A 109,440-nucleotide genomic window follows, 5' to 3' on the forward strand; every position below is an offset into this window, starting at 1 on the left:
CCTCGCCTATTTGATTCGCTGGCGCTCACCCTTCGGGCCAGCCTGCGGCTGTTACTCCCGTTGGTCGTTGCGCCTTGTTCTGCGCCAGCGTGCGCGATCGTAAATAGGCTCTGAGTCAGTTGCTGGCGGCGCCGGGATCGGCGGCCAGGCGACCGGCGTCGGTCATCAGGCTGTGGAGAAACTCCTTCTGCAGCTCCGGATCGTTGCGGGTCAGCTCGATCAGGCTCTGTTCCAGCTCACTGGCTTCTTCTTCCAGGCCGAGGTCGGAAAGTCGCTTCACACGGTGCACCCAGTGGTGCACATCATCCGCTTCCAGGTCGTCGTAGATCAGCCGGTGGGCTTCCTGCAGCTTGCCGCGCAGCGAACGGCTGACCAGCAGGCTGGCATCGGCGCGGGTGTCGTCCGACGGGTCCTGCACGCTGAATTGCAGGCGGCCGATGCGGCTCACTTCTTCGTCGCTGAAGGGGCCGTCCAGCAGGTTCAGGCGCAGTACGCCATGGCGGTCGGTCAGCAGTTCCTGGGAGTTCTTGCCGACGGTGACGATCACCGGGCGCTCCGACCATGGCAGGCTCGAGTATTCCGTGCGCTTGTCGCGCTGCTGTTCTTCGATGCTTGCCAGGTTCTGTTCGGCGCGGCCGTTGGACTGCACGTTCATGAACGGATTCATGCCGTCGATGCCGTAGCGAATCCAGCCTCGGGTGACGCTTTCCGGCAGGTTGCCGAGGGCGAACACGTTGACCACGTTGGCGCCAATACCGCCAACGAAGGCGACGATGCCCAGCGGCATCTCGTACACCTTCCGCCAGCCCTGATACGGCGTGTAGCGGTCGTAGCGGCGGGTGACCTCGAACTCGGTGACTTCGAAGGTCTTCTGTTCCTGCACGCGAATGCGGCGCTGCGGCAGTTCCAGAGTGCCCGGCGTGCCCACGTCGATCTGCAGGCTATGGTCGAGCAGCTTGCGCTCGACTCGCTCTTCATGCTCGCTGCGTTGCGACAGCTGGTTGGCGCAGCCGCTCAGCAGGAGGCTGCCGCACAGGGCGGCAGCCGCGAGGCTTGTGGTACTTCCGGTGGACATCGCTCTGCTCAGTTGCGGATCTTGGCCGTGATGAAGGCTTGCAGGTCGGACAGGGCAACCGGTTGCGACTCGGCGTCACGGCGGCCCTTGTACTCCAGGGTGCCTTCGTCCAGGCCGCGCTCGCTGACGACGATGCGGTGCGGAATACCGATCAGCTCCATGTCGGCGAACTTCACGCCGGGGCTGGTCTTCTTGTCACGGTCGTCCAGCAGCACTTCGAAGCCGGCGGCGGTGAGGTCGGCGTACAGCTTGTCGGTGGCGGCGCGCACGGCTTCGTTCTCGTACTTCATCGGCACGATGGCGATCTGGAAGGGCGCCAGTGCGGCCGGCCAGAGGATGCCGCGGTCGTCGTAGTTCTGCTCGATGGCGGCGGCGACCACGCGGGATACGCCGATGCCGTAGCAGCCCATGATCAGGGTGACCGGCTTGCCGCTCTCGCCCAGTACGGAGAGCTTCATGGCGTCGCTGTACTTGGTGCCGAGCTGGAAGATGTGGCCGACTTCGATGCCGCGGCGGATCACCAGGGTGCCCTGGCCGTCCGGACTCGGGTCGCCCTCGACGACGTTACGCAGGTCGGCGATCTCCGGTACCGGCAGGTCGCGTTCCCAGTTCACGCCGAAGTAGTGCTTGTCGTCGACGTTGGCACCGGCGACGAAGTCGCTCATCAGGGCCACGGAGCGGTCGATGATGCAGGGCAGCGCAAGGTTCAGCGGGCCGAGGGAGCCGGGAGCGGCGCCGATGGCGGCCTTGATGTCCGCTTCGCTGGCCATCTGCAGGGGGCTGGCTACCAGCGGGTGGTTGCCGGCCTTGATCTCGTTGAGTTCATGGTCGCCACGAACGACCAGGGCGATCAGCTTGCCCTCCTCGGCCGCATGCACGACCAGGGTCTTGATGGTCTTCTCGATCGGCGCGCCGAATTTCTCGACCAGGTCGGCGATGGTCTTGGTCTCGGGGGTGTCGACCAGGCGCAGTTCCTCGGTAGCGGCGCCGCGAGCGGTTTCACGGGGCAGGGCCTCGGCCTTCTCGATGTTGGCGGCGTAGTCGGTGGATTCGCCGAAGACGATGTCGTCCTCACCGGAGCCGGCCAGCACGTGGAATTCGTGGGAGCCGCTGCCGCCGATGGAGCCGTTGTCGGCCTGCACGGCGCGGAAGTCCAGGCCCAGGCGGGTGAAGATCTTGCTGTACGCGTCGTACATGACGTCGTAGGTCGCCTGCAGGGACTCCTGGCTGGTGTGGAAGGAGTAGGCGTCCTTCATGATGAACTCGCGGCCACGCATCAGGCCGAAGCGCGGACGGATCTCGTCACGGAACTTGGTCTGGATCTGGTACATGTTGATCGGCAGCTGCTTGTAGCTGTTCAGCTCATTGCGCGCCAGATCGGTGATGACTTCCTCGTGGGTCGGGCCGACGCAGAAGTCGCGGTCATGGCGGTCCTTGACGCGCAGCAGCTCGGGGCCGTACTGCTGCCAGCGACCGGACTCCTGCCACAGTTCGGCGGGCTGGATGGCGGGCATCAGCACTTCCAGGGCGCCGGCGGCGTTCATTTCCTCGCGAACGATGGCCTCGACCTTGCGCAGTACCCGCAGACCCATTGGCAGCCAGGTGTACAGACCGGACGCCAGCTTGCGGATCATGCCGGCGCGCAGCATCAGCTGATGGCTGATGACGACCGCATCGGAAGGGGTTTCTTTCAGAGTGGAAAGCAGGTACTGACTGGTACGCATCTTTGGCCGTTATGTCGGTTGCGAAGAGGGATATAGGCTGGGCATTGTACGGTGCAGGTCTGGCTGCGTACAGGGCGCGGCGGGCAGAGACGGAGGAGCAAGGTGAGTCGACTCAGTGCAGCGCAGGTGCAGGCGTTCATCCGGGCTGGATTGCCCATGGCCGATGACATGGATTTTCGTATCGATGCGCTGGAGGGGCGTAGTGCGTTCGCGCGGATTCCCTTCCACGGCAAGCTGGTTCGCCCCGGCGGAACGGTTTCCGGGCCGACCATCATGGCACTGGCGGATGCGGCGATGTATGCGGTGATTCTGGCTCAGCTGGACAACGTCGAGATGGCGGTTACTTCCAACCTTAATATCAACTTTCTCAGCAAGCCGAAGCCGGAAGATCTTCTGGCGGAGGCAAAGATATTAAAGTTGGGGCGTCGTCAAGTGGTATGTGAAGTGTCTGTCTATTCCGTGAGCAATCAGGAGGAGTTGGTTGCCCATGTAACCGGCACCTATGTACTGCCGATGTAACAAGTTCGTTCGAAGTTGTTTGCAAGTTGCAAGAAAAAGCCCGGCCGAAGCCGGGCTTTTCATTACCTGCGGTTCGCTCTGTATTACAGAACGGACAGCGGGTAGTCGATGATCAGACGGAACTCGTCGATATCGCCTTCGGCCTGATCGGTATTGGCGCGGTGCCAGGACTGACGAGCACGGAAGGACAGATCCTTCGCCGGACCGGCCTGTACTACGTACTTGGCCTCGACGTTGGTTTCGTGGTGCTTGCCGTCTTCGCCATAGCCATAGGCAGCGTACGGGCTGGTCGGGTCGATCTTGGTGCCGTCGATGTCGTCACCGTGAACGTAACGGGTCATGAAGGTCAGGCCAGGTACGCCGTACTCTTTCATGTTCAGGTCGTAGCGAGCCTGCCAGGATTTTTCACCCGGACCGTTGAAGTCGGAGTACTGGATGGAGTTGGCGAGGAAGATCGAGTCGCCGCCAGCGTTGTTGTCGCCGATGCCGATGTAGTCGAACGGAGTGTTGCCGTTCACCTTCTGGAAGGCCAGGGTCAGGGTGTGCGCCTGCAGGAAGGAGTAGGCGGCGGCCAGCGAGTAGGTGTTGTTGCTGATGTCACCCAGCTTGGACGAGCCCGAGTCGCGGGTGTTGTAGTAGTTGACGTCGAAGCCCAGGGACTGGTCGTCGGCGATCGGCAGGGTGTAGTTCAGGTTGACGTAGTACTGGTCCCACAGGTCTTCGACCTGGGCGCCGTACAGCTGTGCGCTGAACTGGTCGTTGAACTGGTACTTGCCACCGACGAAGTCAGCGGAGTTGGCGGTAACGCCACCGTATTGCGACCAGATTTCGCCGTCACGGTTGGTGGTGTCCTGGCCGGTACCGGAGTAGTAGTGACCGCCTTCCAGATCCAGGCCGTCGATTTCGCTGCTCATCAGCGCGATACCGCTGGCGGTTTGCGGCAGCAGGCGGGTGCCGCCTACGGCGAATACCGGGGCGGTGGGCTGCATGTCACCGGCTTTCAGCTCGGTCTTGGAGATGCGGACCTTGACGGCGCCGCCGGCTTTGCCGAAGTCGTCGGCTTTCTCGCCATCGGAATGAACCGGCAGGTTGCCGGTGCCGCCGTAGCCGCTGCCGCCGTCGAGTTTCAGGCCCAGGTAGCCGAAGGCATCAACGCCGAAGCCAACAACGCCCTGAGTGAAGCCGGAGTTGTAGTTGGCCCAGAAGCCCTGGGTCCAGTCGCGGGCGTCGCGAGCACCATCAGTCTTGTTGCGATTGAAGTAGTAGTTGCGAACCAGGAAGTTCAGGCTGCTGTCTTCGACAAAGCCTTTGGCGTCAGCCTGGTTGCCTACGAAGGGCTCGGCCATTGCCAGTTGCGTGGTGCCTGCAGATACCGCCAGGGCGATGGCGCTCCACTTCATCACTTTCATTGTGATTGCTCCTTTGGTTTTGAAATTATCTGCCATCACAGTGCCGCGGTGACGGCTCATTCTTTTTGTCGGCGCTAACTTATAGCACGCGTGTTCTCTTGGCGATAGTTGCCTAAATAAACACGCGAAAACTTTACAGGGCTGTCGCAAACCTGCATGCAACATGTCGCATTCAGGTAGATTCCATGTTGCAAAAAGAGATTGCTCCCCCCGATTCGCAGCATGTTCTGGATTGCGTCAGCCAACGTGGTTCGTTCTCCATTGACCACTTTCGGGTTCCCTTCGTCGCGCTGCCTTTGGCTTGGCGTGACGTCGATGTCCTTGCCCCTTGTCCTTCGGCTAGCAACAAGCGTGCACAATTGCCCCGCCGATTGCCGTGCGTCGCCGGGCTTGCGACGCGATGACGCATTTCACGGCTTCCTTGGCCGATTTGCAATAAACAGCATGCGGTGGAGTCGTTTTCAGAATTGTGTCGTGAACGTTGGTTTAACGATTTTTCGAGGCTTTTCAGTGCTATTGGCTGGCGGTTCCCTTCCGGCGGCCTGTTGTCGGAATCTGTCGCATTTGCGCTCTGCACGGTGCTGGGGCCTGCCGGGCAACGTTTCGCGCCATGCAGGTGCGGCGGGCGTATTCGCTGGCGGGGCGCTCTAGTATCCTTCGCGCCCTTCGGCCCCTGGCGGGGCTAGTCTTATCAATGCGTTCGTCGAACAGGAGAGGTCGTTATGTTCGTCCTGGATTCCCGCCTCAAGCAGGACACCGTCGCGGTGGGGGATTTTCCATTGAGCAGTCTGCTGCTGATGAATGACTCGCAGTATCCGTGGTTCATCCTGGTGCCCCGTCGTGAGGATGTCAGTGAGTTGTTCCAGCTCGATCCCGATGATCAGCAGCAACTCTGGAGGGAGGCCACGCAGCTGGCCGAGACCCTCAAGGACACCTTTTGTGCCGACAAGATGAACGTTGCCAATCTCGGTAACGTCGTCAGTCAGCTGCACGTGCATGTGATCGTTCGCCGTCGCAGCGACGCCGCCTGGCCAGGGCCTGTCTGGGGGCGTCATCCGGCGGTGCCTTACAATGTCGAGGAGCTCGCTCGCCTGCGCGAAAAGCTGCGCATGGCGCTGGGCGATGAGTTCCGTTTCGCGCAGGAGTGAGTGTGATGGAGCTGGAAGATCGGGTTGCCGACCTGGAGAGTCGGTTGGCGTTCCAGGATGATGCGCTGCAGACCTTGAGCGACGTGGTCTATGAGCAGGAACGGGTGATCGAGCGGCTGCGACTGCAGATGCAGGCGTTGATCAAGCGTCTGGAGGATTTGCAGGGGCAGGTGGGTGTCGCGGAGGATGAGGCGCCGCCACCGCATTACTGAGGCTGGAGAACCGAGCCAAAAAAAAAGCCCGCCAATCGGCGGGCTTTTTATTGGAGCTTTCAGCGGTCTTGTTGCAGCGTTCAGCGGCGGTTGGGCAGGGCTGCGATCACATCTTCGGCCTGCAGTCCCTTGTCACGCTGGACGACGGAGAACTCCACTCGCTGTCCTTCGATCAGGATGCGGTGGCCTTCGCCGCGGATAGCGCGGAAGTGCACGAAGATGTCTTCCCCGGTGTCGCGGGAAATGAAGCCGAAGCCCTTGGAGGTGTTGAACCACTTCACGGTGCCGGTTTCGCGGTTCTCGTCGCTGATCGGTGCGGCAGGCGTAGCAGCGCCGGTTTTGCTCAGGCTGGCGGCCCACTGCAGGATGACCGCGGCGGCCAGGCTCAGCAGTGGCAGCAGGATGGCCGGCTGCTCGCCGATGAAAGGCAGCGGAGCGAGCAGGATCAGCATTTGCAGCACGACGGCCAGAACCATCAGGGCAGTCGACAGGCTTTGCAGTGCGGCGGGTTGCTTGAGGTTGCTGCCGGGAGCGAGCAGCAGGCTGGTCAGGCCGAGCAGGGCAAGGTAGATGGCATCGCTTTGTTGCAGGTAGGGCAGGGCATCGTTGCGCAGACTGGGGACGAACGACAGCAAGAGTGCTGCGACGCCCGTCAGGAGATGGACGACTTTCAACATGGCTACGGATTCACCTTGAGCGGGTAACGAAGAAGCAGCCGTCCCTTGATGCGACGCCAGATAAGAAAATGAAAGCGTGCCGGGCGGCCTATGCGTGTACGCACGGCGGTTATTTAACAGCAAACCACTTGCCTTCACAAATCAACCGCTTAGGTCATTCCGGGAGGAGCAAGGCCCGCCTGCGGAGGGGCTTCCTTCTATCTATAAGGAGGATCAGTCATCGAGCGGGCTGCTGAGCATCCGGGTGGACTTGTCGTGAGCCTGAATACGCTTGGTGAGCAGGTCGGCGGTGGGGCGGGGCGTCGTTGGCCTTGATCGCCAGGGGAAAGATTGCGGGCGGTACGGACCATGGACTCCTGCCTCTGTCCCTGCGCCAGTAGTCGTGACAGGCCTTTGGCGATGGCGGCAGGATACTGTTCGGCGAATCCGTGCGCCCTGGCGGCGGCTGCCGGTACCTGGCTGCAACCTGCGGATTTTTCAGGCTATAATCCGCGTCTTTGCCGCGGGACGCGGGCCCGTGGCAGTGTGATCAGTCAAGGTGCCCCATGCCGATTTACGAGTACCAGTGCCAGTCCTGCGCGCATCAGCTGGAATCGCTGCAGAAGATCAGCGATGCGCCGTTGGTCGATTGTCCGGCCTGCAAGGCTCCCGAATTGAAGAAGATGTTGTCGGCTCCGGGCTTCCGCCTGGGCGGCAGCGGTTGGTACGAGACCGACTTCAAGACCGGGGCGAAGAAGAACCTGGCCTCCGGCGATGCCCCAGCGGCCTGTCCGGCCACCGGTTGCGGTGGTGGCGGCTGCTCCGCCAGCGAATGAGCGGTTCCCTAGAATTCAAGACTTTCGAGAAGCGAAACACACCATGATGCGCAGCCACTATTGCGGCCAGTTGAACGAGAGCCTGGACGGCCAGGTAGTCACTCTTTGCGGTTGGGTACACCGTCGCCGCGACCACGGCGGGGTGATCTTCCTCGACGTGCGTGACCGTGAAGGTCTGGCCCAGGTGGTGTTCGACCCGGATCGCGTCGAGACCTTCGCCAAGGCCGACCGCGTGCGTAGCGAATATGTGGTGAAGATCACCGGTAAGGTGCGCCTGCGCCCCGAAGGCGCGCGCAACGCCAACATGGCTTCCGGCGCCATCGAAGTGCTGGGCCATGAACTGGAAGTGCTGAACCAGGCCGAGACCCCGCCGTTCCCGCTGGACGAATACTCCGATGTGGGCGAGGAAACCCGCCTGCGCTACCGCTTCATCGACCTGCGTCGCCCGGAAATGGCCGCCAAGCTGAAGCTGCGCGCGCGCATCACCAGCAGCATCCGCCGCTACCTGGACGACAATGGCTTCCTCGACGTGGAAACCCCGATCCTCGGTCGCCCGACTCCGGAAGGCGCGCGTGACTACCTGGTGCCGAGCCGCACCTACCCGGGCCACTTCTTCGCCCTGCCGCAGTCGCCCCAGCTGTTCAAGCAACTGCTGATGGTGGCCGGCTTCGACCGCTACTACCAGATCGCCAAGTGCTTCCGCGACGAAGACCTGCGTGCCGACCGCCAGCCGGAATTCACCCAGATCGACATCGAGACCAGCTTCCTCGACGAAAGCGACATCATCGAAATCACCGAGAAGATGGTGCGCCAGCTGTTCAAGGAAGTGCTGAACGTCGAGTTCGACGAATTCCCGCACATGCCGTTCGAAGAGGCCATGCGCCGCTACGGTTCGGACAAGCCTGACCTGCGTATCCCGCTGGAACTGGTCGACGTGGCCGATCAGCTGAAGGACGTCGAGTTCAAGGTCTTCTCCGGCCCGGCCAACGATCCGAAGGGCCGCGTTGCTGCCCTGCGCGTTCCGGGCGGTGCGAGCATGCCGCGCAAGCAGATCGACGACTACACCAAGTTCGTCGGTATCTACGGTGCCAAGGGCCTGGCCTACATCAAGGTCAACGAACGCGCCAAGGGCGTGGAAGGCCTGCAGTCGCCGATCGTGAAGAACATCGCCGAGCCGAACCTGAATGTGATCCTCGATCGCGTCGGTGCAGTCGACGGCGACATCGTGTTCTTCGGCGCCGACAAGGCCAAGATCGTTTGCGATGCCCTGGGTGCGCTGCGCATCAAGGTCGGCCATGACCTCAACCTGCTCACCAAGGAGTGGGCGCCGATGTGGGTCGTGGACTTCCCGATGTTCGAAGAGAACGACGACGGCAGCCTGACCTCGCTGCACCACCCGTTCACCGCGCCCAAGTGCACCCCGGAAGAGCTGGAGGCTAACCCGGCCGGCAAACTGTCCCGTGCCTACGACATGGTGCTCAACGGCACCGAGTTGGGCGGCGGCTCCATCCGTATCCACGACAAGGCCATGCAGCAGGCGGTGTTCCGCGTGCTGGGCATCGACGATGCGGAGCAGGAAGAGAAGTTCGGCTTCCTCCTCGACGCCCTCAAGTACGGCGCGCCGCCGCACGGTGGCCTGGCCTTCGGCCTGGACCGTCTGGTCATGCTGATGACCGGCGCGGCCTCGATCCGCGAAGTCATCGCCTTCCCGAAAACCCAGAGCGCCGGCGACGTCATGACCCAGGCTCCGGGCACCGTGGACGGCAAGGCTCTGCGCGAGCTGCACATCCGCCTGCGCGAGCAGCAGAAGGCCGCCGAGTAAGTCGATTCAGATTGCAGCGGCGCCCGTCCTGCGGGCGCCGCCTGCGAAGCAAACACGCGATACGGAGTGAGTTATGGCTGGTCATTCCAAATGGGCCAACATCAAGCACCGCAAGGAACGTCAGGACGCCAAGAAGGGCAAGATTTTCACCAAGCTCATTCGTGAGCTGACCGTCGCCGCCAAGCAGGGCGGCGGGGTGCCGGCGGATAACCCGCGCCTGCGCCTGGCCGTGGACAAGGCGCTGACCGCGAACATGACCCGCGACACCATCGATCGCGCCATCCAGCGCGGCGTGGGCTCCAGCGAAGCGGACAACATGGCCGAGCTGACCTACGAAGGTTACGCGCCCAGCGGCGTGGCGATCATCGTTGAAGCCATGACCGACAACCGCAACCGCACCGCGGCTGAAGTGCGCCATGCCTTCAGCAAGTGCGGCGGCAACCTGGGTACCGATGGTTCGGTGGCCTACATGTTCGAGCGCAAGGGCCAGATCAGCTACGCGCCGGGTGTGAACGAAGAAGCCCTGATGGATGCCGCGCTGGAAGCCGGTGCCGACGACGTGGTGGTCAACGACGATGGTTCCATCGACGTCTTCACCACCTTCGCCGACTTCATCTCGGTCAACGAAGCGCTGACCGAAGCCGGTTTCAAGGGCGAGGAAGCCGAGATCACCATGATCCCGTCGACCACTGCGACCCTGGACCTGGAGACCGCGCAGAAGGTCCTCAAGCTGATCGACATGCTCGAAGACCTGGATGACGTGCAGAACGTCTACTCCAATGCGGACATTCCGGACGAGGTGATGGCCCAGCTGGGCTGATCCCACCGCCGGCGATGTTCTGAAGCCGGAAGCGGGAGTGGTCGTCAGCGGCGCCTCCCGCTTCCGGTTTTTGTTTTGAAGTCCGCGTTACGGACAAGGTTTGATCGGACGGACATGACCCTGATTCTCGGCATCGACCCAGGCTCACGGATTACCGGCTTCGGCGTGGTGCGCGACACCGGCCGCGGCTGCGAATACGTGGCGTCGGGCTGCATCCGTACCGGCAACGGCGAGCTGTTCGAGCGCCTGCAGATTGTCTTTCGCGGCGTGCGCGAGGTCATCCAGACCTACCAGCCGACCATGATGGGCATCGAGCAGGTGTTCATGGCGCGCAACGCCGACTCGGCGCTGAAGCTGGGGCAGGCGCGCGGCGCAGCCATCGTTGCGGCGGCGGAAGAGGGGCTGCAGATCGCCGAGTACACCGCCAGCCAGGTCAAGCAAGCCATTGCCGGTACTGGCGGCGCGGACAAGCAGCAGGTCCAGATGATGGTCATGCATCTGCTGAAGCTTACGCAGAAACCGCAGATCGACGCCTCCGACGCCCTGGCCATCGCCCTGTGCCATGCGCACACCCGGCAGAGCCTGGTACCGCATGGTCTGGTAGGCGCTCGTCGTCGTGGCGGCCGTCTGCGCCTGTGATTCTGAATCTAGAGATTAAGGACGCTTACCTGTGATTGGACGCCTGCGTGGCACCCTGGCGGAGAAACAGCCGCCGCACCTGATCGTCGACGTGAACGGGGTGGGCTACGAGCTCGAAGTGCCGATGACCACGCTGTATCGCCTGCCGAGCCTGGGCGAGCCGGTGACGCTGCATACGCACCTGGTGGTGCGTGAGGATGCTCATCTGCTCTACGGCTTCGCCGAGAAGCGCGAACGCGAGCTGTTCCGCGAGCTGATTCGCCTCAACGGGGTGGGTCCGAAACTTGCCCTTGCACTGATGTCGGGTCTGGAAGTCGACGAACTGGTACGCTGCGTCCAGGCGCAGGATACTTCCACCCTGGTGAAGATTCCGGGAGTCGGCAAGAAGACCGCCGAACGCCTGCTGGTCGAGCTCAAGGATCGTTTCAAGGCCTGGGAAAATATTCCCTCGATCGCACCGCTGGTGGTGGAACCCAAGTTGGTTGCCGCAGTCTCAAGCGCCGAATCCGATGCTGTCAGCGCGCTGATTGCCCTGGGCTTCAAGCCTCAGGAAGCGAGCCGCGCCGTGGCCGCCGTACAGGAAGAAGGTTTGTCCAGCGAAGAACTCATCCGCCGCTCGTTGAAAGGCATGGTCTAGGTAGACATTGATGATCGAAGCCGATCGCCTGATTTCCTCAGCTTCCAGTCGCGACCGCGAAGAGCAGTTCGACCGTGCCATCCGCCCGCTCAAGCTGGCGGACTACGTCGGCCAGCCGGTGGTGCGCGAGCAGATGGAGCTGTTCATCCAGGCGGCCCGCGGGCGTCAGGAAGCCCTCGATCACACGCTGATCTTCGGCCCGCCCGGCCTGGGTAAGACGACCCTGGCGAACATCATCGCCCAGGAGATGGGCGTTTCGATCAAGAGCACGTCCGGCCCGGTGCTGGAGCGGCCCGGCGACCTGGCGGCAATTCTCACCAACCTCGAACCGAACGACGTGCTGTTCGTCGACGAGATCCATCGCCTGTCGCCCATTGTCGAAGAAGTGCTGTACCCGGCCATGGAAGACTTCCAGCTGGACATCATGATCGGCGAAGGCCCGGCGGCGCGTTCCATCAAGCTCGACCTGCCGCCGTTCACCCTGGTCGGTGCGACCACTCGCGCTGGCATGTTGACCAACCCGCTGCGCGACCGCTTCGGCATCGTCCAACGCCTCGAGTTCTACGGCGTGGACGACCTGTCCAGCATCGTCGCACGCTCGGCAGGGATTCTCGGTCTGGAGATCGAGCCCGCGGGTGCCTACGAGATCGCCCGTCGCGCACGCGGTACGCCGCGGATCGCCAACCGCCTGCTGCGCCGGGTGCGGGACTTCGCCGAGGTGCGTGGCACCGGGCACATCAGCAGCGACATCGCCGACAAGGCGCTGAACCTGCTGGATGTTGACGAGCGCGGCTTCGATCATCAGGATCGCCGCCTGCTGCTGACCATGATCGACAAGTTCGACGGCGGCCCGGTGGGCATCGACAACCTGGCGGCAGCCATCAGCGAAGAAAGACACACGATTGAAGACGTGCTGGAGCCCTATCTGATCCAGCAAGGCTATATCATGCGCACACCCCGGGGACGTGTAGTGACCCGGCATGCATACCTGCATTTCGGCCTGAATGTGCCGAAGCGGATGGGGGAGGGGGCAACGCCGGATCTGTTCGCCCCTGAAGATGGTAATTAATAGCATTTGCGGGCGATTGCCGATTGGCAAAGCCTCTACTTGGTTCTAAAGTATGCGCGCGCAACACGGGGATCAGCCGTTCCAGCAGCGGTTTCGGGTCTATTACGAAGACACCGATGCCGGCGGCATCGTCTACTACGTCAACTACCTCAAGTTCATGGAGCGGGCTCGTACCGAGCGGCTGCGTGACCTGGGCTTTGCCCAGTCGCAGCTGGCGGGAGAGAACCTGCTTTTCGTCGTTCATTCGGCAGAAGCGCGCTATCACGCGCCGGCTCGCCTGGATGACGAGCTGCTCGTCAGCGCCGAGGTCGAGGAGTTGAACCGCGCGAGCCTGAAGTTTCGTCAACAGGTTCGGCGGGCGTCGGATTCGACCTTGCTCTGCGAGGGGCGATTCCTGGTGGCGTGCGTGCGGGCGGACAACCTGAAGCCCCGCGCTATCCCAGATGTGTTGCGCGCGGCATTTGCCGGCAGTCCGGACACCCTTTCAGCAGGAGATTAACGTGGAACCGAACGTCGTCGACCATACCTCGATGTGGAGCTTGATCAGTAATGCCAGCATCGTGGTGCAGCTGGTCATGCTGACCCTGGTGGCCGCCTCGGTCACTTCGTGGATCATGATTTTCCAGCGCAGCAACATGATGCGCTCGGCCAAGAAGGCACTGGAAACCTTCGAAGAGCGCTTCTGGTCGGGCATCGACCTGTCCAAGCTCTACCGCCAGGCCGGCAGCAACCCCGACCCGGATTCGGGCGTCGAGCAGATCTTCCGTGCCGGCTTCAAGGAATTCTCCCGTCTGCGTCAGCAGGCCGGCGTCGATCCGGATGCGGTGATGGAAGGTGTCGCCCGCGCCATGCGCGTCGCCATTTCCCGTGAGGAAGAGAAGCTGGAAACCAGTCTTCCGTTCCTCGCCACCGTCGGTTCCACCAGTCCGTACATCGGTCTGTTCGGCACCGTGTGGGGCATCATGAACTCCTTCCGTGGCCTGGCCGCGGTACAGCAGGCCACCCTCGCCACCGTGGCGCCGGGTATCGCCGAAGCGCTGATCGCCACCGCCATCGGCCTGTTCGCGGCCATCCCCGCGGTCATCGCCTACAACCGCTTCTCCGCTCGCTCGGAAATGCTCATTGGCCGCTACTACACCTTCGCCGACGAGTTCCAGGCCATCCTGCACCGCAAAGTGCACACCAGCGACGACTGAAGACGACGTAAGAGGTAAGCCGATATGGCAAGGGTTCGTCACAAGCGCAAGCCGGTCGCCGAAATGAACGTGGTGCCCTACATCGACGTGATGTTGGTGCTGCTGGTCATTTTCATGGTGACCGCGCCGATGCTCAACCAAGGGGTCAAGGTCGACCTGCCCAAGGTTTCCAGCGAGGCGCTGCCGCAGGACAACGATTCGCGTGTCCTCACTATCTCCATCAAGGCCGACAAGACCTACTACTGGAACATGGGTTCCGAGGTCAATCCGGACCAGGGCAAGGGCAGCCAGACTGCCGTCTCCCTCGACCAACTGGTCAGTGCCGCCACCGGCATCCTGGCCGAGAATGGTCGCCAGGGTAAGAAAGTCCAGGTCTTCGTCCGCGGTGACAAGGCAGTCGACTATGGTTCGGTCATGGCCGTCATGGGCGGCCTGCAGAAAGCCGGGGTTGGCAACGTCGGTCTGATTACCGAGGCGCCGGGGACTTGATGCACCAGCTCGAGCGCTCTCCTTCGGAAAGCTACTTCTGGCCGATCGTTCTGGCCGTAGCTCTGCACGTCCTGATCTTCGCCATGCTCTTCGTCAGCTGGGCCATGACGCCTGAACTGCCGCCTTCGCGGCCGATCGTTCAGGCCACCCTGTACCAGCTGAAATCCAAGAGCCAGGCGACCCAGCAGACCAACCAGAAGATTGCCGGCGAAGCCAAGAAAACTTCGGCGAAGCAGTACGAGCAGGAGCAGCTCGAGCAGAAGAAAGCCGAGCAGCAGGCCATCGCCGAAGCCAAGGCCGAGGAACAAAAGAAGGCCGAGGTAGCTCAAAAGGCGGCTGAGGCGAAGAAAGAAGCCAAAGAGGCAGAGGCCAAGAAAGAGGCCGAAGCCAAGAAGGCGGAGGAGGCCAAGAAGGCCGCCGATGCCGCCGCGGCCAAGAAAGAGGCTGAGGCGAAGGCAGCTGCCGAGAAGCAGCAGGCTGATATCGCCAAGAAGAAGGCCGAGGAAGAAGCCAAGAAACAGGCGGCTGACGAGGCCAAGAAGAAAGCGGCGGAAGAGGCCAAGAAAAAGGCTGCCGAGGACGCGAAGAAGAAAGCTGCTGCTGACGAGGCCAAGAAGAAAGCCGCCGCGGTGGCGGAGGCCAGGAAGAAGGCGGCTGCGGCTGCAGCCCGCAAGGCGCAGGAAGACAAGAAGGCCCAGGCGCTGGCTGAGTTGCTGTCGGACGATACGCAGCGACAACAGGCCTTGGCTGACGAGCAAGGTAACGAGGTGGCGGGCAACTACGATGACCTGATCGTGAGCCTGGTCAGTCAGCAGTGGAACCGCCCACCTTCGGCTCGTAACGGAATGAGCGTAGAAGTGCTGATTCAGATGCTGCCGGACGGGACCATCACCAATGTGAGCGTGACCCGCTCCAGCGGTGACAAACCTTTCGATGACTCGGCCGTGGCCGCGGTCCGAAATGTAGGGCGAGTTCCCGATCTGCAAAAACTGGATCGTGCCACTTTCGATAGCCTGTATCGTCAGCGTCGTATGGTCTTCAAACCGGAGGATTTAAGTCTGTGAGTACCCTGATTCGCTTCGCGCTGTTCGCCCTGGCCCTGGTGGCTGGCGCGGCGCAGGCCGCCGACCCGCTGGTGATTTCCAGCGGTCGCGATTCGGCCGTCCCGATTGCCGTGGTTCCGTTCGGCTGGCAAGGCGGCAACGTCCTGCCCGAGGACATGTCCAGCATCATCGGCAACGACCTGCGCAACTCCGGTTACTTCGAGCCGATCCCGCGCCAGAACATGATCAGCCAGCCGGCCCAGGCCAGCGAAGTGATCTACCGCGACTGGCAGGCCCTTGGCGCGCAGTACGTCCTGGTCGGCAGCATCGTGCCGGCCGGCGGTCGTCTGCAGATCCAGTATGCCCTGCTCAACGTGGCCACCCAGCAGCAGGTCCTGACCGGCAGCGTGGGCGGCACCACTGACCAGCTGCGCGACATGTCGCACTACATTGCCGACCAGTCCTTCGAGAAGCTCACCGGCATCAAGGGCGCGTTCTCCACCAAGCTGCTCTACGTGACTGCCGAGCGCTTCTCCGTGGACAACACCCGCTACACCCTGCAGCGTTCCGACTATGACGGCGCACGCCCGGTGACCCTGCTGCAGTCCCGCGAGCCGATCCTGTCGCCGCGTTTCTCGCCCGATGGCCGCCGTATCGCCTATGTCTCCTTCGAGCAGAAGCGTCCGCGCATCTTCATGCAGTACGTCGACACCGGTCGCCGCGAGCAGATCTCCAACTTCGAGGGCCTCAACGGTGCCCCGGCCTTCTCGCCGGACGGCAACCGCCTGGCCTTCGTGCTGTCGCGCGATGGCAACCCGGAGATCTACGTGATGGACCTGGGCAGCCGCCAGCTGCGTCGCCTGACCAACAACCAGGCGATCGACACCGAACCCTTCTGGGGTGCCGATGGCTCGACCCTGTACTTCACGTCGGACCGTGGCGGCAAGCCGCAGATCTACAAGATGAACGTGAACTCCGGCGCCACCGACCGTGTGACTTTCATTGGCAACTACAACGCCAACCCGAAACTTTCCGCGGATGAGAAAACCCTGGTAATGGTTCACCGCCAGGACGGTTTCACCAACTTCCAGATCGCGGCCCAGGACCTTCAGCGCGGCAATCTGCGCGTGCTCTCCAACACCACGCTGGACGACTCGCCCACTGTTGCGCCCAATGGCACGATGCTAATATACGCCACCCGCCAGCAGGACCGGGGCGTGCTGATGCTCGTCAGCATCAATGGACGCGTTCGGTTGCCAATTCCCACCGCTCAAGGCGATGTGCGCGAGCCTTCCTGGTCCCCTTACCTGAACTGACGGTTGCCAACTGTTTCAAACTTATACACTGGGGTTCATTAGGAGTTACATGATGGAAATGCTGAAATTCGGCAAGTTTGCCGTTATCGCCCTCGCCATGGCTGTTGCCGTCGGCTGTTCGTCCAAGAAAGGCGATGCTACTGGTGAAGGCGCCAATGGCGGCGTTGACCCGAACGCTGGCTACGGCGCCAACAGCGGTGCCGTTGACGGCTCCCTGAGCGACGAAGCCGCTCTGCGCGCTATCACCACCTTCTACTTCGAGTACGACAGCTCCGACCTGAAGCCGGAAGCCATGCGTGCCCTGGACGTACACGCCAAGGACCTGAAAGGTTCCGGCCAGCGCGTAGTCCTGGAAGGCCACACTGACGAGCGCGGTACCCGCGAATACAACATGGCCCTGGGCGAGCGTCGTGCCAAGGCCGTTCAGCGCTACCTGGTACTGCAGGGCGTTTCCCCGGCTCAGCTGGAACTGGTTTCCTACGGTAAAGAGCGTCCGGTTGCCACTGGCCACGACGAGCAGTCCTGGGCCCAGAACCGTCGCGTTGAGCTGAAGAAGTAAGACGTGATGCCGATGCGCCTGCGTTTTCTGACCTTGATCGTATGCGGCCTGCCCCTGATGGCGGCGGCCGCGGTTCCGGTACAGGACGGCAATGGTGGCGGTTACGCCAGCCAGCCGCCCTCGGGGTATGGCACCGCAGGCGCTGAGGGCGCCTATGCCGGAGGCGGGATGACTAGTCAGCCCGTCTCCGGACAGGCTCAGCTGTTCATGCAGCTGCAGCAGATGCAGGACGAAATGTCCCGTCTGCGCGGCATGCTCGAAGAGCAGCAGAACCAGATCCAACAGATGAAGCAGGAAAACCTGGAGCGTTACCAGGACCTCGACAGCCGCATCTCCAGCGGCGCGGGTGCCGGTGCTGCCGGCGCTGCTCAACAGAATTCCTCCGCTGCCGGCGTCGGTGCCGGCGCTGCCGCAGGTGCCGGCGCAGCCGCCGCTGCACAACAGCAGCCGCCTGCTGCCGCTGCCAGCAACGAGCCGGGTGACCCGGCAAAAGAAAAGCTTTACTACGACGCCGCCTTCGACCTGATCAAGGCCAAGGACTTCGACAAGGCCAGCCAGGCCTTCGGCGCCTTCCTGCGCAAATACCCGAACAGCCAGTACGCTGGCAACGCGCAATACTGGCTGGGTGAAGTGAACCTCGCCAAGGGCGATCTGCAGGGCGCCGGCCAGGCCTTCGCCCGCGTCAGCCAGGCCTACCCGAGCAGTGCCAAGGTGCCCGATTCGCTGTACAAGCTCGCCGACGTAGAGCGCCGCCTGGGCAACGCCGACAAGGCTCGTGGCATCCTGCAGCAGGTGATTGCCCAATACCCGGGTAGCTCCGCTGCACAACTGGCCCAGCGTGACCTGAAGAACCTCAAGTAAGGTTCTGTCTGAAGCATCCGAAAAGCCCGCGCTTGTAGCGGGCTTTTTCGTTAGAATTCCCACCCCTCGGGAAACGCCAGTGGTTTCAGCTCGGCTGATGTCTACGGTGCCCCGTTTATGCCGAGCGTGCTCGTCGCGCTCCTGACTCCAACGCAACGGAGGCGGATGGCCTGTATCGCCGTCACGCCCGTGGCTGATATGCAACAGACTCTGCGAATCACCGAGATTTTCTACTCGTTGCAGGGGGAAACGCGCACCGCCGGCTTGCCGACAGTGTTCGTACGCCTGACCGGCTGTCCCCTGCGCTGCCAGTACTGCGATACCGCCTACGCTTTCAGCGGCGGCGAAGTCCAGTCCCTCGACGCCATCCTCGAACGCGTCGCCGCCTATAAGCCGCGCTATGTCTGCGTCACCGGTGGCGAACCGTTGGCCCAGCCCAACTGCATCCCGCTGCTGCAGCGTCTCTGTGACGCCGGCTACGACGTGTCGCTGGAAACCAGCGGCGCGCTGGATATCTCTGCCGCCGACCGCCGCGTCAGTCGTGTGCTGGACCTGAAGACTCCGGGTTCAGGTGAAGTGGCGCGCAACCGCTACGAGAATATCGGGGAGCTGACGCCCAACGACCAGGTCAAGTTCGTCATCTGTTCCCGCGAGGATTACGACTGGGCGGTCTCCAAGCTGATCGAATACCGCCTGGAAGAGCGCGCCGGCGAGGTGCTGTTCTCGCCCAGTCATCGTCAGGTAGAAGCGCGGGCGCTGGCCGACTGGATCGTCAGCGACAACCTGCCGGTGCGCCTGCAACTGCAGTTGCACAAGATTCTCTGGAACGACGAGCCGGGCCACTGAGCGCGGAGGGGACCTGATTTATGAGCGTTGAGAAAACCATGAGCGACAAGAAAGCTGTGATCCTGCTCTCCGGTGGCCTGGACTCCGCCACCGTGGTCGCACTGGCCAAGGCTGAAGGCTACGACTGCTACACCATGAGCTTCGACTATGGTCAGCGCCATCGCGCCGAGCTTCAGGCGGCCGAGCGTGTGGCGCGCCAACTGGGCGTCATCGAGCACAAGGTGATCGGCCTGAACCTGAACGGCATTGGCGGTTCGGCCCTGACCGACAGCAGCATCGATGTGCCGGAAGCGCCGAGCGAAGGTATCCCGGTGACCTACGTGCCAGCGCGCAATACCGTGTTTCTCTCGCTGGCCCTGGGCTGGGCAGAGGTGCTGGGTGCGCGGGACATCTTCATCGGCGTGAACGCCGTGGATTACTCCGGCTACCCGGATTGCCGGCCGGAGTTCGTCGAGGCGTTCGAGCGCATGGCCAACCTCGCCACCAAGGCCGGTGTGGAGGGCGAAGGATTCCGCATCCAGGCGCCGCTGCAGTTCCTTTCCAAGGCGCAGATCGTCCAGGCGGGCATGGCCCAGGGCGTGGACTACAGCCTGACCGTTTCCTGCTATCAGGCGGACGATGACGGGCGCGCGTGCGGCAAGTGCGACAGCTGTAGGCTGCGTGCTGACGGCTTCCGCGCGGCCGGGATTTCCGACCCGACGCGATATTTCTGAAAAAAGTTTTCTCGGGGTGTTGTTTTTACGTTAGAAATCAGTATTATACGCACCACGCCGGGTCGTTAGCTCAGTCGGTAGAGCAGTTGGCTTTTAACCAATTGGTCGTAGGTTCGAATCCTACACGACCCACCAGCATATCCTGCAAAAGCCCCGTGATCGAAAGGTCACGGGGCTTTTGCTATGCGCCGGAAAAAGTCCGCCGTGTGGCCTCCGACGGCGCGTCGTCCGCAGGGCGGTGGTGATAAAATCGTCGGCATAATCAGAACCGCGCCTGTAGAGGTTTCCACACGATGTCCCAGATTTCCGAACGCCTGCTGGTTCAGGCACACCTCGCTGCCAAGCAGCCGCGGGTGCTGAGCGCGCAGGAAGAGGCCGAGTACCGTGCGGCCATCGCTGCCGAGCTGAAAGCTCAGAACGCCGTGCTGGTCGCGCATTACTATTGCGACCCGGTGATCCAGGCGCTGGCCGAGGAAACCGGCGGTTGCGTGTCCGATTCGCTGGAAATGGCCCGCTTCGGCAACCAGCATCCGGCGCAGACCGTGGTGGTGGCCGGTGTTCGCTTCATGGGTGAGACCGCGAAGATCCTCAACCCGGAAAAGCGCGTACTGATGCCGACCCTGGAGGCGACCTGCTCGCTGGACCTGGGGTGTCCGGTGGATGAGTTCTCGGCGTTCTGCGACCAGCATCCGGAACGCACCGTGGTGGTCTATGCGAACACCTCGGCGGCGGTAAAGGCGCGTGCGGACTGGGTGGTGACCTCCAGCTGCGCGGTGGAAATCGTCGAGCACCTGATGGACAACGGCGAGCCGATCCTCTGGGCGCCGGACCAGCACCTGGGGCGCTACATCCAGCGCGAAACCGGTGCGGACATGCTGCTCTGGGACGGCGCGTGCATCGTCCACGAAGAGTTCAAGGCCAAGCAACTGGAAGATCTCAAGGCGGTCTACCCGGACGCCGCGATCCTGGTGCACCCGGAGTCGCCGGAAGCCGTGGTCGAACTGGCCGATGCGGTGGGTTCCACCAGCCAGCTGATCAAGGCGGCGCAGACGATGCTGAACAAGCGCTTCATCGTCGCCACCGACCGCGGCATCTTCTACAAGATGCAGCAGCTGTGCCCGGACAAGGAATTCATCGAAGCCCCTACCGCCGGTAACGGCGCGGCGTGCCGCAGCTGTGCGCATTGCCCGTGGATGGCCATGAACACCCTGGAGCGCACTCTGGCTTGCCTGAAGGAGGGCAGTGGCGAAATCTTCGTTGACCCGGCGCTGATCCCCAAGGCCATCAAGCCGCTCAAGCGCATGCTCGATTTCACCCAGGCCGCCAGGCTGAAGGTGGCGGGCAACGCCTGATCCAGTGCGCTGAAATGGAAAAGGCCCGGCTTGATGCCGGGCCTTTTTCGTTTCTACCGATGTGATTTTCGCAAGGATCAACGGCCCATCATCTGCTTCAGCAACTGCTCCTGATCGCGGAACTCCTGCTGGCGGGCATCCAGGCGCGCGGCCAGGGTGAAGTTGCCACCCGCGCGGCGCTTGGCGAAGTCCAGCTGCTCGATCGCGTGCTTGTAGTCGCCGGTCAGCGCGTAGAACTCCGCGCGAGCCTGGTACACGCCGATCGCGTTGCCGCTGAGGGTGCAGGCATCGGCCAGTCGGCTCCAGACATCCGGGTCCAGCGGCCGCTTCTGCGACAGCTTGAACAGGACCTTCTCAGCGTCGGCGGCGCGGTTGGTCTTCATCATCAGGTCAGCCTGGGCCTGGATCAGCGGGTAGCTGTCCGGGTATTGGCCGAGCATCTTCTGAACCCGGGCCTGGGCGTCAGGCAGCTTGTTGGCGGTGATGTCCACGTCGACCATCGCCAGGTTGTAGCTGATGTCGTTGGGCGCCTTGGCCAGCAGTTGCTGGAGGCCGCTGCGTGCTTCGTTGAGCTGGCCGATCCGGGTCTGCGAAAGGGCCAGGCCATAGCGTGCGGCATCGTTCTTCGGGTCTTCATCGAGCTCCGCGCGGAACTGCTTGCTGGCCATGCCCGGAGTGTCCTCGAACATCTGCTGGACACGGGCGCGCATCAGTTCGTAGCGCAGGGTGTCTTCCTTGCCGCCCTTGGGGTATTGCTCGGCACGGTTGCGGGTGTCGGCGATACGCGAGTCGGTGACCGGGTGGGTCAGCAGGAATTCTGGCGGCTTGCCCTCGTAGCGATACTGACGGGCGAGGCGCTCGAACATGTTGGGCATGGAGCGCGGGTCATAGCCGGCACGGACCATGGTGGTCACGCCGACCCGGTCGGCTTCCTGTTCGTTCTGCCGGGAGAAGCGCAGCTGGTTCTGGATCGCCGCCGCCTGGGTCGAGGCGATGGCGGCGATACCGGCATCGCCGGCGCCGGCCGCGGCCGCGACGATACCGGCCAGCATGGCCGCCATCACCGGCAACTGCATGCGTTGCTGGGCCTCGATGCCGCGGGCGAAGTGGCGTTGACTCAGGTGACCCAGTTCGTGGGCCAGTACGGCGATGTACTCACCTTCGCTCTGGGCGTAGAGGAACAGGCCGCCGTTGACGCCCACGACACCGCCGGGGGCGGCGAAGGCGTTGATCTGCTTGTCGCGGATCAGGATGAATGCCAGGCGGTGATCCTGCAGTTCGCTGGATTCGGCCAGGCGGTACACGGTGGATTCGACGTAGTCCTTGAGTTGCGGGTCGTTGAGCGTATCGACCTGGCTGCGCAGCATGCTCAGCCAGGCGCGGCCGAGCTGGAACTCCTGCTCCGGGGATACGATGGACGAGCTGGCGTCGCCCAGGGATGGCAGATCGTCCGACATCGCGGGCGCTGCGAGAGCGCAGGCGATGGTGAGCAGGGCAGGGCGCAGTACTTTCATGTACAAGAGGCTCGTTCCGAGAAAGGCTCTACTTTAGCCGCACGCTATTGCCAATGCCTAGGTTCCCAGGCGCGACTGCTGCGCAAATCGAACTTGGCGTTTTCCGTGCTGTCCGCGCGCGCAGCCGCGAGGCTGACGGCTCCGGGCGGGGCGACCGGTGTCGCCGGCCTGGTTACTTTTCCAATGCTTTCGGTATTCTTGAGCGCCATTGCCGGAGTTCGTTTCGATGTCTGATTCCACACCGCCCATCCCCGACTGTGACGCGGAGCTGGATGCCAGCGGTCTCAATTGTCCGTTGCCCCTGCTCAAGGCCAAGCTCGAGCTGAACCGCCTTCCCAGCGGAGCGGTGCTCAAGGTGATCGCCACCGACGCCGGGTCGCAGCGGGACTTCCGCGCTTTTGCCGACCTCGCCGGGCACTCCTTGCTGCATGAAGAGGTCGAAGCAGGCGTCTATCGCTACTGGCTGCGCAAGAAGTAGCCATCGTTTCCGGATAGTCGGGACGTTACCCCTTTCGTTTCGCAGGTCTGTTCATGCTCAAGGTTTTGCAGGACTGGATGCAGCGCTATTTCTCCGACGAGGAGGCGATAGTGCTGGCGGTCATTCTGGTACTGGGCTTCAGCGTCATCCTGGCCTTCGGCGGCATGCTTGCGCCGGTGCTGGCGGCGATGGTGATCGCCTTCCTGATCCAGGGCCTGGTGGGCGTGCTGGAGCGCGTCCGATTGCCGCACCTGTTCGCCGTCTGGCTGGTCTATTCGCTGTTCCTCGGGCTGCTCGCGGTGTTCCTGCTGGTGCTGGTTCCGCTGGTCTGGAAGCAGCTGTTCACCCTGCTCAACGAACTGCCGCGGATGCTTGGCGAATGGCAGGCCACGTTGCTGATGCTGCCCGAACGCTACCCCGACATGATCACCGAGGAGCAGGTGTTGCGCACTGTCGAGGCGGCGCGCAGCGAACTTGGCCAACTGGGTCAGTGGGCGCTGACCTTCTCGCTATCCGGGTTGCCGGTGCTGGTCAACGTCATGATCTACCTGGTGCTGGTACCGATCCTGGTGTTCTTCTTCCTCAAGGACCGCCGCCGCTTCTACCTCTGGTTCCGCCGCTACCTGCCGCGCGAACGGGGGTTGATGAAGCAGGTGTGGAACGAGATGAACCAGCAGATCGCCAACTACATCCGTGGCAAGGTGATCGAGATCTTCATCACCGGTGTGGCGACCTACATCGCCTTCGCGGTGCTGGGGCTGAACTATGCGGCGTTGCTCGCCCTGCTGGTCGGCCTGTCGGTGGTGGTGCCCTACATCGGCGCGGTGGTGGTGACCGTGCCGGTGGCGCTGATCGCGCTGTTCCAGTGGGGCTGGAGCGACCAGTTCATCTACCTGATGGTCGCCCACGCGATCATCCAGGCGCTGGATGGCAACGTGCTGGTGCCGCTGCTGTTCTCCGAAGCGGTCAACCTGCACCCGGTGGCGATCATCTGTGCGGTGCTGCTGTTCGGCGGGTTGTGGGGTTTCTGGGGCGTGTTCTTCGCCATTCCGCTGGCAACCCTGGTGAAGGCTGTGCTGGATGCCTGGCCGAAGCAGCCGGAGCCGGAGCGGCAAGTCAGCCCGCTGATGTGACGAACAAAAAAAGGCCGCTGAAACAGCGGCCTTTTTCATGATGCGCTCGGCAACTCAGGCCTTGTTCAGCGCCTGGGCGGCTTCGAGCACCGCGTCGACGTGACCGGGCACCTTCACGCCGCGCCATTCCTGGCGCAGTACGCCCTTGGCGTCGATCAGGAAGGTGCTGCGGTCCACACCCATGTATTCCTTGCCGTAGAGCTTCTTCAGCTTGATCACGTCGAACAGCTGGCAGACGGCTTCGTCCTTGTCGCTGATCAGCTCGAAGGGGAAGCACTGCTTGGCCTTGAAGTTCTCGTGGGACTTGATGCCATCGCGGGATACGCCGAAGACCAGCGTGTTGGCCTTGGCGAAGTCATCGATCTTGTCGCGGAAGCCCTGGCCCTCGGTGGTGCAGCCGGGGGTGCTGTCCTTGGGATAGAAATACAGGACGACCTGCTTGCCCTTGAGTTCCGACAGGCGGAATTCGACACCGCTGGTGGCGGGCGCCTGGAAGTCGGCGACGGCTTTGTTCAGTTCAACGGCCATGGGCCTCTCTCCTTAGGGATGCTGCGGGCGCCAGGGCTCGATCAGCGCGTCCAGGTTCAGGGCGTCGGCGAAGTCCAGGAACTGGTCGCGCAGCCAGCTGATCTGGGTGCCGGCCGGCAGGGTCACGGTGATGGTGGCATTGAGCATGCTGGTGTTGGTGTGTGGCGCCTGGTAGGTGTCGCAGGTGAGGTTCTCCAGCTCGATGTTGTGATCGATGAAGAACTGGCACAGCTCATTGAGGATGTCCGGACGGTACACGGCGCTGACATAGGCCACGTAGGGCAGGGCCTGGGCGCGGGTGACGTGGACATTGCTGCGGGTGACGCTGAGGGTGAAGCCGTGGCGCTTGGCCAGCGCCGGCAGGCCGCCTTCCAGGCGGGCCAGCGTGTCCCAGCTGCCGGCGACCTGCAGGACCAGCGCGCTGAACTCGCCGTGGCGGGTCAGGCGGCTGCTGATCACCGAGCAACGGTTATCGACGCAGGTGCGGCACAGCACGCTGGTCAGCTCCATCGGGTTCGGGCCCAGCGCACTGATCAGGAGAAATTGTTCACGAGGGTGAGAGGTGGACATGCAGCTTTCCTGGGAATGGCGGCCAAGCGGGCCGCATCGACAAAGGGGAAAGGGTAGCGAAAAGAGCCGATGAGGGGAATGTCTGAGCGCACGCGGGACGCTGCTGTCACCTTGTGCATGGCCAGTGGCGACAGTACCATTACGGCTTTCTTTTTCCGGCAGGAGCGGTTGCATGATTGCGGGCAGTATGGTGGCGCTGGTCACCCCCTTCGATGCTCAGGGTCGACTGGATTGGGACAGCCTCGCGAAGCTGGTGGACTTCCACCTGCAGGAAGGCACCAACGCCATCGTTGCGGTCGGCACCACGGGTGAGTCCGCCACGCTCGACGTGAGCGAACACCTGGACGTGATCCGTCGCGTGGTCGACCAGGTCAATGGCCGCATTCCGGTGATCGCCGGTACCGGCGCCAACTCCACCCGCGAAGCGGTCGAGCTGACCGAGGCCGCCAAGAGCGGCGGCGCCGACGCTTGCCTGCTGGTGACCCCGTACTACAACAAGCCGACCCAGGAAGGCCTGTACCAGCACTTCCGCCACATCGCCGAAGCCGTGGCCATCCCGCAGATCCTCTACAACGTGCCGGGCCGTACCGCCTGCGACATGCTGCCGGAGACCGTCGAGCGCCTGGCCAAGGTGCCGAACATCGTCGGTATCAAGGAAGCCACCGGTGACCTGCAGCGCGGCAAGGAAGTGCTGGATCGCGTCGGCAAGGACTTCCTCGTCTACTCCGGTGACGACGCCACCGCCGTCGAACTGATGCTGATGGGCGGCAAGGGCAACATCTCGGTGACCGCCAACGTCGCCCCGCGCGCCATGAGCGACCTGTGCGCCGCCGCCATGCGTGGCGATGCCGCCGCCGCCCGCGCCATCAACGACCGCCTGATGCCGCTGCACAAGGCCCTGTTCATCGAGTCCAACCCGATTCCGGTGAAGTTCGCCCTGCACGAAATGGGTCTGATCCCCGAAGGTATCCGCCTGCCCCTGACCTGGCTCAGCCCGCGTTGCCACGAACCGCTGCGTCAGGCCATGCGCCAGACCGGCGTGCTGGCTTAAGGAGCTTTCCCGCATGAAGCGACTGGCAGGACTGACTGCGCTCGCCCTGGTCATCGGCAACACCTCCGGCTGCGGCTGGCTGTGGGGCCCGGATGGCTACTTCCGCGACCGTGGCGATGATTACCTCAACGCCCGCGAAACCGCGCCGATGAAAGTGCCCGAAGGCCTGCAGAGCAAGCCGCTCGACCCGCTGCTGCCGATTCCGATGAACGTCGCCACCAGCACCGAGAAGGAAGGTGAGTTCGAGGTGCCGCGTCCGCAGCCCCTGGCCGGTGCCGGCGCAGAAGTCAGCGACTTCAGCCTGCAGAAGAGCGGCGACTCGCGCTGGCTGATCGCCCAGCGTCCGCCGGCCGAAGTCTGGCCGGTCGCCCACCAGTTCTTCCAGGACAACGGCTTCTCCATCGCCAACGAGCGTCCGCAGACTGGCGAGTTCAGCACCAACTGGCAGCCGCTCTCGCAGCTCTCCGCGCCCCTGGCGCGCCGCCTGAGCAGCCGTGTCTCCGGCGTCGAGCCCGACAGCGAAGCGCGTGTGCGTGTGCGCATCGAGCCGGGCGTGGAAACCAACACCAGCGAAGTCTACGTACTGAGCGAAACCCGTCCGGCCGGCAGCACCGCCAGCGCCGACTGGCCGGCCAAGCCGATGGTGCCGAGCCTGGATGCCGCGCTGCTCGACGAAATGCTCGCCAGCATGGCCACCAGCGCCGAGAAGGGCGGCTCCGTTTCCCTGCTCGCCGCGCACTCCGAATACGACACGCCCGGTACTGCCGAGCTGAGCAAGGACGGCAGCGGCAACCCGGTACTCACCGTGAGCTCCGACTTCGACCGCGCCTGGGTCAGCGTCGGCCGCGCACTGGATCGCGCCGACATCCGCGTCGACGACCTCAACCGCAGCCTGGGCGTGTACTACGTCAACATCGCCGAAGGCGCGAAGAAGAAGGACGAAGACAAGCCTGGCTTCTTCCGCAGCCTGTTCGGCGGCGGCGAGAAGACCAAGGAAGAGGAAGACGCCAAGGCGCAGCGCTACCAGCTTCGCCTGACCAGCGTGAACAACACGGTGCAGATCACCGTCGACAAAGACATCAACACCTCCGCGCCGGCTGACGTGGCGCAGGGCGTGCTGGAAAAACTCCAGGAGAGTATGCGGAATGCACTTCGCGGTCCTGGGGAGCGGAAGCCGGGGCAATTCGGCCTTGGTGAGCAGTTCTGACACCCGGATACTGATCGATTGCGGCTTCCCGCTGCGTGAAACCATCCGCCGTCTGGCGCGCCTGGGCATAGAGCCCGGGCAGCTGGATGCGGTCCTTGTCACGCACGAGCACTCCGATCACATCAACGGCGTCGAACTGCTGGCCCGGCACCATCGAATACCCGTGTACCTCAGCGCCGGCACCCTGCAGGGAATGCGCAAGCCGGTGACGCCGGCGGGACTGCTCAAGGGCGGCGACCGCCTGGTACTGAAAGACCTGGAAGTCACTGCGGTGAGCGTCTCCCACGATGCGCGGGAGCCCCTGCAGTACGTGTTTTCCGATGGCCGGAAGCGCTTTGGCCAGCTCACCGATCTGGGGGCCGCCACGGCGCAGGTGCTGGAGTGCTATCGTGGGCTCGATGCGTTGATCATCGAGGCAAACCACGATACCGACATGCTGGCCCGCGGTCCGTATCCCTACCCACTCAAAGCCCGCGTTGGCGGCCAGTGGGGACATTTGAACAACCGGCAGGCCGCGGAACTCGTGGCCCAGCTGGGCTGGGAAAGCCTGCAGCACCTGGTGCTGGCGCATCTCAGCGAAAAGAACAACTCGCCGCAGCTGGCCCGGCAAAGCTTCGTCGACACCTTAGGGTGCGACCCGGACTGGCTGCAGGTGGCCGATCAGCATTCGGGACTCGACTGGCGCACCATCGCCTGAGCCCATCCATTCAAGCAAGCGGAGCCCATCATGGAAAAACGCGAAGAACTGTATCGCGGCAAGGCCAAGTCGGTTTACACCACCGATGACGCCGACCGCCTCGTCCTGCTGTTCCGCAACGACACCTCGGCGTTCGACGGCAAGCGCATCGAACAGCTCGACCGCAAAGGCATGGTGAACAACAAGTTCAACGCCTTCATCATGCAGAAGCTCGAAGCCGCCGGCATCCCCACCCAGTTCGACGCCCTGCTGTCGGACAACGAAGTGCTGGTCAAGAAGCTCGCCATGATCCCGGTCGAGTGCGTCGTGCGTAACTATGCCGCCGGCAGCCTGGTGCGCCGCCTGGGCGTGGAAGAGGGCCTGCAGCTCACCCCGCCGACCTTCGAACTGTTCCTGAAGAACGACGCCCTGGGCGACCCCTTCATCAACGAATCCCACGTCCAGGCCTTCGGCTGGGCGACCCTGGAGCAGCTGGCCGAAATGAAGGCCTACTCCTTCAAGGTCAACGAAGTGCTGAGCAAGCTGTTCGACGACGCCGGCCTGCTGCTGGTGGACTTCAAGCTCGAGTTCGGCCTGTTCCACGGCAAGATCGTCCTGGGCGATGAATTCAGCCCGGACGGCTGCCGCCTGTGGGACAAGGAAACCCGCAAGAAGATGGACAAGGACCGCTTCCGCCAGGGCCTGGGCGACGTGATCGAAGCCTACGAAGAAGTCGCTCACCGTCTCGGCGTGCCGCTCTAATAGGCGAATTCACGCAAGCGCCTGATACCACGCAAAAAAATCCAAAACAGGGCTTCGCCTTCGGACTTCAAGCTGGTATCATGCGCGCCGCACGGAGAGATGCCGGAGTGGTCGAACGGGACGGATTCGAAATCCGTTGAGTCAGCAATGGCTCCTAGGGTTCAAATCCCTATCTCTCCGCCATTACATATGGCCAAAACCCCTGAAATGCCTAGCGTTTCAGGGGTTTTGTCTTTTCCGCTCCGGTAGTTTCCAGCCTGCCGCCTCAATCACCCGCAATACCCATCCATCTTCTCCCGATTCCGCTCTGTAGGCTCCGCCTGATACTGCTGCCGCCAGAACTGGCAGGGCGCGCTGTTGAAGCGTTTGTCCTGCTCCGCTTTTTCGACCTCGCGATTCTGTTGTTCCTGCACGGTCTGCTGGCGTTGCTGGTACTGCCGGAACATCTCTTCACTGCTGCGTGAAGTGGGAGGAGTCGCGGGAGGTGTCGCTGGTGGTGGGGCGGGATGGCTGGCCAGGAGGGGAGGATACGCACGATAGATCAGCCAGCCGGTGGCGGCCACGGCCATGCAGCCGAGCCAGATGCCGGCGGCGATGCTGAGAATGAGTTTCCAGGCGCTGAGGTGAGTGGGTGTATGGGGCATGGGGGCTGGCGGTGGGTGGGCGAACCCCACTGATACTCCATCGCTGCCGATCAGGAAAGAGGCGGGCCCGCGACGCCGAGGCAGCGTCGCGGGCGTGGGCTTATTTCTGGGCGGAGGACTCGAAGGCTTCCATGGCGCGCAGGGAATAGACGTACGCGGCGCCGGCGTTCATGGCAATGGCGGTGGCCAGGGCCTGGGCGACTTCGGCTTCGGTGGCGCCGGCCCGGCGTGCGGCCTCGGCGTGTACTCCGATGCAGCCGTCGCAGCGGGTGGTGATGGCCACGGCCATGGAGATCAGCTCGCGGGTCTTGGCATCCAGCGCATCACCGTCGGCGGCCGCAGCGTCGAGGGCCTGGTAGGCGGCGATCATTTTCGGGTGCTTCTTGCCCAGGGCGCCAAAGGCTTTTTTCACGGCGGGGACGTATTCGGACCAGTTGAACAGCATGGTGCTTCTCCTTGAGGCCAGGGAGGGATGGGTTTGGCCTTGAAGCTTAGTCTGCGTCAGCCGGTCGGCTGGGTATTGTCCGTTCCGCTCGTTTTTTATCCCGCCCGGAGCGATCAGTAGGCGTCGAGAATTTCGTAGCGCTGGCGGGCACTGCCCTGGCCGATCTCCAGTTCGTCGCCGGGCACGCGGTGGAGCAGGGCGTTGCCCAGCGGTGCGCGGCTGGTGATGACGAGGATCTCGCTGCCCTCGTGCTGCACCTTCAGGCCGGCGGCATCGGGGCCGAGGAAGACCCAGCGCTGCTGGCCGCTGTCGTTGATCAGCTCCACCAGGGCGCTGGTCTGGATGCCGGATTGCTCGTCGAAGTCGCGCAGCTGCAGGTTCTCGAACAGGGACAGCGCCTGGCGGATCTCCTCGACACGGCGCGACTGACCGGCGGCGAGATAGGCCGCTTCGAGGCCGAGGGTGTCGTACTTGTTTTCGGCGATGTTTTCTTCGTGGGTGGCCGTTTCGTGGGCTGTCCTGGCGGCGCGCACGGCGATTTCCAGGTCTTGCGCGAGCCTGGCGAGAATCTGTTGGTAGACCTGCTGCTTGTTCATCACGGGGTGTCGTCGGTCGGGCTGTGTATTCTGCGGGCTTTGCCGCCGTGGGGCGACAGGGGCTGAGAGGAATTGTCTGGTTCGTGTTTTATCAGCATTCAGTGGTATATTTGCTGAAAGTTCACGATGAGGAGATCGCCATGAGCGCCCTGTTACGCGAAAGCCCCGCAGCCGATGCCGTACTGGCCAAGGCGGTACTCACGGCTCGCGAACATCTGGCGATGACCCAGCAGGAGCTGGCGGCGATCGTCGGGGTGGAACGTAGCGCCGTCAGCCGCTGGAAGCAAGGTGGCCTGCGGGTGGACAGCAAGACCGGCGAGCTGGCCCTGCTGCTGGTGCGCGTCTATCGCGCGTTGTTCGCCCTGTTCGGCGGTAATCTCGAAGATATGCGCCACTTCCTGCGTACCGAGAACCGTCACCTGAGCGGTGTGCCGCTGCAGCTGATGGAGCAGGTGCAGGGGCTGGTGGCGGTGGTCGAGTACCTGGACGCCATTCGGGGCAAGGTCTGAATGTCCTTCAGCACGGGCGCCCGCATCTGGGCCGAACATGAGGCCGAGTCGGTCGTCAGCCCCATCCATGGGCGCCTGGTGCGTCTGGTGGAGAGCCAGGGCCAGGTCGCCACGTTGCAACTGGTGGACACCCTGGCCGAGCAGGCGCTGCTGGAGGAGTTGCTGGAAACCAGCAAGCCGCGCGTGCCGCCGCCCGCCGAGCATCTGCACTATCTATTGAAGACGCCGTTCCGTTATCCACCGTTGCGCTGGGGCTCGCGTTTCGGTCGGCGGCATGAGCCGAGCCTGTTCTACGCAGCCTTGAAGCTCGACACGGCAATGGCGGAGTCGGCCTTCTACCGCTTCGTGCTGTGGGAGGGGATGGCGACGCCGCCACCGAGCGGGCGGATTCTTTCGGAGCACTCGTCCTTCGAGGCGCGCTTCCGGGTGCAGCGCGGCGTGCGCCTGCAGTTGCCGCCGTTCCGCGAGTACGAAGCGGCGCTGCGCGATCCGTCGGACTACCGCGTTGCCCAGGGCCTGGGCAGTGCGATGCGCGAGGCCGGAGTGGAGGCGTTCGAGTACCGCTCTGCACGCTGTCCGCATGGTGGGGTGAACGTGGCGCTGTTCGCGCCGTCGGCCTTCGCCGAGAAGCGTCCGCGCAACCTGATGCCCTGGCTGTGCGAAACCACGGCGGAGTACGTGGCTTTCAAGCACGCCCAGGTGCCGGACACGCCGCGCCTGTTCCCGCGCACGCAGTTCCTGGTGGATGGATACCTGCCGTATCCGGCCTGACCGTTTGTCGTGCCGCGGCATGAGGTCGCGGGCATCGGTGTAAGGTGCGGGATGGTCACGCAGGGAGTGCCTCACCATGGATATACGGATAGCCATCCACCCCAGCGACAGTCGTCGCTGGCGGGTCTACCTGAATCAGTTCTTCCTCGATTGCGATAGCCGCGGCGCGGCAGAGCGTGCGTTCGCGCGGGCCTGCGCTGCCGAGCGGCAGCTGGCTCCGTTGCCCAATCCGCCCACTGTCGTGCGTTCCGAGCGGCGGCGTGCCCGGCGCGTGGAGTGGGCATGAGACGGCTGATCCTCAACCCAGCAAACTCTCTCCGGACGATCCGGATGTCGGCACGGGCATCGCCTGGCTGATTCGATTGCCGTTCGCTTCCCGCTCCACCCCCTCCTTTCCGCTGCCCTCGAACGGGGCGGTCGGCTGCACCCTGGTGCGCACTTGTGCACAACGCCGATGCGCGCTGTCAAGCCCCTGCAATATTGCATTTAGCCACTTGCTTGTTTCTCTTGCGTTTTTTAACTAATTGAAAAATAAGGAAAATTTCAGTTGGTGAAAAAATCGCCAATCTGTCACGCGCCCACGTCTGACTGGGGGTGGGGCCCTTTTTCATCACGTTTTCCACCAAGTTATCCACAGCTTCTGTGGATTGTCCCGAGCGCTTGCTCAGGAGCCCTTGTTCCAGGGCCTTTACAGGTGACGGAGCGTCTCCGGGTGGCCGCTGTTAGTATTGCGCGATTGTTTGTCACACCCCGGAGTCCCGCATGCCCCTCGATCTCTCCGCCCTGTTGCTGGGTGCGCTTGCCGGCCTGTTGCCCCTGGCGGCTCTGGCCTGGCGCCTGCAGTCGCAGCGTGTCGCAGCGGAGCAGGAGGCGACCCTGCTGCGCGAGCGCCTGGCCAATGCGCAGCTCGCGCAGGACGGCTTGTCGGCCCAGGCCGAGGCGGATCGCGAGGCCTTCCAGCGCCTGAGCAGCCGGCATGGCGAATTGTCCGCCGAATCCGCCGCATTGCGCCGCGAGGTTGAGCTGGGCAAGCAGGAGCGTGAGCGCCTGGGCGCTGCCGAGCAGGACTGGCAGGCCGAGCGCGCGGACAAGGAAGCCGAGCTGCGGCGCCTGTCCGCCGAACATGCGGCCTTGTCCGCCGAGCTGCGCGAGCAGCAGGAGAACCACCAGCAGCGCCTGGGCGATCTGCAATCGGCGCGGGATGAGCTGCGCGCACAGTTCGCCGAGCTGGCCGGGAAGATCTTCGACGAGCGCGAACAGCGCTTCGCCGAGTCCAGCCAGCAGCGCCTGGGGCAGTTGCTCGACCCGCTGAAGGAGCGCATCCAGTCGTTCGAGAAACGCGTGGAGGAGAGCTACCAGGCCGAGGCCCGCGAGCGCTTCTCGCTGACGAAGGAACTGGAGCGCCTGCAGCAGCTCAACCTGCGCCTGGGCGAGGAAGCCACCAACCTGACCCGCGCGCTGAAGGGCCAGAAAACCCAGGGCAACTGGGGCGAACTGGTACTGGAGCGCGTTCTGGAACACGCCGGCCTGGAGAAGGGCCGCGAGTACGAGACCCAGGTCAGCCTGCGCGCGCCGGACGGCGAGCGCTTCCAGCCCGACGTGCTGATCCGCCTGCCCGGCGACAAGCAGGTGGTGGTGGACGCCAAGGTCAGCCTGACCGCCTACCAGCAGTTCATTGCCGCTGAGGACGAGGTGATCCGCCAGCAGGCGCTCAAAGCCCACGTGCTGTCCCTGCGCAACCATGTGAAGGGGCTTTCCGGTAAGGATTACCGGCGCCTCGAAGGCTTGCACAGCCTCGACTTCGTGCTGCTGTTCATGCCGATCGAGGCGGCCTTCTCGGCGGCGCTGCAGGCCGAGCCGAACCTGTTCCAGGAGGCCTTCGAGCGCAATATCGTGATCGTCAGCCCGACCACCCTGCTGGCGACGTTGCGGGTGATCGACAGCCTGTGGCGCCAGGAGCGGCAGAACCAGAACGCCCGTGAGATCGCCGAGCGCGCCGGGGCGCTGTACGACAAGTTCGTGCTCTTCGTGCAGGATCTGGACGAGATGGGCACCCGCCTGCAACAGCTGGACAAGGCCTATGCGTCGGCGCGCAACAAGCTCAGCGAAGGGCGCGGCAACCTGATCAGCCGGGCGGAGCAGGTGAAGCTGCTCGGCGCGCGGGCGAGCAAGAGCCTGCCGACGGATTGGCTGGAGCGAGCGTTGAGTGATGATTCGCCGGTGGTAGAAGAGGGCGAGTAGCGCGGCTGAACACCCATCCCCCTGTAGGAGCGGGCCATGCCCGCGATCGCGCGCATGGCGCGCTCCTACGGTGAGTTTCGGAGCGGTTGCGGTTCGCGAGCAAGAACTAGGCGTCCCCCTCGTTCCTACAAAGAACAATCCTTCAGAACAGCGAGTAGGGTTTACCCGCCGTGCCATCGGCAAAGCGCCGCAGCCTGAAGGCATGTAGATCCATCCCCGGCTCACCCTTCAGAATCCATTCGCTCATCAGCTGGCCGACAATGGGCCCCATCGCAAAGCCATGCCCGCAGAACCCGGTGGCGACCAGCAGCCCTGGTACTTCCGCCGGAGCGTCGAGCACCGGGATGCCGTCGGGCAGCACGTCGATCAGTCCCGCCCAGCTTTCCACCACCTTCACGTCGCGCAGTGCCGGGAAAGCCTTGGCCAGATTCTTCTGTGCCGCGAACACGCGGGAGGTATTCACCTTCACCTGCGGATCGCGCTCGCCGAGTACCGGACCGTTCACGCTGCGCTCCGAGCCCGGCAGGCGCTGGCAAAGGTCGTGGAGCAGGGCACCGTTGAGCTTGAAGGAGAAGCTCGCGCGGTTGGCCGGCAGATGCGGCAGGTAATGTTTGGCGCCGCGCAGGTAGTCGAGGCTGAGGTCGATGTCGGCCTGGGTTTCGTCGGCGAGGTTGAGGCTGCCGTCGGCGCGCTGGCGGAAGCCGATGCCGTGGCCGATGAAGCTCTGCGCGCCAACGTCCGGGCCGGGGCTGGTGCGTGAAACGGTGCAGCGCACGGCCTGCTGTGGCAGTTCCAGGCCGAGGCTTTGCACCAGGCGCCAACTGCTGGCACCGGCGCAGACCAGCAAGTGCTGGGTCTTTACATAGCCGCGCTCGGTCTGCACGCCGCAGACGGCGCCAGCGGCGCGGTCGATGCCGGTGACGCCGCAGCCCTCGACGAACAGTGCGCCGCGCTCGATGGCGCGCAGGGCATAGCCGGGCGCGACGCGGCGAGGTTCGGCCTGGCCGTCGTTGGCGGTGTACAGGGCGCCGAGCGCGGGATCGGCCAGCGCCGGCATCAACTGGGCGACTTCGGTGCGACTGAGCAGGCGGGTGCCGAGGCCGAAGTTGGCGGCTACCTTCAGCCAGTCCGCGTACTTGTGCTGTTGTTCCGGAGTCTCGGCGAGATACAGGCAGCCGCCCTGGCGCCATTCCAGCGGCAGTTGCAGCTCGGCTTCCAGACGCTCCCACAGCGGGATGGCCGCCATCATCAGCGGCACTTCCGCCGGGTCGCGCGCCTGCTGGCGGACGAAGCCCCAGGCGCGGGTGGATTGCTGGCTGGCGATGCCGGCCTTGTCCAGTACCAGCACGCTCATGCCCTGGCCGGCGAGGTACCAGGCGGTGGCGCAACCCATGATGCCGCTGCCGGCGATGACCACGTCGACCTGTTCCGGCAGGCGCTCCACGCGGGAGGAGAGGGCGGGGTGAAGCGGGTAGGTTCCCATCGGCATACGGCGGCATCCCTGTATCGAGTGACGGATGCCGCAGTATGCGATTGGCGTGCGCCGCGCGACCACTGCGCGGGCACGCGGGCAGGAGCTCTTATGAGGCGCGCGCGGCCCGGCTGGCGGCCGGCGAGCGGGCCAGGTAGTCCAGCGCTTCCTGGGTATTGGCTTCGTGGTCCGGGTGGTACCAGGGCTTGAAGTAGCGCAGGAAGCTGGTGGCCACGGAGCTGATCTTCGGCAGCACGCCATTGCGCGAACCATCGAGCCAGATGGCGGCGAAGGAGCGTGGCTTGGCGATGCTCGGGTCCTGCCGCGACAAGGTGCGGGTGCCGAAGGCGAAGAGGTAGATGATCAGCGGCCACACCACGAACATCCACAGCTGACGGCTGACGAAGCTGCCACCCAGGTGCACGTGCAGGTCGTGGGCGACGTTGCGGTGCTCCACCTCTTCGGCGCCGTGCCAGCGGAACAGGTCCAGCAGCACCGGGTCGGCCTTGGCGCGGTCCAGCGCGTCCGCTTCGAGAATCCATTTGCCGAGCACGCAGGTGAAATGCTCCACCGCCGCGACGATGGCGCAGCGCTGGCCTATCCACCAGCGCCTGAGCCAGGCGCTGCGGTTGAACAGGGTGAGGCCCAGCGGCGTGTCGCTGAGCAGTTGCTCGAACAGGTAGTCCATGACCTTCAGGTAGCGCGTCGAGTCGATGCCGTGGTGGCTCAGGTAGCGTTCCAGCGCACCGCTGTGGGCGCGGGCGTGCATCGCTTCCTGGCGGATGAAGCCTTGCACGTCGTCGCGCAGGTTGCCTTCCTTCACGAAGGGCAGCGCCTTGTTGTACAGCCGGCAGAACCACAGTTCGCCGGCCGGCAGCATCATGTGGATGACGTTGACCACGTGCGATGCCTCGGGCTCGCCGGGAATCCAGTGCAGCGGCGAGTCGCTGTAGTCGAACTGCACCTTGCGTTGCACCAGCTTGTGGTGATGGTCGTTCATGGAAATCCCTCAGGCAGTCAGGTTGAGGCGGGCGAACAGGCGTGACAGCCAGGGCATGAAGCGCCATTGCAGGGCGCCCAGGTGTACTTCGCTGCCGACCTTCACCACCGGCTGGTTGCGCTGCACCGCGCGGGCGATGCGCTCGCCGACGGTGTCCGGGCTGAGCCGGCGCCGACGGTAGAAGCGCTGCACTTTGGCGCGGTGCTTGGCCTGTTGTTCGTCATCCAGCCCGGCGAAGCGCGTGGCCTGGACGATGCCGGTATCGACGAAGCCCGGGCACGCCGCGCTGACGCCGATGCCATTGCCCGCCAGCTCGGCGCGCAGGCACTCGCTGAGCATCAGCACCGCCGCCTTGCTGGTGGCGTAGGCCGGATAGTTGCGCGACGGTGCGAAGGCCACACCGGAAGCGACGTTGACCAGGTGCCCCGGCTTGCCGCTCTCGACCATCTGCCTGCCGAACAGCCGGCAACCGTCGATCACGCTCCACAGGTTGATGCGCAGCAGGCGCTCCCATTCCTCCGGGGTGGTCTTGAGCATCGGCCCGGCCATGCCGATGCCGGCATTGCTGACCACCACGTCGGGCACGCCGAGGCTGCTCTTCACCCACTGGGCGAAATGTTCCATGGCCGCGCTGTCGCCCACGTCCACGCAGTAGCTGTAGGCGCTGGCGCCGACCGCACGGGCCAGTTCGGCACTGCGTTCGGCGGCGGCCGGGTCGATGTCCGCGGCCAGCACGCTGGCGCCGCGTTCGGCGAAGCTCAGCAGGGTCGAGCGGCCGATGCCGCCGCCCGCGCCGGTGACCACCACCAGCTTGCCGGCGAAGGGGCCGGCGCCGGGTTTCAGCGCGGCGCGCTGCAGTTCCGGCGTGGCTTCGCCGCCCTCGATGTGGCTGACGAATTCGTCGATCCAGGTGCCCAGCTGGGTTGGCTCGGCGAGCAGTTGCCAGTGCCCGGCGGTGACGTCGCGACGCCACAGGCGCGGTGCCCACAGCGAGAGTTGCTGGAACAGTTGCTGGCCGACGTAGCGGTCGCGGGTCGGCACGATGAGTTGCACCGGCACCTCGGTGTGGCGCTTGCGCGGCTTGAAGATCGAGGTGATGAAGTTGGCCCGGTAGAGCTTCACGCCGTGCTCGCCGTCGCTGGCCTGGTGCGGGTTGCGTGCCGGGTTGCGGATGCCTTCGACCTTGCGCAGGTACTGCGGCCAGGCCTTCGCCGCGCCGAAGCGCCAGGACAGCGATGGCAGCAGCGGCAGGTGGAAGTAGTAGATGTACCAGGAGTGCAGCAGCTGGCTGGCCATCTGCAGCAGCGCGCGCGGCGTCCTGCGGCGCAGGCGGTCGCGCATCCAGAAGCCGACGTGGTCCAGGCACGGGCCGGAGACGCTGGTGTAGGAGGCGATGCGTGCGCGCAGCTGCGGATCGGTGACGCTTTCCCAGGTCTGGATCGAGCCCCAGTCGTGGGCCACCAGATGCACCGCGCGTTGCGGGCTGACCGCATCGAGTACGGCCTTGAGGTCCTGGCTGAGCAGCTCCAGGCGATAGTCGCGGGTCTTGCGCGGCTTGTCCGATTCACCAGCGCCGCGCACGTCGTAGGCCACCAGCTGGAAGCGTCCGGCCAGGCGGCGGATCAGCGGCAGCCAGACTTCGTGGTTGTCCGGGTAGCCGTGGACGAACAGCAGCATCGGCAGGTGCGCTTCGCCCCAGCGCCAGACCGCCAGGCGCACGTTGCCGGACTGCACCTCCAGGCGTTCGGGTGTTGGCAGCGGGTTCTCCAGCATCGCGTTCATGCCACCTCCCTTCGCGCCGGGACGCTGACCAGGCCTCGGGCGATCCAGCGGCGCACGTGGGGCAGGTCGTCGTCCAGCCAGTAGGCATCGTCCTCGGTCACCACCAGCAGCTCTTCGAACTTGGCGCCCACGCCGCGCAGGCCCAGGTGCGGCTCGACCGCCCAGAGGCCGGGTGTCGGAGCGTGCTGCGAGCGGTCGTTGCTCGACCACAGCGGCGACCAGCCTTCGCGGCGGCCGGTGATCAGGGCGTTCTTCATCAACGTGGCGATGTTGCGCACGCCGAAGCGGGCCAGCGAGGGACCGCTGTTGCGCGCGCCGAGTTTTTCCACGCGGTGGGCCAGCACTTCGAAGGGATAGGCCTTGTGCCGGGGCAAGGTGCCCTGGCGCTGGCAGAGGCGGTCCACGGACTGGCTGACCTCGGCCAGCGGCAGACGCTGGCGCACCTGTTCGACGATCAGGTTACGGTGCGCCAGCAGGTCGTCCATCAGGCGCTCCACCAGCAGGTTGTGGCCCAGCGCACCGGAGTAGCCGACGTCGGCGGTGTAGGCGCCCAGGGTCGGCGCGCAGTCGAGGATGAAGGGCATGCCTTCTTCCAGGCGCTGCTTGCCGGGGTAGAAGGCCAGGTTGAAGCCGCCCAGGTGGCGCAGGCCGTCGAAGCCCTTGAACGAAGTGCGCGGGCCGAACCAGGCGAAGGGCTGGTGGAACCAGTCGCGCACGCCATGATCGAGCAGCCAGGTCTTCATCAGGGCGGCGGTCTCGCGCTCGCTGATGCCCGGGCGCAGTTCGCCGGCAATGGTTTCGCAGCAGCGGTAGGCCAGTTGCTGAATCTCGCGGAAGTGCCGCAGGTCTTCGGGAGTGGGCACCCAGGCGCCTTGGGACATGACTTTCTCCAGGCTGGTTGTTGTTATCTTTACATCGGTCGATGTCACAATCGATGCTGACCCATCGGCGGGCGTTGCGCCATGCCGTGCGCGACGGGGCTGGAGTGTTACCGGGCGGACAACCCGCTGCTGGCGCGGCTTGTGGGCGGAAGGGGAAAATCGGGCGGGCGCAGTTCCCGTCTTTGGTTGGGCCGCCGGGCTGTGCGGCGGATCACCAAGGGATTAGTGCTTTGGATTGTGGCGTGGCGTCGGCGATGGCTATCATCGCGCCCATGAGCACACCCCTGAACCTGCTGCAGCGCCTGCTCCAGCGTCCGGACGATGTCCGCTCGGCGCCGGACGACGAGCGCGAGTACACGGTGGACGAACTGGCCCGCGAGGCCGGCAGCACCGTGCGCAACCTGCGCGCCTACCAGGATCGCGGCCTGCTGCCGCCGCCCGAGCGTCGAGGCCGCGCCGGGGTGTACTTCGCCAGCCACCTGCGCCGCCTGCGGCTGATCAATCGCCTGCTGGAACGCGGCTACAACATCGCCAATATCAAGGAGCTGCTGCAGAGCTGGGAGCATGGCCACGACCTGGACCATGTGCTCGGCCTCGACGAAGCCATAGTCGGGCCGTGGAACCTGGAGACAGCCGGCAACATCGAGTTCAGCGACCTGCAGGCGTTGTTCGGCGACGAGCTGAATGACGCCGTGATCGACCAGGCGCTGGAACAGGGCCTGCTGGCCTTCGACGGCGAACGGATCAGCATTCCCAGCCCGCGCCTGTTCAACGCTGGCGTCGAGCTGTACCGCGCCGGTATTCCGCTGGCGGCACTGCTGGATCATCTGGCGGTATTGCGCATCGACACCGAACACCTGGCCGCCGGCATCGTGCGGCTGGTGGTCACCCATCTGGTGGACAAGCCCGGCGCCGACCTGCTGCCCGGCGCGGCGGACCTCGAGCGCCTCGCCGACGTCTTCCAGCGCCTGCGCCCGGTGGCCGAGCAGGTGGTGCTGGTGGAGTTGGCACGCGGCCTGAAGCGTTCGGCCAACGAGATGCTCGGCGAGCGCGTCGGGGAAATCCTGCGGCGGCTGGAAACGCCGGAGTAACGGCTCAGGTCCTGCCCGTCGCCTGGGCCAGCTTGCCGCGCAGCCAGCGCCGCGCGGGTTCTTCCTCGCTGGCCTCGGACCAGATATGCACGAAGTCGAATCTCGCCAGTTGCATTGGCGGGTCGAAGCTTGCCAGCCCATGGGCCGCAAGGTCGTCCGGCAGCATGCGCTCGGCGATGGTGAGGACCATGTCGGTGCCCGCCAGCAGCCCCGGCGCAACGCTGAAGTGCGGCACGGTGGCGGCCACCTTGCGCCGACGGCCGAGCTTTTCCAGATGGCTGTCGATCTCTTCCGCCGGGCTCTGCTGCAGCGCGACGCGCAGGTGCGGCGCGGCGAGGTAATCGTCCAGCTCCATCCGCTGGCGCCCGGCGAGGGTCTCGATGGCGCAGAGGCAGACGAAGCGCTCCTCGAACAAGCGCTGCACGCGCAGCCCCTCGGGCAGCATCGGGAAGACACCGAGGGCGCCGTCCAGCTCGCCGCGGGCCACCTGTTCGGCCATGCCCAGGCGCGAGGCCTGGCGCACGTCCAGGTGAAGGCCCGGTGCCTCGCGGCGCAGGATCGGCAACAGCGCCGGCAACACCACCCAGGCGCCGTAGTCGGACATGCCCAGGCGCAGCTCCAGCTCGGCGCTGGCCGGGTCGAAGTCATCGCCCAGCACCAGCCGACGTACGCCGCCGAGGATTTCCCGCAGCGGTCCTGCCAGTTCGAAGGCGCGGCGGGTCAGTTGCATCTGGTTGCCGGCGCGCACCAGCAGCGGGTCGTCCAGCAGGTCACGCAGGCGGCCCAGCGCGTGGCTCACCGCCGGCTGGGTCATGGCCAGCCGCTCGGCCGCGCGGGAGACGTGACGCTCGTCCAGCAGGGCGTCGAGGATCACCAGCAGATTGAGGTCGATGCGGCGTAAGTCATGAACTGGATGCATTTCACGTGTACCGATCATTCATTTCCATGCGCCGAATGGATAGCAGAAGCTGTGGGCATCGACAAGAAACGGAGGAAAGTCGATGTCGAAACTGCTGCTTCTGCTGCCTGCCATCGGTGTAGGCGCGCTGGTCGCCCTGCAGGCTGGCAGCAACTCGCTGCTCGGCCGCCAACTGGGCCACCCCTTGAGTGCCAGCCTGACGTCGCTGGGCGTAAGTCTCGCGGCGGTGATCGTCGCGCTGCTGGTTTTCCGCGTGCCGCTACCTGCGGCCACCGGCATTGCCGCCACGCCCTGGTGGGGCTGGCTGGGCGGCGTCTTCGGTGCGGCTTACCTGACGGTGGCGGTGATGTTGGCGCCGCAACTGGGCGCGGCGACCTTCCTGGCCTGCGTGGTGGCGGGGCAGATGCTGATGTCGGCGCTGTGCGACCAGTTCGGCTGGGCCGGTTTCCCGGTGCGGCGGCTGTCGCCCGAGGGTGTGCTGGCTGTCGGGCTGATCATCGCCGGGGTGGTGTTGTTGCAGTGGCGGGGGCGGGTGGTTTGAAGCAATGCCGGCTGCTGCGTTGGGCGGGTTCGCGAGCAAGCTCGCTCCTACAGTTAATACTGGCGCCGGGGTGGCTCTTGTAGGAGCGAGGGGGACGCCTAGTCCTTGCTCGCGAACAGATGCCTATCTGAGGCTCAGATGCCGGCTCAACAGCGCCCTCAATGCCGCCGGCTTCACCGGCTTGGGCAGGAAGTCCAGCCCCGCCGCGTGAATCTGCGCCACCAGCTCCGGCCGTGCATCCGCACTGATCACCACGCCCGGCACCGGCTCGCCCAGGCGGGTGCGCAGCCAGGCCATGAGGTCGGTGCCCAGTTCGCCATCGTCCAGGTGGTAGTCGATCAGCGCCAGTTGCGGGCGCGCGTCGCCTTCGAGCAGCACCTGGCACTCCTCGCGGCTGCGCGCGGTGAGCACGCGGCAGCCCCAGCGGCTGAGCAGGCTGTTCATGCCGGTGAGGATGCTGTCCTCGTTGTCCACGCACAGCACCTGCGCGCCGTTGAGCTGTTCCGGGGCTTCCAGCCTGTGCCCGTTGATCTGCGCCGGGGCCGGCTGGCGGGCCAGCGGCACGCTGACGCTGAACACGCTGCCCTTGCCCGGCCAGGAGCGCACCTCCAGGCGGTGGCCGAGCACCTTGCACAGCCGGTCGGCGATGGCGAGGCCCAGGCCCAGGCCTTTTTCGGCGCGGGTCTGGTGGCTGTCCAGGCGCTTGAATTCCTCGAAGATGACATGAAGCTTGTCCGGCGGGATGCCCGGGCCGTGGTCCCAGACTTCCAGACGTAGGTGTCCCGCCTCGCGGCGCACGCCCAGCAACACGTGGCCCTTGGCATAGCGGAAGGCGTTGGTGAGGAAGTTCTGCAGCACGCGGCGCAGCAGCTTGATGTCGCTCTCGATGCGCAGCTTGCTGCCGCGCACGTGGAAGTCGATGCCGTGCTCCTGGGCCAGCACGCGGAATTCCACGCCGAGGGTGTCATAAAGGTTGCTCAGCGGGAAGGCCGCGACGTCGGCGCTGACGCGGCCTCCCTCGAGACGCGAGATGTCCAGCAGGTCGGTGATCAGGTCTTCCGCCGAACGCAGCGACGAATCCAGGTGGCGCACCAGTTCGGTGGCTTCCTCGGGCAGTTTTTCTTGGTGGGCGAGGGCGGCGGAGAACAGCCGCGCGGCGTTCAGCGGCTGCATCAGGTCATGGCTGACCGCGGCGAGGAAGCGTGATTTGGACTGGTTCGCCGCCTCGGCGTTGCCCTTGGCCTCGGTGAGCGCCTGGTTCAGCTGCGACAGCTCGAAGGTGCGCTCCTGCACGCGTTGTTCCAGGCCTTCGTTGGCGTCCTTCAGGCCCTGCTCGGCATGCCGGTAGTTGGTGATGTCGGTGAAGCTCATGACGAAGCCGCCGCCCGGCATCGGGTTGCCGATCAGCTCGATCACCCGGCCGTTGGGGAACAGCCGTTCGGAGGTGTGCGGCCGCCCCTGGCGCATCCAGTACAGGCGCTTGGCCACGTGCAGGTCCGGGTCGCCCGGCCCGCACAGGCCGCGCTCGGCGTTGTAGCGGATGATGTCGGCGATGGGGCGGCCGACATAGATCAGCCCGTCCGGGTACTCGAACAGCTCGATGTAGCGGTGGTTCCAGGCCACCAGGCGCAACGACTGGTCGACCACGCTGATGCCCTGGGTGATGTTCTCGATGGCGCCCTGCAGCAGCGCGCGGTTGAACTGCAGCACCTCGGAGGCTTCGTCGGCGATCTTCACCACGTCCTCCACCTGCATCTCGCGGCCTTCGATGGCGGCCTTCACCACGGCGCGCGCGGAGGAGGCGCCGAGAACGCCGGCGAGCAGGCGCTCGGTGTGGGCGATCCACTCGTCGTTGGCATTCTGGCTGGGGGTGAAGCCCTTGCCCTGGCGGTAGGCGAAGCGGATGAAGCTCTGCCGCGCGCGCTCCTCGCCGACGAAGCGGGCGGCGAGCATCAGCAGGTCTTCCAGCTGCACGGCGAGCATCGAGCGCGAGCTGAGCTTCTGGGAGATTTCCTGGCCGATGAAGCGGCTGGCCTGCCAGTGCTCGGAAACGCGGGTGCGGGAGAACACCGAGACCAGCCCGAACAGTGCGAAGTTGCCGATCAGCGAGAGCAGCACGCCGAGGGTCAGTGGCTCGATCGTCAGGCCGAACGGGCGGCCGTCCAGCCAGGCGAGGCCCGGGAAGGTCGCCAGCGGCCAGCCGAGGCCCTTGGCGACCACCGGCAGCACCAGGGTGTAAGCCCAGAGCAGCGAACCGGCAGCGAGGCCGGCGAACACGCCGCGACGGTTGGCCTGCTTCCAGTACAGCGCGCCGATCATCGCCGGGCCGAGTTGGGCGATGGCGGCGAAGGCGATCTGGCCGATGGTGGCGAGGCTCGCGGTGGAGCCCAGCAGGCGGTAGCTGACGTAGGCCAGCAGGAGGATCAGCGCGATGCTCACCCGGCGCACGGTCAGCAGCCAGTGGCGGAACACCTCGAAGGGCTGCTCGGCTTCGCCTTTGCGGCGCAGCAGCCAGGGCAGCAGCATGTCGTTGGAGACCATGGTGGAGAGCGCCACGCTGGCGACGATGACCATGCCGGTGGCCGCCGAGGCGCCGCCGATGAAGGCCAGCAGGGCCAGCGCCGGATGGGCCTCGGCCAGCGGCAGGCTGATCACGAAGGAGTCGGGCATCACGCCGGCCGGCAACTGCAACTGCCCGGCCAGGGCGATGGGCACCACGAACAGCGCGGCCAGCACCAGATAGATCGGGAACACCCAGCGCGCCAGGTTGAGGTCGCGCGGCTCGATGTTCTCCACCACCAGCACGTGGAACTGGCGCGGCAGGCACATGATGGCGGTCATCGCCACGCCGGTCTGCAGCAGCATCGCCGGCCAGTGCACGGTCTCCTTCCAGTACTCGGTGAGCTGCGGGGCGACGCGGGCCTTGTCCACCAGATCGCCGAAGCCATCGTAGAGGCCATAGGTGACGAAGATGCCGACAGCGAGGAAGGCGGCGAGCTTGACCAGCGCTTCGAAGGCGATGGCCAGCACCATGCCGCGGTGGTGTTCGGTGACGTCGAGGCTGCGGGTGCCGAAGACAATGGTGAACAGCGCGAGGATCAGAGACACGATCAGCGCGGTGTCCTGGGCGCGGATGCCGGCGGAGTCGGGGCCGGCGCCGATCAGCAGGTTGACGCCGAGGACGATACCCTTGAGCTGCAGGGCGATGTAGGGCAGCACGCAGACGATGCAGATCAGCGCCACCACCACGGCCAGCGCCTGGGACTTGCCGTAGCGCGCGGCGATGAAGTCGGCGATGGAGGTGATGTTCTCCTGCTTGCTGATCATGATCATCTTCTGCAGCACCCAGGGCGCGAAGAGCATGAGCAGCACCGGGCCTACGTAGATCGGCAGGAACGACCAGAGCTGGTCGGCGGCCTGGCCGACGGCGCCGAAGAAGGTCCAGCTGGTGCAGTAGACCGCCAGGGACAGGCTGTAGACCCAGGCGCGGACACGCGGCGAAAGAGGGGCGCGACGGCGGTCGCCATAGAACGCAATGGCGAACAGGACCGCCATGTAGAGCAGGGCGACCGTTGCGATCAACCCACTGGACAACGACATGCTGACTCCGGAAATGACTGGCTCCCCCGCAGGAGCGCTTGCAGCAGTTTCGCACCAAAGTCCGAATGTGTCAGACGACTGCTACCAATGTCTCAGTGGCGCTGTGTTGCGTTTCTCACTTGAGCGACGCCGGCCGGGCTGATAGCTTGCCGGCCTTTGCGCGTCGCCCGTCTGTCGCAGCCCTTCGCGGGGACGGCACTTCGGGCAGCCGCTACGCTCTGAAATGAGCGAGATTCGCGTCGACGTACCCAGGAGCACGCCATGTTCAGACCGCTACCGATCACCTTGCAGCGCGGGGCCTTGCGCCTGGAGCCCATGGTGGAGGCCGACGTGCCCGAGCTGGTGGCCCTGGCGGAAGCGAACCGCGAGGTGCTGCAGTTCATGAGCGCACCGGGGCGTCCGGACTGGTACCGCCAGGGGCTGGCCGACCAGCGCGAAGGCCGTGCGCTGCCGCTGGTGGTACGCCTGGGCAACGAGATCGTCGGCACCACCCGCTTCATGGACTTCCTCCCGGCATTGCCGGCCTGCGAGATCGGCGCCACCTGGCTGGACCAGGCGCAGCACGGCAGCGGCCTGAACGCCACCATGAAGTACCTGATGCTGCGCCATGCCTTCGACAGCTGGAAGATGGTCCGCGTGCAACTCAAGACCGCCGCCAGCAACCTGCGCTCGCAGCGCGCCATCGAGAAGCTCGGCGCGGTACGCGAAGGTGTGCTGCGCAACCACCGGCGCCTGGCCGGCGGTCGTCTAGACGACACCATCCTCTACAGCATCACCGACCAGGAATGGCCACAGGTGAAGGCTGCGCTGGAGGCCGGTTTCAACGGCTGAGTGGTAATCTGTTTGCAGCTTCAAAACCCCTGACCCTAACCCTCTCCCCATGGGAGAGGGGACCGATCGGCACCGGATGAAACCGTTGTGTCAGCTGGCACGGGTTGCTCCCTCTCCCATTGGGAGAGGGCTGGGGTGAGGGAAAAGCACAGGCACAGTCGCCCAGCATTGGCTTTTGTCCCTGTAGGACTCGGCGCATGGCAGGTCCTGTAACGGAGTAACGCATGACAGACCACCACGCGAGCGGCGAACGCACCCGCTTCTGGCGCGCCCAGGAGCTGGGCGGCGTCGAGCTGCTGCACGCGCGCTACATCGAACAGGTGTTCTCGCCCCACGTCCATGAAGGTTTCGCCTTCGTGATGATCGAGCAGGGCGCGCAGCGCTTCCACCATCGCGGCGCCGAGCATTTCGCGCCGGCCGGCAGCGTGGTGCTGATCAATCCGGACGAAGTCCACACCGGCTCCAAGGCCGACGAAGCCGGTTGGCGCTATCGCGGTTTCTACCCGGAGCTGGCGCAGGTCTCCGGGATACTGGACGAACTGGAGCTGGGCGGAGGCGGCACGCCGTCCTTCGATGCCAGCGTGGTACACGACCCCGAGCTGGTACAGGCGCTGTTCGCCGCCCACCGTCTGCTGGATGTCGAGGCCACCGTGTTGCAGCGTCAGACCTGCTGGCGCGAGGCGCTCCTGTTGCTGTTCCAGCGCCATGCGCGGATTCCCGATGCGCCTCCTGCCGGCAACGAGCCCGTCGCCGTGGCGCGGGCTCGCGAACTGCTCGGCTCGCGGCTGACGGAGCCGCCGTCGCTGGAAGAACTGGCCGCTGCCGTCGGCCTGTCGCCATTCCACTTCGCCCGGGTGTTCCGCAAGGCCACCGGCCTGCCACCCCACGCCTGGCTCAAGCAGCGCCGCCTGGAACAGGCCCGTGCGCTGCTCAAGCAGGGCTGTGCGCCGGTGAGCGTGGCGATGCAATTGGGCTTTTCCGACCAGAGCCATCTCAGCCGCCAGTTCAAGCAGGCCTACGGCGTCGGCCCCGGCGAATATCGGCAGGCCTGTGCGAGATCGTTCCGGTCGGTGTGAGGCGCTGGCGTGGTTTCGGCAGTGTGGGCGCCTGGGCTTTTGCCCTTTGAAAAGCTGAATCTGATGCATCGGGAAATATCTATCATTTGATATAGATTTTCATTTACGAATTTTACGATTTGACGTACTTTGCGCCTCCTTCACGAAGTGCCCGGGGGAGGGTGAAGCATGTCGTCCGTTCGTTCATGGTCGCGCCTGGCGATCGCCGTTGCTCTGGCCACGCCGCTGCTGCCGGCTCAGGCCGAGGAAGACAGCAAGGAGCTGGAGGCCGTCACCGTGGTTGGCGACTGGCTCGGCGACGCCGATCAGCAGGTGGTGCAGAACCACCCCGGCGCGCGCACCGTGGTGCGCCGCGAGAAGATGATCGAAGAGGGGGCGCAGAACGTGCGTGACGTGCTGCGCGGCATTCCCGGCGTGCAGGTGCAGGACAACAACGGCACCGGCGGCAGCGACATCTCCCTCAACGTGGGGGTGCGCGGCCTGACCTCGCGCCTGTCGCCGCGCTCCACCGTGCTCATCGACGGTGTGCCGGCCGCCGTGGCGCCCTACGGGCAGCCGCAGCTGTCGATGTTCCCGCTGTCGGTGGGCAACCTCGACAGCGTCGACGTGGTGCGTGGCGCCGGCTCCGTGCGCTACGGCCCGCAGAACGTCGGCGGGGTGATCAACTTCGTTACCCGGGCGATTCCCAAGGAATTCTCCGGCGACGTCGGCACCACCAGCGAGACCGCTTCCCATGGCGGCTGGAAGAACCTCTACAGCGCCTTCCTCGGCGGCACCGCCGACAACGGCATCGGTGCCGCGCTGCTGTATTCGGGCGTGAAAGGCGCGGGCTACCGCGACAGCAACGACGCCACCAGTATCGACGACGTGATGTTCAAGACCCATTGGGCACCGACCGATGCCGACGAGTTCTCGGCCAACTTCCACTACTACGACGGCACCGCCGACATGCCCGGCGGCCTGACCCAGGCACAGTTCGACGACGACCCCTACCAGTCGGTGCGCGACTACGACAACTTCACCGGCCGTCGCAAGGACGTCTCGCTCAAGTACAAGCGGCAGGTCGACGACCTCACGCAGGTGGAAGTGCTGACCTACTACAGCGACAGCTTCCGCGGCAGCAATATCGCCAACCGCGACCTCAGGACCCTCGCGTCCTACCCGCGCGACTACCACACCTTCGGCATCGAGCCGCGGGTGTCGAGGATCTTCATGGTCGGCCCGACCACTCAGGAAGCCAGCGTCGGCTATCGCTATTTGAAGGAAGCCATGCACGAGCGCGCCAACCAGGTCGGCCTGGTGAACAATGTCCCGACTCCGATTCCCGGCGCCGACGGCCATACCTACCAGGACCGCACCGGCGGCACCGAGGCCAACGCGATCTACCTAGACGACAAGATCGACGTGGGTAACTGGACGGTGACCCCGGGCATCCGCTTCGAAAGCATCTCCACCGACTGGCATGAGCGTCCGGTGCTCGACAACAAGGGCAAGCCGGTCCAGGAGAAGAAGCGCAGCAAGGACTACAACGAGCCGCTGCCGGCGCTGGCGGTGATGTATCACCTGTCGGACGAGTGGAAGCTGTTCGCCAACTACGAAACCTCCTTCGGCAGCCTGCAGTATTTCCAGCTCGGCCAGGGCGGCAGCGGCAACGACACCGCCAACGGCCTGCAGCCGGAAAAGGCCAAGACCTACGAAGTGGGCACCCGCTACGACAATGGTGCGTGGGGCGGCGAGGTGACGCTGTTCTACATCGACTTCGACGATGAGCTGCAGTACATCAGTCGCGATGTGGGCTGGACCAACCTGGGGGCCACCAAGCACCAGGGCATCGAGACCTCGATGCACTACGACATGGCGGCGCTCGACCCGATGTTGTCCGGCCTGACGGCGTACGGCACCTTCACCTACACCCGCGCCACCTACGAGGGTGATATCCCCGGCTTCCAGGGCCGCGACCTGCCGCTGTACTCGCGCCAGGTGGCCACCGTCGGCCTGCGTTACGAGCGCGACCGCTGGACCTACAACCTGGACGGTTTCGCCCAGTCCAGGCAGCGCGCGCCCGGCCCGACCACCGACTCCAGCGGCAACTTCACCGGCGACTACATCACCGAGCCGACCGCCGATGGCCAGTACGGCGACATCCCCGGCTACATGCTGTGGAACGTGCGCGCCGGCTATGACTTCGGTCCGCAGCTGTCGAACCTGAAGCTGGCCGCCGGGGTGAAGAACCTCTTCGACCAGATGAACTACACCCGCTCCAGCGACAATAACGCCGGTATCTACCTGGGCGAGCCGCGCACCTTCCTCGTGCAGGGCAGCGTTGGGTTCTGAGTAGGTCGCAGCCTGAGCAAAAGCCCGTCTTCGTGACGGGCTTTTTCTTGCCCGTGCGCAGGCGCCGATTAAGCTGCGCGGGTGGAATTGTGCGGAAAATGTGGCTTTGCTTCAGGCTGTTGCCGTCAAATCCGTGCTGTCATTCCGGCCACGGGCCATCACGCAGGTAAACAAGGACGATGACTGAACATTCGCAATTCGCCCTCCTGGGCAAGAAGCGTTTCCTGCCATTCTTCGTCACCCAGTTGCTGGGTGCGTTCAACGACAACATCTTCAAGCAATCGCTGATCCTGGCGATCCTCTACCACCTCACCGTCAGCGGCGACCGCAACCTGCTGGTCAACCTCTGCGCGCTGTTGTTCATCCTGCCGTTCTTCCTGTTCTCCGCCCTGGGCGGCCAGTTCGGCGAGAAGTTCAACAAGGATGCGCTGATGCGCGCGCTGAAGCTGGCCGAGGTGGGCATCATGCTGGTCGGCGCCGCCGGCTTCGTGTTCGGGAGCCTGCCGCTGCTGTTCCTCGCCCTGTTCGCCATGGGCACCCACTCGGCGCTGTTCGGTCCAGTGAAGTATTCGATCCTGCCGCAGCACCTGCAGGAGAACGAGCTGGTGGGCGGCAACGCCCTGGTGGAAATGGGCACCTTCCTCGCCATCCTCTGCGGAACCATCGGTGCGGGCATCCTGATGTCGCGGCAGGACTACGCCGTCGGCGTCGGTATCGCCGTGGTTCTGGTCGCCGCCTGCGGTTACCTCGCCAGCCGCAACATTCCCCGCGCGGCGGCGGCACTGCCGGAGCTGAGCATCGACTGGAACATCTTCCGGCAGTCCTGGAGCATCCTCATGCTCGGCCTGCGCCAGCGCCCGGCGGTGTCGCGCTCGCTGGTGGGCAACTCCTGGTTCTGGTTCCTCGGTGCGGTCTACCTCACCCAGATCCCGACCTACGCCAAGGAGCTGCTGCACGGCGACGAAAGCGTGGTGACGCTGATCCTCACCGTGTTCTCGGTGGGCATCGCGCTGGGCTCGATGCTCTGCGAGAAACTCTCGGGCAAGAAGGTGGAAATCGGCCTGGTGCCCTTCGGCTCCATCGGCCTGAGCCTGTTCGGCATCCTGCTCTGGTGGCATTCGGGCGGCTTCCCGCAGGGCGAGCAGCCTTACCATTGGCTGGCGGTGCTGGAGCATTCGCAGTCCTGGGCGGTACTGGCCGACATCCTCGGCATCGGCATCTTCGGCGGCTTCTACATCGTGCCGCTGTACGCGCTGATCCAGGCACGCACCGACGAGGACAAGCGCGCGCGGGTGATCGCCGCCAACAACATCCTCAACGCGCTGTTCATGGTGGTCGCGGCAATCGTCTCGATCCTGCTGCTGTCGGTGGCGAAGCTGACGATCCCCGAGCTGTTCCTCGTGCTGTCGCTGATGAACGTCGCGGTGAACGTCTACATCTTCAAGATCGTCCCCGAGTTCACCATGCGCTTCCTGGTGTGGCTGCTGACCCACTCGATGTACCGGGTCGACCACCGCAACCTCGACGTCATCCCCGACGAGGGCCCGGCGGTGCTGGTGTGCAACCACGTGTCCTTCGTCGATGCGCTGCTCATCGCCGGTTCCGTGCGCCGCCCGGTGCGCTTCGTCATGTACTACAAGATCTTCCGCATCCCGGTGCTCAACTTCATCTTCCGCACCGCCGGCGCGGTGCCGATCGCCGGGCGCAATGAAGACCCGGCGACCTATGAGCAGGCCTTTGCCAAGGTCGCCGAGTACCTGCGCGAAGGGGAGGTGGTGTGCATCTTCCCCGAGGGCATGCTGACCCTGGATGGCGAGATGAACGAGTTCCGCAGCGGCGTGGAGCGGATCATCGCGGAAACCCCGGTGCCGGTGATCCCGATGGCGTTGCAGGGGCTGTGGGGCAGCTTCTTCAGCCGCGACCCGAGCAAGGGATTCTTCCGCCGCATCTGGTCGCGGGTGTGCCTGGTGGCCGGCCAGCCGGTGCCGCCGCAGGACGCCAAGCGCCTGGCGCTGCAGGAGCAGGTTGCGGCCCTGCGCGGCGCGGCCCGCTGACTTTCGTTGGCGCAAAGAAAAAGCCCCGGCAGTGCCGGGGCTTTTTCATGGGCGTGTCGCGGTTCAGATGACCTGAACTTCGTCAGCCTGCAGGCCCTTCTGGCCTTCAACCACGATGAAGGAGACCTTCTGGCCTTCCTGCAGCGATTTGAAGCCGGTGCCCTGGATGGAGCGGAAGTGCACGAAGACATCGTTGCCGCTTTCCGGAGTGATGAAGCCGAAGCCCTTGGCGTCGTTGAACCACTTGACGGTGCCGGTCTGACGATTCGACATGGAATTACACCTTGAACAATTGAATATTGTTGTGCGGAAAAGCCCGCGCTCGTCCTGAGTTGCAGGGTGCAGTCGAAGCCGGGTGACGGGGAATGGCCCCATCAGGTCACGAGCCGCAGTGACGCAAGCAAACACAGTGGGCCGCAGCATACCGACAAATTTTCGGGAAAGCGACAGCCCGCCGGCATCGAAATCGATGCAGCGTCAGTGGCTCAGTTTCAGGCCAACCAGCCCGCAGAGGATCAGCGCAACGCTGAGCATGCGTACCGGTGCCATGGATTCGCCGAACAGCCAGATGCCAACGGCAACGGTGCCCAGCGCGCCAATGCCGGTCCAGATGGCGTAGGCGGTGCCCAGCGGCAGGTTCTTCATGGCCAGGCCCAGCAAGCCTACGCTGGCGGCCATCGCCAGGGCGGTGAGGACCGAGGGAACCAGGCGGGTGAAACCTTCGGTGTACTTCAGGCCGACGGCCCAGGCGACTTCGAACAGGCCGGCGACGAACAGAATGATCCAGGACATGCAGGACTCCAGGCGGTGGATGGATTGAAGGGCCGTCCCCGCTGGAACACCGGAAGGTGGTGAGGTCGTCCTCACTATGTGCATTATTTTGCACAAATCCGGCGCTCCGGGCAAGCCGGGCGCCGGATCGGGACTTCAGTCCGTGGCCTGTTCCCGCGCGGGCGACTCGTCGGTCATGCGCCGGAACCAGGTGGAAAGCGTCGCCCCGGAGATGTTGTGCCAGACGCTGAACAGTGCGCTGGGCACTGCCGCCAGTGGCGAGAAGTGCGCGCTGGCGAGGGCCGCGCCAAGGCCGGAGTTCTGCATGCCGACTTCCAGGGCCAGCGACTTGCGCTGCGCCAGCGGCAGGCCGAAGAGCTTGGCAGTGAAGTAGCCGAGCAGGAAGCCGAAGCCGTTGTGCAGGATCACCACGGCCAGGATCAGTAGGCCGGACTCGGCGATCTTCGCCTGGCTGGCCGCCACCACGGCGGCGACGATGATCACGATGGACACCACCGAGACCAGCGGCAGCACGTCCACCACGTGGCGCACCCGTGCACCGAGCACGCGCTGGGCGACCAGGCCGAGCACGATGGGTACCACCACCACCTGCAGGATCGACCAGAACAGCGCGCCAAAGGATACCGGCAGCCAGGCCGAGGCCAGCAGCCAGATCAGCGCCGGGGTGAGCAACGGGGCGAGGAGGGTAGTGACGCCGGCGATGGCCACCGACAGCGCCAGGTCGCCGCGCGATAGCCATGTCATTACGTTGGAAGCCGTGCCGCTGGGGCAGCAGCCGACCAGGATCACGCCCACGGCGATTTCCGCCGGCAGGTGCATCATTTGGCAGAGCAGCCAGGCCACGCCGGGCATGATCACGAAGTGGGCGATCACCCCGAGGGCGACGCGCCAGGGATGCCGGGCGACTGCGGCGAAGTCCTCGACCTTGAGCGTCAGGCCCATGCCGAACATCACCACGCCGAGCATCGGCACGATGGCGGGCGTGAGCGGGGTGAAAAGGCTGGGGACGAAGAACGCCAGGATGGCGAAGAGCAGCACCCAGAGGGCGAAGGTGTTGCCCATGAAGCGGCTGAGCAGGATGAGAGCACGCATGGGCCGTCCTTCCTGTTATGTGAGCCTTGTGGGAGTGACAGGCGCCGCGCGGAGGCGGCGCCTGCCGGGGCGTCAGATACCTTCCGGCATCGCTTCGCCGCCGAGGGCTTCGACCAGCGCCGGGAGGAACTCGGCGAAGGTCAGCATCATCAGGGTGAAGCTGGCGTCGAGCTGGCCGAGGGCGTCTTCGCCGCCGTCCTGTTCCGCCTTCTCCTGCAGCATGTCTTCGAAGCGCAGGCGCTTGATCACCACCTTGTCGTCGAGGACGAAGGACAGCTTGTCCGACCACGCCAGGGACAGCTGGGTGACCAGCTTGCCGGCGGTCAGGTGCAGCTGGATTTCCTCGCTGGTGAGGTCCTGGCGCTTGCAGCGCACCACGCCGCCGTCTTCGTGGGTGTCGCGCAGCTCGCACTCGTCGAGGACGAAGAAGTCGCCCGCGGCCTCCTGGGTCTTCACCCATTCGGTCAGGGTGGCGGTCGGCGCGACCTTCACCGTCAGCGGGCGCACCGGCAGCGAGCCCAGGGCTTCGCGCAGGGTGGACAGCAGGTCTTCGGCCTTCTTCGCGCTGGAGGAGTCGACCAGGATCAGGCCGAGGCTCGGGGCGATGGCGGCGAAGGTCGCCGAACGGCGGATGAAGGCGCGCGGCAGCAGGGTCTGGACGATCTCGTCCTTGAGCTGGTCGCGCTCCTTCTTGTAGACCTTGCGCATCTGCGCGGTCTCGATTTCGTCGACCTTGTCCTTCAGGGCGTCACGCACGACGCTGCCGGGGAGGATGCGCTCTTCCTTGCGCGCGCTGATCAGGAAGAAGCCTTCGCTGGCATGGACCAGCGGGGCATCCGGGCCCTTGCCGAAGGGGGCGGAGAAGCCGTAGGTGGTCAGTTCCTGGCTGGCGCAGGGGCGTGCCGGCTTGCTGGCCAGGGCCTTCTCCAGGGCATCGGCGTCGATCTGCAGATCCTGGGTGAGGCGGTATACGAGCAGGTTGCGGAACCACATGAGGGGCAAACTCCTGGACACAAAGGCCCCATTATTCCGTCAGGCGCTTTCCAGGCCAACCCCGTTTTGTCTTTCACGCACTTCATCTAAGCCTTTGGAACATCTGAAAATTTTTTTCATCGAGGGGCTTGCCAGCCTCCCATCTCCTCCGTAGAATGCGCCCCACTTCGAGAGTGAAGGGTGATTAGCTCAGCTGGGAGAGCATCTGCCTTACAAGCAGAGGGTCGGCGGTTCGATCCCGTCATCACCCACCAAACTCGAGGTCCGACGCAGCGGTAGTTCAGTCGGTTAGAATACCGGCCTGTCACGCCGGGGGTCGCGGGTTCGAGTCCCGTCCGCTGCGCCATATTTCGAAAAGCCCTCAGGTAGCGATACCTGAGGGCTTTTTCTTTGCGCGCGGGAAAGCCGCGCCAGTTCGCATTCCTTCGACCTGCCCGCCGAACATATCCTGTTAATTTTCCTATAAGTTTGCTGTGGGAACTTCTCCTGTGGCAGGGGTTCCTATTGCCCATAGCCACTGGCCACGAGCGCCTGATAAGCTCGCGGCTTCAAAGACCCTGCCATGACGGCGTAAAGACAAGGATTCAGCATGAAACAACATCGGTTGGCGGCAGCGATCGCGCTGGTCGGCCTGGTTCTCGCGGGCTGCGACAAGCAAGCCGCTGAAGTGGAACTGAAGACCCCCGCGCAGAAGGCCTCCTACGGCATCGGCCTGAACATGGGCAAGAGCCTGGCCCAGGAAGGCATGAACGACCTCGACTCCAAGGCTGTCGCCCTGGGTATCGAGGACGCCGTCGGCAAGCAGAAGCAGAAGCTGACCGACGAAGAGCTGACCGAAGCCTTCTCCTTCCTGCAGAAGCGTGCTGAAGAGCAACTGGCCAAGAAGAACTCCGAAGCCCTGGAAGCCGGCAAGAAGTTCCTCGAGACCAACGGTAAGCGCGAAGGCGTCGTGACCACCAAGTCCGGTCTGCAGTACGAAGTCGTGAAGAAGGCCGACGGTCCGCAGCCCAAGGCCACCGATGTGGTCACCGTTCACTACGAAGGCAAGCTGGTCGACGGCACCGTGTTCGACAGCTCCATCCAGCGTGGCAGCCCGATCGACCTGCCGGTTGGCGGCGTGATCCCGGGTTGGGTCGAAGCCCTGCAACTGATGCACGTCGGCGAGAAGATCAAGCTCTACATCCCGAGCGAGCTGGCCTACGGTGCGCAGAGCCCGAGCCCGACCATTCCGGCGAACTCCGTGCTGGTGTTCGACCTGGAACTGCTGGGTATCAAGGATCAGAATCAGCCGGAAGCGCCGGCGCCGGAAGCGACCCAGGAAGCTCCGAAGCAGAACTGAGTACCTTCGTACCAATGAAAACGCCCCGTTACCCACGGGGCGTTTTCGTTTTTGCGGGACCGGCTCTGGAACGGCACACTGACCCAATGGTCTGTTTGGGGGTGGACGTGGCGTTGGTGTTACGCTTATGCACATATTTGCCGCAGTTGCCCTGATGCCAGGGGCTTGACATCCTGGTGGCCATCGAATAGCCGCAACTGCATGATTTTTAACGCATTTGTCAGGCTGGATAAAAAATCGCCTATCTGTCTGGAGCCCCGATGGCTCGGGCCTTTGGGCGATGTTGGGGCTTTCTTTCAACAGAGTTATCCACAGTAAAGGTGGATAACCTGAACCATTCCTGTCTGGCATTCCTACCGAGGTGACGTGATGAGAAAACCTCCGGGATTCGATCGCTACCTGGACCTCGCCGGTCGTTTCCTGGCCCGTGGCCGGGTGCCGGCGTTGCTGTTCGCGGTGGCGCGCAAGAGCGGCCGCCTGAAGCTGGCCCGCAACGACCTGAAGCTGCTGCAGGAGCTGCTGGTGGCCTGGGTGCGCGGGGAGTATCGCGGCATCAGTTCCCAGGCCCTGGTGTCGGTCGTGGCGGCGCTGCTGTATTTCCTGGCGCCGGTGGACCTGGTGCCTGACTGGCTGCTGGGGGTGGGGTTCCTTGATGACCTGGCCGTGCTGGCCTGGGTCGTGCGCCGCTGGCAGTCGGAGATCGATGCCTTCAAGGTGTGGCGGGACGGCCAGGGCGTGGAGACCCGCGAGGCGCTCGCACAACTGCCGGCGCCGGTTCAGCGCCGCTGACGCAACAGCTGGTTCTGCTGGACGAGCATGCGCTGGATCGATCCATCGTCCACCAGGGTCTGCAATGCCGCGTCGAGGCGTTCGGCGGGGATCGGCAGGGTTGGGCCATAGGAGCAGCGGATCGAATAGCGCTGCAGGACGTCGGGATTGACCCGGACGGTCAGGTTCGGATGTTCCCGCAGCAGGAATTCCAATGGCCGGCGCATGTCGACGATGGCGTCCAGGCGATTGTGTTCGAGCATGTGCAGGCGGGTTTCCAGGTCGCGCACGTCGTCGCGGCGGATCGCATGGCTGGCGAAGGCCTCCATCAGGGCTGGCGGGTAGACGTAGCCAAGGCTGGTGCCGAGCGTACGGCCGCGAAGCGCGTCGAGCGTGTTGAAGGCTGGCGTATCGCTGCGTTGCGCCAGAACGTCTTCTTCCTCGAAAAGGCTGGGCGACCAGTGCAGTTTTTCCGGTGCGCTCATCCATTGCGGGTTGTTGATGCACAGCAGCTGGATGCTGCCTTGTTGCAGCGAAGCTTCCACGCGTTTGTCGGGAGTCTCGATGAAGCGAACCTGGAGGTTCAGGAGTTGTCCGACTCTTTCGCCCAGATCGCGGACGAAGCCGTGCGCCAATTCGTGGTCAATACTTTCCACGTAGGGCATTCCGTTGCTTGGCGAGTAGCCCCAGCGCAGTTCCTCGGCGCCGCAGAGGGCGCTGGTCAGGCAGAGGCAGATCAGGAGAAGACGCTGCAAGTCGGTCCCCAGGTTCGGCGGGCGGTGACGGCAGCAGCAGTATAGCCGGCACAGGTGCCGGTCAGGCTGTTAAGATGGCGGCCTGCAAGGAGTGTTGTCATGAACGTGCAAGTCATCATGCGTGACGGCGAGGCGGAATACGCCGTTGTTCCCTGGGCCGAATACCAGGCACTGCTGGCTGCCGCCGGCCGCGGCGCCGCACAGGTGGTCCAGCCCGCCGCAGCACCCGTATCCGATGAGGCTCCGAACTGGAAATCCCTGCGCGAGGCGCGCGGCCTTTCCATCGAGACGCTGGCGCGCGCGGTGGGCATCAGTCCGTCGTACCTCGCCCTCATCGAGAATGGCGAGCGCGAGGCCAGCGATGCCATCCAGCACGGCCTGCGCCGTGCCCTGGGCAGTGGGGAGTCCGGTTCTTGAGCGTACAGATCAGCCGCAAACACTGGGAAGGCCTGCTCGGTGAGCTGGAAGACGCCCGCCGCCAGCGCCATCTGTTGACCTACCGGGCGCTGATCGAGCGCCTGCAATTGCCGACACCGGCGATGACCACCCTGACTGCCGCCCTTGAACATCTTGCCGCCCTGGATGCCCGCGCCGGGCGTCCGCTGCGCAGTTCGCTGGTGATCAGCCAGGGCGCGAGCCGTCTGCCGCGTACCGGCTTCTTCGAATGCGTGGAGCGCCTCGGGCGTTTTTCCGGCGCGCCGGATGGTCCGGCCGCGGCGGGTTGGCATGCGGCGGAAGTGGTGCGGGTCTTCGAGTTCGAGTACCCCGAGGAGCTTTGAGGTGGCGACGCCCCGTGAGCAGTACTGGCGCTGGCGCGCACAGCTGACCTACGGCGTGGCGCGGCGCCTGATGGGGTGGCCATGGCTGGTGCGCCAGCCAAGCGCCTGGCAGTGGATGCAGGGGCAGTTCTCGCGCATGGCCAATCTGGGCGACACCGCTGCGCAGAGCTTCTACGGACACTTGCTGCTGTTCCGCGGGCAGGGCCTGGGCGCTCGCGAGGAAGGGCTGCGTCTGCTGCGCCTGGCTGCCAGTAGCGGTGATGCCAAGGCGGCGTACCAGGTTGGCGTGCAACTGCTTAAAGGTGATACGCGACACGCCGCCGATGCGCAGGAAGCCGCGCGCTACTGGGGACAGGCTGCCGATGGCGGCCATCCACTGGCGGCGCGCCAGCTGGCGGAGCTGTACCGTAGTGGCGGCCCAGGGCTGCCGGCGGATGAGGCGCAGGCCGCGCGCTTCGAGGCGCGCGCCCATCAGCTTGGACTCTGAGTTCAGCCAGCGCTGAGGATGTGCAGGCTGTAGCCGGGCACCGCCTTGGCGTGCCGCTTGGCTTCCGAGGCCAGCCCCGCCAACTGCCCGGCATCCAGGCGCGCGCAGGCGTCGGGTGTGAGATGCACGATACCGATCGACAACGACAGCAGCGGGAATTCCTCCCGCTGTCCGTGGCGGTTGTGCGAGACGAAGCAGCCTGCTTCGAGGTGCTCGCGGCTATAGAAGCGCCGGCACTGTCCCTGGAAGTCCTCCAGCAGGTGATTCAGGCGTTCGCGCCAGTCCCGGGTGCCCAGCACCAGCATGAAATCATCGCCACCGATATGGCCGACGAAGTCCTGTGCCGGGTCCACCCGTTCGCCCAGACATTGCGCCAGGCACAGCAGCACTTCGTCGCCGCGCGCATAGCCGTAGAGGTCGTTGAAGGGCTTGAAGCTGTCGATGTCCACATAGCACACCGCGGCTTCCCGGCCTTGTTGCAGCAGCCGGGTCAGGCACTGCTGGATCGGCACGTTGCCGGGCAGCAGGGTCAGCGGGTTGGCATGGCGAGCCTGGCGGATCTTCTGTTCGGTGATCAGCTTGAGCACATCGATCACCCGGCCCAGGCCCAGGTAGCGGCCATTCAGGGTGATGATGAAATCTTCCTCGATCCGTTGCCGTGCGCGGCTGGTCAGCAGGCGGCTGACCTGTTGCAGCGACTGGCTGCGCTCCACCGCGAGGAAATCGCTGCTCATCAGCCGGCTGATCGGCTTGCGCGCATACAGCTCCGGTGCGAAGGGCTTGAGCAGTGCATCGGACAGCGCATGGCGATGCACGATGCCTACCGGTTGCCCGTGCGCGTCGAGCACGGCGACGGAGTTCAGGTTGGCCTGAGCGCGGAAGGCTTCCAGCACGTCGCTGATCGGAGTGTCGTCGCGCACCGACGGCTGTTCGAGCAGCAGCGGTTGCAGGTCGGAGGCTTCGTCGGCGAGCAGGCTGCCGCTGGCGTCCACCTCCGGCAGCAGGCCGCGCGCCTCGCGCGGCGGCTGCTCGCTGGGGCGGCCGAACAGATAACCCTGCACCAGGTCGATACCCATTTCCGAAAGCACCGCGAGTTCTTCGGCGAGCTCGATGCCTTCGGCGATGACCTGGGCACGCGAGGCGTGGGCCATCTTCAGGATGGAGCCGACGAACTCGCGCTTCACCGTGTCCAGGTGAATGCCTTCGATGAAGTGGCGGTCGATCTTTACATAATCGGGGCGCAGCTCCGACCACAGGCGCAGGCTGGAATACCCCGCGCCGAGGTCGTCCAGGGCAATGGAGAAGCCCATTGCCCGGTAGTGATGAAGCGCGGTGTCGAGCAGGCTGAAATCCTCGATGGGCGTCTGCTCGGTGAGTTCGATCACCACGTCGTTGGGCGAGATGCCGAAGGTCTGCAATAGCTGCAGGGTGCGGCCGGGCTGGTGGGTGGGTTCCAGCAGCGATTCGGGGGATACGTTGAGAAACAGCTTGCCGTCGAGCTTCAGGTCACGAAAGCGCGTGCATGCCGTGCGTCGGCAGAGCAGTTCGAGCTGGCTCAGGCGGCCGCTGCTGCGGGCGATGCTGAACAGTGGCAGGGGCGAGTGCAGGGGGCCGTTGGACGGGCCGCGGGTGAGGGCCTCGTAGCCGATCAGGCGCCGTTCGGAGAGCGACAGGATGGGCTGGAACAGGCAGTGCAGGTCGCCGTGAGCAAGGATCTGGTCCAGGGCGCTCAACTGCTCGGTGACGGTCATGACGGTTCTCGGTGGATGAAAATGCAAAGGGCCGGTTTCCCGGCCCTGTGCATTTCACGACAGTGTCATGACGCTTTGATTACATCCGATCAGTGTTTGGCGACCTGCGAATCCAGGTTCAGGTAGTCGATCAGGATGTGCCCGGACTCGGTCAGGTAGGCGTCGTCCTGCGGCTTGGTCTTGTCCTCCTCGGGCAGGGCGTTCTCGTCTTCCTTCTTCAGCTCCTTGAGCGGTTCCTGGCCCTTGGATTTGCGCAGGGTGTTCTCCATGGCCAGCTGGCGGTTCTCGATGCTGGTCTGCTGGGCCCGGCGCTTGGCTTCGTTGAGGGTGACGGTCTTCTCTTTCATCAGCTCCTGGGCCAGCGCCAGACGCTCGCGGGCGTAGACGAAGTCGGCGTTGTTCGCGGTGCGCGCGTCATGCCGGCTGCGCAGCTGGTCGAGGAACGGCTTGAACGGGTCGGCCTGGGCCTTGAGCACCGGCTTGATGGTGTCCCACGGCATGGAGTCGGGCAGGGCGCTCTCGCCGATTTCCTTGTCGTCGACGATGGACGGGTAGCTGATGTCCGGGATCACGCCCTGGTGCTGGGTGCTCTGGCCGGAGACGCGGTAGAACTTGGCCAGGGTCAGCTTCAGCTCGCCATGGTTGAGCGGCTGGATGGTCTGCACGGTGCCCTTGCCGAAGGTCTGGCCGCCGACGATGAGCGCGCGGTGGTAGTCCTGCATGGCGCCGGCGAAGATCTCCGACGCCGAGGCGGACAGGCGGTTGACCAGTACGGTCATCGGGCCGGTATAGAAGGCCTTGCCCTCGTCATCGTTGAGCACGTCGACGCGCCCGTCGCTGTTGCGCACCAGCACGGTCGGGCCCTGGTCGATGAACAGGCCGGTCAGCTCGGTGGCCTCCTGCAGGGAGCCGCCGCCGTTGTTGCGCAGGTCGATGACGATGCCGTCGACCTTGTCCTTCTGCAGCTCGGCGATCAGCTTCTTCACGTCGCGGGTGGTGGACTTGTAGTCCGGATCGCCCGCACGGTAGGCCTTGAAGTCGAGGTAGAAGGCCGGCACGTCGATGATGCCCAGCTTGTAGGCCTTGCCTTCGTGGTCGAGGGTGATTTCCGATTTCTTCGCCGCCTGGTCTTCCAGCTTCACCGCCTCGCGGGTGATGGTGACGATCTTGCTGGTCTGGTCATTCGGCGCGTTGGTGGACGGAATCACTTCCAGGCGGACCTGCGAGCCTTTCGGGCCGCGGATCAGCTTGACCACTTCGTCCAGGCGCCAGCCGACCACATCGACCATTTCGCCCTTGCCCTGGGCGACGCCGATGATCTTGTCGGAGGTGGCGATCTGCTTGCTCTTCTCAGCCGGGCCAGCCGGTACCAGGCGCACGACCTTCACGTAGTCGTTGTCGCTCTGCAACACGGCGCCGATGCCTTCCAGCGACAGGCTCATGTTGATGTCGAAGTTTTCCGCGCTGTCCGGCGACAGGTACTGGGTGTGCGGATCGTAGGTCTGCGCGAAGGCGTTGATGTAAGCCTGGAAGATGTCTTCGCTGCGGGTCTGTTCCAGGCGCATCAGCTGGTTCTTGTAGCGCTTGGTCAGCTGCTCCTGGATGGCCTTGTTGTCCTTGCCGGCGATCTTCAGGCGCAGGACTTCGTCTTTCACCTTCTTGCGCCACAGGTCGTCCAGCTCGGCGCTGTTCTTCGCCCAGGGTGCCTTCTCGCGGTCGATCTCGAGGGATTCGTTGGTGGTGAAGTCGATCTTGTCGACGCCCTTGCCGAGCATCGCCAGGGCGAAGTCCAGGCGCTCCTTCAGGCGGTCCAGATGACGCTTGTAAATGGTGAACCCCGGGTCCAGCTCGCCGCTCTTGAGGAAGTCGTCGAACTGGGTGCGCCAGGGAGCGAACTGGTCGATGTCGGCGGCGGTGAAGTACATGCGCGCCGGGTCGAGGATCTTCAGGTAGCTGTCGTAGATCTTCGCCGAGCGATCGTCGTTCAGCGGCGGTTTGTTGTAGTGATGGCGCTTGAGCAGCTCAACGATGTTGAGGCTGGCGATCACCTGGTCCCGGTCCGGCTGCAGGCCGTCCCAGACGTTCGGGCTGCTGGTGGCAGCGAACGAGGACAGGGCGGTCGCGCCGAGGATGAACAACAGGGCGGTGCGGGGCAAAAATCGCTTCATGCTGATTCGACTGATCGCGGAGTTATGACGCATATTAGGCCTTAATTGGCGGCGCCGGGTTCAATCGCTGGTGAATTCGGCGCAGAAAAAGGGCCCGACCATACGGAGCGGGCCCTGCGAAGTCACTATGGAGGCAGCGTGAACGCATTGCAAGGTATCGAAGGGCGGGTGGAATGGGCTGAGCGTCCTTCTCCGACCTGCGCACAGGGGCAGATCCGCATCCAGGTCGCTGCCGCCGGTCTCAACCGCGCCGACCTGTTGCAGGTGGCCGGCCTGTACCCGCCGCCGCCGGGGGCCAGCGATATCATTGGCCTGGAATGTTCCGGGGTGGTCACCGAGGTGGGCGCCGGCAGCACCTGGCAGGTGGGCGACCGGGTCTGCGCGCTATTGGCGGGCGGCGGCATGGCCGAGGAAGTGGTGGTAGACGAGCGCCACGCGCTGGCAGTGCCGGCTGGCCTGTCCCTCGCCGAGGCCGCTGCGCTGCCCGAGGTCTACGCCACTGCCTGGCTGAACCTGTTCATGCTCGGTGCCTTGCAGCCGGGCGAGAAGGTCCTGCTGCACGCGGGCGCCAGCGGCGTCGGTTCGGCCGCTATCCAGCTGTGCAAGGCCTTCGGCAGTCCGTGCTGGGTCAGCGTCGGTTCGGCCGATCGCCTCGCCTACTGCGAGGGCCTGGGGGCCGAGGGTGGCGTGCTGCGTGGCGAGAGCCTCGAAACCCTTCGGGACTTCGCGCCGTTCGACGTGATCCTCGATCCGGTGGGCGCCAACTACGCCAAGCTGGACCTGGAGATCCTCGGTCGCGATGGTCGATGGGTGGTCATCGGGCTGATGGGTGGTCGCAAGGCCGAGCTGGATCTGGCCCTGCTGCTGGGCAAGCGCATCCAGCTGATCGGCTCGACCCTGCGTTCGCGAGATGCCGACTTCAAGGCGCACCTGATGGCGGAACTGGGACAGAAGGTCTGGCCATTGTTCGAAACTGCCAAACTGAGCCCGCAACTGGAGCGAACCTTCCCCATCGGCCAGGCACAGACGGCCTTCGATGCACTGGCCAGTAACCAGGTGCAGGGCAAGGTGGTGCTGCTGATCGACGAAGGCCTGAAGTAATCAGGCGCCGGACGCAGGGAGTGCGAGCATGGCGGACACAGAGGGAATCGCCGGCAACGGCGAAGCGCTGAGGGACTTCTGGAGCCTGCCGGGCTGGCTCAATGGGCTGTTCTGGCTGCTCCAGTTCAGCCTGAGCGCCGCAGCGGGCGCGCTGGCGGTGCTGCTGTCGATGTTGTGGATGCCCGAGGGGGCGATCTGGAGCCTGTCGGGCATAGTCGCCGGTCTCTTCATCGTTTACCTGTCCGTTCTCGTCCATGAGTTGGGGCATTTGCTGGCTGCACGCTGGGCCGGCATGACCGTCCTGCGCATGCGCGTCGGACGCCTGGATATCCGGCTGCTGCGCAAAGGCTGGAAACCGGGCTTTGCGCCGCGCCTGCAAAAACGCCTGCAGGGTTTCGTCATGGCGTTCGCCGACCCACGCACTCCCTGGCGGCGGCAGCATATGTGCTTCGTTGCAGGCGGGCCGCTGGCGAATCTGCTGCTTGCCGTGCTGGCCGGTGCCCAGGGGGCATGGCTGGCTCCCGGTGCCGCCCACGGCGTGCTGCTGGCATTCGCCGCTTGCAACGCCTGCATGGGCGTCGCCAATCTGCTGCCGGTGGAGCGCAAGCCGCAGGTCAGTGATGGGCTCTGGCTGTTGCGCTGGTGGCGCGGAGTGGATGTCGATCATCCCAGGCTGGCCTTCGCCCGGCTGATGGGGGCCGCCTGTGCGGGGCAGTGCGCCGATCAGGCGGATCCTGCGGATCTGCACTTGCTGGAGGCCCAGGGGCAGCCCATGTCCCTGCTGGCGCTGTACATCCGCCTCCGGGGCCTGCTCGTGCAGGGGCGTTGGGCGGAAGCGGCCGCGCTGGAGGCGGTGTTCCAGGCGCAACGTTCGGCACTGCCGGAGGCGATGCTGCGTCCGCTGTACGATCTCTTGCGGTTGATGGAAACCGAACTGGCATTCGCCCAGGCGATGGCCAGCAAGAGTGCCCTTGGCTTGTTCGACGAACTGCTGCCGAGTCGGCTGCAGCGGGAATACGCCAGCATCTGGGCGCGTTGCCTGGCTCTGCGCGCGGTATTGGCCGGCGACGACGGGGAGCGTCGTCGTCAGTTTGCGCGGGGGTTGGAGCACGCCGCGCTGTCGCCCGATCTTTCCATGGAGAAAGAAGAGGCGCGAATCCAGCAGGGCATGCTCAAGTTCCTGCGCGGCTGAGCGGGGTCAGCGCCAGGCGAGGCTGTCCCAGCCCATTTTCTGCGCATGCTCCAGCAGCACCGGATCGGCGTTCACCACATGCGGGTGGCCGACCAACTTGAGCAGCGGCAGGTCGTTGCGCGAATCGGAGTAGAAGTGTGCTTCGGCCAGCGGGCTGTCGTCGCCCTCCAGCAGGTCGAGCAGGCGCAGCACCTTGCCTTCGCGGTAGGTCAGCACGCCCACGGTGCGCCCGGTGTAGTGGCCGTTCACCACTTCCAGGTCGATGGCCAGCACCTCGTCGATGCCGATGCGTTCGGCGATGGGCTGCACCAGGTGCACGCCCGAGGCGGAGATCACCAGCGGACGGTCGCCGGCCTCGCGGTGGCGGGCGAGGGTGGCGCAGGCATCGCTGTGGATCAGCGGTTCGATCACGTCCTCGACGAAGGTGCCTACTTCACGCTCGATTTCCTCGACGCTGCGCCCGGCCATCGGCTCCAGGGCGAAGGCCATGTAATCCTCCATGGGCAGCTTGCCCTGCGCGTACAGCGCCATCAGCTCGGCGTCGCGCTTGAGGAACGACTCCGCATCCACCCAGCCCAGGTCGGCCATGCGCTGGCTCCACAGGCTCGCGCAGTCGCCGTCGATCAGGGTGTCGTCGAGGTCGAAAATCACCAGGGCCATCAGGCCACCTCCCGAATACTTTCAATGTCGATTTGCAGGCCGAGCTCGGTGCCGGCCGGGTACAGGCGCTCGGCGCTGCGATTGAGGACGTCCACGGTCAGTTCGACGCCGGCGGCGTCCACCCGGTAGCGGATCACGTTGCCCAGCAGGCTGTGGGAGAGTACCCGAACCGGGATGCCGTCGCTTGCCTCGGCGCTCAGGCGCAGGGATTCCGGGCGGATCGCTACCTTCTGCTGGAAGGGCCGGTCCAGCAGGCGGGTGGCCTGGGCGGCTTCGAGCAGGTTGTAGTTGCCGATGAAACCGGCGGCGAAGACGTTTTCCGGCGCGGTGTAGAGGGTCTCGGCGTCGCCGCTCTGGACGATGCGCCCGGCGTTCATCAGCACGATGCGGTCGGAGAGCGTCAGCGCTTCTTCCTGGTCGTGGGTGACGAACACCGTGGTCAGTTTCAGCTCCTGCTGGATGCGCCGGATCTGCTCGCGCAGGTGTTTGCGGATGCGCGCGTCCAGCGCCGACAGCGGCTCGTCGAGCAGCAGCAGGCGCGGGCGGGTGACCAGCGAGCGAGCCAGGGCGACGCGTTGGCACTGGCCACCGGAGAGCTGGTGCGGGTAGCGCGAGGTCAGCGGGCCGAGTTCGACCATCTCCAGCACTTCGCGCACGCGCTGGGCGGACTCCGCCGGCGGTACCTTCTGCATGCGCAAGCCGAAGGCGACGTTCTGCTCCACAGTCATGTTGGGGAACAGCGCGTAGCTCTGGAACACCATGGCGATGCCGCGCTTCTGCGGGCTCTTGGGCACGATGTCCTCGCCGTCCAGCAGGATGCGTCCGCTGTCCACCGCGGTGAGGCCGGCGATGCAGCGCAGCAGGGTGGATTTGCCGCAGCCGCTGGGGCCGAGCAGGGTGACGAACTCGCCGCGCTCGGCGGCGAAGTCGATGTCCTGGAACACCGTTGTGGTGCCGTAGCTCTTGTTCAGTGTCTCGACGCTGAGGAAGCTCATGCCTTGTCCTTGCTTAAACGGTTGGCCGCCCAGGTGAGCAGCAGGACGAAGAGGAAGTAGGAGACCACCACCGCACTGGTGTAGTGGCCGCTGCTGTTGCGCATATTGTTGAGGAACACCTGCAGCGTTTCGTAGCGGGTGCCCACCAGCAGGTTGGCGAAGACGAATTCGCCGATGAGGAAGGAGAAGGACAGGAACAGTGCCACCATCAGGCCCTTGCGCAGATTCGGCAGCACCACCAGCAGGGCGGCCTGCCAGGTGCTGGCGCCGAGTAGGTGGGCGGCGTCCATCAGGTCATGCAGGTTGATCGCCTGCAGGTTGTTGCTGATCGCCCGGTACATGAAGGGCAGGGCGATGGTGAAGTAGCAGCCGATCAGCACCCAGGGCGTGCCGATCAGTGGCAGCGGCCCGGCCGCGTAGAGCTGCAGCAGGCCGACCGAGGAGACCACCGGCGGTACCGCGAAGGGCAGCAGGATCAGCACGTTCATCAGTGCATCCAGGCGCGGGAAGTAGTAGTGCACGACGAACATCAGCGGCAGCACCAGCACCACGCTCAGCACCAGCGAGCCGAAGCACACCAGCAGCGACTGGCCGAAGGCGGTGAGGAAGCGTGGATCGCTCCACAGCGTGAAGTACCACTTCAGGGTCAGGCCGTCGGGCAGCACGCTGGCGCTCCAGGAGGTGGCCAGCGAGTAGAGCAGGGTGGCGGCCAGCGGCAGCAGCAGGATCAGGAACAGCGCATAGACCACCACGCGGTGGTAGAGCGGACTAGCGTTTCGCGACATGGTAACTCCGGCGCAGCAGCCACTGATGGACGAGGGTGATCAGGGTCATCAGGCCGACCAGGAACATCGCCAGCGCGCTGGCCATGTTCGGGTCGAGGAACACGTCGCCCGAGACCAGGCCGGCGATGCGGATGGTGACCACGTTGAAGTTGCCGGTGGTCAGCGAGTACACCGTGGCGTAGGCGCCCAGGGCGTTGGCCAGGAGGATGACGAAGGTGCCCAGCAGCGCCGGGGTCAGCACCGGAATGCCGATGTGCCGCCAGAACGCCCAGTGGCTGGCGCCCAGCAGCGCGGCGGACTCGCGCCAGTCTTCGCGCAGGGCGTCGAAGGCGGGGAACAGCAGCATCACCCCCAGCGGAATCTGGAAGTAGGTGTAGAGGATGATCAGGCCGGTCTTCGAGTAGAGGTTGAAGTCCTCGATGATCCCCGCCTGCTTGAGCAGCAGGGTGATGGCGCCGTTGAAGCCGAGGATGATGATGAAGGCGAAGGCCAGCGGCACCCCGGCGAAGTTGCTGGTCATGTTGGCGAAGGCCATCACGAAGTCGCGCAGCCTGCTGTCCACCTGACGCAGCGAGTAGCTGCCAAGTACTGCGATGAGCAGGCCGATCAGGCTCGACCAGATCGATATTTCCAGGCTGTAGCGGATCGCCTGGCGGTAGAACGGCGAGCCGAGGATCTCGGCGAAGTTGCCCAGCCCCCAGGCATCGCTGGTGCGCAGGCTGTTCACCGCGACCCAGGCCAGCGGGGCGACCTGGAAGGCAATGAAGAACACCGCGAAGGGCAGCAGGCAGAGCAGGGCGATGAGTTTTCCGCGATTCGATCTCATGCCTTGAGCAGCTCCCGGCAGACGGGTTTGTCGTGGGCGGCGCCGAGGATTTCGCACAGCGTGCCGCACAGTTCGACCTGACGCGGCCGCGCCTGGTCGTCGAGGCTGAAGGCGTCGCCGAAGACGAACAGTGGCACTTCGCGCTCCTCGGGGAGGATGCCGCCGTGGCTGCGGTCGTCGTTCATGCCGTGGTCGGCGGTGACCATCACCTGGTAGCCGGCTGCCAGCCACTGGTGCAGGTATTCGGAGAGGATGATGTCGACGTGGCGCGCGCTGTTGCGGTACTGCGGCGTGCCCAGGCCGTGCTTGTGGCCGGCGTCGTCGATGTTCATCGGGTGCACCAGCAGGCAGTTCGGCGCATGCCGGCGGCGCAGCGACTCGGCGTCGGTGAACAGGTGCGAGTCGGGGTAGTGGTCGGTCCAGTAGAAATGGCCGTGCTGGATCGGCAGGGATTCGTCGTCGGTGTGGCGGTCGCGGGCTGGATCGAAGGGCGTGCGGTTGTACAGCTCGCTGACCCAGTTGTAGGCCGCCGCGGCGGTGGTCAGGCCGGCGGCGCGGGCGTAGTGGAACAGGCTGCGCTGGTTGGACAGGCGCGACACGTCGTTGTGCAGGATGCCGCTGTCGATCGGGCGTACGCCGGTGAGAATGCATTCGTAGAGCGGGCGCGACAGCGAAGGCAGCTCGCATTCGAGCCGGTAGAGCCGGCCGCGGCCGGCGTTGCACAGGGCCTGCAGGTGGCCCATGCAGTCGTGGGCGACGCTGTAGTTGAGGCCGTCGAGGACGACCAGGATGACGTCGTGGCGCATGGGGCGGGGCCTTTGTCGGAACGCAAAACCGCCCCGGCGAACCGGGGCGGCCGGACGTCATTGCATGTTGATGATGACGTTTTCCTGCCACATGCGCGGCAGACGCTTGGAGGTCTCTTCCCAGGCCTTGGCGTCCTTGATCGGCTGGGCCTTGGCGTACTGCTCGTTGGGCAGCAGCTTGGCCTTCACGTCGGCCGGCAGGGTCAGGTGCTCGGCGCGGATCGGACGGGCATTGCCCTTGGCCAGGTTGATCTGTCCGGCGTCGCTGAAGATGTATTCGCGGGCGAGCTTCGCGGCGTTCGGGTTCTTCGCGTACTTGTTGATGATGGTGGTGTAGCCGGAGATCACCGAACCGTCGGAGGGGATCAGCACCTCGAAGCGCGACGGGTCGATCTGGTCGCGGTAGCTCAGGCCGTTGAAGTCCCAGACGATGCCGACTTCCACTTCACCCTTCTCCAGGGTGTTGATCACCGGGTTGGTCAGCGACAGGCGCCCCTGCTTGGCGATCTGCGCGAAGAACTCCAGGCCCGGCTTGATGTTCTTCTCGTCGCCGCCGTTGGCGATGCTTGCGGCCAGCACGCCGTTGACCGCCTGGGCGGCGGCGCTGACGTCACCGATGGTGACCTTGTACTTGCCCTTGAGCAGGTCGGCCCAGCTGTGCGGGACGTCCTTCACCAACTGCTTGTTGACGATGAAGGCGATGGTGCCGGTGTAGGCCAGTGCCCAGTGGCCGTCCTTGTCCTTGGCCCATTCCGGGACCTGATCCCAGGTGCTGGGCTTGTAGGGCTGGCTGACGTCCATCTGCACGGCGATGGGGCCGAAGGCGGCGCCCACGTCGCCGATGTCGGCGCTGGCGTTTTCCTTTTCGGCCTTGAACTTGGCCAGCTCCTGGGCCGAGCTCATGTCGGTGTCCATGTGCTTCAGGCCGTACTTGCTTTCCAGGTCCTTCCAGGTGTCTTTCCAGTTCGCCCAGCTGTCGGGCATGCCCACGCTGTTGACCTGGCCTTCCTTGCGGGCGGCGGCTTCCAGCGTTTGCAGGTTGGCGTCGGCCGCCATGGCGAGGCCACTGCCGATGGCAATGGCCGATCCCAGCAGTGAAGCAAGCAAGCGTTTCATTCGGTGCTCCTTCGATCGTTAGGGTAGGTCCGTGTCCGGCATCCGCCGACGCGGGGAAACATGTGGTCTAGATCAGCAAGACCCAGGCCAATCTATGTGGCCTGGATGACAGTTTGATGTCCGGCCTGGCGCAGGCTTTGCCGGCAAGGCAATCTGGCGGGGCATCCGGGGAAAGCGTAGACCATCGCCAATAGCCCGGTTTCATTGGGCTACGCTGTTTTCTTGCGCTGGCATGGGCGCTGCTTGAAAGTGGCTTGTCACGGGACCGTCATGGGACTTTCCTAGGATGAAGGCACCCCGGAAAATCATGGAAATGCCCCGTTTCGGGGCTGGACTAGGCCAAAAGAGGAATCGGAATGCGCGATGCGGCGCTACCCACGGTGACGGCGATCTGCCGGGCACTGACCGAACAGATCGACAGCGGGCTGCTCAGCGCCGGCGGCAAGCTGCCGGCCGAGCGCAAGCTGAGCGAGCTGTTCGATACCACGCGGATCACCTTGCGCGAGGCCCTGGGCCAGTTGGAGGCGCAGGGGCTGATCTACCGCGAGGAACGCCGTGGCTGGTTCGTTTCGCCACCGCGCCTGCTCTACAACCCGCTGGTGCGCAGCCACTACCACGCGATGGTGGAAGGGCAGGGCCGCGTGCCGGCTACCGAAGTGCTGTCGGCCCGGCAGATTCCCGCCAGCGCGACGATCTGCGAGCTGCTGGAGCTGCCGGCGCTGTCCAGCGTCTACCAGATCCGCCGCCTGCGACGGGTGGACGGCCGGCTGGTGCTCTATGTCGAGCATTACCTCAACCCGGCGTACTTCCCGGGCATTCTCGACAGCGACCTCACCTGCTCCCTGACCGAGCTGTACGGCAGCCGCTACGACATCCGTTACGGCCGCGTGCGCTTCGACATGGTGCCCACCGCGCTGCACGGCGAGGCGGCCAGCGTGCTGCGGGTTGCCGAGGGTAGCCCGGCGCTGCGCATCACCCGCATCAACCGCGACCAGCATGGGCGCATCATCGATTGCGACCTGGAATTCTGGCGGCACGATGCGATCCACGTGAGCGTGGAAGTGCCGGATTAATACGGTGCCCACCTGTAGGAGCGGGCCATGCCCGCGATCGCGCGCACGGCGCGCTCCTACACCAATGCTTCAGCGATCCGGATTCCATTCTGGATACGCCGGAATCCCTTCCTGCGCCAGCCACGGGCGGTCATGGGACACCCAGATATGCCGCGCCGGCCGTGTGCCTGGGTCGTCGTCCAGGCTTGCCACGCGAACGATGACGTGGGGCTGGCCGTTGCGCTCGGCGATCAGTTGCGTCCCACAGCGTGGACAGAACTTGCGCAGCTTGCCTGGCGACGATTCGTACGCCGCCACCTTGTTCTCGCCGCGGGTCCAGCGAAAGTGCTTGCGCATCACCCCGGCGGTGGTGGCAAAGGCCGCCGAATGCGCCTTCTGGCAGGTGTGGCAGTGGCAATGGCCGATCGGCATGTCCAGGCCATCGATCTGGTAGGTGATGTCGCCGCACAGGCAGCTTCCGTTGAAGGGCATGTTCGATCTCCTGAAAGAAAAACGCCCGGCAAGTGCCGGGCGTTCGGGTCAGGGCAGGTCGGCGCTGTCGTAGAAGGCGCTGAGTACCTTGGTCAGGTAGTGCAGGTCCTGGCTGCCGGCCAGTTCGCGGATAGAGTGCATGGCGAAGGTCGGCAGGCCGATGTCCACGGTGCGCACGCCGATCTGGCTGGCGGTGATCGGGCCGATGGTGGAGCCGCAACCCATGTCGCTGCGGGTCACGAAGCTCTGCACCGGCACTTCGTTTTCCAGGCACAGGTGGCGGAAGAAACCGGCGGTCTCGCTGTTGGTGGCGTAGCGCTGGTTGCTGTTGATCTTGATCACCGGGCCGCCGTTGAGCTTCGGTCCGTGGTTGGCGTCGTGCTTGTCGGCGTAGTTGGGGTGTACGCCGTGGGCATTGTCGGCCGAAACCAGCAGCGAGCGCTGCAAGGTGCGAGTGAAGGCGTCGCTCTCGGGGATTACGCGGCGCAGCACCTGTTCGAGGAACGGGCCGTCGGCACCGCAGGCCGAGCAGGAGCCCACTTCCTCGTGGTCGGTGCAGACCAGCACGCCGCTCTGCTCATCGTCGCTGGCCAGCAGCGCCTGCAGGCCGGCATAGCAGGACAGCAGATTGTCCAGGCGGGCACCGGCGATGAAGGCCTGGTCGAGGCCGATCACGGCGGCGCGCTGGGTGTCGTAGAAGCTCAGCTCATAGTCGAGGATGGCGTCGGCGGTGATGCCGTGTTCCAGCTGCAGCTGTTCGCCGAGCAGGTCGCGGAAGTCGCGGCCTTCGCCGGCGGAAACCTGGGCCAGGATCGGCGGCAGTTCGGTCTGTGCGTTGATTGCCCAGCCCATGTTGGCCTCACGGTTGAGGTGGATGGCCAGGTTGGGGATGACGGCAATCGGCGCCTTGAAGTCGATCAGTTTGCTTTCCACCTTGCCGGCCAGGCGGAAGGTGACTCGGCCGGCCAGCGACAGGTCGCGGTCGAACCAGGGCGCGAACAGCGCGCCGCCATAGACTTCGACGCCCAGTTGCCAATAGCCATGGCGCACCAGCTCGGGGTTGGGCTTGACCCGCAGGCAGGGGCTGTCGGTATGTGCGCCGACCAGGCGCAGGCCGCGCTCCAGCAGCGGCGCGGTGCCGAGCTTGAAGGCGATCAGCGAGGAGTCGTTGCGGGTGACGTAATAGCGGCCACCGGCTTCGGTGCGCCAGGCCTCGCGCTCGTCCAGACGCTGGTAGCCGGCCTCGTCGAGGCGACGGGCGAGGGTCTGGGTGGCGTGGAAAGGCGTGGGGGAGGCCGCGAGGAAATCGATCAGGCCCTGGTTGAGTTCTGCACGCATGGGTAACTCCGGACAGCGAATGGCCGGAAGTTTAACGTAAATGCGCGAATCTGCGGCCGGATGAAGCGTGTCATTGGGCACCCGCGGTTGTACGCCAGCAGTGGGGCATTCGTAGGAGCGCCCCATGGGCGCGATCGCGGGCATGGCCCGCTCCTACGGGTTGTCAGAACGGCGCGGGCGACTCGAAGCGCAGGCGCTCGCCGGTCTGCGGATGGGTCAGGGCCAGCATGCTGGCGTGCAGGCACAGGCGATCGCGCAGGGTGAGGGCTTCGCCTTCGGCATACAGGCGGTCGCCCAGCAGCGGGTGGCCGATGCTGAGCATGTGCACGCGCAACTGGTGCGAGCGGCCGGTGATCGGTGTGAGTTCGACGCGGCTCCAGTTGCCGTGGCGTTCCATCACGCGCCAGAAGGTCAGTGCGTGACGGCCCTGCTCGAAGTCCACCACGTGGCGCGGCTTGGTCGGCGGGTCATAGCGCAGCGGCGCTTCGATGCGGCCGCTGTCCAGCTCCGGCTCGCCCCAGCAGAGCGCGGTGTAGGCCTTCTCGGTTTCACGGTCGTGGAACTGGCGGGACAGCTCGCGGTGGCTGTCGGCGTCGCGGGCGAGGACGATCAGGCCCGAGGTTTCCCAGTCCAGGCGATGGACGATGCGCGCTTCCGGGTAGCCGTTCTCCTGCAGGCGGGTGATCAGGCAATCCTTGTTGTCGTCCGCGCGGCCGGGCACGGAGAGCAGCAGGGTGGGCTTGTTCACCACCAGCAGGGCGGCGTCCTCGTGGACGAATTCGATCTGGGAAAGCGGCATGGAAACTCTTGCGCGAATGAAAGTGACAGAAACGACTGCGGCGGCCGAGGCCGCCGCAGGTTCACCCAGGCCGGATCAACGCTCCGGCAGGGTGATGTTGAGTTCCAGGATCGAACAGCTGCCCTGGTTGGCCAGCTCGACCTGGACTTGTTCCTGGTCGATGGGCACGTATTTGCGGATCACTTCCAGCAGGTCTTTCTGCAGCTGCGGGAGGTAGTCCGGTTGCGAACGGTTGCCGCGCTCATGGGCGACGATGATCTGGAGTCTTTCTTTCGCGATGGAAGCGCTGGAGGGCTGCTTCCGGCTGCGGAAGAAATCTAAAAGGCTCATTCACGTCCTCCGAACAGTCGTTGCAGGAATCCTTTCTTCTGCACGTCGAGGAAGCGGTGGGGCATTTCTTTGCCCAACAGTCGCTCGACGGCGTCGCTGTACGCTTGGCCGGCATCGCTTTCTTCGTCGAGGATGACCGGTACGCCCTGGTTGGATGCCTTGAGCACCGCCTGGGATTCCGGAATCACGCCGAGCAGACGAATGGCCAGGATTTCCTCGACGTCCTCGACGCCGAGCATTTCGCCCTTGGTGACGCGCTCGGGGTTGTAGCGGGTCAGCAGCAGGTGCTCCTTGATCGGGTCCTCGCCTTTCTCGGCGCGTGCGGACTTGCTGGCCAGCAGGCCGAGCATGCGGTCGGAGTCGCGAACCGAGGAGACTTCCGGGTTGGTCACGACAATCGCCTCGTCGGCGTAGTACATGGCCAGGTGGGCGCCTTTCTCGATGCCCGCCGGGGAGTCGCAGATGATGTAGTCGAAGGACTGCTTGAGCTCTTCCATCACCTTGCCGACGCCTTCCTGGGTGAGCGCGTCCTTGTCACGGGTCTGGCTGGCGGCCAGCACGTACAGGTTCTCGAGGCGCTTGTCCTTGATCAGGGCCTGGGTGAGGGTGGCTTCGCCGTTGATGACGTTGACGAAGTCATACACCACGCGGCGCTCGCAGCCCATGATCAGGTCGAGGTTACGCAGGCCCACGTCGAAGTCGACGATGACGGTCTTGTGGCCGCGCAGGGCCAGGCCGGTGCCGATGGCTGCGCTGGAAGTGGTTTTACCGACGCCACCCTTACCGGAAGTGACTACGAGGATCTTGGCCAAGGTGATTCACCCCAAAGAAAAAACGAAGAATTCTGGTCCCTGAAAGTCGCGGCAGTATCCGTTAAAGGCGGGTGATGTTCAACACGTCACCCGACAGGCTGACATGCACCGCCTGCCCCCATTGCGGACTGCGTCGAAGGTCTTCGGCGACCTTGTAATTACCAGCGATGGACACGAGTTCCGCGGCCAGCTGCTGGCAGAAAATCCGCGCGCTGGTGTCACCCTTGACACCGGCCAGGGCACGACCGCGCATCGGACCGTAAACATGGATATTGCCGTCGGCGAGAAGTTCCGCACCCGGACTGACCGGGGCCAGCACGATCAGGTCGCCACCGGCGGCATAGATCTGCACGCCGCCGCGTACCGGGGTGGTCACCAGTTTGGTCGGCCGGACGACCGGCGCCGGCGGTTCGGCCGGCTTTTCCGGTGCGGCGTCCTTTGCCGGCTCCTGGGGCTCGGCCGGTTTTTCCGCCTGGGTTTCGGCCGGGGCTGCCTCGGCAGGCTTTTCCAGCTGTGCGCTGGCGCTGCCGGCGGCCTGCTCCACGGCCTTCTCCGACAGGCGCTCGCCGCGCGGGCGGCGCACCGGGGTGGCGCCGGTCAGCGGGGCGGCCACATCTTTCGGCTCGACGGTGCGTTCGCGGGACGAACCGGACGGCGGCAGTACCGGGATGTCGAACATGGTCGCCAGGCGGATGTCTTCCTCGCGACTGGCACGAACGGCCAGGGTGCGCAGGCCGTGGCGGCGGCAGATGTCCAGCACGCCCTGCAGGTCGAGCTGGCCTTCGCCGTCGGGCAGCTTGTCCAGCGCCAGCACCAGCGGGGTGTCACGGAAGAAGTTGGGTGCCTGGGCGACCTTGTCGGCGAGCTGACGGTCCAGGCGCGGCAAGTCGTTGTGGGCCAGTTCCAGAACGGTGACGGCGAGCATGCTGCCCTTGAGCTGGAATACGGGATCGTGGTCGAGAAGGTCAGCTTGGCTCATGGTCGGACTGCGTCATTAAATGGGTTGGACTTATAGCGGACCGCCCCGGCAGCCGCAAGCGTGGCGCATAGCCAGGGCTGAAGGCAGGCACGGCGCGCGTCTGCAAGGTAGAATGTCCGGCTTTGATCGTGACCGGAAAGTTCCATGGACCGCCCCAGCTTTCGCCGAGAGTTCCTCCACCCCCGTCACTGGCCGCTCTGGCTCGGCCTCGGCGCGCTCTGGCTGGTGGTGCAGCTGCCGTATCCGGCGCTGCTCTGGCTGGGGCGAGCACTGGGCGCGGTGATGTACCGCGTGGTCGGCAGCCGCCGGGCGATTGCCGCGCGCAACCTGGAACTGTGCTTCCCCGAGCTGTCCGCTGCCGAGCGTACCCGCCTGCTGAAGGAAAACTTCGCCTCCACCGGTATTGCCTTCTTCGAGATGGCCATGAGCTGGTGGTGGCCCAAGGCACGCCTGGCGAAGCTTGCCCATATCGAAGGCATCGAGCACCTGAGGAAGGCCGAGGCCGAAGGCAAGGGCGTGATCCTCATGGCCATGCACTTCACCACCCTGGAGATCGGCGCGGCGCTGCTTGGCCAGGTGCAGACCATCGACGGCATGTACCGCGAGCACGACAACCCGGTGTTCGATTTCGTCCAGCGCGCCGGCCGCGAACGGCACAACGCCGACGCCACCGCCATCGAGCGCGAGGACGTGCGCGCCATGCTCAAGGTGCTGCGCGCCGGTCGCGCCATCTGGTACGCACCGGACCAGGACTACGGCATCAAGCAGAGCATCTTCGTGCCGCTGTTCGGCATCCAGGCCGCCACCGTCACCGCCACCACCAAGTTCGCCCGCCTGGGCCGCGCCCAGGTGTGCCCGTTCACCCAGTCGCGCCTGGCCGACGGTTCGGGCTATCGCCTGATCATCCACCCGCCGCTGGAGGACTTCCCCGGCGAGACCGAAGAGGCCGACTGCCTGCGGGTCAACCAGTGGGTGGAAAGCGAGATTCGCCGCCAGCCCGAGCAATACCTCTGGGCGCACCGCCGCTTCAAGAGCCGTCCCGAAGGCGAACCCAAGCTCTATGCCAGGAAGAAGAAGTAGAGCGAGGCGGGCTACTCTGGATACGACGTGACAGGGACTGCATCCGTGACCGATTCCACCCGCCCCGCGACATCCCCGGCCGTGACCGGCCTCATCCTTTCGGGTGGTGGCGCGCGGGCGGCTTACCAGGTGGGCGTGCTGGCGGCGATCGCCGAACTGCTGCCGGAGGGGGCCGAGAATCCCTTCCCGGTGATAGTCGGAACCTCGGCCGGAGCGATCAATGCCGTGGGGCTGGCGTGCGGGGCGCTGTCCTTCCCGACGGCAGTACAGCGGCTCACCCAGGTCTGGAAGGGGTTTCGCACCGGCCAGGTGTACCGGGCGGACTGGTCGGGCGTGGTCAGCCAGGCCTTTCGTTTTCTCGGCCACAGCCTCCTCGGGCTGGGCAAGCGCCAGCCGGTGGCGCTGCTCGACAGCCGGCCATTGCGCTACCTGCTGGAGCGCGAGCTGGATTTCTCCGGCATCGCCGCCGCCGTACGCCGCCGCAACCTGCGGGCGGTGGCGGTCACCGCGTTCGGCTATGAGTCCGGCCAGGCGGTGACCTTCTACCAGGGCCGCGCCACCATTGATCCCTGGCTGCGCCATCGGCGGGTGGGCGTGCCGACTCGCCTGAGCCTGGAACACCTGCTCGCCAGCTCGGCGATCCCGTTGCTGTTCGCGCCGGTGAAGGTGCAGCGCGAGTTCTTCGGCGACGGCGCGGTGCGCCAGCAGGCTCCGATCAGCCCCGCGCTGCACCTGGGCGCCAACCGCGTGCTGGTGATCGGGGTGAGCGGCAACCCGACCCTGGGCAGCGCCAACGAGCAGGTGGCCAATTACCGTACCGGCCAGCCGCCGAGCCTGGCGCAGGTGGGCATCCACTTGCTCAACAGCACCTTCATCGACAGCCTGGAAGGCGATATCGAGCTGCTGAACCGGATCAACTTCTTGAGTTCGATGGTGCCGGAAGGCAAGCGCCGTGCGGCGCTGGGGCTGCAGCCGGTGGACGTGCTGCTGATCTCGCCCAGCCGGCCGCTGGATGAAATCGCCGCCGAATATCGCCATGAGTTGCCGCGTGCGCTGCGCCTGTTCCTGCGTGGGCCGGGGGCGACCAAGGCGAGCGGGGCGGGGGTGTTGAGCTACCTGCTGTTCGAGCCGGGCTACTGCAATGCGCTGATCGAACTGGGTTATCGCGATGCCATGGAAAAGCGCGCGGAGATCGCGCGCTTTCTGGGGATGGAGGAGTGGTCGTTGTAGCCGCGACGTTTCCGTGAGCGTAGGAGCAAGCTTTGCCCGCGATGGGTTCCCGGCGCGAAGCGGAGTCATCGCGGACGGAGTCCGCTCCTACATACAGCCTGCCTTCGTGCGCGTGGCTCAGACCGCCAGCACGCCATCACGGTAATCGCGCAGGGCCTGCTCGATTTCCTCGCGGCTGTTCATCACGAAGGGGCCGTACTGCACGATCGGCTCATTGAGCGGCTTGCCGGCCAGCAGCAGGACGCGCGCGCCGCTGTCGCTGGAAAGCTGGACCTCGTCACCCTGGCCGAGCCGCACCAGGCGGTTGGTGGCCACGTTCTCTTCGCCGCGCTCGCCCGGTACCTTCAGCGAACCTTCGTAGACGTACAGCATCACCCGGTGTCCCGCCGGAATGCGCGGGCTGACCGAGGCGCCCGCCGGCAGCGTCAGGTCGTAGTAGTGCGGCTCAGTGCCGGGGCGTTGCACGGCGCCGTCCAGCACAGTTTCGCCATCGTCGAAGTGGCCGGCGATCACGGTGACGCCGACGCCTTGCGCGGTGGTGGTGCGCGGCACGTCTTCCGGCTCGATGTCGCGGTAGCCGGCCGGGGACAGCTTGTCCTTCGCCGGCAGGTTCAGCCACAGCTGGAAGCCGCGCATGGCTCCTTCTTCCTGCTCGGGCATCTCGCTGTGGATGATGCCGTGGGCGGCAGTCATCCACTGCACGCCGCCGGGCTTGAGCAGGCCACGGTTGCCCAGGTGATCCTCATGGCGCATACGCCCTTCGAGCATGTAGGTGACGGTCTCGAAGCCACGGTGCGGGTGGGCCGGGAAGCCGGCGATGTAGTCGTCCGGGTTCTGCGTGTCGAATTGGTCGAGCATCAGGAACGGGTCGAAGCGCTCGATGCCGGGGCCGCCGATCACGCGGGTCAGGCGCACGCCGGCGCCGTCAGAGGCGGGGTGGCCGATGTGTTGGTCGATCAGGGTACGCAAACGGGTCATGGGAACCTCCTTGATCAGTGAATGGAGCCATCCTATTCCCAAACGATGAATCAATGGTTGCGAGTTTTTCGCCAAAACAATCGAATAATCAGATGTATTGGCCGAAAAAGAAACCGCCGCGAAAGGGCGGCGGTTTCGGCTTACTCCTGGATCTGCAGCTTGCGCGCTTCGCTGTAGACGTAGCGCAGCTTTTCGTACTCGAACGGGGAGTTGGTCTGGCCGTAGCGGAAGCTGTTGCTGTAGCGCTTGTCGACGATTTCCAGCACCGGCAGCTCCCAATACGTGCGACCTAGGCTGGAGACGTTGAGGTAGTTCACTTCGCGGGCCGCCACGAAGTCGGTCACCAGGCCGCCGGTGTCGCGCACGTTGGAGGGACCGAGGATCGGCAGTATCAGGTACGGCCCCGCCGGCACGCCCCAGTAGCCCAGGGTTTGGCCGAAGTCCTCGCTGACCTTCGGCAGGCCCATGGCCGTGGCCGGGTCCCAGAGGCCGGCAACGCCGAGGACGGTGTTGAACAGCAGACGCGCGGTGCTGTTCGCCGCCCGTTCGGCCTTGAGCTGGCCAATGCTGTTGAGCAGCGTCGTCACTTCGCCCAGGTTGCTGAAGAAGTTGCTCACGCCGGTGCGCACGAAGCGCGGAGTGACGTATTCGTAGCCATGGACCACGGGCAGGAACACCCACTCGTCGAAGCGGTAGTTGAAGTGGTAGACGCGGCGGTTCCATGACTCCCACGGGTCATAGACATTGAGGGCGTCCAGGGTGGCGCGCTCGAACTCACGCTGGTCCAGGCCGGGATTGAACTTCAGCGCATCCATCGGGTGCTTGAAACCGTCGGCCTGCGGCGGCTCGGAGAAGCTGTCGTTGCTGCGGGAGGTGAACGTCAGGCTGTCGTCAGCCTGAGCCAGGCCGCAGCACAGCGCCAGGACGAAAATCCAGGAAGAGCGGAATGGCATGGGTCAGTTCCCTGTCTGCACGGTTGCCAGGCCCGGGGCCTGCGCATCCTGTCCTTTGAAGAACGCCAGCATGTCCTGCGCGTTCACGCGGTAGTTGAGGTTGCCGCAGTGGCCTCCCAGCGGGTAGAGCGTCAGGCGATCGCCGAAGGTGCGGCGCAGGAAGCCGATGTCGCCCGGGCCGAGGATGACGTCGTCGGCGTTGTGCATCACGGCGATCTTCGGGCTGTCATGCAGGTAGTCCTGCAGGGCGTAGAGGCTCACCTGCTGGATCATCTGCGGCAGGCTGTTGCCCTTGCCGTGGGCGCGCCAGACCGGGATCAGCTGGTCGGTCATGTAGCATTCAAAATCGCACTGCATGGCGCGCTTGAAGAAGGGCTCCAGGCTGGTGCCTTCCTTGATCGGGTAGTTCGGCGGGGTGATCAGGCCGCGACGGTTGATCAGGTCGGAGGTGAAGACCATGTCGGCGGCCGAGAAGCGGAACACCGCGCCGATCAGCATGGCCATTTCTTCGTTGGAAAGATGCTGTTTGGACTGCTGCAGTTCATAGAGGAAGGCATCGTTCAGGTCGACATAGCCTTTCTGCTTGAAGTAGCGCGACAGCTTGCCCAGCACCACCTGGTAGAAGGTCTTGGAGTCGTTGATGCCCTTGACCCGGGTTTGCACCATCTTGTCCAGGTTGCTCACCGAGGTGTAGAGGTTCACCGGCGGGTTGAGCAGCAGCACACGCTTGAAGTTGAAGCTGCGGCGGGTTTCATCGAGCTGGCTGACGAAGGCCGCGTGCAGGGCGCCCAGGCTGTAGCCGGTAAGGTAGTAGTCGCTGACCGGCAGCTCGGGGTGCTGGGCGCGCACCGCCTGCATCACCCGGTAGAGGTCGTCGGCATCGGTGGGGGTGTAGCCGGGCGTGGCGGATTGAGAGGCCCCGGCCATGAAGTCCCAACTGGTCGGCGAGGAAATCTGCACCACGTGGTAGCCGGCGCTGTAGAACAGGCGCTTGAGGTATTCCGGGGTGCTGCTGAAGTAGGGCGCGCCGGTGCCGGCGATGATGAACACCAGCGGCGCCTCGTGGTCCTGCCGGGCCAGGCGATAGTGCAGCTTCTTCACCGGCCAGAAGTTTTCCGGCAACTGGTGCTCGCGCTCCGGCCGCAGTTTCAGGGAGTAGTCTGCCTGGCGAATGTCTTCGGTGTCAGGCAGTTGCGGGCGCAGCTCCGGTGGCGTCGTGGCGATGGTCGCCTCGAACGGATTGGTCAGCGGATAGCCGTAGCCGGCCTCCTCGACGTCACGGCTGAATGCCGGCCCGGCAAGCGCCAGAGCGAGACTGCCGAGCAGGACGGCCGCGCGTGAAAGACATTTCATGGTGAGGGGAGTCCTTTCAGAAAGAAGCCAACTCTAGGGAAACCGGCCCATATGACCAGTGGATTGCCGACAAGTGCGGCCGTGGCCTCACGCCTTGTGGGCCAGCTCACGCAGGGCATCGCCGGTCAGGCGATAGACCGTCCATTCATCCTGTGCTCTGGCGCCCAGGCTCTTGTAGAAGCCGATGGCGGGCTCGTTCCAGTCCAGCACGGACCACTCCAGGCGTCCGCAACCGCGTTCCACCGCCAGGCGCGCCAGTTCGGTGAGCAGTGCTTTGCCCAGTCCGGCGCCACGGGCGGCGGGGCGCACGAACAGGTCTTCCAGGTAGATGCCCGGCTGGCTGAGCCAGGTGGAATAGTTGTGGAAGAACAGCGCGAAACCCTGCGGCTCGCCGTCCACCTCGCCGATCAGCACTTCGGCGTAGGGGCGCGGCCCGAACAGGTGCTCGTGCATGCGCTCGGCGTCGGCCTTGACCTCATGGACGAGACGCTCGTAGTCGGCGAGCTCGGTGATCAGCTCGATGATCAGAGGAATGTCGGCGGGGACGGCAGGGCGGAGCGCAACGCACGGCATGGGCGGTACCTTGATGAGGGGATGCCCGAGGATGCCCCGTGGCCGGCCTCGCTGGCAACTGCCCGATGCGACGGCGCTAAAGGCGTTCCAGGCTTTCCACCCAGACCAGTTCGCAGGCTCCGGCGCCGGTGTCTTCACGGGTCAGGGAGCTGACCCAGCGCCAGCCGTCGTCCGCCTCCACGCGCACCAGTTTGCCGGAGAGGCGGATGCGCTCGCCCTTGTCGACCTGCGCCAGGGTGCGGGCCACGCTGTCGTTGGCGGGAATCATGTGCATGTTCGCGCTGTGGGTTTCGATGTCCCGGCGCGGAATCGGCATGGTGTCGGCGTGCCAGTGGTACCAGCGGTTGCCCTGGGTGATGCGGATGCCGGCGAGGATGTTCGGATCGGCCATCGGACCCCAGCCCAGCGCAAGGTCGGTGGGGGAGAGTTCCGCCTCGCGCCCCAGGCGATAGTCTTCGCGGCCCAGTACCAGGGCTTCGAGCGTGAAGTCCTCGAGCGGATAGATCGAATAGCGCTCCACCCGAAAGCCGCCGCCGGGCAGGGCGCTGCCCTGCTGTGGCGGCGCATGGGGGCGCTCGCCGGGCCAGAGCCACCAGAAGCTGACAAGGACGCAGGCCAGCAGGAACAGGTTCGATCGCTTCATCGCGGGCTCCGTTGCTGCCCGCAGTGTAGGTAGGCGCCACGCCTCTTGCATCGGCCATTGCGCTGGTTATGCTGGGCGCCGTTTCCGCCCCGGAGAGGCACCATGCCCCGTCGCTTGCCCGTCATCCTGCTGTTGCTCGTCTTGTCGCTATGGCTGGCCGCCAGCTATGGCGTGCGTTTCGGGCTGATGGAAGACAGCCGCTGGGTCGGGCTGTGCGCCGAATCGGCCAGCCGCTGGGAGTGCGCCACGCGTGCGCAACTGGGCTTGCTGATTCATTTCGGCGTGTTCGGCACGCTGGCGCTGGGCCTTTCTGCACTGGCCTTCCTGGTTCCCGGCCGTGCCGGTTGGTGGCTGGCTGCCGTGGGGATGTTCGCGGCGTTGCCGGCGCTGGTGCTGTACAACGCCGGTCTAGCGGTGTTCGCCGTGGTGCTGGCCGGGCTGCGCCTGGTGCGCGGGCAGCGCGCCTGATTCAGCTGGCGTTCGCCTGCGCTCCCGTTGCCAGCGGCAGGGGTTGCTGCAGGCCGCGCCAGAGTGCTCCGAGCAGCAGCAGGCTGACCGCCGCCCAACCCAGCGCCTGCAGATTGCCCAGGCCTTCCAGGAAAAGTTGCACCGGCAGGCCCAGGCTGATGAAGGCGATCAGCAGCAGGCTTTCGCGGCGCGGCGCTTGCACCGGCCGGCACAGGTAGACCAGCGCCGGGAACAGCAAGGCAACGCTGGGGAAGCTGCGGTAGCGGGCGTCGAACACCAGGCCCAGCATCAGAACCGCCCCCGCGAAGCCCGTCGCCGCCAGCCAGATCCCGGCGCGTTTCTCCAGCCAGTCGAAGGCCGCCGTACGCCAACCCTGGCGCGCCGACAGGCTCAGGCAGACGTGCAGCAGCACCAGCAGATTCAGGCTGACCAGGCAGGCCGCCCACAGCCATTCGTCCCAGGAGCGGGTGGTCACCACCGCCAGCTCTGCCCACAAACCGATACAGGCACCGCCCAGTGCGGCGCTCAGTGGCAATAGCAGGGCGGTGCGGGAGGAGGCCGGCCGGCCGCCCAGCAGCAGTCCGCCGGCCAGGATCAACCCGGACAGTCCCAGCCACATTGGCCAGCCCGGCAGGTTGCTGACCGGCCCGGCGAGCACGCCTTTCTCCTCGCGGTCGGCGCTGAACAGGCCCCAGTAACCACCCACCGCGCCTTCGCTCTGGCGCTTCCAGGGCTGGTCGAAGGCTTCGATCAGGTTGTAGCGCCAGCCGCGCTCCTCGGCCATGTGCACGAAGCCGCGAATGAACCGCGCCTCGTTGACCCGGCTGGGCACGGCGGTTTCACGTTGGCGGCCTTCGCTGGGCCAGCCGGTCTCGCCGATCAGGATGTCCTTGGGCGCGAACTCGCGGCCGAAGCCTTCGCGGATCTGCGCCACATGGGCGAGGGCGTCATCGATGTTGCTGGGGTTGTCTTCCCAGTAGGGCAGCAGGTGGATGGTGACGAAGTCCACCGCCGGGGCGATCTCCGGGTGGCGGTGCCAGAACTCCCAGACATCGGCGTAGGTCACCGGCTGGCGTACCTGCGACTTCACCTGGCGGATCAGCCCGGCGAGGTAGGTGGCGGTGACCTCCTTGCGTAGCAGGGTCTCGTTGCCGACGATCACTGCCTGGACCACGTCCGGATACTCGTTGGCGGCCTTGATCAGCGCGCTCACCTCGTTCTGCGTATCGACGGGATTGGCGTTCACCCAGGCGCCGAGCATCAGCTTCAGGCCGTGCTTGCGGGCCAGCGCGGGGATGCCTTCCAGGCCGGTCATCGAGTAGGTGCGCACGCAGTCGAAGCGCGTCGCCAGCAGGGCGAGGTCGGCGTCCATTTGCGCCGGGCGCAGGACGAAGGGCTGGTCGAAGGGCGACTGGTCCTTGGCGAAGGGGCTGTAGGACGCGCATTGCAGCTTGTGCGTGGGCGTCGCCGCGTCGGGCAGGTTCACCGGTTTGCCCAGCCCGTACCAGAGCCCGCACAGGGCGGTGACGGCGATCAGCAGGGCGAGGCAGTAGGGCAGGAGCGGAAAGCGCGAAGACTGGGGCATGGGAGCACGCGAACCGTGGCGAGGCGCGCATCTTAGCAATGCCGCCGGCTGGCGTCAGCGCCCCCTGCGGGCACTCAGGCGTGGCGGTGCACCCAGTTGTGCGCCGGCACGGCATCGCCCGGCTGGCCTTGTTCCAGGCGCTTCCAGAGCTTTTCGTGGAAGTGGAAGCCCACGGCGTTGCACAGCGGCTCGACGATCGCCAGCAGGCCGCCTACCGTGATACTGCCGGTCAGGGCATAGGCCACGCTGAAGGCGATGGTGAAATGCATCAGGGTGAAGGTGACGGTCTTGAGCATGGCGGCTTCTCCCAGTTGAGAATTGTTCTCTGTTGAGAAAAGACTATCGCGGAGGCACCCCGGCGGGTAATCGAGCCTCTGTATGGAGGCGATAGGCCGCCACCTTCGTCGCGGATGGAATGGCTGGGTCGTGGACGGACGGTTTCTGTCGTGGATCGGATCGTTGCGTGTCGTTCTCAGAGCAGCCCCCGCGGCGGCCCGGCAGATGATGTAGGGGCGGCCAAGACCGCGAAATGCGACGGGTTCGCCCGGACGCTCCGACAAAAAATACGGGGAGAAAACCATGCGAATGATGCGACGCCTGTTGGGCCTGGGCGCAGGGCTGGTGCTGTCGGCGGCTGCGGGCCTGGCCGGTGCGGCGGCCAAGCCGGAAGTCACTCTGGGTTACGTTGATGGCTGGTCCGACAGCGTGGCCACCACGCACGTGGCCGCCGAAATCATGCGCGAGAAGCTCGGCTACCAGGTCAAGCTGATGCCGGTCGCGGCCGGGATCATGTGGCAGGGCGTGGCGCGCGGCAAACTCGACGCCATGCTCTCGGCCTGGCTGCCGGTCACCCACGGCGCCTACTACGACAAGATGAAGGACAAGGTGGTCAACCTGGGTGTGAACTACCCGGGCGCGAAGATCGGCCTGATCGTACCCGAGTACGTGAAAGCCAACAGCATCGAGGACCTCAAGGCACAGAAGGCTGACTTCGACGGCCGTATCGTCGGTATCGACGCCGGTGCCGGGGTGATGCTCAAGACCGACCAGGCGATCAAGGACTACGGCCTGGACTACAAGCTGGTGGCCAGTTCCGGCAGCGGCATGATCGCCGAGCTGACCCGTGCGGAGAACGACAAGAAGGCCGTGGCGGTCACCGGCTGGATTCCGCACTGGATGTTCGCCAAGTGGAAGCTGAAGTTCCTCGAAGATCCGAAGAAGGTCTACGGCGAGGAAGAGCACGTCGACAGCGTGGCCAACCCGGCGCTGGAGAAGAAGGCACCGGAAGTCTGGGCCTTCCTGAAGAAATTCCAGTGGAAGGACGGCCAGGAAATCGGCGAGGTCATGCTCGCCGTGCAGAACGGCGAAAAGCCGGACGTGGCCGCCAAGAAGTGGGTGGAAGCGCATCCGGATCGCGTGAAAGAGTGGCTGTAAGCGCTTAGATCGCGCCGCGCCTGACACAGGAAAATCCCCCGCGAAGCCAAGCCTTCGCGGGGGATTTTTTCATTGCGCCGTGTCTATTCCGGGCTTGTTCGCAAAAATCTCGGGAAGGCGACGACCTCCGCTACGACTAAAGTCGTCTGGAGTGCTTGCACCGTAGTCCTAAAGTGGAGATCGACGACATCCGCGTCATCCCCGCTGTGAGGACAAGAACAAAATGAACGACAGCATCTACCAGCGGATTGATACCAATCCGCGCTTCAAAGAGCTGGTGGCCAAGCGCGAGCGATTCGCCTGGCTGCTCTCCCTGGTCATGTTGGGCCTGTACGTGAGCTTCATCCTGCTGATCGCCTTCCAGCCGCAGCTGCTTGGCGCGAAGATCAGTGCCGATTCGTCTGTCACCTGGGGCATCCCCATGGGCGTCGGGCTGATCGTCTCGGCCTTCGTGCTCACCGGCATCTACGTGCGCCGTGCGAACGGTGAATTCGACCGTCTGAACCAGGAAATCCTCAAGGAGGCCCAGCAATGAAAGGCCGTATCGCCGCGGCCCTTGCTCTGGCCGCATTTGCCCCCGCACTCTGGGCTGACGCCCTCACCGGCGAGGTGAAGCGCCAGCCGCTGAACCTGTCCGCCATCATCATGTTCGTCGCCTTCGTCGGCCTGACCCTGTGCATCACCTACTGGGCCTCCAAGCGCAGCAAGTCCGCCGCCGATTTCTACACCGCCGGTGGCAGCATCACCGGTTTCCAGAACGGCCTGGCGATCGCCGGCGATTACATGTCCGCCGCGTCCTTCCTGGGCATTTCCGCGCTGGTGTTCACTTCGGGCTATGACGGCCTTATCTACTCCATCGGCTTCCTGGTCGGCTGGCCGATCATCCTGTTCCTGATCGCCGAACGCCTGCGCAACCTGGGCAAGTACACCTTCGCCGACGTGGCGTCCTACCGCCTCAAGCAGAAGGACATCCGTACCCTGTCCGCCTGCGGTTCGCTGGTGGTCGTGGCCTTCTACCTGATCGCGCAGATGGTCGGCGCCGGCAAGCTGATCGAGCTGCTGTTCGGCCTGAACTACCACGTCGCGGTGGTCATGGTCGGCATCCTGATGGTGCTGTACGTGCTGTTCGGCGGCATGCTGGCCACCACCTGGGTACAGATCATCAAGGCCGTGCTGCTGCTCTCGGGCGCCACCTTCATGGCGATCATGGTGCTCAAGCACGTCAACTTCGACATCAGCACCCTGTTCTCCGAAGCCATCAAGGTCCACCCGAAGGGCGAGTCGATCATGAGCCCCGGCGGCCTGGTGAAGGACCCGATCTCGGCCTTCTCCCTGGGCTTCGCGCTGATGTTCGGCACCGCCGGCCTGCCGCACATCCTGATGCGCTTCTTCACCGTCAGTGACGCCAAGGAAGCCCGCAAGTCGGTGTTCTTCGCCACCGGTTTCATCGGCTACTTCTACATCCTGACCTTCATCATCGGCTTCGGCGCGATCCTGCTGGTCAGCACCAACCCGGACTTCAAGGACGCCACCGGCGCCCTGCTGGGCGGCAACAACATGGCCGCCGTGCACCTGGCCAACGCCGTGGGCGGCAGCCTGTTCCTGGGCTTCATCTCCGCCGTGGCCTTCGCCACCATCCTCGCGGTGGTTGCCGGCCTGACCCTGGCCGGTGCCTCGGCCGTGTCCCACGACCTGTACGCCAGCGTGCTGAAGAACGGCAAGGCCAACGAGAAGGATGAGCTGCGTGTGTCGAAGATAACCACCGTCTGCCTGGGCGTAGTGGCGATCATCCTCGGCATCCTGTTCGAGAAGCAGAACATCGCCTTCATGGTCGGCCTGGCCTTCTCCATCGCCGCCAGCTGCAACTTCCCGGTGCTGCTGCTCTCCATGTACTGGAAGAAGCTGACCACCCGCGGCGCCAAGATCGGCGGCTGGATGGGCCTGATCACCGCCGTGGTGCTGATGATCCTCGGCCCGACCATCTGGGTGCAGATCCTCGGCCACGAGAAGCCCATCTACCCGTTCGAATACCCGGCGCTGTTCTCCATGGCCGTGGCCTTCATCGGTATCTGGTTCTTCTCCATCACCGACAAGTCCACTGCGGCCGACGAAGAGCGCGCGCGCTTCTTCCCGCAGTTCATCCGCTCGCAAACCGGCCTGGGTGCCAGTGGCGCCGTCGCCCACTGATCGCCTGAGCTGACCTGCCGGGGCCGGGGGTGGAAACACCTCCGGCCCCGCTGCTTTGAGACGGGGACTATTGGATGTCCGACGATTTCAATTTCACCGCGCCGCCCTTCGACCAGTTGCGCCCGCAGGAGCGTGAGCAACTGCGCGATGCGCTGAGCGTGGGTTACTACACGGTCGACGAAGTGCTGCTTGAGCCCGGCGCGCCGGTGCCGTGCCTGTTCATCCTGATGAAAGGCGTGATCGAGGAGCGCGGCGAGGACGGCAAGCTGTTCGCCCAGTACGCCGCCGAGGATCTGTTCGATGTGCGCGGGTTGTTTTCCGGCAGCAGCAAGCACCGCTATCAGGCGGTGGAAGAGAGCATCGTCTACGAGCTGCCGGCGGAGGTCTTCCACCAGCTCTGTACGAGCAATCCGCAGTTCGCCCGTTTCTTCCGTGCCGACCTTGCCAGCAAGCGCCAACTGGAACGCCGCGACGGGCAGAACCTCGCCGAATTCATCCTCACCCGCATCGCCCGCGAGCACCTGCTGCCGGCTATCGAGGTGGAGCCGACGCTGCCCCTGGGCGATGCCGCGCGCCTGCAACTGAGCCGTGGCGCCGATGCGCTGCTGGTGCGCGAACAGGGCGCGCTGGGCATCGTCACCCGTACCGACCTGATGGTTGCGCACTTCCGCGACGGCCGCAGCGAGGCCGAGCCCATCGGCCCGCTGGCGCACCGGCCGCTGGCCAGCGTCGAGTTGGGCGACTTCCTGTTCGACGCCATGATCCTGATGACCCGCCAGCGTATCGAGCGCGTGGCGGTCTGCGAGGCGGGCAGGGTGGTCGGCCTGCTGCACCTGACCCAGGTGCTCAGCCTGTTCTCCACGCATTCCCATGTCCTGGCGCTGCGCATCGCCCGCGCCGAGAGCGAGGCGGAGCTGCGCGCGGCGGCGGAAACCCTGCACACCCTGATCGCCACCCTGGCCGGCAACGGCATCCGCCTGCGTTTCATCATGCAGTTGGTCAGTGCGCTCAACGAGCAATTGCTCCAGCGCCTGTTCGAACTGCTGATCCCGCCGACGCTGCGGGGCAAATGCTGCCTGATGGTAATGGGCAGCGAAGGCCGTGCCGAGCAGTTGCTCAAGACCGACCAGGACAACGCCCTGATCCTTGCCGATGATCTTCCGGTGGAGCAGGGCCTGCACCTGATGCAGCGTTTCTCCGCGGCGCTGCTGGACTTCGGTTATCCACCCTGTCCCGGCGGTGTCATGGCCAGCCGCAGCGAATGGTGCAAGCCGTTGTCCGAATGGCAGCACGAGCTGCGAGCTGTGCCGTTGCAGGGGCGCCCCGAGCAACTGATGCGCCTGTCGATCCTCGCCGATGCCTGGCCGGTGGCCGGCAACCTGCAACTGTTCGACGGCCTGCGCGAGAGCCTGAATGCCCTGGCCGGCGACGACAGTCGCTGGCTGAGCGACCTTGTGCTGCCGGCCCTGCAATTCGACACGCCACTGACCTTCCTCGGCCAGCTCAAGACCCAGGACGCGCACCTGGACATCAAGCGCGGCGGCATCTTCCCCATCGTCCACGGCGCCCGCGCCCTGGCGTTGCGCGAAGGGCTGGAGGAGCGCGGTACCCTGGGTCGGCTCGCCGCGCTCAAGGCGCTCGGGGTGCTGGATGAGTCGCTGGCGGACAACCTGGTGGAGTCCTTCGAGCTGTTCCTGCAACTGCGCCTGCGCCAGCAACTGGACGGTCAGCGCGACGGCCGGCTGCAGGGGCTCGATGTTTCGCGCCTGAGCCGCCACGAGCGCGACCTGTTGCGCTACGGTTTGCATGTGGTGAAGAAGTTCAAGCAGAGCCTGGTCCGGCAGTTCCACCTGGAGACCCGATGAACGCGTGTGTGAGCCTTCCCGATCAGCAGTGGTCCGCCTGGCGCCGCCGCCTGTACTGGTGGCGGCATGATCCGGCGGACGCCGAGGAGCTGGTGTCGCTGGACCTGGAGACCACCAGCCTCGATCCGCGCAAGGCCGACATCCTCAGCATCGGCGCCGTATGCATCCGGCGTGGCAAGCTGATCCTCGGCGAGCGCCTGGAGTTGCTGGTGCAGCCGCCGCCGAGCCTGGACGGCGAGTCCATTCGCATCCACAAGTTGCGCCGAACCGACCTGGAGGGGCAGCTGCCGCTGGCGGAAGCGCTGCGCCGGGTGCAGGCGTTCGTCGGTGATCGTCCTTTGCTTGGCTATTACCTGTCCTTCGATGTCGCCGTCTTGCGCCGGCACCTGCGCGAGCAGCTGGGCGCGCGACTGGACAATCCACGGGTGGAGGTTTCCGAGCTGTACCACCGCAAGATGAGCCGGCGCTTCCCAGACCTGCACCTGGACCTGCGCTTCGACACCCTCGCGCGCAACCTGGATATTCCCGTGGAAGGCCGCCACACCGCCATCGGCGATGCGCGCACCGCCGCGTTGATGTTCCTGCGCCTGCGCAAGGGCTCGCTGCCGCGCAATCTCGGTTGAGTCCGCGGCAGGCCAGCCGAATCTTTGAATCTTCCCAGGACCGTGCCAGTCCCAGACTACAAGCGCTGGCCAGTCGCCTCACCGCGAGCCATCGCCCCTCGTCAAGCCAAGAGGAGAGACGACATGGGACTCGGGACCATTCTGTTGATCATTCTGATACTGCTACTGATCGGTGGCCTGCCGGTCTTCCCCCACTCGCGCAACTGGGGCTACGGCCCCTCCGGTGTCGTCGGCGTAGTGCTCGTCGTCCTGCTGGTGCTGATATTGCTCGGGCACATATGAGCCCCGCCGGGCCGCCCGGTGCTCCGGGCGGTTCGCGACTTCCATGATCTCGCAGGGTGACTCATCGCACAGCCCGCCCGCCACGCTTGCTCTAACATGCTGGGCCTTTGCCATCAGGGAGTCGTACGGGATGCTGGGCGTTGTACTGATCGCGTTGGGAGCCATCTGGCTGCTCGTCCAGTGCGGGCTGGGTGTGCCGCCGCTGGTCGAAGCCATGACGCTCGACCCGGTGGACAATCCGACTCGCTACTGGCAATTCGCTTTCCTGGGGCCGGCGATCCCGCTGGCCTTTGGCGTCTTCCTGCTGCGCTACCGCATCAGCGGGCTCGCCCAATTCAAGCGAGAGCACATCCATTGCACGACTCACGTGCTGGTCTTTGCCGGCATTGCCCTGGTGCTCGGCAAGCTCTGTGTCCTGCTGATCGATTGACCGCCTGATTCAGGGGCCTGCGACGGCGGTTTGCCGGGGGCATTCAGCGCCCTGATTTCGCCGCTGGGGGCGCGAAGCCGTGGTTACACTTCGGCTCACGTCCTAACAAGAAAGGCAGACCTCCCCATGCAAAATCGCATCATGATCACCGGCGCCGGTTCCGGCCTCGGTCGCGAAATCGCCCTGCGCTGGGCCCGCGAGGGCTGGAAGCTGGCCCTGGCCGACGTCAACGAAGCGGGTCTGGCGGAGACCCTGAAACTTGTGCGCGCAGCCGGCGGCGACGGCTTCACCCAGCGCTGCGACGTGCGCGACTACAGTCAGCTGACCCAGCTGGCGCAGTCCTGCGAAGAGAAATTCGGCGGCATCGACATCATCGTCAACAACGCCGGCGTCGCCTCGGGCGGCTTCTTCAGCGAGCTGTCGCTGGAAGACTGGGACTGGCAGATCTCGATCAACCTGATGGGCGTGGTCAAGGGCTGCAAGGCCTTCCTGCCGCTGCTGGAGCAGAGCAAGGGGCGGATCATCAACATCGCCTCCATGGCCGCGCTGATGCAGGGCCCGGCGATGAGCAACTACAACGTGGCCAAGGCCGGCGTGGTGGCGCTATCGGAAAGCCTGCTGGCGGATCTGAGCCTGGTGGACGTGAAGGTCCACGTGGTCTGCCCGTCGTTCTTCCAGACCAACCTGCTGGATTCCTTCCGCGGCCCGAGCCCGGAAATGAAGACCCAGGTCGGCAAGCTGCTGGAAAGCTCGCCGATCAGCGCCGCCGACATCGCCGACTACATCCATCAGGAAGTGGCCCGCGACGTCTTCATGATCCTGCCCCACGAGCAGGGCCGCATGGCCTGGCAGATCAAGCAGCAGAACCCCCAGGCGATCTACGACGAAATGGCGAAGATGGCGGAGAAGATGCAAGCCAAGCGTCGCACGCTCGCCTGAGAACCTGATTACGATCTGCTGCGCGTCGGCATAACTGCGTTGAGAGCAGCTGAGAAATGCTCATGGACTGCGTGTCCACTCCGCTTTCTCAGCTGCTCTCGCCTTGTTCTGCTCTAGCTCGCAAGATCGTAAAGCAGGTTCTGGGTAAGGAATCGGCTCTCTTTTGGTGCGAAGAAAAACAGGGCTTGCCCACGCCGGTGCAAAGGGTTAGCTTTAGTCACCGGCCTGCCTGGCTGAAGAACGTTGGACCCCGGTGAAAGCCCCGCACATTTCGCGGGGCTTTTGCTTTTTCGGGCCACTGCGCATCGGCGTGGATTCGCGCTTTGCGTGTTGGCGGGCCTGTGTTAGAAGGCACCGGTGTCATTGAAGGAAGAACCCCCTTGCAGTCCGAATCCATCGTCTATGGTTGCATCCGCGACTGGCCCGGCGACTCGATGGAGCGCCGCCTGCGCCGCGCCGCCAACCGCAAGGTGCTCGACAGCCTGCCGATGGGCGAGGCCTGGCCCTTCCTCGGCCGCGAGATGTTCAGCCGCTGCGAAACCGAAGGCGCGGGCCTGTACCAGTCCCAGGTGATCCACTTCGGCGCCAGCTACCAGACCATCGAGTACGAATGGAAGCTCTGGGTCGAGCAATTCGAGGCCCTGCTGCGCCGCCTCTACTGGGCCAGTGCGGTGGTCCACCTGGAAACCGAAGTCAACGGCAGCCACACCTTCCGCTGGGAATCGGAGAACGGTTTCCACAGCCCGCGCGAAGGGGAGTTGAAAGTGCGCTGCGCCTGGGAACGCGAGGGCGGCCTGCGCGGCTGACCGGCACGCCTCCCGTCACGGAAAGAGCCCATGATCAACTACCTCTGGTTCGTCCTCGCCGCGTTCTGCGAGATCGGCGGCTGCTATGCCTTCTACCTCTGGCTGCGCCTGGACAGGAGCGCCCTGTGGATAATTCCCGGCCTGCTCAGCCTGACGGTATTCGCCCTGCTGCTCACCCGTGTCGAGGCCAGCTATGCCGGGCGTGCCTATGCCGCGTACGGTGGCATCTACGTCGCCGCTTCACTGTTCTGGCTGGCCTTCGTGGAAAAGAGCCGTCCGCTGTGGAGCGACTGGGTAGGCGTCGCGCTGTGCGTGATCGGCGCCAGCGTGGTGCTGTTCGGGCCTAGATTCGCGCCCTGATTGCGGTGACGCCTATAGATAGAGTCTGATGCAGCTCTCGTAGGAGCGGATCTTATCCGCGAAATCCCGGCGCAGCCGGGACACAGGACAGAGCACCGGCCTGTCGGCCGGATCGCGGATGAAGTCCGCTCCTACAAGAGCTGCCAATCGGGGCCTTCGTAGGAGCAAACCTTGTCCGCGAAATGTCGGCCTCGCTGAAGAGCATCGCGGAGAAGCTCCGCTGCTACGAGAGCGGGGTCGGCGCGGCGCACAGCGTTCGGTATCAATCCACCCCGACGAACCCACCCGTCTGGTGCCGCCACAACCGCGCGTACAGCCCGCCATGGGCCAGCAACTCGGCATGGCTGCCGCTCTCGACGATGCGCCCGTGCTCCAGCACCACCAGGCGATCCATGCGCGCGATGGTGGACAGGCGGTGAGCGATGGCGATCACCGTCTTACCCTGCATCAGGGTCTCCAGGCTTTCCTGGATCGCCGCTTCCACTTCCGAGTCCAGCGCCGAGGTGGCCTCGTCGAGGATCAGGATCGGCGCATCCTTGAGCAGCACGCGGGTGATCGCGATGCGCTGGCGCTGGCCGCCGGAGAGCTTCACGCCGCGCTCGCCGACGTGGGCGTCGAGGCCGGTGCGCCCTTCGGCATCGCTCAGCTGCGGGATGAACTCCGAAGCGCGAGCCTTCTGGATGGCGTCCTGCAGTTCGTTCTCGCCGGCATCCGGGCGACCGTAGAGCAGGTTGGAACGGATCGAACGGTGCAGCAGCGAAGTGTCCTGGGTGACCATGCCGATCTGCGCGCGCAGGCTTTCCTGGGTCACCCCGGCGATGTCCTGGTCGTCGATCAGGATGCGCCCGCCTTCCAGGTCATACAGGCGCAGTAGCAGGTTGACCAGGGTGGACTTGCCGGCGCCGGAGGGGCCGACCAGGCCGATCTTCTCGCCGGGGCGCACCACCAGGTCGAGGCCGTCGATCAGGCCGCCGCCCTTGCCGTAGCTGAACGACACCTGCTCGAAACGCACCTCGCCACGGTTTACCACCAGTGGCCGGGCGTCGGGTTTGTCGATCACCTGGCGGGGCAGGGCGATGGTCTGCATGCCGTCCTGCACCTGGCCGACGTTCTCGAAGATGCCGCCGACCACCCACATGATCCAGCCGGACATGTTGTTGATGCGGATGACCAGGCCGGTGGCCAGGGCGATGGCGCCCACCGAGATCAGCGACTGGGTCCACAGCCACAGGGCCAGGCCCGTGGTGCCGGCGATCAGCAGGCCATTGAAGATGGTGATGGTGACGTCCATGGAGGTCACCACGCGCCCGGCGCGCTGGGCCTTGCGGGTCTGGTCGTCGATGGCCTCGCGGGCGTAGTCCTCTTCCTGGCGGGTGTGGGCGAACAGCTTGAGGGTGGTGATGTTGGTGTAGCCGTCGACGATGCGGCCCATGAGTTTCGAGCGGGAATCGGACGCGGCCACCGAGCGGCGCTTCACCTGCGGCACGAAGTAGCCCAGGGCGCCGACGTAGCCTATCACCCAGAGCACCAGCGGGATCATCAGGCGCCAGTCGGCCTCGGCGAACAGCACCAGGGCGCTGATGGTGTAGATGACCACGTGCCAGATGGCGTCCACCACCTGCACGGCGGAGTCGCGCAGGGAGTTGCCGGTCTGCATGATGCGCTGGGCGATGCGCCCGGCGAAGTCGTTCTGGAAGAAGCCCAGGCTCTGCTTGAGCACGTAGCGGTGGTTCTGCCAGCGGATCAGGTTGGTCATGCTGGGGTTGATGCTCTGGTGCACCAGCATGTCGTGCAGGCCGTTGAACAGCGGGCGCAGGATCAGTGCGACGACGGCCATCCAGATCAGTTCGCGGCCGTGCAGGGCGAAGAAGTCGGTGGGGGCGGTGCCTTGCGCGAGGTCGACGATGCGCCCCAGGTAGCTGAACAGCGCGACTTCGATCAGCGCGACGATCAGGCCGACGAAGAGCAGGGCGAGGAATACCGGCCAGACCTGGCGCAGGTAATAGACGTAGAAGCGGATGACGTCGGACGGCGGCATGCGCTCGGGGACGTCGCGGAAGGGGTCGATCAGACGTTCGAAACGACGGTAAAGCATGATTCTTCTCGGGTTGGTAGCGGGTCCGTCCTGGACCCGCTGAGCAGGGCCTCCGTCAGCCGTAATCGTGGAAACTTACAGACGCTTGGCGGAGAGGATGACGACCGGGGTTTTCGGGACGTCCTGGAACATGCCGTGACTGCCGGTCTGGACCTGGGCGATCTGGTCGACCACGCCCATGCCGCGTACGACCTTGCCGAATACGGCGTAGCCGAAGTCGCGATTGCCGTGGTTGAGGAAGTCGTTGCCGGTCAGGTTGATGAAGAACTGGCTGGTCGCCGAGTCCACTGCACTGGTGCGGGCCATGGCCAGGGTGCCGCGCTCGTTGAGCAGGCCGTTGTCGGCTTCGTTCTTGATCGGCGCCTGGGTGTCTTTTTCCTTCATGGCTTCGGTGAAGCCGCCGCCCTGGATCATGAAGTTGGGAATCACGCGGTGGAAGATGGTTCCGTTGTAGAAGCCGCTGTCGACGTAGGACAGGTAGTTCTTCACAGAAATGGGGGCCTTGTCGGCATACAGCTCGATTTCGATTTCACCCTGGGTGGTGGACAGCAGCACGTGCGGCTTGTTGGCGTCGGCGGCGAAGGCCGAACCGGCCAGGACCAGGGAGCAGGCAGCGAGCAGGAAGCGTTTGAACAGAGTCATTTGGCGGATGTTTCCGTTGGGTTCTAGGGATGGTCGACCTGCTCGAGGAAGTCGAGCAGGGTGGTGTTGAAGCGTTCCGGTTGGTCCAGCGGGGTAGCGTGCCGCGAATCCTCGATCACCACCAGGCGAGCGTTGGGCAGGTTTCCGACGTAGGCCTGTTTCAGCGAAACGGGGGTGTAGTCGCGGTCGGCGCTGATCACCAGCGTGGGACAGGTTATGCGCGCCAAGCGCTCCTGCACACCCCAGCCGATGATGGCGTGCAGGCTGGAAAGGTAAGCGCGTTTGTCGTTCTGCGGCCAGCGCTGCTGGATCTTCTGGCGCAGGTCGGCCTGTTCGGGCTTGGGGAACAGCAGCTTGGCCAGCGCCTTGCCCACGGTGTCCAGGCCCAGCACGTGGGCGAGGAACAGGCGGCGCGCCACTTCCAGGTATTCGCGCAGGGTTCGGGGTTTCACCTCCGGCGCGCTGTTGACGATGGTCAGGCTGTTCAGCCGTTCCGGCCAGCGGGTGGCCAGTTCGAAACCGATCATGCCGCCCATGCTGATGCCCACCAGGTGCACACGGCCCAGGTGCAAGTGGTCGAGCAGGGCGATCACGTCTTCGGCGAAGGCGCCGATGCTGTAACGTTCCCGCGGTTTGTCCGACTGGCCATGGCCGCGCACGTCGAGGGCGATCACCCGGTGGCATTTTTCCAGTTCCGGCACCTGGTATTCCCAGTCGCGGGTGCTGGAGCCGAGGCCGTGCACCAGCAGCACCGGGGTGCCGAATCCGCTTTCCTCGTAATGCAGGCGGTGGCCGGCGTGGTCGAAGAAGGGCATGACGGGCTCCTTGCTTTTGCTCTGGGGCCTGGCCGTCAGGCCGGGCTCTCGGGGGCGGCGAAGTGCGCGTCCAGCGGGACGCTGGCGAAGGTGGTCAGCAGCTCGACGAGAATCTGCGTGGCCGGACCCAGCGGCTTCTCCTTGTTCGGGTAGAGGTAGAAGCGGCTCTCGCGCACGCCGCCCTGGGTCAGTGGCAGCGGCTTGAGCACGCCGTCCTTGAGCTCGCGTTCGATCATGTGCCGCGGCAGCCAGGCGAAGCCCAGGCCGTTGCTGACGAAGGTGGCGGCGGTGGCAAGGCTGCCCACCGTCCAGCGTTGTTCGGCACCCAGCCAGCCGATGTCGCGCGGTTGCAGGCGGCCGGAGTCGCGGATCACCACCTGCATCTGGGTTTCCAGGTCCTGGTGGGTGACCTCGCGCTGCAGGCGGTGCAGCGGGTGGTCGGGGTGGGCGACCGCGACGAAGTCCACCACGCTCAGGTCGGCGCCCAGGTGGCCGGCGATGTTCAGGCCGCTGATGGCCAGGTCCGCATGGCCCTGCACCAGGGCTTCTTCCACGCCGGAGAGCACTTCCTCGCGCAGCAGCACGCGGCAACCGCGGCTTTGCGGCATGAAGGCGGAGAGGGCGCGGACCAGGCGCACGGTGGGGTAGGCGGCGTCCACCACCAGGCGGACTTCCGGCTCCCAACCTTGTTCCATGTGGTGGGCCAGCTCTTCCAGCTGGCCGGCGGATTTCACCAGTTGGCGGGAGCGCCGCAGCAGCACTTCGCCGGCCTCGGTGAGCACCGCCTTGCGCCCGTCGATGCGCAGCAGCGGCACGCCGAGCTGTTCCTGCATGCGCGCCACGGTGTAGCTGATCGACGATTGCGAACGGTGCATGGCTTCCGCTGCCTGGGCGAAGCCGCCGTGATCGACCACGGCCTGCAGGGTTCGCCATTGATCCAGGGTAACGCGGGGCGCTTTCATCCTCGCTTCCTCTTGTCTAATCTGGCGGTCCGGAGAAAACCAACAAGAGACCGCCATGAAAAAAATCTGCTGTGCCGTACTGGCTCTGCTGCCGCTGACCGCCCTGGCTTATCCCATCGAGGTCGAGAAGAAGCTCAATGGCACAGAGGTCAGCTATGACACCCAGGACATCGGCGACCGGATGGGGGCGATCCTGCTGCGTAACAACGGCCAGCAGCCGGTGACCTGCACCGCCGTGTTCGTCAACGGGCCGGAAACACCCCATGTGCGCAAGGCCACCGTGGAGCCGGGCAAGGATGCGAACATGACCACCAGCTTCAGCCGCTCGGTCATCAAGCTGCGCATCAAGCTCACCTGTACGCCGGCCTGAGAGCCTTCTTTATCCGTCCAAGACTAGAAGCAGTTCAGCTGAAAATCAATTTATTCGATAGTTAATAGCGATTATTTCCGCTTTTTTATCGAGTTATCCATCTCTAGGATTCACTCCATCGACAAGTCACTGACCGATGGAGGTCGAATCCATGTCCCGCGTTCTGGTTATCGAAAGCAGTGCCCGCCAGCAAGGTTCCGTATCCCGTCAGCTGACCCGCGAATTCATCGCCCAATGGCAGGCCGCCCACCCGGCGGACGAGATCCAGGTTCGCGACCTGGCCGTCGAGCAGGTGCCGCACCTGGATGCCAACCTGCTGGGCGGCTGGATGAAGCCCGAGCAGGAACAGTCCGAGATCGAGCGTGCCGCGCTGCAGCGTTCCAACCTGCTGACCGCCGAACTGCAAGCCGCCGACGTGCTGGTACTGGCCGCGCCGATGTACAACTTCGCCATTCCCAGCACCCTGAAATCCTGGCTGGACCACGTGCTGCGTGCCGGAGTCACCTTCAAGTACACCGAGACTGGCCCGCAGGGCCTGCTGACCGGCAAGCGCGCCTTCGTGCTGACCAGCCGCGGCGGCGTCTACGCCGGTGGCGCGCTCGACCACCAGGAACCCTACCTGCGCCAGGCGCTGGGCTTCGTCGGCATCCACGACGTCACCTTCATCCATGCCGAGGGCCTGAACATGGGGGCCGAGTTCGCCGAGAAGGGCCTGTCCAAGGCCAAGGCCCAGCTCGCCGCCGTCGCCTGATCCCGCTTTCCCTTGCGCACCCTTTCGCTCCTGGGTGCGACCGTGGCCGACCTCCTTCCCCCGGAGGCCGGCCATTTTTTATTCCCGATAATGAGCCGGCAGGGGTAAATCACATCCTCTCCCTTCGGGCTGTTCAAAGTCTGATCAGCATGCTAAAAGAACCTTGAGCTGATCTAGCCGCTTGAAAAAGAAGGGAAAACCATGACCAAGTCGGAGTTGATCGAGAGAATCGTCACCCATCAGGGGCAGCTTTCCGCAAAGGATGTGGAGCTGGCGATCAAGACCATGCTTGAGCAAATGTCCCAGGCTCTGGCGACGGGGGATCGCATCGAAATCCGGGGTTTCGGTAGTTTCTCGTTGCATTATCGCGCCCCGCGCACCGGCCGTAATCCGAAGACCGGCGAGTCCGTGCGCCTGGACGGCAAGTTCGTTCCGCACTTCAAGCCCGGCAAGGAGCTGCGCGACCGCGTCAACGAACCCGAGTGAGCCCCCGGGGTATCCGTTTTGAAGGAGTTTCCATGCTTCGGGTAAAGCGTTTCCTGTTCATCCTGGCGCTGGTCGTACTGGCCGCCGTGGTCGTGGTTTTCGTCCTGGAGAACCTCCAGCCGGCGCAACTGACCTTCCTGGGCTGGCAGTCGCCACAATGGCCGCTGGTGGTGTTCGTTTCCCTGGCCTTCATCCTGGGCGGGCTGATTGGCCTGCTGATGGGCATTCCTGTCCGCGCCAGGGCGCGCGTCCGCATGGCCGGCATGCGCTCCGAAATCACCCGCTTCCGCAAGGAGAACGACGCGCTGCGTGACAAGTCGCTGACGGATCATGCCTAGCGTCATTGCCACGCTGTTCTTCTTCTGCGCCCTGGCCATCGGCTGGTGGATGGGGCGCCGTTCACGTTTCCAGCCCGTCCCTCGCGAAGGCAATGACCTGCGTTCGCGCATCCACAGCATGCACAACCTGCTGGAGCGCCACTCCGACGATGCGCTGGAAAGCCTCTCCCAGGGGCTGGTGCTGAGTCCGGAAACGCTGGAAAGCCATCTGCATGTTGGCAATCTGTTCCGCCGGCGCGGCGACATCGAAAAAGCCATTCATATTCACCAGGACCTCCTGGGGCGTGCTGGCGAGGATATTTCGCTGGCCTCCCAGGTTCGCCTTGAACTGGCGCGAGACTTCATCGCCGGTGGCTTGCTCGGCAGTGCCGAAGAGTTGCTGGACCAGTTGGTCCACCTGCAGGGCGAGCCGATTTCGCTGGAAGCGCTCGACGAACAACGACTGATCTGTGAGCGGGAGAAAAACTGGTCCCGGGCGATCGAACTGGCGGCCCGACTGGTGCCCAGCCGCCCCGAGCTGATCGCGGCGCTGGCCAACTACTACTGCGAACTGGCCCAGGAGAAGGGGCGCGGCGGTGACCGCAGCGGAATGCAGGAGCTTCTGCGCGAAGCCCGCCGGGTAGACCGCCATTGTGTGCGGGCGCTGTTGATGCGCCTGGATTGCGAGCTCTGGCGGCAGGATCATCCCGCGGCCGTCGCTACCATGGGCGAGGTGGCACGGGACGCCAAAGTTTTCGTGGGGGAGATCGTGCCGCTGTTGCGCCGCTACGATTGCCTGGGTGTGCCGCTGATTCGAGAGTTCCTGCGCAACCTGGCGGAGTCCGAAGAGGTCCCACCGCTGATCCTGGCAGTCCTGGCCGAGACCGAGGTTGACAATGTCTCCACGCACTGGCGCGACAGCCTGTTGCGGCGTGTCGAGCAGCGCCCGTCCTGGCAAGGTGTTGGCGAGTTCCTGGGGGCGCTTGGCACGGCGGGTGTCAATCCGTCCGCCATTGAAAAAATTGCTCCAGTAATCATCGGCTTGTATAGGACAATGCCGCGTTATCGCTGCAGTCGCTGCGGTTTCGCTGGGCGGGAACTGCACTGGCAGTGCCCGAGTTGCCATGCCTGGAATGCGCTGCGGCCGGTTATTGCACCTCTTTAAGCACGGGTTCGCACGATAATCTCGACGACGCCATGGGCGTCAGGTTCTGCAGGTAAAGAATTGAACGTTCTACTGACGGGCGCGACAGGTTTTGTTGGTCGAGGCATGCTCGCGCGTTTGTGCGCGGAGCCGGGAGTGCGTGTGCGCGTCGCTGTACGGCGGATGCCGGATGTGCTGCCAGATGGCGTCGAATGCACTCTTATTCAGGGGTTGAGTGTCTTCCAGTGCTGGGACATGGCCTTGCAGGGCATTGATGTGGTCATTCATGCGGCTGCTCAGGTGCGTGTCTTGACTGAGCGCTGCGTTGATCCTCTGGCCGAGTTGCGAGCGGTGAACGTCGATGCTTCTCGTCACTTGGCTCGGCAGGCTGCTGCCGCAGGCGCGAAGCGATTCGTCTACGTCAGCTCTATCAAGGCCAATGGCGAAGAAACCGAGTTGGGGCGGCCGTATTGCGCCGAGTCGCCCGCATTTCCGAAGGACCCCTACGGGCAGTCCAAGCTCGAAGCAGAACAGGCGCTGTTTGCTGTTGGCGAGGAGACTGGTCTGGAGGTAGTCGTCGTACGCTCACCTCTGGTCTACGGGCCAGGAGTCAAAGCCAATTTCGCCAGTCTGATGCGAGCACTTCAGCAGCGTCTGCCACTGCCATTCGCCGCCATCGACAATCGCCGCAGTTTGGTTGCGCGAGACAATCTCGTCGATCTGCTGCTGCTGTGCGCGCGCCATCCCGCGGCGGTAGGCCGGATGTTCCTGGTTAGTGATGGACGGGACCTGTCGACTGCACAACTGTGCCGCGAATTGAGTGAAGCCCTGGGGGTATCCCCGCGATTGTTACCGGTGCCTACCCGGGTTTTGCGGATGCTGGGCCTTATCGTCGGTCGCGGTCAGCAAATGCAGCGTTTGCTCGGCTCGCTGCAGGTGGATATTTCTGCAACCTGCCAGTTGCTGGATTGGAAGCCGCCGGTGCAAATGAGGCAGGCCATCCAGGAAACCGCGCAATGGTGCAGGGAGCATCGAGGAGAATGAGCACAGCTTTATTACTGGCGGCTGTTTACTTGGCGCTCTAGGGCCGACCTGAAGAGGTGGCCATACGCTGTGACGCGGAGTGTCTTGGATACTCCCAGCCATCGCAGTTCGCACCGGACTCCGGCGTCTCGATGAGCGGTGGAGATTACGTAGCCCGATGACCTTGCTGCCGGCCAGTGACTGGGTGGCCGTCATCGGATCCCCCTGCATGGTCATCGACAATTCTCGCGAGCGTGAGCCTGCCCGGGCGCTTCCTTGGTTCGGATGGCGGATTGTCGGCGTTGTCCAACCCCCCCTAGGGGTAATTGATCTGGGGGTAGTGGGCGATCTGCTAGTCTTGGTGTTTCTGGTCTGGCTGTTTGTATAACTATCATGGATAGCATCACCAGTATGGAGGGCTATCAGCGTCTGTCTGATGGGCGCACTTTGTTTCGCGGTGATCGGATCGGGCGCTACGGTGTGGCTTCCATTGCTCCTGGCCATGGCGAGCGCGGGTTTTCTGATATGGAACTTCCCTCCCTGCGCGTATTTCATGGGATGCCTGTAGTGGCTTTCTCGGGGAGGTACTGGACGGCATGGCGCTCCAGGCGGCCCGAGTAGGTCGGCGTTGCTATGGAGTTGGCTAATCCTGCAATGAGTTTTCGTGGCGGAGGATACGAGCTATATCTTGCTTCATCGCTGAGTTAGCGGTGAGCAGATACGAGGTGCACCCAGTCGCGCCTACCACTGTGCTTCGGGGTGTTATGGATGCCATTTGTGGATGTCTCTGGCGATTTACCGGGATCAATCTTTACTGGTTGACGCTGTTGGCGATTCTGGCCGGTGTGGGGCGGGGTTCTGGTGTGTTGGCACTGTTTGTGGCCATGCCCCATTGGTGCTTGTCGTGGTTCGTCTGGGTGCAGGTCGTCCGGATGATCAGGATGTGAGCTGAACTCCATTGGAAATGGTGGTCAATGTAGCGGGGGGAAGCGTTATCCCTGCTCTGGATGAAGGACAAGCACCAATGCTCCGAGAACGCCTGCTGAGGCTTCCGCGACGGTACAAGCGACTCTTGCAGGTCGCCACTGACATCACCCTGGTCTGGTTCTCGCTCTGGATGGCGTTCATCGTCCGCCTGGGGACGGAGGACCTGATGTATCCGCTACGCGTACACAGCTGGCTGTTCGTTGCCGCGCCCTTGGTGGCGTTTCCGCTGTTCATCCGTTTCGGCATGTACCGCGCTGTGATGCGCTACCTCGGTAACGACGCGCTGATCGCCATCTGGAAGGCAGTTACGCTGTCTGCGCTACTGCTGTCGTTGGTGGTGTACTGGAATCGTTCGGTCGTGGAGGCGGTTCCCCGTTCTCTGGTATTCAATTACTGGTGGCTCAGCCTGCTGATGGTGGGCGGTCTGCGCCTGGCCATGCGCCAGTACTTCATGGGGGACTGGTACAGTGCCGTGCAGGCCGTGCCCTTCTTCAACAAGCAGGACGGCTTGCCGAAGGTGGTCGTGTATGGGGCCGGTTCGGCAGGTAACCAGTTGGTTGCCGCCTTGCGCCTGGGGCGGGCCATGCGCCCGGTGGCGTTCATCGATGACGACGACGAGATAGCCAACCGGATTATTGCTGGTCTTCGCGTGTACAAGCCCAAGCATATCCAGCAACTGATCGAGGAGACCGGTGCACAGGAAGTGCTGCTGGCCATTCCGTCCGCTTCGCGTGCGCGCCGCCGTGAAATCCTGGGCTTGTTGGAGCCCTATCCGCTGCACGTGCGCAGTGTTCCGGGTTTCATTGACCTGGCCAACGGACGGGTGCGCGTGGATGATATCCAGGAGGTGGACATCTCCGACCTGCTCGGGCGGGATGCGGTCGAGCCGCGCAAAGAGTTGTTCGAGCATGGCATCCGTGGCCAGGCGGTCATGGTGACGGGGGCGGGTGGCTCCATAGGCTCGGAGCTCTGCCGCCAGATACTGGCCTCCTCGCCGACGGTGCTGGTCCTGTTCGAGCACAGTGAGTACAACCTCTATCGCGTGCACCAGGAACTGGATATGCGCATCAAGCGCGAGTCCCTGCCGGTTCAACTGGTGCCGATCCTGGGGTCCGTGCGCAGCCCCGAGCGTCTGCTCGAAGTCATGCGGACCTGGAAGGTAGTCACCGTCTACCACGCCGCGGCCTACAAGCATGTGCCGATCGTCGAGCACAACATTTCCGAAGGTGTGCTCAACAACGTACTCGGCACTCTGCATACGGCCCAGGTGGCGGTGCAGGCCGGGGTCCAGAGTTTCGTGCTGATCTCCACCGACAAGGCGGTACGGCCGACCAATGTCATGGGTGGCACAAAGCGGTTGGCGGAAATGATCCTGCAGGCTCTGAGCCAGGAGCCGGCGCCGGTGCTGTTTGGTGACAAGTCTGGTGTGCATCAGGTCAACAAGACCCGCTTCACCATGGTTCGCTTCGGCAACGTGCTGGGCTCGTCCGGTTCGGTGATTCCGCTATTCCGCGAGCAGATCAAGCGCGGCGGGCCGGTGACGGTTACCCATCCGAACATCACCCGCTACTTCATGACGATTCCCGAAGCCGCACAGTTGGTGATCCAGGCTGGCTCGATGGGATGCGGTGGCGACGTGTTCGTGCTCGACATGGGGCAGCCGGTGAAGATTCTCGAGCTGGCCGAGCGGATGATTCACCTGTCCGGACTGAGCGTGCGCTCGGAGCGGACGCCTCATGGCGATATCTCCATCGAGTTCAGTGGGCTGCGGCCGGGTGAGAAGCTGTATGAGGAGTTGCTGATCGGCGATGACGTCAGTGCCACCGAGCATCCGATGATCATGAAGGCCAACGAAGAGCTGATGCCTTGGGAGGGTTTCAAGCTGGTGCTGGCCGACTTGCTCAGGGCGGTCGAGCAGGGCAACTACGCGCGGGTACGCCAGTTGCTGCGTGAAACGGTCAATGGCTATTCCCCGGAGGGGGACATCGTTGATCTCATCCACCAGCATCGGCGAATGGAGCCCTGATTGGGGGCTCTTAGCAGGCGGCGGAAGAGCCGCATCTGCGAACGTCGTCAGTCGTTTCCTTGCGATCTGTCGGCTGTGGCGGAATCTGCTGCCGACTCTTTAAACCGACATTTTTAAGGGCATTCCTGACGATATGTTTTTTGGGCGGCGCAATGGTGCCCGCCTAGAAACCTGATTCATCAAGGAATGATTCATGAAGAAGAGTCTGCTTTCCGTTGCAAGCATGATCCTGCTGGTCAGCCTTTCCTTCGCTGGTGTCGCCAGTGCTGCCACCAAGGCTGAGCCGGCTGCCGCTCCGGCCGTCGAGTCCAGCGCTCCCGCCAGCAAGGCGCCGGTCGCTCAAGCCGAGACCGTGAACATCAATTCCGCGACTGTGGAAGAGCTGCAGAAGTCGCTGAAGGGGATCGGCAAGGTCAAGGCCCAGGCAATCATCGATTACCGTACGACCAACGGTCCATTCACGAGCGTCGATCAGCTTCTGGAAGTGAAGGGCATTGGCAAGGGAACCTTGGACAAGAATCGGGACAGGATCTCGCTCTGAGCCTTGTCAGGAAAAAGAAAAGCCGGTCGATGACCGGCTTTTTTATGAGATGTGCACCAGGGCGGGTGATGCCTGCTGGTTTTTCGCGGCACAAAGAAAAAGCCCCCGGCATGTGCCGAGGGCTTTGAATTTTGGCTCCGCGACCTGGACTCGAACCAGGGACCCAATGATTAACAGTCATTTGCTCTACCGACTGAGCTATCGCGGAACAACGGGGCGTATCTTACTGATTAAAAAGGGGAAGTCAACATCGCTCCGACGACTTCCCCTTAATTTTTTACAGCACCTGGACGATGGCGCGGGTCACGGTGTCCAGGTTGCCGTTGTTCAGCGCGGCGACGCAGATGCGGCCGGTGCCGACGGCGTAGATGCCGAACTCGTTCTTCAGGCGTTCCACCTGCTCGGCGGTCAGGCCGGAGTAGGAGAACATGCCGCGCTGCTGGGCAACGAAGCCGAAGTCACGCTTGGCGCCCAGGGCGGCCAGTTGCTCGACCATGGCCACACGCATGGCGCGGATGCGGGTGCGCATTTCGCCCAGCTCTTCTTCCCATACAGCGCGCAGTTCCGGGCTGTTCAGCACGGACGCGACGACGCTGGCGCCGTGGGTCGGCGGGTTGGAGTAGTTGGTGCGGATCACGCGCTTGACCTGGGACAGGACGCGGCTCGACTCCTCGCGGCTGTTGGTCACGACCGACAGGGCGCCGACGCGCTCGCCGTACAGCGAGAACGACTTGGAGAAGGAGCTGGACACGAAGAAGTTCAGGCCCGACTTGGCGAACAGGCGCACGGCGGCGGCGTCTTCGTCGATGCCATCACCGAAGCCCTGGTAGGCGATGTCGAGGAAGGGCACGTGGCCCTTGGCCTTGAGCACGTCCAGGACCTGCTTCCAGTCGTCCATGGTCAGGTCGACGCCGGTCGGGTTGTGGCAGCACGCGTGCAGCACAACGATGGACTGCGAGGGCAGGGCGTTCAGGTCTTCCAGCAGGCCGGCACGGTTCACGCCGTTGGTGGCGGCGTCGTAGTAACGGTAGTTCTGCACCGGGAAGCCGGCAGCCTCGAACAGGGCGCGGTGGTTTTCCCAGCTCGGGTCGCTGATGGCGACGGTAGCGTTGGGCAGCAGGCGCTTGAGGAAGTCGGCGCCGGTCTTCAGCGCGCCGGTACCGCCGACGGCCTGGGTGGTCACCACGCGGCCTTCGGCCAGCAGCTCGGAGTCAGCGCCGAACAGCAGCTTCTGCACGCCCGAATCGTAGGCGGCGATGCCTTCGATCGGCAGGTAGCCGCGCGGAGCGTGGGCCTCGATGCGGGCTTTCTCCGCGGCCTGCACGGCGCGCAGCAACGGGAGACGGCCTTCCTCGTTGTAGTAAACGCCTACGCCCAGGTTGATCTTGCCCGGACGGGTATCGGCGTTGAAAGCTTCGTTCAGGCCCAGGATGGGGTCACGGGGGGCCATTTCGACAGCGGAGAACAGACTCATTTTGGCAGCAGCTCTAAGGCGGGAGTGAAGTGCAATTGCAACCCCCCGCTCACGGCGCTGGGGGGTGCGTCGACGGGCCGGTATTATATAGGCCTCTATGGCAGGCGGCGAGTTATCGCGCATGCTTTTCGACTGGTATGACGCTTTGGCGACCGAAGCGTCACACGCCAATGCGAGGTTCCCATGTCGTTATTCCAGCTGGATTCGCGCTTCAAGCCCGCCGGCGATCAGCCCGAAGCCATCCGACAGATGGTGGAAGGGCTGGAAGCGGGCCTGTCGCACCAGACACTGCTGGGGGTGACCGGCTCCGGCAAGACCTTCAGCATCGCCAATGTCATCGCCCAGGTGCAGCGCCCGACCATGGTCCTGGCGCCGAACAAGACCCTGGCCGCGCAGCTCTATGGCGAGTTCAAGACCTTCTTCCCGAACAACGCCGTCGAGTACTTCGTCTCCTACTACGACTACTACCAGCCCGAGGCCTACGTGCCGTCCTCCGATACCTATATCGAGAAGGACTCCTCGATCAACGATCACATCGAGCAGATGCGGTTGTCGGCGACCAAGGCGCTGCTGGAGCGCGAAGACGCCATCATCGTCTGCACCGTGTCGTCGATCTACGGCCTGGGCGACCCGGCGTCCTACCTGAAGATGGTGCTGCACCTGGATCGTGGCGACAAGATGGACCAGCGCGAGCTGCTGCGCCGCCTGACCAGCCTGCAGTACACCCGCAACGACATGGACTTCGCCCGCGCCACCTTCCGCGTGCGCGGCGACGTCATCGACATCTTCCCGGCGGAATCGGACCTGGAAGCGATCCGCGTCGAGCTGTTCGATGACGAGGTGGAGAACATCGCCGCCTTCGACCCGCTGACTGGCGAGGTCATCACCAAGCTGCCGCGCTTCACCTTCTACCCCAAGAGCCACTACGTGACCCCTCGGGAAACGCTGCTGGAGGCGGTGGAGCACATCAAGGCCGAGCTCAAGCAGCGCCTGGACTACCTGCGCACCAACAACAAGCTGGTGGAAGCCCAGCGCCTGGAGCAGCGTACCCGTTTCGACCTGGAGATGATCCTCGAACTGGGCTACTGCAATGGCATCGAGAACTACTCGCGCTATCTCTCCGGGCGCGGTCCCGGCGAACCGCCACCGACCCTTTACGACTACCTGCCGGCCAACGCCCTGCTGGTGATCGACGAATCCCACGTCAGCGTTCCCCAGGTCGGCGCCATGTACAAGGGCGACCGCTCGCGCAAGGAAACCCTGGTGGAATATGGCTTCCGCCTGCCCTCGGCGCTGGACAACCGTCCGCTGCGCTTCGAGGAGTGGGAGGCGATCAGCCCGCAGACCATCTTCGTTTCCGCGACCCCCGGCCCTTATGAAGATCAGCACGCCGGCCGGGTGATCGAGCAGGTGGTGCGACCGACCGGCCTGGTCGATCCGGAAGTGGAAATCCGCCCGGCGACTACCCAGGTGGACGACCTGCTTTCGGAAATCCGCCTGCGCGTGGCTGAGGATCAGCGCGTGCTGGTCACCACCCTGACCAAGCGCATGGCTGAGGACCTCACCGATTACCTGGGCGATCACGACGTGCGGGTGCGTTATCTGCACTCTGACATCGACACCGTGGAGCGGGTGGAGATCATCCGCGACCTGCGTACCGGCACCTTCGACGTACTGGTGGGGATCAACCTGCTGCGCGAGGGCCTGGACATGCCCGAGGTGGCGCTGGTGGCGATCCTCGATGCGGACAAGGAAGGTTTCCTGCGTTCCGAGCGCTCGCTGATCCAGACCATCGGCCGCGCCGCGCGGAACCTGCACGGCAAGGCGATCCTCTACGCCGACAACATCACCGGTTCGATGCAGCGGGCGATCAACGAGACCGAACGCCGCCGCACCAAGCAGCTGGAGTTCAATGCCAAGCACGGCATCGTGCCCAAGGGCGTGAAGAAGGACATCAAGGACATCCTCGAAGGTGCCGTGGTGCCGGGCGCCAAGGGCAAGCGCCGCAGCCTGGCGAAGGTGGCGGAGGAGAGCGGGAAGTACGAGAACGAGCTGCGTACGCCGGACGAGATCGCCAAGCGCATCAAGCAGCTGGAAGAGCGTATGTACCAGTTGGCCCGTGACCTGGAGTTCGAGGCCGCGGCCGGGGTGCGCGACGAGATCGG

The 109,440-nt window shown here is 64.6% G+C and carries 112 protein-coding genes, 5 tRNA genes and 1 pseudogene (1 of these 118 only partly in view); 69 read left to right on the plus strand and 49 right to left on the minus strand.

The features are described 5' to 3' along the window. Positions 1–115: 115 nt before the first annotated feature. Complete coding sequence (locus ACQ5BL_RS01590) at positions 116–1,075, minus strand: hypothetical protein (RefSeq protein WP_243805742.1); 960 nt, start codon at positions 1,073–1,075, stop codon at positions 116–118. A gap of 8 nt (positions 1,076–1,083) precedes the next feature. After that, a complete protein-coding gene (locus tag ACQ5BL_RS01595) occupies positions 1,084–2,799 on the minus strand; it encodes a proline--tRNA ligase (protein ID WP_243805740.1) in 1,716 nt (571 codons plus the stop codon). A 156-nt stretch (positions 2,800–2,955) separates the two neighbouring features. On the opposite strand from ACQ5BL_RS01595, the gene ACQ5BL_RS01600 reads away from it, so the two are divergent. Beyond that, positions 2,956–3,318 carry a PaaI family thioesterase gene (locus ACQ5BL_RS01600; RefSeq protein WP_207885278.1) on the plus strand — a complete coding sequence of 121 codons (363 nt, stop codon included), beginning with the start codon at positions 2,956–2,958 and terminating at the stop codon, positions 3,316–3,318. 83 nt (positions 3,319–3,401) lie between these two features. On the opposite strand, the gene ACQ5BL_RS01605 is transcribed toward ACQ5BL_RS01600, so the two are convergent. Further along, positions 3,402–4,727: an OprD family porin gene (locus ACQ5BL_RS01605; RefSeq protein ID WP_207885037.1), complete on the minus strand. Its 1,326-nt coding sequence runs from the start codon at positions 4,725–4,727 to the stop codon at positions 3,402–3,404. A gap of 722 nt (positions 4,728–5,449) precedes the next feature. Between ACQ5BL_RS01605 and ACQ5BL_RS01610 the strand changes: the two genes are divergently transcribed. Both ACQ5BL_RS01610 and ACQ5BL_RS01615 read left to right on the plus strand, forming a co-directional pair. Next, complete coding sequence (locus tag ACQ5BL_RS01610) at positions 5,450–5,875, plus strand: HIT family protein (protein WP_207885036.1); 426 nt, start codon at positions 5,450–5,452, stop codon at positions 5,873–5,875. A gap of 5 nt (positions 5,876–5,880) precedes the next feature. Then, positions 5,881–6,087: a SlyX family protein gene (locus ACQ5BL_RS01615; RefSeq protein ID WP_207885035.1), complete on the plus strand. Its 207-nt coding sequence runs from the start codon at positions 5,881–5,883 to the stop codon at positions 6,085–6,087. An 80-nt stretch (positions 6,088–6,167) separates the two neighbouring features. Here ACQ5BL_RS01615 and ACQ5BL_RS01620 read toward each other — a convergent pair whose 3' ends face one another. Both ACQ5BL_RS01620 and ACQ5BL_RS01625 read right to left on the minus strand, forming a co-directional pair. Then, complete coding sequence (locus ACQ5BL_RS01620) at positions 6,168–6,398, minus strand: cold-shock protein (protein WP_243806129.1); 231 nt, start codon at positions 6,396–6,398, stop codon at positions 6,168–6,170. A gap of 102 nt (positions 6,399–6,500) precedes the next feature. Further along, a pseudogene (locus tag ACQ5BL_RS01625) lies at positions 6,501–6,764 on the minus strand (cold shock domain-containing protein membrane protein); the annotation flags it as partial. A gap of 545 nt (positions 6,765–7,309) precedes the next feature. Between ACQ5BL_RS01625 and ACQ5BL_RS01630 the strand changes: the two are divergent. The 17 genes from ACQ5BL_RS01630 (at position 7,310) to nadA (ending at position 20,941) form a co-directional block, all read left to right on the plus strand. After that, positions 7,310–7,579: an FmdB family zinc ribbon protein gene (locus ACQ5BL_RS01630; RefSeq protein WP_015478285.1), complete on the plus strand. Its 270-nt coding sequence runs from the start codon at positions 7,310–7,312 to the stop codon at positions 7,577–7,579. Between the two features lie 43 nt (positions 7,580–7,622). Beyond that, the gene (gene aspS / locus ACQ5BL_RS01635) at positions 7,623–9,401 is read left to right on the plus strand and encodes an aspartate--tRNA ligase (protein WP_243805738.1); all 1,779 of its coding nucleotides are present in this window, start codon (positions 7,623–7,625) and stop codon (positions 9,399–9,401) included. 73 nt (positions 9,402–9,474) lie between these two features. Beyond that, positions 9,475–10,221, plus strand: coding sequence for a YebC/PmpR family DNA-binding transcriptional regulator (locus ACQ5BL_RS01640; RefSeq protein WP_207885032.1), 747 nt, complete (start codon positions 9,475–9,477; stop codon positions 10,219–10,221). 114 nt (positions 10,222–10,335) lie between these two features. Then, positions 10,336–10,860 carry a crossover junction endodeoxyribonuclease RuvC gene (ruvC, locus tag ACQ5BL_RS01645; RefSeq protein ID WP_207885031.1) on the plus strand — a complete coding sequence of 175 codons (525 nt, stop codon included), beginning with the start codon at positions 10,336–10,338 and terminating at the stop codon, positions 10,858–10,860. A gap of 31 nt (positions 10,861–10,891) precedes the next feature. Continuing rightward, positions 10,892–11,497 carry a Holliday junction branch migration protein RuvA gene (gene ruvA, locus ACQ5BL_RS01650; protein WP_184589721.1) on the plus strand — a complete coding sequence of 202 codons (606 nt, stop codon included), beginning with the start codon at positions 10,892–10,894 and terminating at the stop codon, positions 11,495–11,497. 10 nt (positions 11,498–11,507) lie between these two features. After that, positions 11,508–12,566 carry a Holliday junction branch migration DNA helicase RuvB gene (ruvB, locus tag ACQ5BL_RS01655; protein ID WP_207885030.1) on the plus strand — a complete coding sequence of 353 codons (1,059 nt, stop codon included), beginning with the start codon at positions 11,508–11,510 and terminating at the stop codon, positions 12,564–12,566. A 52-nt stretch (positions 12,567–12,618) separates the two neighbouring features. Further along, positions 12,619–13,065 carry a tol-pal system-associated acyl-CoA thioesterase gene (ybgC, locus tag ACQ5BL_RS01660; RefSeq protein ID WP_152221570.1) on the plus strand — a complete coding sequence of 149 codons (447 nt, stop codon included), beginning with the start codon at positions 12,619–12,621 and terminating at the stop codon, positions 13,063–13,065. Between the two features lies 1 nt (position 13,066). Further along, positions 13,067–13,762 carry a protein TolQ gene (gene tolQ / locus ACQ5BL_RS01665; RefSeq protein ID WP_207885029.1) on the plus strand — a complete coding sequence of 232 codons (696 nt, stop codon included), beginning with the start codon at positions 13,067–13,069 and terminating at the stop codon, positions 13,760–13,762. Positions 13,763–13,786: 24 nt separating this feature from the next. Further along, positions 13,787–14,251, plus strand: a complete 465-nt coding sequence (gene tolR, locus ACQ5BL_RS01670; protein WP_207885028.1) for a protein TolR — start codon at positions 13,787–13,789, stop codon at positions 14,249–14,251. Continuing rightward, positions 14,248–15,315 carry a cell envelope integrity protein TolA gene (tolA, locus tag ACQ5BL_RS01675; protein ID WP_243805736.1) on the plus strand — a complete coding sequence of 356 codons (1,068 nt, stop codon included), beginning with the start codon at positions 14,248–14,250 and terminating at the stop codon, positions 15,313–15,315. The genes tolR and tolA overlap by 4 nt, the downstream gene beginning before the upstream one ends. Continuing rightward, on the plus strand, positions 15,312–16,610 hold the full coding sequence (tolB, locus tag ACQ5BL_RS01680; protein ID WP_207885026.1) for a Tol-Pal system beta propeller repeat protein TolB: 1,299 nt from the start codon (positions 15,312–15,314) through the stop codon (positions 16,608–16,610). Before tolA ends, tolB begins: the two co-directional genes overlap by 4 nt. Positions 16,611–16,662: 52 nt before the next feature. Beyond that, positions 16,663–17,169 carry a peptidoglycan-associated lipoprotein Pal gene (gene pal / locus ACQ5BL_RS01685; RefSeq protein WP_017522099.1) on the plus strand — a complete coding sequence of 169 codons (507 nt, stop codon included), beginning with the start codon at positions 16,663–16,665 and terminating at the stop codon, positions 17,167–17,169. Positions 17,170–17,175: 6 nt separating this feature from the next. Then, the gene (ybgF, locus tag ACQ5BL_RS01690; RefSeq protein ID WP_207885025.1) at positions 17,176–18,030 is read left to right on the plus strand and encodes a tol-pal system protein YbgF; all 855 of its coding nucleotides are present in this window, start codon (positions 17,176–17,178) and stop codon (positions 18,028–18,030) included. A gap of 198 nt (positions 18,031–18,228) precedes the next feature. After that, entirely contained in the window at positions 18,229–18,876 is a 648-nt protein-coding gene (queE, locus tag ACQ5BL_RS01695; protein WP_243805734.1) for a 7-carboxy-7-deazaguanine synthase QueE, read from the plus strand. Between the two features lie 38 nt (positions 18,877–18,914). After that, a complete protein-coding gene (gene queC, locus ACQ5BL_RS01700; RefSeq protein ID WP_243806127.1) occupies positions 18,915–19,589 on the plus strand; it encodes a 7-cyano-7-deazaguanine synthase QueC in 675 nt (224 codons plus the stop codon). Between the two features lie 59 nt (positions 19,590–19,648). Next, positions 19,649–19,724: transfer RNA gene (locus tag ACQ5BL_RS01705), tRNA-Lys, on the plus strand. Positions 19,725–19,882: 158 nt separating this feature from the next. Next, positions 19,883–20,941 carry a quinolinate synthase NadA gene (gene nadA, locus ACQ5BL_RS01710; protein WP_243805732.1) on the plus strand — a complete coding sequence of 353 codons (1,059 nt, stop codon included), beginning with the start codon at positions 19,883–19,885 and terminating at the stop codon, positions 20,939–20,941. Positions 20,942–21,018: 77 nt separating this feature from the next. Here the strand turns inward: nadA and ACQ5BL_RS01715 are convergent, their stop codons facing one another. Further along, on the minus strand, positions 21,019–22,455 hold the full coding sequence (locus tag ACQ5BL_RS01715) for a M48 family metalloprotease (RefSeq protein ID WP_207885022.1): 1,437 nt from the start codon (positions 22,453–22,455) through the stop codon (positions 21,019–21,021). 226 nt (positions 22,456–22,681) lie between these two features. On the opposite strand from ACQ5BL_RS01715, the gene ACQ5BL_RS01720 reads away from it, so the two are divergent. Continuing rightward, positions 22,682–22,933, plus strand: coding sequence for a sulfurtransferase TusA family protein (locus ACQ5BL_RS01720; RefSeq protein WP_207885021.1), 252 nt, complete (start codon positions 22,682–22,684; stop codon positions 22,931–22,933). Between the two features lie 53 nt (positions 22,934–22,986). Then, positions 22,987–24,066, plus strand: a complete 1,080-nt coding sequence (locus ACQ5BL_RS01725; protein ID WP_207885020.1) for an AI-2E family transporter — start codon at positions 22,987–22,989, stop codon at positions 24,064–24,066. A gap of 54 nt (positions 24,067–24,120) precedes the next feature. Here ACQ5BL_RS01725 and ACQ5BL_RS01730 read toward each other — a convergent pair whose 3' ends face one another. Together ACQ5BL_RS01730 and ACQ5BL_RS01735 are read right to left on the minus strand one after the other, a co-directional pair. Beyond that, entirely contained in the window at positions 24,121–24,594 is a 474-nt protein-coding gene (locus ACQ5BL_RS01730; protein WP_207885019.1) for a peroxiredoxin, read from the minus strand. 12 nt (positions 24,595–24,606) lie between these two features. After that, complete coding sequence (locus ACQ5BL_RS01735; protein WP_430292766.1) at positions 24,607–25,164, minus strand: glycine cleavage system protein R; 558 nt, start codon at positions 25,162–25,164, stop codon at positions 24,607–24,609. Positions 25,165–25,336: 172 nt separating this feature from the next. Here ACQ5BL_RS01735 and dapA point away from each other — a divergent pair, with 172 nt between their 5' ends. The 5 genes from dapA to ACQ5BL_RS01760 all read left to right on the plus strand — a co-directional run bounded on the left by dapA (position 25,337) and on the right by ACQ5BL_RS01760 (position 29,043). After that, complete coding sequence (gene dapA, locus ACQ5BL_RS01740) at positions 25,337–26,215, plus strand: 4-hydroxy-tetrahydrodipicolinate synthase (RefSeq protein ID WP_207885017.1); 879 nt, start codon at positions 25,337–25,339, stop codon at positions 26,213–26,215. A gap of 13 nt (positions 26,216–26,228) precedes the next feature. Next, positions 26,229–27,422 (plus strand): outer membrane protein assembly factor BamC, encoded by a 1,194-nt coding sequence (gene bamC, locus ACQ5BL_RS01745; protein ID WP_207885016.1) that lies wholly within the window; start codon positions 26,229–26,231, stop codon positions 27,420–27,422. After that, entirely contained in the window at positions 27,361–28,119 is a 759-nt protein-coding gene (locus ACQ5BL_RS01750) for an MBL fold metallo-hydrolase (RefSeq protein ID WP_243805730.1), read from the plus strand. The genes bamC and ACQ5BL_RS01750 overlap by 62 nt, the downstream gene beginning before the upstream one ends. 30 nt (positions 28,120–28,149) lie before the next feature. Further along, positions 28,150–28,860 (plus strand): phosphoribosylaminoimidazolesuccinocarboxamide synthase, encoded by a 711-nt coding sequence (gene purC, locus ACQ5BL_RS01755; protein WP_038803299.1) that lies wholly within the window; start codon positions 28,150–28,152, stop codon positions 28,858–28,860. A gap of 93 nt (positions 28,861–28,953) precedes the next feature. Then, positions 28,954–29,043 (plus strand) — tRNA-Ser (locus ACQ5BL_RS01760). Between the two features lie 86 nt (positions 29,044–29,129). Here the strand turns inward: ACQ5BL_RS01760 and ACQ5BL_RS01765 are convergent. The 3 genes from ACQ5BL_RS01765 to ACQ5BL_RS01775 all read right to left on the minus strand — a co-directional run bounded on the left by ACQ5BL_RS01765 (position 29,130) and on the right by ACQ5BL_RS01775 (position 30,545). Next, complete coding sequence (locus tag ACQ5BL_RS01765) at positions 29,130–29,504, minus strand: hypothetical protein (protein ID WP_243805717.1); 375 nt, start codon at positions 29,502–29,504, stop codon at positions 29,130–29,132. Between the two features lie 100 nt (positions 29,505–29,604). Beyond that, complete coding sequence (locus tag ACQ5BL_RS01770) at positions 29,605–29,949, minus strand: carboxymuconolactone decarboxylase family protein (protein WP_207885013.1); 345 nt, start codon at positions 29,947–29,949, stop codon at positions 29,605–29,607. Between the two features lie 113 nt (positions 29,950–30,062). After that, entirely contained in the window at positions 30,063–30,545 is a 483-nt protein-coding gene (locus ACQ5BL_RS01775) for a GreA/GreB family elongation factor (RefSeq protein ID WP_243805715.1), read from the minus strand. Between the two features lie 140 nt (positions 30,546–30,685). On the opposite strand from ACQ5BL_RS01775, the gene ACQ5BL_RS01780 reads away from it, so the two are divergent. From ACQ5BL_RS01780 to rmuC, 4 genes are all read left to right on the plus strand, one after another. Beyond that, on the plus strand, positions 30,686–31,054 hold the full coding sequence (locus ACQ5BL_RS01780) for an antitoxin Xre/MbcA/ParS toxin-binding domain-containing protein (RefSeq protein WP_207885011.1): 369 nt from the start codon (positions 30,686–30,688) through the stop codon (positions 31,052–31,054). Next, entirely contained in the window at positions 31,055–31,825 is a 771-nt protein-coding gene (locus ACQ5BL_RS01785) for an RES family NAD+ phosphorylase (RefSeq protein WP_243805713.1), read from the plus strand. Positions 31,826–31,901: 76 nt separating this feature from the next. Continuing rightward, a complete protein-coding gene (locus tag ACQ5BL_RS01790; protein WP_207885009.1) occupies positions 31,902–32,111 on the plus strand; it encodes a hypothetical protein in 210 nt (69 codons plus the stop codon). A gap of 590 nt (positions 32,112–32,701) precedes the next feature. Then, positions 32,702–34,066 (plus strand): DNA recombination protein RmuC, encoded by a 1,365-nt coding sequence (gene rmuC / locus ACQ5BL_RS01795; RefSeq protein ID WP_243806125.1) that lies wholly within the window; start codon positions 32,702–32,704, stop codon positions 34,064–34,066. Between the two features lie 142 nt (positions 34,067–34,208). Here rmuC and ACQ5BL_RS01800 read toward each other — a convergent pair whose 3' ends face one another. From ACQ5BL_RS01800 to ACQ5BL_RS01815, 4 genes are all read right to left on the minus strand, one after another. Next, the gene (locus ACQ5BL_RS01800; protein ID WP_243805711.1) at positions 34,209–35,555 is read right to left on the minus strand and encodes an NAD(P)/FAD-dependent oxidoreductase; all 1,347 of its coding nucleotides are present in this window, start codon (positions 35,553–35,555) and stop codon (positions 34,209–34,211) included. A 91-nt stretch (positions 35,556–35,646) separates the two neighbouring features. Next, positions 35,647–36,537, minus strand: a complete 891-nt coding sequence (locus ACQ5BL_RS01805) for a metal-dependent hydrolase (protein ID WP_243805709.1) — start codon at positions 36,535–36,537, stop codon at positions 35,647–35,649. Between the two features lie 9 nt (positions 36,538–36,546). Further along, entirely contained in the window at positions 36,547–38,319 is a 1,773-nt protein-coding gene (locus tag ACQ5BL_RS01810) for an SDR family oxidoreductase (RefSeq protein WP_243805707.1), read from the minus strand. Next, on the minus strand, positions 38,316–39,200 hold the full coding sequence (locus tag ACQ5BL_RS01815) for a M24 family metallopeptidase (protein WP_243805705.1): 885 nt from the start codon (positions 39,198–39,200) through the stop codon (positions 38,316–38,318). The genes ACQ5BL_RS01810 and ACQ5BL_RS01815 overlap by 4 nt, the downstream gene beginning before the upstream one ends. Positions 39,201–39,592: 392 nt before the next feature. Between ACQ5BL_RS01815 and ACQ5BL_RS01820 the strand changes: the two genes are divergently transcribed. Further along, positions 39,593–40,291 (plus strand): MerR family transcriptional regulator, encoded by a 699-nt coding sequence (locus tag ACQ5BL_RS01820; protein ID WP_243806123.1) that lies wholly within the window; start codon positions 39,593–39,595, stop codon positions 40,289–40,291. 4 nt (positions 40,292–40,295) lie between these two features. Here ACQ5BL_RS01820 and ACQ5BL_RS01825 read toward each other — a convergent pair whose 3' ends face one another. Next, positions 40,296–41,210: a LysR substrate-binding domain-containing protein gene (locus ACQ5BL_RS01825; protein WP_243805703.1), complete on the minus strand. Its 915-nt coding sequence runs from the start codon at positions 41,208–41,210 to the stop codon at positions 40,296–40,298. A gap of 82 nt (positions 41,211–41,292) precedes the next feature. On the opposite strand from ACQ5BL_RS01825, the gene ACQ5BL_RS01830 reads away from it, so the two are divergent. Continuing rightward, a complete protein-coding gene (locus ACQ5BL_RS01830; RefSeq protein WP_243805701.1) occupies positions 41,293–41,751 on the plus strand; it encodes a DMT family transporter in 459 nt (152 codons plus the stop codon). 123 nt (positions 41,752–41,874) lie between these two features. Here the strand turns inward: ACQ5BL_RS01830 and ACQ5BL_RS01835 are convergent, their stop codons facing one another. Further along, positions 41,875–45,351, minus strand: coding sequence for a PAS domain-containing hybrid sensor histidine kinase/response regulator (locus tag ACQ5BL_RS01835; RefSeq protein WP_243805699.1), 3,477 nt, complete (start codon positions 45,349–45,351; stop codon positions 41,875–41,877). Between the two features lie 261 nt (positions 45,352–45,612). Between ACQ5BL_RS01835 and ACQ5BL_RS01840 the strand changes: the two genes are divergently transcribed. The 4 genes from ACQ5BL_RS01840 (at position 45,613) to ACQ5BL_RS01855 (ending at position 51,646) form a co-directional block, all read left to right on the plus strand. Beyond that, positions 45,613–46,182, plus strand: coding sequence for a GNAT family N-acetyltransferase (locus ACQ5BL_RS01840; RefSeq protein ID WP_243805697.1), 570 nt, complete (start codon positions 45,613–45,615; stop codon positions 46,180–46,182). Between the two features lie 224 nt (positions 46,183–46,406). Further along, a complete protein-coding gene (locus ACQ5BL_RS01845) occupies positions 46,407–47,258 on the plus strand; it encodes a helix-turn-helix transcriptional regulator (protein WP_243805695.1) in 852 nt (283 codons plus the stop codon). Positions 47,259–47,426: 168 nt separating this feature from the next. Then, complete coding sequence (locus tag ACQ5BL_RS01850; RefSeq protein WP_430292767.1) at positions 47,427–49,592, plus strand: TonB-dependent receptor family protein; 2,166 nt, start codon at positions 47,427–47,429, stop codon at positions 49,590–49,592. A gap of 179 nt (positions 49,593–49,771) precedes the next feature. Next, entirely contained in the window at positions 49,772–51,646 is a 1,875-nt protein-coding gene (locus tag ACQ5BL_RS01855) for an MFS transporter (protein WP_243805691.1), read from the plus strand. A gap of 63 nt (positions 51,647–51,709) precedes the next feature. Here the strand turns inward: ACQ5BL_RS01855 and ACQ5BL_RS01860 are convergent, their stop codons facing one another. From ACQ5BL_RS01860 to rdgC, 4 genes are all read right to left on the minus strand, one after another. Beyond that, positions 51,710–51,919, minus strand: coding sequence for a cold-shock protein (locus ACQ5BL_RS01860; protein WP_024763416.1), 210 nt, complete (start codon positions 51,917–51,919; stop codon positions 51,710–51,712). Between the two features lie 204 nt (positions 51,920–52,123). After that, positions 52,124–52,438, minus strand: a complete 315-nt coding sequence (gene sugE, locus ACQ5BL_RS01865; RefSeq protein ID WP_152221668.1) for a quaternary ammonium compound efflux SMR transporter SugE — start codon at positions 52,436–52,438, stop codon at positions 52,124–52,126. Positions 52,439–52,573: 135 nt separating this feature from the next. Beyond that, the gene (locus ACQ5BL_RS01870; RefSeq protein WP_243805689.1) at positions 52,574–53,530 is read right to left on the minus strand and encodes a bile acid:sodium symporter family protein; all 957 of its coding nucleotides are present in this window, start codon (positions 53,528–53,530) and stop codon (positions 52,574–52,576) included. Between the two features lie 72 nt (positions 53,531–53,602). Next, entirely contained in the window at positions 53,603–54,523 is a 921-nt protein-coding gene (gene rdgC, locus ACQ5BL_RS01875) for a recombination-associated protein RdgC (RefSeq protein ID WP_207887904.1), read from the minus strand. A gap of 178 nt (positions 54,524–54,701) precedes the next feature. Between rdgC and ACQ5BL_RS01880 the strand changes: the two genes are divergently transcribed. The 4 genes from ACQ5BL_RS01880 to ACQ5BL_RS01895 all read left to right on the plus strand — a co-directional run bounded on the left by ACQ5BL_RS01880 (position 54,702) and on the right by ACQ5BL_RS01895 (position 56,651). Beyond that, a tRNA-Val gene (locus ACQ5BL_RS01880) sits at positions 54,702–54,777 on the plus strand. Positions 54,778–54,792: 15 nt separating this feature from the next. Further along, positions 54,793–54,869: transfer RNA gene (locus ACQ5BL_RS01885), tRNA-Asp, on the plus strand. A 243-nt stretch (positions 54,870–55,112) separates the two neighbouring features. After that, positions 55,113–55,862, plus strand: coding sequence for an FKBP-type peptidyl-prolyl cis-trans isomerase (locus ACQ5BL_RS01890; RefSeq protein ID WP_207887906.1), 750 nt, complete (start codon positions 55,113–55,115; stop codon positions 55,860–55,862). Positions 55,863–56,231: 369 nt separating this feature from the next. Continuing rightward, complete coding sequence (locus ACQ5BL_RS01895; RefSeq protein WP_207887908.1) at positions 56,232–56,651, plus strand: YkvA family protein; 420 nt, start codon at positions 56,232–56,234, stop codon at positions 56,649–56,651. On the opposite strand, the gene ACQ5BL_RS01900 is transcribed toward ACQ5BL_RS01895, so the two are convergent. Beyond that, positions 56,639–57,385, minus strand: a complete 747-nt coding sequence (locus ACQ5BL_RS01900) for a substrate-binding periplasmic protein (RefSeq protein WP_243805687.1) — start codon at positions 57,383–57,385, stop codon at positions 56,639–56,641. The genes ACQ5BL_RS01895 and ACQ5BL_RS01900 overlap by 13 nt on opposite strands. Positions 57,386–57,484: 99 nt before the next feature. On the opposite strand from ACQ5BL_RS01900, the gene ACQ5BL_RS01905 reads away from it, so the two are divergent. From ACQ5BL_RS01905 to ACQ5BL_RS01915, 3 genes are all read left to right on the plus strand, one after another. Continuing rightward, positions 57,485–57,802, plus strand: coding sequence for a helix-turn-helix domain-containing protein (locus ACQ5BL_RS01905; RefSeq protein WP_207887912.1), 318 nt, complete (start codon positions 57,485–57,487; stop codon positions 57,800–57,802). Beyond that, positions 57,799–58,164 carry a hypothetical protein gene (locus ACQ5BL_RS01910; protein WP_152221681.1) on the plus strand — a complete coding sequence of 122 codons (366 nt, stop codon included), beginning with the start codon at positions 57,799–57,801 and terminating at the stop codon, positions 58,162–58,164. Before ACQ5BL_RS01905 ends, ACQ5BL_RS01910 begins: the two co-directional genes overlap by 4 nt. 70 nt (positions 58,165–58,234) lie before the next feature. Then, on the plus strand, positions 58,235–58,651 hold the full coding sequence (locus tag ACQ5BL_RS01915; protein ID WP_243806121.1) for a tetratricopeptide repeat protein: 417 nt from the start codon (positions 58,235–58,237) through the stop codon (positions 58,649–58,651). A gap of 2 nt (positions 58,652–58,653) precedes the next feature. Here ACQ5BL_RS01915 and ACQ5BL_RS01920 read toward each other — a convergent pair whose 3' ends face one another. Together ACQ5BL_RS01920 and ACQ5BL_RS01925 are read right to left on the minus strand one after the other, a co-directional pair. Beyond that, positions 58,654–60,402, minus strand: coding sequence for a GGDEF domain-containing protein (locus tag ACQ5BL_RS01920; RefSeq protein ID WP_243805685.1), 1,749 nt, complete (start codon positions 60,400–60,402; stop codon positions 58,654–58,656). 89 nt (positions 60,403–60,491) lie between these two features. Beyond that, positions 60,492–62,570 carry a carboxy terminal-processing peptidase gene (locus ACQ5BL_RS01925; protein ID WP_207887919.1) on the minus strand — a complete coding sequence of 693 codons (2,079 nt, stop codon included), beginning with the start codon at positions 62,568–62,570 and terminating at the stop codon, positions 60,492–60,494. A gap of 138 nt (positions 62,571–62,708) precedes the next feature. On the opposite strand from ACQ5BL_RS01925, the gene ACQ5BL_RS01930 reads away from it, so the two are divergent. Further along, complete coding sequence (locus ACQ5BL_RS01930) at positions 62,709–63,671, plus strand: NAD(P)H-quinone oxidoreductase (RefSeq protein ID WP_243805683.1); 963 nt, start codon at positions 62,709–62,711, stop codon at positions 63,669–63,671. Positions 63,672–63,699: 28 nt separating this feature from the next. Then, on the plus strand, positions 63,700–64,863 hold the full coding sequence (locus tag ACQ5BL_RS01935; RefSeq protein WP_243805681.1) for a site-2 protease family protein: 1,164 nt from the start codon (positions 63,700–63,702) through the stop codon (positions 64,861–64,863). Positions 64,864–64,869: 6 nt separating this feature from the next. On the opposite strand, the gene ACQ5BL_RS01940 is transcribed toward ACQ5BL_RS01935, so the two are convergent. From ACQ5BL_RS01940 to ACQ5BL_RS01965, 6 genes are read right to left on the minus strand one after another with little or no spacing between them, the layout of a single operon-like run. After that, positions 64,870–65,523: an HAD family hydrolase gene (locus ACQ5BL_RS01940; protein ID WP_243805679.1), complete on the minus strand. Its 654-nt coding sequence runs from the start codon at positions 65,521–65,523 to the stop codon at positions 64,870–64,872. Continuing rightward, the gene (locus ACQ5BL_RS01945; protein WP_207887927.1) at positions 65,523–66,518 is read right to left on the minus strand and encodes an ABC transporter ATP-binding protein; all 996 of its coding nucleotides are present in this window, start codon (positions 66,516–66,518) and stop codon (positions 65,523–65,525) included. Before ACQ5BL_RS01945 ends, ACQ5BL_RS01940 begins: the two co-directional genes overlap by 1 nt. After that, positions 66,515–67,303 (minus strand): ABC transporter permease, encoded by a 789-nt coding sequence (locus ACQ5BL_RS01950; RefSeq protein WP_243805677.1) that lies wholly within the window; start codon positions 67,301–67,303, stop codon positions 66,515–66,517. The genes ACQ5BL_RS01945 and ACQ5BL_RS01950 overlap by 4 nt, the downstream gene beginning before the upstream one ends. Further along, complete coding sequence (locus tag ACQ5BL_RS01955) at positions 67,287–68,129, minus strand: ABC transporter permease (RefSeq protein WP_243805675.1); 843 nt, start codon at positions 68,127–68,129, stop codon at positions 67,287–67,289. Before ACQ5BL_RS01955 ends, ACQ5BL_RS01950 begins: the two co-directional genes overlap by 17 nt. Then, the gene (locus ACQ5BL_RS01960) at positions 68,126–68,935 is read right to left on the minus strand and encodes an alkaline phosphatase family protein (protein ID WP_243805673.1); all 810 of its coding nucleotides are present in this window, start codon (positions 68,933–68,935) and stop codon (positions 68,126–68,128) included. Before ACQ5BL_RS01960 ends, ACQ5BL_RS01955 begins: the two co-directional genes overlap by 4 nt. A gap of 57 nt (positions 68,936–68,992) precedes the next feature. Further along, the gene (locus ACQ5BL_RS01965; protein WP_243805671.1) at positions 68,993–70,051 is read right to left on the minus strand and encodes an ABC transporter substrate-binding protein; all 1,059 of its coding nucleotides are present in this window, start codon (positions 70,049–70,051) and stop codon (positions 68,993–68,995) included. 356 nt (positions 70,052–70,407) lie between these two features. On the opposite strand from ACQ5BL_RS01965, the gene ACQ5BL_RS01970 reads away from it, so the two are divergent. After that, positions 70,408–71,124: a UTRA domain-containing protein gene (locus ACQ5BL_RS01970; RefSeq protein WP_243805669.1), complete on the plus strand. Its 717-nt coding sequence runs from the start codon at positions 70,408–70,410 to the stop codon at positions 71,122–71,124. A gap of 69 nt (positions 71,125–71,193) precedes the next feature. Here ACQ5BL_RS01970 and ACQ5BL_RS01975 read toward each other — a convergent pair whose 3' ends face one another. From ACQ5BL_RS01975 to minC, 6 genes are all read right to left on the minus strand, one after another. Continuing rightward, the gene (locus ACQ5BL_RS01975) at positions 71,194–71,595 is read right to left on the minus strand and encodes a GFA family protein (RefSeq protein ID WP_243805667.1); all 402 of its coding nucleotides are present in this window, start codon (positions 71,593–71,595) and stop codon (positions 71,194–71,196) included. 48 nt (positions 71,596–71,643) lie between these two features. After that, positions 71,644–72,933 (minus strand): M18 family aminopeptidase, encoded by a 1,290-nt coding sequence (locus ACQ5BL_RS01980; protein ID WP_243805665.1) that lies wholly within the window; start codon positions 72,931–72,933, stop codon positions 71,644–71,646. Positions 72,934–73,096: 163 nt separating this feature from the next. Continuing rightward, the gene (locus tag ACQ5BL_RS01985) at positions 73,097–73,732 is read right to left on the minus strand and encodes an RluA family pseudouridine synthase (protein ID WP_152221710.1); all 636 of its coding nucleotides are present in this window, start codon (positions 73,730–73,732) and stop codon (positions 73,097–73,099) included. A gap of 75 nt (positions 73,733–73,807) precedes the next feature. Then, positions 73,808–74,062 (minus strand): cell division topological specificity factor MinE, encoded by a 255-nt coding sequence (gene minE, locus ACQ5BL_RS01990; RefSeq protein WP_207887941.1) that lies wholly within the window; start codon positions 74,060–74,062, stop codon positions 73,808–73,810. Further along, on the minus strand, positions 74,059–74,874 hold the full coding sequence (gene minD / locus ACQ5BL_RS01995; protein WP_207887944.1) for a septum site-determining protein MinD: 816 nt from the start codon (positions 74,872–74,874) through the stop codon (positions 74,059–74,061). The genes minE and minD overlap by 4 nt, the downstream gene beginning before the upstream one ends. A gap of 61 nt (positions 74,875–74,935) precedes the next feature. Further along, positions 74,936–75,853, minus strand: coding sequence for a septum site-determining protein MinC (minC, locus tag ACQ5BL_RS02000; protein ID WP_430292768.1), 918 nt, complete (start codon positions 75,851–75,853; stop codon positions 74,936–74,938). A 144-nt stretch (positions 75,854–75,997) separates the two neighbouring features. Between minC and ACQ5BL_RS02005 the strand changes: the two genes are divergently transcribed. Both ACQ5BL_RS02005 and ACQ5BL_RS02010 read left to right on the plus strand, forming a co-directional pair. Beyond that, positions 75,998–76,933: a lipid A biosynthesis lauroyl acyltransferase gene (locus tag ACQ5BL_RS02005; RefSeq protein ID WP_243805662.1), complete on the plus strand. Its 936-nt coding sequence runs from the start codon at positions 75,998–76,000 to the stop codon at positions 76,931–76,933. Positions 76,934–76,978: 45 nt separating this feature from the next. Next, a complete protein-coding gene (locus tag ACQ5BL_RS02010) occupies positions 76,979–78,163 on the plus strand; it encodes a patatin-like phospholipase family protein (protein ID WP_430292769.1) in 1,185 nt (394 codons plus the stop codon). A 117-nt stretch (positions 78,164–78,280) separates the two neighbouring features. On the opposite strand, the gene ACQ5BL_RS02015 is transcribed toward ACQ5BL_RS02010, so the two are convergent. The 5 genes from ACQ5BL_RS02015 to ACQ5BL_RS02035 all read right to left on the minus strand — a co-directional run bounded on the left by ACQ5BL_RS02015 (position 78,281) and on the right by ACQ5BL_RS02035 (position 82,663). Further along, complete coding sequence (locus tag ACQ5BL_RS02015) at positions 78,281–79,141, minus strand: pirin family protein (protein WP_243805660.1); 861 nt, start codon at positions 79,139–79,141, stop codon at positions 78,281–78,283. A gap of 140 nt (positions 79,142–79,281) precedes the next feature. Then, positions 79,282–80,094, minus strand: a complete 813-nt coding sequence (locus ACQ5BL_RS02020) for an MlaA family lipoprotein (protein ID WP_243805658.1) — start codon at positions 80,092–80,094, stop codon at positions 79,282–79,284. Positions 80,095–80,097: 3 nt separating this feature from the next. Continuing rightward, entirely contained in the window at positions 80,098–81,447 is a 1,350-nt protein-coding gene (locus ACQ5BL_RS02025; protein WP_207887954.1) for a serine/threonine protein kinase, read from the minus strand. An 87-nt stretch (positions 81,448–81,534) separates the two neighbouring features. Then, positions 81,535–82,020, minus strand: coding sequence for a GNAT family N-acetyltransferase (locus ACQ5BL_RS02030; protein ID WP_207887956.1), 486 nt, complete (start codon positions 82,018–82,020; stop codon positions 81,535–81,537). 76 nt (positions 82,021–82,096) lie between these two features. Next, on the minus strand, positions 82,097–82,663 hold the full coding sequence (locus ACQ5BL_RS02035; RefSeq protein WP_243805657.1) for a hypothetical protein: 567 nt from the start codon (positions 82,661–82,663) through the stop codon (positions 82,097–82,099). A 102-nt stretch (positions 82,664–82,765) separates the two neighbouring features. Here ACQ5BL_RS02035 and ACQ5BL_RS02040 point away from each other — a divergent pair, with 102 nt between their 5' ends. Further along, positions 82,766–83,131, plus strand: coding sequence for a hypothetical protein (locus ACQ5BL_RS02040; RefSeq protein WP_243805655.1), 366 nt, complete (start codon positions 82,766–82,768; stop codon positions 83,129–83,131). 1 nt (position 83,132) lies between these two features. Here ACQ5BL_RS02040 and ACQ5BL_RS02045 read toward each other — a convergent pair whose 3' ends face one another. Then, positions 83,133–84,716: a glycosyl hydrolase family 17 protein gene (locus ACQ5BL_RS02045; RefSeq protein WP_243805653.1), complete on the minus strand. Its 1,584-nt coding sequence runs from the start codon at positions 84,714–84,716 to the stop codon at positions 83,133–83,135. Positions 84,717–84,790: 74 nt separating this feature from the next. After that, a complete protein-coding gene (locus ACQ5BL_RS02050) occupies positions 84,791–85,012 on the minus strand; it encodes a DUF2061 domain-containing protein (RefSeq protein WP_207887964.1) in 222 nt (73 codons plus the stop codon). A gap of 283 nt (positions 85,013–85,295) precedes the next feature. Here ACQ5BL_RS02050 and ACQ5BL_RS02055 point away from each other — a divergent pair, with 283 nt between their 5' ends. The 10 genes from ACQ5BL_RS02055 to ACQ5BL_RS02100 all read left to right on the plus strand — a co-directional run bounded on the left by ACQ5BL_RS02055 (position 85,296) and on the right by ACQ5BL_RS02100 (position 93,642). Further along, positions 85,296–86,150: a glycine betaine ABC transporter substrate-binding protein gene (locus ACQ5BL_RS02055; RefSeq protein ID WP_207887966.1), complete on the plus strand. Its 855-nt coding sequence runs from the start codon at positions 85,296–85,298 to the stop codon at positions 86,148–86,150. Positions 86,151–86,373: 223 nt separating this feature from the next. Next, a complete protein-coding gene (locus ACQ5BL_RS02060; RefSeq protein WP_207887968.1) occupies positions 86,374–86,685 on the plus strand; it encodes a DUF485 domain-containing protein in 312 nt (103 codons plus the stop codon). Then, the gene (locus ACQ5BL_RS02065; RefSeq protein ID WP_207887970.1) at positions 86,682–88,337 is read left to right on the plus strand and encodes a cation acetate symporter; all 1,656 of its coding nucleotides are present in this window, start codon (positions 86,682–86,684) and stop codon (positions 88,335–88,337) included. Before ACQ5BL_RS02060 ends, ACQ5BL_RS02065 begins: the two co-directional genes overlap by 4 nt. A gap of 74 nt (positions 88,338–88,411) precedes the next feature. After that, complete coding sequence (locus ACQ5BL_RS02070) at positions 88,412–90,202, plus strand: DUF294 nucleotidyltransferase-like domain-containing protein (protein WP_243805651.1); 1,791 nt, start codon at positions 88,412–88,414, stop codon at positions 90,200–90,202. After that, on the plus strand, positions 90,199–90,825 hold the full coding sequence (locus ACQ5BL_RS02075) for a 3'-5' exonuclease (protein ID WP_243805649.1): 627 nt from the start codon (positions 90,199–90,201) through the stop codon (positions 90,823–90,825). Before ACQ5BL_RS02070 ends, ACQ5BL_RS02075 begins: the two co-directional genes overlap by 4 nt. A 123-nt stretch (positions 90,826–90,948) precedes the next feature. Further along, positions 90,949–91,107, plus strand: a complete 159-nt coding sequence (locus ACQ5BL_RS02080; protein WP_207887975.1) for a DUF3309 family protein — start codon at positions 90,949–90,951, stop codon at positions 91,105–91,107. A 130-nt stretch (positions 91,108–91,237) separates the two neighbouring features. Next, complete coding sequence (locus ACQ5BL_RS02085) at positions 91,238–91,537, plus strand: hypothetical protein (protein WP_243805647.1); 300 nt, start codon at positions 91,238–91,240, stop codon at positions 91,535–91,537. Between the two features lie 126 nt (positions 91,538–91,663). Then, the gene (locus ACQ5BL_RS02090) at positions 91,664–92,476 is read left to right on the plus strand and encodes an SDR family oxidoreductase (RefSeq protein WP_207887979.1); all 813 of its coding nucleotides are present in this window, start codon (positions 91,664–91,666) and stop codon (positions 92,474–92,476) included. Positions 92,477–92,856: 380 nt separating this feature from the next. Then, positions 92,857–93,282 carry a hypothetical protein gene (locus ACQ5BL_RS02095; protein WP_015478190.1) on the plus strand — a complete coding sequence of 142 codons (426 nt, stop codon included), beginning with the start codon at positions 92,857–92,859 and terminating at the stop codon, positions 93,280–93,282. A gap of 30 nt (positions 93,283–93,312) precedes the next feature. Further along, positions 93,313–93,642, plus strand: coding sequence for a YnfA family protein (locus ACQ5BL_RS02100; protein ID WP_243805645.1), 330 nt, complete (start codon positions 93,313–93,315; stop codon positions 93,640–93,642). Positions 93,643–93,904: 262 nt separating this feature from the next. Here ACQ5BL_RS02100 and ACQ5BL_RS02105 read toward each other — a convergent pair whose 3' ends face one another. The 4 genes from ACQ5BL_RS02105 to ACQ5BL_RS02120 all read right to left on the minus strand — a co-directional run bounded on the left by ACQ5BL_RS02105 (position 93,905) and on the right by ACQ5BL_RS02120 (position 98,156). Beyond that, positions 93,905–95,737: an ABC transporter ATP-binding protein gene (locus ACQ5BL_RS02105; protein WP_243805643.1), complete on the minus strand. Its 1,833-nt coding sequence runs from the start codon at positions 95,735–95,737 to the stop codon at positions 93,905–93,907. Between the two features lie 75 nt (positions 95,738–95,812). Continuing rightward, a complete protein-coding gene (locus ACQ5BL_RS02110; protein WP_243434525.1) occupies positions 95,813–96,373 on the minus strand; it encodes a peptidylprolyl isomerase in 561 nt (186 codons plus the stop codon). A gap of 29 nt (positions 96,374–96,402) precedes the next feature. Next, a complete protein-coding gene (locus ACQ5BL_RS02115) occupies positions 96,403–97,194 on the minus strand; it encodes an alpha/beta fold hydrolase (RefSeq protein WP_243805641.1) in 792 nt (263 codons plus the stop codon). A gap of 35 nt (positions 97,195–97,229) precedes the next feature. Then, positions 97,230–98,156, minus strand: coding sequence for a LysR family transcriptional regulator (locus tag ACQ5BL_RS02120; protein ID WP_243805639.1), 927 nt, complete (start codon positions 98,154–98,156; stop codon positions 97,230–97,232). A 55-nt stretch (positions 98,157–98,211) separates the two neighbouring features. Between ACQ5BL_RS02120 and ACQ5BL_RS02125 the strand changes: the two genes are divergently transcribed. The 8 genes from ACQ5BL_RS02125 to ACQ5BL_RS02160 all read left to right on the plus strand — a co-directional run bounded on the left by ACQ5BL_RS02125 (position 98,212) and on the right by ACQ5BL_RS02160 (position 105,801). Continuing rightward, positions 98,212–98,526, plus strand: coding sequence for a 3-phosphoglycerate kinase (locus ACQ5BL_RS02125; protein ID WP_243805637.1), 315 nt, complete (start codon positions 98,212–98,214; stop codon positions 98,524–98,526). 151 nt (positions 98,527–98,677) lie between these two features. Next, a complete protein-coding gene (locus ACQ5BL_RS02130; RefSeq protein ID WP_243805635.1) occupies positions 98,678–99,277 on the plus strand; it encodes an FMN-dependent NADH-azoreductase in 600 nt (199 codons plus the stop codon). A 201-nt stretch (positions 99,278–99,478) separates the two neighbouring features. Continuing rightward, positions 99,479–99,763, plus strand: a complete 285-nt coding sequence (ihfB, locus tag ACQ5BL_RS02135) for an integration host factor subunit beta (protein WP_015478091.1) — start codon at positions 99,479–99,481, stop codon at positions 99,761–99,763. Between the two features lie 32 nt (positions 99,764–99,795). Beyond that, a complete protein-coding gene (locus tag ACQ5BL_RS02140) occupies positions 99,796–100,101 on the plus strand; it encodes a lipopolysaccharide assembly protein LapA domain-containing protein (RefSeq protein ID WP_207884263.1) in 306 nt (101 codons plus the stop codon). Then, complete coding sequence (locus ACQ5BL_RS02145) at positions 100,094–101,245, plus strand: tetratricopeptide repeat protein (RefSeq protein WP_243805633.1); 1,152 nt, start codon at positions 100,094–100,096, stop codon at positions 101,243–101,245. The genes ACQ5BL_RS02140 and ACQ5BL_RS02145 overlap by 8 nt, the downstream gene beginning before the upstream one ends. Positions 101,246–101,305: 60 nt before the next feature. After that, on the plus strand, positions 101,306–102,268 hold the full coding sequence (locus ACQ5BL_RS02150) for an NAD-dependent epimerase/dehydratase family protein (RefSeq protein ID WP_430292770.1): 963 nt from the start codon (positions 101,306–101,308) through the stop codon (positions 102,266–102,268). Between the two features lie 1,003 nt (positions 102,269–103,271). Next, positions 103,272–105,260 (plus strand): polysaccharide biosynthesis protein, encoded by a 1,989-nt coding sequence (locus ACQ5BL_RS02155; protein WP_207884273.1) that lies wholly within the window; start codon positions 103,272–103,274, stop codon positions 105,258–105,260. A 193-nt stretch (positions 105,261–105,453) separates the two neighbouring features. Continuing rightward, a complete protein-coding gene (locus tag ACQ5BL_RS02160; protein WP_207884275.1) occupies positions 105,454–105,801 on the plus strand; it encodes a ComEA family DNA-binding protein in 348 nt (115 codons plus the stop codon). A 132-nt stretch (positions 105,802–105,933) separates the two neighbouring features. Here ACQ5BL_RS02160 and ACQ5BL_RS02165 read toward each other — a convergent pair. After that, positions 105,934–106,009, minus strand: a tRNA-Asn gene (locus ACQ5BL_RS02165). Between the two features lie 69 nt (positions 106,010–106,078). Then, entirely contained in the window at positions 106,079–107,275 is a 1,197-nt protein-coding gene (locus ACQ5BL_RS02170) for an amino acid aminotransferase (RefSeq protein WP_243805629.1), read from the minus strand. 183 nt (positions 107,276–107,458) lie between these two features. Between ACQ5BL_RS02170 and uvrB the strand changes: the two genes are divergently transcribed. Continuing rightward, positions 107,459–109,440, plus strand: partial view of an excinuclease ABC subunit UvrB gene (uvrB, locus tag ACQ5BL_RS02175; RefSeq protein WP_243805627.1) — the 5' portion only. 34 nt of this gene lie beyond the right edge of the window; only the first 1,982 of its 2,016 coding nucleotides appear in the window; the start codon lies at positions 107,459–107,461; its stop codon lies beyond the right edge, outside the window.

Source organism: Pseudomonas sp. B1-22, assembly GCF_050474425.1.
Lineage (GTDB): Bacteria > Pseudomonadota > Gammaproteobacteria > Pseudomonadales > Pseudomonadaceae > Pseudomonas.

Coding starts and splice junctions, on each gene's coding strand:
- ACQ5BL_RS01715 (WP_207885022.1), bottom strand. CDS start 22,455: ATGAAAGTACTGCGCCCTGCCCTGCTCACCATCGCCTGCGCTCTCGCA.
- ACQ5BL_RS01595 (WP_243805740.1), bottom strand. CDS start 2,799: ATGCGTACCAGTCAGTACCTGCTTTCCACTCTGAAAGAAACCCCTTCC.
- ACQ5BL_RS02130 (WP_243805635.1), top strand. CDS start 98,678: ATGTCCCGCGTTCTGGTTATCGAAAGCAGTGCCCGCCAGCAAGGTTCC.
- ACQ5BL_RS01830 (WP_243805701.1), top strand. CDS start 41,293: ATGTCGAAACTGCTGCTTCTGCTGCCTGCCATCGGTGTAGGCGCGCTG.
- ACQ5BL_RS02090 (WP_207887979.1), top strand. CDS start 91,664: ATGCAAAATCGCATCATGATCACCGGCGCCGGTTCCGGCCTCGGTCGC.
- ACQ5BL_RS02050 (WP_207887964.1), bottom strand. CDS start 85,012: ATGCTCAAGACCGTCACCTTCACCCTGATGCATTTCACCATCGCCTTC.
- ACQ5BL_RS01610 (WP_207885036.1), top strand. CDS start 5,450: ATGTTCGTCCTGGATTCCCGCCTCAAGCAGGACACCGTCGCGGTGGGG.
- ACQ5BL_RS01630 (WP_015478285.1), top strand. CDS start 7,310: ATGCCGATTTACGAGTACCAGTGCCAGTCCTGCGCGCATCAGCTGGAA.
- ACQ5BL_RS01915 (WP_243806121.1), top strand. CDS start 58,235: ATGGGGTGGCCATGGCTGGTGCGCCAGCCAAGCGCCTGGCAGTGGATG.
- ybgF (WP_207885025.1), top strand. CDS start 17,176: ATGCCGATGCGCCTGCGTTTTCTGACCTTGATCGTATGCGGCCTGCCC.
- ACQ5BL_RS01815 (WP_243805705.1), bottom strand. CDS start 39,200: ATGTCCCAAGGCGCCTGGGTGCCCACTCCCGAAGACCTGCGGCACTTC.
- ACQ5BL_RS02005 (WP_243805662.1), top strand. CDS start 75,998: ATGGACCGCCCCAGCTTTCGCCGAGAGTTCCTCCACCCCCGTCACTGG.
- ACQ5BL_RS01735 (WP_430292766.1), bottom strand. CDS start 25,164: ATGTCCACCTCTCACCCTCGTGAACAATTTCTCCTGATCAGTGCGCTG.
- nadA (WP_243805732.1), top strand. CDS start 19,883: ATGTCCCAGATTTCCGAACGCCTGCTGGTTCAGGCACACCTCGCTGCC.
- ACQ5BL_RS01860 (WP_024763416.1), bottom strand. CDS start 51,919: ATGTCGAATCGTCAGACCGGCACCGTCAAGTGGTTCAACGACGCCAAG.
- ACQ5BL_RS01775 (WP_243805715.1), bottom strand. CDS start 30,545: ATGAACAAGCAGCAGGTCTACCAACAGATTCTCGCCAGGCTCGCGCAA.
- ACQ5BL_RS02080 (WP_207887975.1), top strand. CDS start 90,949: ATGGGACTCGGGACCATTCTGTTGATCATTCTGATACTGCTACTGATC.
- ACQ5BL_RS01920 (WP_243805685.1), bottom strand. CDS start 60,402: ATGACCGTCACCGAGCAGTTGAGCGCCCTGGACCAGATCCTTGCTCAC.
- ACQ5BL_RS01765 (WP_243805717.1), bottom strand. CDS start 29,504: ATGCCCCATACACCCACTCACCTCAGCGCCTGGAAACTCATTCTCAGC.
- ACQ5BL_RS02030 (WP_207887956.1), bottom strand. CDS start 82,020: ATGCCGTGCGTTGCGCTCCGCCCTGCCGTCCCCGCCGACATTCCTCTG.
- aspS (WP_243805738.1), top strand. CDS start 7,623: ATGATGCGCAGCCACTATTGCGGCCAGTTGAACGAGAGCCTGGACGGC.
- ACQ5BL_RS02125 (WP_243805637.1), top strand. CDS start 98,212: ATGAAAAAAATCTGCTGTGCCGTACTGGCTCTGCTGCCGCTGACCGCC.
- ACQ5BL_RS01785 (WP_243805713.1), top strand. CDS start 31,055: ATGTCCTTCAGCACGGGCGCCCGCATCTGGGCCGAACATGAGGCCGAG.
- ACQ5BL_RS01835 (WP_243805699.1), bottom strand. CDS start 45,351: ATGTCGTTGTCCAGTGGGTTGATCGCAACGGTCGCCCTGCTCTACATG.
- ACQ5BL_RS01855 (WP_243805691.1), top strand. CDS start 49,772: ATGACTGAACATTCGCAATTCGCCCTCCTGGGCAAGAAGCGTTTCCTG.
- queC (WP_243806127.1), top strand. CDS start 18,915: ATGAGCGACAAGAAAGCTGTGATCCTGCTCTCCGGTGGCCTGGACTCC.
- minE (WP_207887941.1), bottom strand. CDS start 74,062: ATGAGCCTTTTAGATTTCTTCCGCAGCCGGAAGCAGCCCTCCAGCGCT.
- ACQ5BL_RS01950 (WP_243805677.1), bottom strand. CDS start 67,303: ATGTCGCGAAACGCTAGTCCGCTCTACCACCGCGTGGTGGTCTATGCG.
- ACQ5BL_RS01890 (WP_207887906.1), top strand. CDS start 55,113: ATGAAACAACATCGGTTGGCGGCAGCGATCGCGCTGGTCGGCCTGGTT.
- ACQ5BL_RS02060 (WP_207887968.1), top strand. CDS start 86,374: ATGAACGACAGCATCTACCAGCGGATTGATACCAATCCGCGCTTCAAA.
- ACQ5BL_RS01615 (WP_207885035.1), top strand. CDS start 5,881: ATGGAGCTGGAAGATCGGGTTGCCGACCTGGAGAGTCGGTTGGCGTTC.
- ACQ5BL_RS02015 (WP_243805660.1), bottom strand. CDS start 79,141: ATGACCCGTTTGCGTACCCTGATCGACCAACACATCGGCCACCCCGCC.
- ACQ5BL_RS02045 (WP_243805653.1), bottom strand. CDS start 84,716: ATGCCCCAGTCTTCGCGCTTTCCGCTCCTGCCCTACTGCCTCGCCCTG.
- ACQ5BL_RS02070 (WP_243805651.1), top strand. CDS start 88,412: ATGTCCGACGATTTCAATTTCACCGCGCCGCCCTTCGACCAGTTGCGC.
- ACQ5BL_RS02115 (WP_243805641.1), bottom strand. CDS start 97,194: ATGCCCTTCTTCGACCACGCCGGCCACCGCCTGCATTACGAGGAAAGC.
- ruvC (WP_207885031.1), top strand. CDS start 10,336: ATGACCCTGATTCTCGGCATCGACCCAGGCTCACGGATTACCGGCTTC.
- ACQ5BL_RS01850 (WP_430292767.1), top strand. CDS start 47,427: ATGTCGTCCGTTCGTTCATGGTCGCGCCTGGCGATCGCCGTTGCTCTG.
- dapA (WP_207885017.1), top strand. CDS start 25,337: ATGATTGCGGGCAGTATGGTGGCGCTGGTCACCCCCTTCGATGCTCAG.
- ACQ5BL_RS01845 (WP_243805695.1), top strand. CDS start 46,407: ATGACAGACCACCACGCGAGCGGCGAACGCACCCGCTTCTGGCGCGCC.
- ACQ5BL_RS01960 (WP_243805673.1), bottom strand. CDS start 68,935: ATGCGCCACGACGTCATCCTGGTCGTCCTCGACGGCCTCAACTACAGC.
- ACQ5BL_RS01925 (WP_207887919.1), bottom strand. CDS start 62,570: ATGAAGCGATTTTTGCCCCGCACCGCCCTGTTGTTCATCCTCGGCGCG.
- ACQ5BL_RS01770 (WP_207885013.1), bottom strand. CDS start 29,949: ATGCTGTTCAACTGGTCCGAATACGTCCCCGCCGTGAAAAAAGCCTTT.
- bamC (WP_207885016.1), top strand. CDS start 26,229: ATGAAGCGACTGGCAGGACTGACTGCGCTCGCCCTGGTCATCGGCAAC.
- ACQ5BL_RS01965 (WP_243805671.1), bottom strand. CDS start 70,051: ATGAAACGCTTGCTTGCTTCACTGCTGGGATCGGCCATTGCCATCGGC.
- ACQ5BL_RS01940 (WP_243805679.1), bottom strand. CDS start 65,523: ATGGCCCTGGTGATTTTCGACCTCGACGACACCCTGATCGACGGCGAC.
- ACQ5BL_RS02020 (WP_243805658.1), bottom strand. CDS start 80,094: ATGCCATTCCGCTCTTCCTGGATTTTCGTCCTGGCGCTGTGCTGCGGC.
- queE (WP_243805734.1), top strand. CDS start 18,229: ATGCAACAGACTCTGCGAATCACCGAGATTTTCTACTCGTTGCAGGGG.
- ACQ5BL_RS01640 (WP_207885032.1), top strand. CDS start 9,475: ATGGCTGGTCATTCCAAATGGGCCAACATCAAGCACCGCAAGGAACGT.
- pal (WP_017522099.1), top strand. CDS start 16,663: ATGGAAATGCTGAAATTCGGCAAGTTTGCCGTTATCGCCCTCGCCATG.
- ACQ5BL_RS01730 (WP_207885019.1), bottom strand. CDS start 24,594: ATGGCCGTTGAACTGAACAAAGCCGTCGCCGACTTCCAGGCGCCCGCC.
- ACQ5BL_RS01800 (WP_243805711.1), bottom strand. CDS start 35,555: ATGCCGATGGGAACCTACCCGCTTCACCCCGCCCTCTCCTCCCGCGTG.
- minC (WP_430292768.1), bottom strand. CDS start 75,853: ATGAGCCAAGCTGACCTTCTCGACCACGATCCCGTATTCCAGCTCAAG.
- ACQ5BL_RS01750 (WP_243805730.1), top strand. CDS start 27,361: ATGCACTTCGCGGTCCTGGGGAGCGGAAGCCGGGGCAATTCGGCCTTG.
- ACQ5BL_RS02065 (WP_207887970.1), top strand. CDS start 86,682: ATGAAAGGCCGTATCGCCGCGGCCCTTGCTCTGGCCGCATTTGCCCCC.
- ruvB (WP_207885030.1), top strand. CDS start 11,508: ATGATCGAAGCCGATCGCCTGATTTCCTCAGCTTCCAGTCGCGACCGC.
- ihfB (WP_015478091.1), top strand. CDS start 99,479: ATGACCAAGTCGGAGTTGATCGAGAGAATCGTCACCCATCAGGGGCAG.
- ybgC (WP_152221570.1), top strand. CDS start 12,619: ATGCGCGCGCAACACGGGGATCAGCCGTTCCAGCAGCGGTTTCGGGTC.
- ACQ5BL_RS01825 (WP_243805703.1), bottom strand. CDS start 41,210: ATGCATCCAGTTCATGACTTACGCCGCATCGACCTCAATCTGCTGGTG.
- ACQ5BL_RS02075 (WP_243805649.1), top strand. CDS start 90,199: ATGAACGCGTGTGTGAGCCTTCCCGATCAGCAGTGGTCCGCCTGGCGC.
- ACQ5BL_RS01790 (WP_207885009.1), top strand. CDS start 31,902: ATGGATATACGGATAGCCATCCACCCCAGCGACAGTCGTCGCTGGCGG.
- ACQ5BL_RS02055 (WP_207887966.1), top strand. CDS start 85,296: ATGCGAATGATGCGACGCCTGTTGGGCCTGGGCGCAGGGCTGGTGCTG.
- ACQ5BL_RS01805 (WP_243805709.1), bottom strand. CDS start 36,537: ATGAACGACCATCACCACAAGCTGGTGCAACGCAAGGTGCAGTTCGAC.
- ACQ5BL_RS01590 (WP_243805742.1), bottom strand. CDS start 1,075: ATGTCCACCGGAAGTACCACAAGCCTCGCGGCTGCCGCCCTGTGCGGC.
- ACQ5BL_RS02025 (WP_207887954.1), bottom strand. CDS start 81,447: ATGAAATGTCTTTCACGCGCGGCCGTCCTGCTCGGCAGTCTCGCTCTG.
- ACQ5BL_RS01605 (WP_207885037.1), bottom strand. CDS start 4,727: ATGAAAGTGATGAAGTGGAGCGCCATCGCCCTGGCGGTATCTGCAGGC.
- ACQ5BL_RS01975 (WP_243805667.1), bottom strand. CDS start 71,595: ATGCCCTTCAACGGAAGCTGCCTGTGCGGCGACATCACCTACCAGATC.
- sugE (WP_152221668.1), bottom strand. CDS start 52,438: ATGTCCTGGATCATTCTGTTCGTCGCCGGCCTGTTCGAAGTCGCCTGG.
- purC (WP_038803299.1), top strand. CDS start 28,150: ATGGAAAAACGCGAAGAACTGTATCGCGGCAAGGCCAAGTCGGTTTAC.
- ACQ5BL_RS01945 (WP_207887927.1), bottom strand. CDS start 66,518: ATGAGCTTCCTCAGCGTCGAGACACTGAACAAGAGCTACGGCACCACA.
- ACQ5BL_RS02100 (WP_243805645.1), top strand. CDS start 93,313: ATGATCAACTACCTCTGGTTCGTCCTCGCCGCGTTCTGCGAGATCGGC.
- ACQ5BL_RS02155 (WP_207884273.1), top strand. CDS start 103,272: ATGCTCCGAGAACGCCTGCTGAGGCTTCCGCGACGGTACAAGCGACTC.
- ACQ5BL_RS01720 (WP_207885021.1), top strand. CDS start 22,682: ATGTCTGATTCCACACCGCCCATCCCCGACTGTGACGCGGAGCTGGAT.
- ACQ5BL_RS02035 (WP_243805657.1), bottom strand. CDS start 82,663: ATGAAGCGATCGAACCTGTTCCTGCTGGCCTGCGTCCTTGTCAGCTTC.
- ACQ5BL_RS02085 (WP_243805647.1), top strand. CDS start 91,238: ATGCTGGGCGTTGTACTGATCGCGTTGGGAGCCATCTGGCTGCTCGTC.
- ACQ5BL_RS02140 (WP_207884263.1), top strand. CDS start 99,796: ATGCTTCGGGTAAAGCGTTTCCTGTTCATCCTGGCGCTGGTCGTACTG.
- ACQ5BL_RS02105 (WP_243805643.1), bottom strand. CDS start 95,737: ATGCTTTACCGTCGTTTCGAACGTCTGATCGACCCCTTCCGCGACGTC.
- ACQ5BL_RS02120 (WP_243805639.1), bottom strand. CDS start 98,156: ATGAAAGCGCCCCGCGTTACCCTGGATCAATGGCGAACCCTGCAGGCC.
- ACQ5BL_RS01905 (WP_207887912.1), top strand. CDS start 57,485: ATGAACGTGCAAGTCATCATGCGTGACGGCGAGGCGGAATACGCCGTT.
- rdgC (WP_207887904.1), bottom strand. CDS start 54,523: ATGTGGTTCCGCAACCTGCTCGTATACCGCCTCACCCAGGATCTGCAG.
- ACQ5BL_RS01840 (WP_243805697.1), top strand. CDS start 45,613: ATGTTCAGACCGCTACCGATCACCTTGCAGCGCGGGGCCTTGCGCCTG.
- ACQ5BL_RS02040 (WP_243805655.1), top strand. CDS start 82,766: ATGCCCCGTCGCTTGCCCGTCATCCTGCTGTTGCTCGTCTTGTCGCTA.
- ACQ5BL_RS01780 (WP_207885011.1), top strand. CDS start 30,686: ATGAGCGCCCTGTTACGCGAAAGCCCCGCAGCCGATGCCGTACTGGCC.
- ACQ5BL_RS01895 (WP_207887908.1), top strand. CDS start 56,232: ATGAGAAAACCTCCGGGATTCGATCGCTACCTGGACCTCGCCGGTCGT.
- ACQ5BL_RS01600 (WP_207885278.1), top strand. CDS start 2,956: ATGGCCGATGACATGGATTTTCGTATCGATGCGCTGGAGGGGCGTAGT.
- ACQ5BL_RS01810 (WP_243805707.1), bottom strand. CDS start 38,319: ATGAACGCGATGCTGGAGAACCCGCTGCCAACACCCGAACGCCTGGAG.
- ACQ5BL_RS01870 (WP_243805689.1), bottom strand. CDS start 53,530: ATGCGTGCTCTCATCCTGCTCAGCCGCTTCATGGGCAACACCTTCGCC.
- ACQ5BL_RS01985 (WP_152221710.1), bottom strand. CDS start 73,732: ATGCCGCTTTCCCAGATCGAATTCGTCCACGAGGACGCCGCCCTGCTG.
- ACQ5BL_RS02160 (WP_207884275.1), top strand. CDS start 105,454: ATGAAGAAGAGTCTGCTTTCCGTTGCAAGCATGATCCTGCTGGTCAGC.
- ACQ5BL_RS01935 (WP_243805681.1), top strand. CDS start 63,700: ATGGCGGACACAGAGGGAATCGCCGGCAACGGCGAAGCGCTGAGGGAC.
- ACQ5BL_RS01725 (WP_207885020.1), top strand. CDS start 22,987: ATGCTCAAGGTTTTGCAGGACTGGATGCAGCGCTATTTCTCCGACGAG.
- ACQ5BL_RS02145 (WP_243805633.1), top strand. CDS start 100,094: ATGCCTAGCGTCATTGCCACGCTGTTCTTCTTCTGCGCCCTGGCCATC.
- ACQ5BL_RS01970 (WP_243805669.1), top strand. CDS start 70,408: ATGCGCGATGCGGCGCTACCCACGGTGACGGCGATCTGCCGGGCACTG.
- ACQ5BL_RS02170 (WP_243805629.1), bottom strand. CDS start 107,275: ATGAGTCTGTTCTCCGCTGTCGAAATGGCCCCCCGTGACCCCATCCTG.
- tolR (WP_207885028.1), top strand. CDS start 13,787: ATGGCAAGGGTTCGTCACAAGCGCAAGCCGGTCGCCGAAATGAACGTG.
- ACQ5BL_RS01955 (WP_243805675.1), bottom strand. CDS start 68,129: ATGAGATCGAATCGCGGAAAACTCATCGCCCTGCTCTGCCTGCTGCCC.
- ACQ5BL_RS01980 (WP_243805665.1), bottom strand. CDS start 72,933: ATGCGTGCAGAACTCAACCAGGGCCTGATCGATTTCCTCGCGGCCTCC.